The sequence below is a fragment of the Legionella longbeachae genome, from assembly GCF_004283175.1.
Taxonomy (GTDB): Bacteria; Pseudomonadota; Gammaproteobacteria; order Legionellales; family Legionellaceae; genus Legionella; species Legionella longbeachae.
Genome location: NZ_RXNW01000001.1, coordinates 115,344 through 230,686 on the forward strand (window position 1 = coordinate 115,344; position 115,343 = coordinate 230,686).

The window sequence follows — 115,343 nt, forward strand, 5'->3', positions numbered from 1 at the left end:
ATATCATCAAGTAAAAAGTGAGTTGTATTTTCACGAAGTTCTAAATGGGGTGTAGAGCGTCCACATCCACGTTGATCAAAAAGTATGATTCGGTAATGTTGGGGATCAAAAAAACGTCTTAGGTATCCGTCTCCAGAAGAAACTCCCGGGCCTGAATGAAGTACTATGACAGGAAGTCCATTCGGATTTCCTGTTTCTTCAATATAAAGTGTATGCAGCTCACTGACTTTTAGTTCATGTTGTGCGTAGGGTTTTATTGATGGATAGAGTGAATGCATATTAGTCCTTTTGGGATGTTTGCTATATTGCTTTATTTTGCGCTGGGAGGCGCTTGAAAGCAACAGTAAATTTCACTGAATGTATCAACTCATGGGTTTATGCAAACCAATAACCCTTAGTGTCTTTACTTTTAAGAATTGCTGCAATATTTTGATTATTATTTTTTGTGCATAGGGGAGTATTTGCACAAAAAAAATTCTAACCTTTTTCGATTTTGGATGTTGCTTCATCATAAAATTGAAAATCTTCAGGAAAGGCAGATTTGCGCAACTTGATAGGGAGTTGATTATAATTATAGTAATGCCATTGTATTTTCTTTTCTTGCGGGAAAAAGAATCTATTAATAGAATACACCATCGATGATTTCCTGGAATTAATTATGACTCTTGCTGCAATTCTTAGCGAGTTGAACGAGCGACAACATGAGGCAGTTACTGCTCCACTTGGTAATACCTTGGTACTAGCCGGTGCCGGAAGTGGTAAGACCAAAGTTCTGGTAAGTCGCATTGCCTGGTTGGTTGCAGAACAGAATCTCTCTCCCCATGGTATTTTGGCAGTTACGTTTACCAATAAAGCAGCTGGTGAAATGAGGGCGCGGTTAAACAATATATTAAATATGCCTGTAATGGGGTTATGGGTCGGAACATTTCACGGATTATGTCATCGCTTGCTTCGTCGTCATTATAAAGAAGCACACTTACCCGAATTATTTCATATTCTGGATACAGAAGATCAAGCACGCATGATTAAACGGGTTATTGCTGCATTAAATCTTGATCCTGAACAATGGCCAGTAAAACAGGCCCAGTCTTTTATTAACGGACAGAAAGATGAAGGAACACGACCACAACATGTACATACCTTATCTTATGGGCCAGGTAAAACGCTACTTAATATTTATAGAGCATATGAGCAAGCTTGTCAGACTGCTGGAGTGATTGATTTTGCGGAATTGTTATTGAGAACACATGAATTATTACGTGATAATCCAGAAATTCTTCATCATTATCGCCAACGTTTTCAAGCAATTTTAGTAGATGAGTTTCAGGATACGAACACGATTCAATATGCATGGATACGCCTCCTTGCTGGTGAGCATACTGCTGTTTTGGCAGTTGGTGATGATGATCAATCTATTTATGGTTGGCGTGGAGCCAAGGTTGAGAATATTCAACAATTTGCGCGAGATTTTAAAAATACCCTGACTATTCGCTTGGAACAAAATTATCGTTCAACTGCAACCATACTGGATGCAGCAAATGCATTAATTACCAATAATCACTCACGAATGGGAAAAGATTTGTGGACAGATGGTGCAACTGGAGAAAAAATCCTTGTTTATAGTGCGTTTAATGAACTGGATGAAGCACGTTTTGTCTGTGAACGTATTATGATGGAAATCAATCAAGGCGCCAGCGCCGATGATATTGCGATTTTATATCGTTCCAATGCACAATCCAGGGTTTTAGAAGAAGCGCTTTTACGTGCGAGAATTGCCTATCGTATTTATGGTGGTTTACGATTCTTTGATCGTGCGGAAGTAAAAGATGCTTTAGCCTATTTACGTTTATTGGTTAATCCTAATGATGACACGGCTTTTGAACGTGTTGTTAATTTCCCGACTCGTGGCATAGGTGAAAAAACGCTTGATGATTTACGTTATTATGCAAAATCAGAACAATGTTCTTTATGGCATGCGGCTAAAATTTTATTAGAATCAGGTGGAATGGCACAACGTGCTGGTTCTGCATTAGCAAAATTTATTGAATTAATTGAGCAATTGCAACAAAACACTGTAGAAATGGAATTGGATGAGCAGCTCTCCACGGTGGTTCAGTTGAGCGGGTTGTATGCACATTTCAGCAAAATCAAAGGAGATAAATCAGAGTCTCGCCTCGATAACCTACAAGAATTGATCAATGCGGCGAAACAATTTCGTTACGATCAAGAAGAAGATGAAGTAATTCCTTTAGTGAATGCATTTTTAGCACATGCATCATTAGAAGCAGGAGAAATGCAAGCCGACGAACATGAACGTTATGTTCACTTAATGACTATACATGCTGCTAAGGGTCTTGAATTCCCTATGGTATTTTTGGTGGGTATGGAGGAAGGGGTCTTTCCTGGAAAACAGTCTTTGGAGGAGCCTGGACGCTTGGAGGAAGAACGTCGATTATGCTACGTGGGTATGACTCGAGCTATGCGTAAGCTGATTTTATCTTATGCTGAAATAAGGCGTCAGTATGGGCGAGAAGAATATCATCGGCCTTCACGGTTTTTAAGAGAATTGCCACAGGAGTTTCTGGATGAAATTCGTGTAAAAGCAAGTTTTCAATCGCCTGCTATTTCTCGAAGTAAACCTTCAGTTGCGCCACAGACATCAGGGTTACCTTTAGGGCAAAATGTGACTCATGCAAAATTTGGCCAGGGCGTAGTATTGGCAGTTGAAGGGAGTGGGGCACATACTCGTGTCCAGGTTAAATTTAGGGAGCATGGCGTAAAATGGCTTGTTTTAGCTTATGCCAATTTGGCGGTTGCAACATAGGTTGGATGAAGGTAATTTATTTTCCTGGTCTCATGAATGTGCCTAAAACCTAAATGTTATCTTTGTCTGATCTACAGTAAAATGAGAACAATAACATTCTAACTATTGAATTTTCTTCAAGTGGATGCTAGGGTGCCGTTTGTAAAGGATTTTGGTATTATGTTAACTATTAAATAAGGGGAATTGCGTGAAATTTAAAAGCTTATTAACAGTAGGAGCACTGACAGTGTCTATGGCATCATCTGCAATAGCAGCAGATACTAATCCTGCCACTCCTATGTCTGATGCACAAAAAAAAGAAATTGAAAAAGTAGTGCATGACTATTTAGTAGCTAATCCAGAAGTACTGTTGGAAGTTTCGCAAGCGTTACAACAAAAGCAACAACAAAACATGCAGCAACAAGCTCAATCTGCAATTAAAGACAATACAGATCAATTATTCCAAGGTAAAACTACCATAGTGGGCAACCCTAAAGGTAATGTGACTATAGTAGAATTCTTTGATTATCAATGCATTCATTGCAAAAAAATGTCACCAGTTATAGACAGCTTACTCAAAAAAGACAGTGATTTACGCGTTGTATATAAAGAGTTCCCTATTTTTGGTAAGAGCTCCGAGATTGCCTCCAGAGCTGCTTTAGCTGCTGGTATGCAGGGTAAATATCAAGCAATGCATAATGCGCTGATTTCTATCGATAAGCGTTTGAATGATCAGATCGTGATGGCAACTGCTAAGTCTTTAGGTTTGGACATGAAAAAGTTAAAAACTGATATGCAAAGCAAAGAAGTTACTGCCATTTTAGATGCGAATCGTGAATTAGCAGAAAAATTACACTTGATGGGTACTCCCGCATTTATTGTTGCTTCAACTCCTAATGGTCAGTTTAAAGCAGGTTCAGAACCTTCATTTATACCTGGTGCTGCGAGTGAAGAATCCTTACAAGAGCTCATTAAGAAAGCAGCTGGTAATTCATAAGACCGTTATATGTAGCCGGGTGCAGCGAAGCAGAGCCCGGATAATTTGTGCTAGAAACCCCCAGGTTCTGTTAGCTGCACCTAGGTTACGTTGAGATCTTCATGACAAAACCAACTACATTTCAGGATATTATTCTAACCTTGCAGCAATATTGGGCTGCTCAGGGATGTGTCATTTTACAACCATTTGATATGGAGGTTGGCGCGGGTACTTTTCATCCGGCTACTTTCTTGCGCGCAATAGGCCCTGAACCATGGTATGCCGCGTATGTTCAGCCCTCTCGAAGACCCACAGATGGTCGTTATGGAGATAATCCAAATCGAGTACAGCATTATTATCAATTTCAAGTGGTACTCAAACCCTCACCTTTAGACATACAAGACAAATATTTAGATTCTTTGCGTGCTTTAGGAGTAGACCCACTGGCAGATGATATTCGTTTTGTTGAAGATAACTGGGAGTCACCTACGCTTGGTGCATGGGGATTAGGTTGGGAGGTTTGGCAAAATGGTATGGAAGTATCTCAATTTACCTATTTTCAGCAAGCAGGTGGTTTAGTATGCAAACCTGTAACTGGTGAATTGACATATGGCTTGGAACGTTTAGCTATGTACTTATTGGGAGTAGATAATTTATTTGATCTCCCCTGGAGTAAGACAGCAAACGGGGTGATTACCTATGGTAATGTCTTCCATCAAAATGAAGTTGAAATGTCTGCCTATAATTTTGAACATGCCAATGTAGAAGAGCTATTTAAGCAGTTTGATTATTATGAAGGCGAGGCGCAAAAATTAATTTCTTTACAGCTGCCTTTACCGGCCTATGAAATGGTGATTAAAGCATCGCATTCGTTCAATTTATTAGATGCACGCAAAGCAATCTCAGTTACTGAGAGACAGCGGTATATTTTACGGGTAAGGCATTTATCAAGAGCAGTGGCGCAAGCTTATTATCAGGCACGTGAAGCTTTAGGCTTTCCTATGCTCAATCAAAAGGTGTGTGATGGTCAATGATTTTATTTTTGAATTAGGTTGTGAAGAGTTACCTTCTGGTTCAGTTTGGCCTCTGGCTGATGAATTTGCTAATCTCTTGCTGACAGCATTAGATAAAGCACAATTAGTTTATGGGCAAGTAAAACGCTATGCTACGCCTAGACGTATTGCCGTTGCTATTTTAGGTTTACAAGCACAACAACAAAGCCAAAGAATTACTCGGAGAGGACCCGCATTGGCTGCTGCTTATGATAAAGAAGGCAACCCTTCACCAGCGCTATTGGGGTTTGTAAAATCGTGTGGCGCAGAGTTGGAGCAGCTGAGTCGATTGGAAACAGAAAAAGGGGCCTGGATAGTCTATGAGACACAGAGCCAAGGGAATAAAACTAAAGATTTATTACCTACTTTGATTAGCCAGGCTCTAGCTACCCTATCTATCTCTAAACCTATGCGCTGGGGTTCAGGTGATGACGAGTTTGCACGACCCGTGCATTGGATAGTTACTCTCTATGGTGATGATGTCATCGAGTATACCCTTTTAGGAATTCAAAGTGGTCGTATTAGTAGGGGGCACCGTTTTCATCATCCACAACAAATTTCTATTCATTCAGCACAAAGTTATGAAGCACAAATGAAAGAAGCATTTGTAATGGCTGATTTTGCTCATCGTAGGCAAATAATCCAAGAACAGGTAAAACAACTGGCAGCATCTTACCAGGCAACAGCAATTATGCCTGAAAGCCTTCTTGATGAAGTAACCTCCATTGTGGAGTGGCCACAGGCGTTAATGGCTGATTTTGAAAAAGAATTTCTTGAAGTGCCAGCGGAGTCATTAATTGCATCAATGCAGTCACATCAAAAATGTTTTGCTCTAAAAGACAAACAAGGAAATTTGTTGCCTCATTTTATTACTGTTTCAAATATTGTTAGCTCCAATCCGAAGCAAGTAATTATGGGAAATGAAAAAGTAATGCGTGCTCGTTTAAGCGATGCAGCATTCTTTTTTAGACAAGACAAAAAACAAGCTTTGAGTCAACGAATTCCGGGAACAGAACATGTTGTTTTTCAAGCAAAACTGGGAACTTTGTTGGATAAAGCATTGAGAGTTGAAGCAATGATGACTTATTTAAGTGCAGCATTAAATTTAGAAGTTCATCAAGCCCAACGCGCCGCACAATTAAGTAAGTGTGATTTGTTAACAGGGATGGTGGGAGAGTTTCCAGAATTACAGGGATTAATGGGATATTATTACGCATTAAATGATGGTGAAGACCAGGCTGTCGCACATGCCTTAAATGAGCAATATATGCCCCGTTTTTCTGCGGACAGCTTACCTAAATCTGATTTAGGTTTAGCCTTATCTTTAGCAGAAAGAGTTGATACTTTAGTTGGGATTTTTGCTATTGGGCAAAAACCATCAGGAGTAAAAGATCCGTTTAAATTACGTCGCCATGCTTTGGCGGTTGTTCGTTTACTTATTTCTACCCGCGCACCTCTAAATTTAAGTACTTTAATTGAGCAAGCAATCACTCACTATGGAGTAACGGTTTCTATTGAGCCGAATCTGCGTCATGAATTAAAGTTATTTATATTGGATCGCTTGCAATCCTACTACCAAGGCCAAGGGTTAAGCATCGATTTAATACATGCTGGGCGTGCTCGTCAAGATGAATGGCTTTATGATTTGGACAAACGATTAAGTGCCTTGCAAGCATTTGTTACACTCCCTGAAGCGGCCTCTCTTTCTGCTGCATGTAAAAGAGTAAATAATTTGCTTGCCCAAATAGAGAAACACGTTTTACCACCGATCAAAGAAGAACTTTTTGAAGATGAGGTAGAAAAATCTTTATACACTCAAATCAAACATATTTCTCAAGCAGTAGAACCTTTATATCGCACCGGTGAATATAGTTCATTATTAAAATTGCTTGCAACGCTGAAAGAGCCTGTTGATGCCTTTTTTGATAAAGTAATGGTAATGGTGGACGATGCATCAATAAAGTCTAATCGCTTGGCACTTTTAGTCTGTTTGCAAGATTTATTACAAGGTGTTGCAGATATCTCTTTATTGCAAATATGATTGAGATTACAACAGTAGGTTATGAGCATGAAAATTTATATGACAAAGCACAATTTCTTGCGAAACAGTTAAATTTTGTTTTGGACAAGCAAGCAAATTGTTGTCTTTTTGTTGCAGAAGATAAACTTGCACTAAAAATACCCGGTTTTTCGCCTATTTCAGCTGAATTATGTAGTGCATTTTGGAGTAAAAGAAAATCAGAAGGAAAAAGGCAAGGCCTAATTCGTGCTTGTAAGCCTGCTGCTGGACTTAAAATTATTGATGCAACCGCAGGCTGGGGACGTGATGCTGCGATATTAGCCAGTTTTGGAGCAGAAGTATTAATGATAGAACGTCATTCTATCATGGCTTCTCTATTATCAGATGCATTATCAAGGAGAAATGAGTCTGATCGAGAAAAAATGCATTTGTCCCTTTATGCGGGTGATGCATATTCTTATTTTAATGCACTCGAAGAGGAAAATTATCCGGATGTGATTTATATCGATCCTATGCATCCTGAACGCAGTAAATCAGCATTAGTAAAAAAAGAGATGCAGGTATTGCAGCAAATAATAGGAACAGATGATGATGCACGGGATTTAATCCAGTTAGCGATAGCACGCACGAAACAAAGAGTAGTTGTAAAATGGCCACAAAGAAGTAACCCTTTATTGCCGGTAAATGCACAAGTAAATGGCAAAACCGTTCGATTTGATATTTATTTTCCAAATCCAAAAATAAATTTGCTGAAAGGATAACAATCAACTTCCAGATGCCAGGGTATTATATCAGATCCAGTTATGATGCAAATGTTGATTCATAGATCTTTTAACTGGTTTGTATAAAAAAATCCTTATCTTAGATAAGGATTTTTTTGAAATGAATTGGATTAGGATGCAAGCAACTATTTCTAGCCACTAGTATAAACACTACCAGTAGGACCAGAAGTCTCACCGCCACTTGAGCCGAACATGGTTGTTCCTGTAACGCTCAAAATAGAAGGTAGGAATAATAAACCCGCTGCGATAAAAACTAAAGCAACTGGTGTTCCTATTGGAATTTGAGTTGGGTTATCTTTGTGTTGTTTAAATTTCATAATCGCAGCAATAGAGAATGCTAAACCTGCTAAATAAGAACCAGCGGTTATTAATTTAGTCAGGTTTGTGAATGATGAGGTAATTTCTGATGCCATGTCTCCAACACTCATATCACCTGCCGCAGCATTTTGGCTGACTAAAGCCAAGACCCCCAAACAAACAATACTGGATAGCCAATGTTTGTAATTTGATTTACTTATGATTTTATCTTTCACAACTTTCTCCTCAGCTAAAATAATTTTTGAATCAGTCTAATTATAATTGTGTTGCATAAAAAATATCCAAGTTATTGTTTTTATATGTCATATAAATAAGATAGATATTATTTTTTTTTCAGTAAGTTAGAGTTAAATTTCCGCTAAAACAAAAAACTTAAATTGATCGTTTGCAAAGGTCTCGTACCACTAATAGCTAATAATTGATTCAGATTTTAATTAAAAAATTGGGATGCAGGTGTGCAAAAATTATATTTCCTTTTTGAGGACAAAGTGATGCAAAAATCAATATAAACTAGGAATAGCTGACGATCTTTAAATTTTGATGGAGTAGACAAGTGAATTAACTCTCAAGCTCATTAAAAAGAGAATTAATGTTAATTATAGGCGCTAATAAATATTCCTATCTCCTAAATAAATCCCCATGTGCCAATCATGGGTGATTTATCTGCGAGCCCCTTAAATTGTACCGGTACCCATCACTAGGAGGCAAACTCAGATTTGCCAGAAAACTCTGATTTACGATACTTTGGATGGACTTTCACATGCCATATTGGCAGCATCATAAATAATGGAATCAAGCAGCAAATAAACAATGTGAGAAAGAAACTGTCCCAGCCATAATTTTTGATAATTGCACCTAAAGGAGCACCAGCCAGAACAGCGCCTAAACAGTAGGCAAAAAAACCTGCAAAGCCAGTTGCAGTTGCTGCCGCCTTTTTATGTGCCAATTCCGCACACGCCATACCAATCATCATTTGTGGTCCAAAGATAAAAAAGCCAAAGAAAAAAAGAAACAATGAATCGAGCAATGGGGTATATCCCCTAGTCAACGTGAATAGCAATAAAGTACCAAATACACCAGCAGTAAAGAGGACATTAATTGGATTTCGTTTACCTTGAAATATTTTATCAGAAAGCCATCCCGCAACCAGACTTCCAAAAAAGCCACCAACTTCAAACCATATGACACAACTACCTGCTGTGATTAAGGAATAATCCTTCACTTCCGTTAAGTACAACATGCTCCAATCATTAATCGCTGTTCGAACAATGTAAATAAATAAATAAGAAATGGACAATATCCAAATATATGGGTTGCTTAACACATAATTCCAAAGAATTTCTTTGACTGAGAGTTCTGTTTTTTCTTGGGGGTGATTGGATAATCCAGAAAAATCTTCTCGATATTGCTCTATCGCTGGTAAACCAAGCGACTGCGGAGTATCTCTTAAGCGATTGATTAAAAAAACACCTCCAAAAATGCAGATGATCCCAGGCACAAACATGGCTGAACGCCAGCCGAAATACTGCGCACACATAGCAACAATCAATGGAATTAACGCGCCACCAACATTATGTGATGTATTCCAAATACTCCACCAACGACCACGTTCGGATTGAGAATACCAATGTGTTAATAATTTAGTACATCCTGGCCATCCCCACCCTTGAAACCAACCATTCATTCCCCAAAAAATAGCAAATAACCACCAGGTGGAAGATAATCCAAACAAAATATTAGCAACACCCGTCAAAATTAGCCCAATCGCCATTAAATAACGAGGATTTGACTTATCGCCAAGAATTCCACTCAAAAATTTGCTGATGCCATAACTTAAGCTCAAAATGCTGGCAATCATTCCCAGTTCAGTTTTGGTCATCCCCAAGGTGCTTTGTAATGCGGGCATCGCGAAGGTAAAACTTTTCCGCGTAAAATAAAACAAAACATACCCTATATACATCGCATAGAAGGTGCGAATACGCCAATAACGATATTGCTGTTTAACAATGGTTTTATCTTGAATTTCATTAAGATAAGGAGCTGGTTTTAGAAAATTCAAAAATGCCATGATTGTCCATATCATGATAAAAAAATACGATTAGAATGTAACTCGTCAATTATGTCAAATATTTCTAATGAAAAATATAACTATTTTATACATACTGATAATTATTTTTTTAAAAATATTAATGGAATTCTTGTGAAATTATCAATAAGCTACGTGATTTGGATTTAAAAAGGATTTGTGGGAATGAACGAAATAGTCAGTTTGTTAGAACAAGATCAAATCGATTTTGCAATGCATAAACGTCCTGAAGTCATAATGGTTTTAAGAAGAAAATTTCGTACTCATAAAGAGTGGATTATTGCCTCTTTCAACCAATACCAATTTACTGAGGAAGAATCCCAAAAGGTTCAACAAGCCATTTTAAATGGAGATCTTCGAATAACAGATTTGCTAATACGTCCGTTTTCCCACTATTTGTGGAGTTTCATTACCTTTAAGTGGGGTGAGATACTTTCGGGTGGAAAAAGATTATCGAAGCAAGAGGTCTTACAAATTGCTACCTATTCAAGCAATGGCCAAGAATTTGCTAGAACCCCCATTCAAAATAGAAATAGGCTGATAAAAGGGGTGCCATTAGTCATTGGTAAAGTCGTTACTTCCATGGCGCTTTGCATGGTATTTTGTTTGGGATTATTAACTACTTTAGGGGCTCCTTTTGGCGTTAGTATTGGCTTGGCGATAGTACTATCTTTATGTAACGGAATAGTTTGTTTATTAAGCAGGGGGAAAGCCATGCTTGATAGTGCTGGCTTTCATCCTGCAAAACAAAAAACTTTTAAATCCCTTGAAGAAAATATAAAACAAAAAACGATATTCGATAGAGGTGAGAAACTGTTTTTTGGTATCGTGACATTGTTGGCCTGTATTTCTGCGGGTATTTCTGGATATGCTGGTCTCGTAGGGCTTCTCAATTTTTTGGGGGCAGGTATGCTCGCCTCTAACCCTCTGGTTTTGACTGTTACGATTGGGTTATCTTTGATTGCCGCTATCTCTTTTTATTCGTTTCAAGCTGTAGGCATACGTGAAAATTATGCAAAATTTAAAAACCTTTTTATTGAAGATTATCAAAAATCCTATGGACTCTTGCGGTGTGTCTTATTAGGATTCGTAAGTACTATCTTTTTAGCTGTTTATGCGACGCTAACCTGGTTTACTACGGCATCAGGGATCAATAAGCTTTTCAATGCATTAGGTGCGAATCCTGATACGTTTTTAGCACATGTTCTTTCTATGATATGTACCTCGACAACCATGGTTGTTAATACTTTTTCACAAGTATATAAAGTGTTTAACCCGAAAACGTATGTCGATCTAAAAGAAAAATTCGAATCAATATATCAGCCACCGGAAGAACACCAAACACGATCACAAAAAATAAAGTATGGGGCTATCAATATGCTCAAATTATGTGCTTTGATAGGTGATTCTCTTGCTTATTCTGTTGCTGGTGGAATCCGAAGTGGAATTCATGTTGGTGAAACACTGGGAGAAGCAATAGGTGCAAAACTTGCACTAACTATTACCATGGCAATATTGTCTCCAGTCATTTTAGTATTCGTATCGATAGCTTTTACTTGGCCTACCGTTTTTCATAGAAAAAAATCGACTCAGAGTCATTTAGAGTTAAAGGAGCCATTGATAGAAAAAATGAGTCAAAGCCATACTCCAGATACTCTTCAAATTAATACCTTATTACCAACATCAGAAAATTCCACCAAACTAAATAATTCTAAAATTAGGCAATCTGGGCTAAGATTTTTTGATGCGGGCTTGAGTGAAGAGAGTATCCTTAAGCCCAATTTTAGCTCGACTGTAGAGAGAAGAACAGTTTTGACATCCTCCTCGCCATAAATGATGAGGTTTATCGAGTTTGCGAAATTTTACATTGCTCCGTCCTCTAGTTTCGCAGGCCGAAATACAGTATTGGACTAGAGTTCTAACGTGGGTGCTGGTGTCTGCGTTAGGGCAAGTAAATAGGGAGGGGAGGCTTTTAGTTCATTCAAGTATTTTTGAAGATAACTACGTCCTCTGCCCCCCCATAAATCCTGGAGCGAGAAAGATAAGGCTTTACTAAATATTTTTTTTATTAAAGTGGATCGTTGGAAACGATCCACTGTTTTCCTAATAATGTTACCTAACTGCTCTTCCGATAATGACATTAACATTCTACCGGCATCAATGTCAGCTATCTTATTTGATATAGATCGTGCTAGCGGTCTAGGAGGCGTGGTAATTGGATTTTCTTTCCTCTCCTGATTCCAGATTAGCATCCATGTCAGTACTTCTTTTTTCTTATTATCGGATACGCATTCAAAATTAAAATTTTCTTTAATTTCATTGATGAGAAAATGGAGCACCTGATTTTTTTCTTCGTTTGCATTTATAGCAGTAATAATCGTAGGTTAGTTTGTGCAAGTGATGTACTTATCAAATCAACCCCCATAATATCGGCACCTTTCAATATAAGAAACAGTCCCAGCTTTAGGTTGTTTTTTTGATTTTTTAATAAAGCATATTCCAGCGCACTCATCTTGTGTAAGACTGTTTAACTTGGCAATAATTAAAATTTTTCCTGATATTTCTTTTGACAATAAATCCGCTACGTCAAATTGAATTTTGGCTTTATTAAGCTCAATGAAAGCTAAATGTTGAGTTTCAGAATGATAACCTAAGCAAGTAGTCATTATCCATTTCGCTGACTCGGCATTCAATTGTTGAACATGCTTTACTTTTTCTAAAAAGGATAAAAACTCATGTGGTAGGCCACTGCATTTAAAGTATTTTAATGTTTCCTGAGTAAGTGCATTGGCTTTCTGCAGCAGGATGAGGGCTTTTGCATATTCAACCGGGTACAATGCATCAAGGTAAGACAAAATATCAATTATACCTCTTTATATAGTCCTGCCGCCTTTAATAAAGACAATGCTACTATAGATTGCTGTATGACAGGGGTAGAAATTTTTATTAAGGTTACTACACTTGGATTTAATTCTTTAGCACGATACAGGTTTGTCAAATGAGATAACAAGTTTGCATCAAAATTTGGGAAGAGCGAGTTGCTATTGTGATTGTAGCCCTCATACAAGGAAACTATTAGTTCAGTTATTTCATGACTAAAAACGCCCTGTTTTTTTGATAGAGCAGTGCCTTGATAATACTTTTAAAATGGCCTCTTTTTCTTAAAAAAGACCAATTGAATGCTCACCTATACCAAACTCAGTGAGTAGTGTTTCCAACGAGTCAATGAAGGTAAAGCCATCGAAAACCACTAGCGTAAAAATATATTTATTAATTAACTCAGTACGTTGAGTATCCATGCAATATTTTAAAAATTCGAGTGCTGCTCTGTGCCTCTTATGATGTGGTTGATATACCTTTATAATTTTTAGTCACTCATCAGTATTCCTTCTTTTATAGCTAGAAAGCATAATTTAAGAGTGAAAAACCATACGCAATTCTTTGTATAAATAAAGAATACAATTATATGAATATCAGAGTAAAAAAACTGTCGATAACTATCTGTAACAGGTTCAATCTATTTAAATATTGGAGTGATGACCAGTAATTAGTAGTTTATTGAGGAGGGCATCATTTCTTAGCCGAATTCAGCGAGCTCTTCTCTAAGACGCTTTTCTTCAAACAAATCTTCTATACGTCTTCTTCTTTCTAACTTGGTTGAGGTAGTTGTTTCGGTAGATAGTGTTGTATCAACATTAAAATCTTCTACTTCCATCTCATTTTCATCAAATTCACGTGGATCCATAGCCATCTCCTTAGCCTTCAACCATGAGCATCTTAATAAAATACCAGAATTTGGGCTTGGGAGACAGTGGAATTTTTTGAGCATTTTTAGGAGAAAGGATGTCTTTTAATTTTCCTTGTTTTAGTGTTTGAATCACTAAAACAAGGCATTCAGTTTTATGAAGGGCCTTTTAGGACTTTTTCTACCTGATCTTCTAATGCTTTTTCTTTTTCCTGACTAATGATATCTGGTCCAGTTTTTCCTTTATTTTTACCTGTATTCAGATCGCTCTTCAATTGATTTGTGATTTCAGGAGGGGACTTTCTGGAAGAAGCCAGGACATTTTTTCTCTCATCAAGAGCTTTACGTTGTTCTTTTGATTGTTGATGAAGAATGCCCAGTTTTGGCCCATCATCTTTGAAAAGTTCTTGAATATTTACTTCTCTACCTTTGCTATCTACTAACACAATATACTGTGGTTTCTTAGGTTTTCCGTCCTCACCAAATTCAACAGGAGGGAATCCAGCTTCCAGACAAGCTTCATAAGCTTGTTTGAGTCTTAGCTTTTCCGTATAGGGATCATTGGGAAAATCAACTGTCATTTTAATTCCGCTAAATCCAGCAGCTCTAATTGTTTGAGCCAGGGCTATCATATCAGCTTTTGGTTTTTCCTGGTTTGCTGGAAAGCTTAGATAGTATCCAGGATCAAAAATTCTAGTGGAAAATTCAATAGTCCAAACACCCGGTGTTTTCTGTTCTGCTTTTTTTCCTGTTGGAGTATAAAAAAATTTTAAATCCATAGGATCGAGGGCAGAGATTGACATCCCATCAGGACTAATATGGGTTTCAATCATAGTATTTCCTTGCGGATTTTCCTTAAGCCTTTTCGCTACGGCTGCATCCAGTGCAAGAAGCATTTCCTGGCGTTTTCTGGCATCACTTTGTCCATAAGCGTATTTTTCCATTTGAGCAGCAAAAATAAATCGTTCCATTTGGGCATTTGCTGCTTTATCTAATAGAATGGTGTTTTCTGAAGTGGCTTTATCAAAAGCGTCTAATTGCGATTTATGAGTTTCTTCAATTTTTTTGATGAGTTCGGCTTTTTTGTTCTCTATTATTTTGTCTATTTTGTCGTCATCATCTAGATCATCGATGTTTTTAATACTATCATCAATTTCATCGATTTTAATTAAATCAGCTTTTAAAGCAGCTTTTGCACCTTCCTTAAAGGCTGTTTTAAGATTATTTGTTTGCGCTTCTATCATTATTTTAAATTTCTCGAGCTCTATTTTTTGTTGTGCTGCAACGGCATTCCTAGCGTTAGTTTGAACTCTGTTTAATTCGCCTCGAATATCTTCTACTGAATAGGGTTTAGGAACTTTCTCAACAATTATATCTTTGAATGCTGCCATTGAGGCTTTATACAATTCTTTAGATTTGTCATAAAAATCTTCTTTTTGGAATACTTTTTCAAATTCTTTTCTTAGTCCCTCTTTCTCTTGCCCATCCCCTCGCAATAGTTTATCAAAAGTATATTCTTTATTTTTAAAAATTTGCTGATTAAAACCTGAATAATTGCGCATTCTGTTGGTATCATGATCATCAAAAGCATTATCCTTAAAATCGAATGGAGATAATCCAATTTTATCACGAATTTTTTGTAGAAGTGCTTTTTCCGCCTCGGGCGTAAGTTCTCTTAGATATTTTCGAGAATCGAGAAAGTCAAATAAACCTTGTCTGAATGTCATTGATTCTACCTCAAAAGCTTTTAGGTTAAGTAAAGTATATCATCTTTTCATTAAGAGAGAATGATTGGAGGGGTTTGTATTTGAACAATTTTTATCATTATAGTTCAAATTTATCAGTTTTGTTTATATTTTAAATAAGTTTTGAGGTGAAGTAACGTTTGAGTCGTATTTGGCTCAAACGTTTTTATCTGGGTGTTTTATAAGAGTGATTGGAATTTACTACCATGCGGGGATAGCTGCATCACCGAATATATTTTTTGCCTTTTCTTTCACTTCCGGAGAATTAAAAGCTTTAACAAATAATTCTAATTTTGCTTTTTTGGGCGAATCACTTCGGATCACGATAACATTGGCGTAGGGTGAATCTTTATCTTCACTCAATAAAGAATCTTTAGAAGGACTCAAGCCTGCTGGCAGGGCAAAAGTCGTATTAATTATAGCTGCATCTACATCGGGTAAAACTCTAGGTAATTGAGCCGCATCCATTTCTTTAAATTGGAGTTTTTTGGGATTTGTAGCAATATCCTTTAAACCGGTATCATGAGTATTTTTTAAGGTAATTAAATTTGCTTTTTCTAATAATTGCAACGCACGCATTTCGTTACTTGGATCATTAGGTATGGCAATTACAGCTCCTTCAGGTAGCTCCTTTAATGAAGTATGTTTTTTGGAGTAAATGCCCACAGGATATACAAAGGTTCTTCCTATGGCTTCAAAAGGGTAGCCATGGGCTTTAATTGCAGCGTTGAGGTATGGCACATGTTGATAAACATTGGCATCCAAGCTTCCATCTTGCAATGCTTCGTTAGGTAAGTTGTAATCATTAAAAGTGACGATTTTTATATTTAAATGATATTTATTTTTTGCCACTTCTTTTGCTGTTTCAACCAGTGTTGTTTCTGGCCCTGCAATTGTACCTATAATTAATGTATTTTGTGGTGAGGGTTTGTGACAAGCAATAAGGCTTAATAATAAAACGCAATAAGCTAAAATTCGCATTTAAAACTCCAAAGTTGAGAATCAATGATGTAAAAAACGTTTTGCCAAATAATCGCCGATCATTTGCGTCAGTTGTACCATAATAATTAAAATGATGACTGTGGAAATCATAATTTCTGCATCAAAGCGTTGATATCCATAGTTAATTGCCAAAGTTCCTAAACCTCCTGCGCCTACAGTTCCAGCCATGGCCGAATAATTTACCAAAGTAATAGCAGTGACCGTAATGGCATGGATTAACGCTGGTTTCGCTTCAGGCAATAAAATATGCAAAATGATTTGCCGTGTGTTTGCACCCATTGCATACCCAGTTTCAATAAGTCCTGAAGGTAAGCTGCGATAAACATTATCTACCAGTCTTGCAAAAAAAGGGATTGCTCCTATTGTTAGAGGCACAATCGCTGCATTTATTCCAATGGAAGTACCTACAATCAGACGCGTAAACGGTATGATTGCTACTAACAAAATAATAAAAGGGATAGAGCGCGCCATGTTAATTACAGTAGAGAGTATTTTGTTTACCCGTGGCATTAGTTTGACATGATTGGATGAATACAGCCATGTTCCTAAAGGTAAGCCAAGTAGTACTGCAAATAGGGTGCTTAGGACTACCATATACAGTGTTTCGCCTGTCGCGATTAATAAATCATATGCCATTGGGAAGGACATAGCCTAATACCTCCACAGTTAGTTTGGCTTGCTGACAGCGTTCAATGAATGCTTCTAGTAAAAACTGATGTGCGGTGAGTTCAACAACTAAAACACCACAAGTTACTGTATCATAACGGTCAATATTTGCGAGCAAGATATTAATATCGAGATTTAACTCACGACTTGTTTGGCTAATAAAGGGTACAGTTGCTTCCTCACCTTGAAAAAATAAACGAAGTAAAGGTTTATCTGTAGCATAGTCTGCAAGTCTATTCGTAAGGCATTCCGGCAGTTCGGGGCTAAGTTGGGCATAAAGCATACTACGAGCCAAACTGTCTTTTTTATTAAATACATTGGCTAGAGAAGTTGTTTCAGCTAATTCACCATCAACCATAACCGCCAATCGTTTACAGATACGTTTAACTACATCCATTTCATGAGTAATAAGAACAATAGTAATGCCATAGAGAGAGTTAATTTTTTTTAATAAGGTTAAAATAGAATCGGTTGTCTCTGGATCTAATGCTGATGTTGCTTCATCGCAGAGTAAAATTTTAGGGGAGCAACTCAAAGCACGAGCAATTGCTACTCTTTGTTTTTGCCCACCACTAAGTTGTGCAGGATATGCCAGTTTTTTCTCAGAGAGCTCCACTATTGGAAGCAACTCTTCAATTTTTCTGCGAATAAACTCTTCATCCAATCCCTGAATACGCATAGGAAGCGCGATATTATCATAGACATTTTTAGAGCTAAGCAAATTAAAGTGTTGAAAAATCATAGCCATTTTATGGCGAGCCAAAGCTAAATCTTTTCGGGAAAGACTTGTTAAATATTGACCATCAATCACGACATCACCTTGATCAGGGCGTTCTAGTAGATTGATACATCTTAATAAAGTAGACTTTCCGGCACCACTTTTACCAATGATCCCAAAAATTTCACCTTCCTGGATAAATAAATTAATGTCACGTAGGACAGATTTCCCAGAAAAGGATTTGGATAATCCAATTAATTCAATCATAATCATAGCCTGAGCTTATGCGTGCGGACGTTAGTAATAGATCATCCCCTTGAAACAACGCATTTGGCACATCTCGCATGAAAATAACGCGTAGGAAGTCTCCTATTTTCTGCTGTATGCTATGGTTCCTCAGCATCATTTTCGCACGGCCTGCATACAAACCAGATCGTTTACGTAAATATGAGCTTTAGGGGGTTGAGCTATTACGGACTTAAGACTTAGAGGAATGGAAATCATATCCGCTTTAGCCGTATTTTCAAAAAAAAATTTTTGAGCGTCCGCAAGCTGAATTTCAAATCGACGCTAATGCAATATTATACACACTTTGCTCATATAAACAAAGCGATACTTTTAAGTTTGGCATAATTTGTTTTCAGCTCCTTTATAGAGATACAGGGTTATTGCTTTAGTTCTTCACGATTTTTAAAATAATCCAAGGCTTGTGGGTTTGCTAGAGATTGTAAATTATTGACCGGCAAACCATGAACGACTTGTCTAACTGCTACTTCTACGATTTTGCCACTAATCGTACGCGGAATATCCGCAACTTGCAGGATTTTCGCTGGCACATGTCTTGGAGAGGCATTCTGGCGAATGGTTAAACGTATTTTGTTGATGATTTCTTCAGTAAGTTTAATATCCTCGCGTAATTTGACAAACAAAATGATACGAACGTCATCCTGCCAGTCTTGGCCAATTACAATACTATCAACTACTTCATCAATTTTTTCTACTTGTCTATAAATTTCAGCAGTTCCAATGCGTACTCCTCCTGGATTTAATACGGCATCGGATCGGCCATATATAATCAATCCATGATGTTTGGTGATTTCAGCAAAATCACCATGCGCCCAAACACCAGAAAAACGCTCAAAATAAGCATGTTGATATGCTTCTTTTTCAGGATCATTCCAAAAGCCTACAGGCATGGAAGGGAAAGGAGCGGTACAAACTAATTCTCCTCGTTCTCCTCGAATGGGGGTCCCTTGTCCATCAAACACATCTACTGCCATACCTAAACCAAGGCATTGTAATTCACCCCTGTAGATTGGAAGCATTGGATTACCTAATGCGAAACACGAAATAATATCTGTGCCACCGGATATAGAACAAAGTTGCACATCCTTTTTGATTTGGTTATAAACGAAATCGTAGTTTTTAGGTAATAGTGGAGATCCTGTAGAAAGAATACAACGTAAGTGAGTTAAATTATATTCATCTTTAGGCACTACTCCGGCCTTTTCAACTGCAGAAATGAACTTTGCACTCGTTCCAAAGACCGTTACTCGTTCTTTTTCAATTAATTGAAATAAACGGCCATTTTCAGGATAAGTTGGAGAACCCTCATATAAAGTAAGTGTGACTCCTAATGCCAAAGCAGAAACGGTCCAATTCCACATCATCCAACCACAAGTAGTATAAAAACATAGATTATCAGTGGCATGTAAGTCAGTATGTAATCCTAATTCTTTAAGATGCTGGAGTAAGGTACCCCCAGCGCCATGAATAATACACTTGGGTTTTCCTGTAGTACCTGATGAAAACATAATGTAAACGGGGTGTTCAAAAGGCAAGGAAACAAATTCGCATTGGCTTGCTGGCCGGAGAAAATCATTCCATGATTGTGCCTTAGGGAGTAAAGAAATATCTACAGGTTCGTTGATATTTGGACAAACCACAATTTGTATGAGTGAGGATATGGCATCATTAAGTTGTCTTATTTTTTCAACGCCACTGTGTTTTTTCCCCTGATATTGATGTCCATCACATATGAATAAGACTTTGGGCGTTATCTGTCCCAGCCGATCAATTGCAGCTTGAGCACCGAAGTCAGGTGAGCAAGAAGACCAGATTGCTCCTAATGAAGTTGTAGCTAACATTGCAATTATTGTGTGAGAAGTATTGGGCATTAAAGCCGCTACTCGATCACCTGCCATGACTCCAATTGCTTTTAGCCCCGCAGCACATTGAGCAACCTGGATATACAGTTGCTCATAACTCATTGTTTGTCTGTGATTATCTTCATTAAGACTAATTAACGCGAGATGTTGGTCTCTTCGCGATAAAAGTTTTTCTGCAAAGTTAAATTGAGCACCTGAAAACCAGCGTGCTTCGATCATATCCTTATAATAGTTAAGAATTTGGTGAGGTGGTTTATCAAAACTTAAATGAAAAAATTCGCAAAGTGTTTGCCAAAAGGAATCGGGATGCTTGATAGACCAAGTATGCATGTCTTGATAATTTTCAAAGATCTGACAGTGTTTTTGAGCAGCAAACTCCATAAATTGCCACATTCTACTTTTTTGAGGGTTTTGAGGTTTCCATACAATGTCACTCATAATTATTTCTCTCTGTAATTATTAATGAATTCCTACTTGAGGAAATTCTTCTAGTTGCAGGAAGTAGGAAGCATGGCATTCGCAACTTTTGATTGATTCTTACGCCCCAAAATCTTACAAATCATGTCACCGGCCGCTACAATTTTAAAAATATCTATGCCTGTTTCTATTCCTAAACCGTGCATTAAGTATAGAACGTCTTCAGTAGCAACATTACCGCTCGCTCCAAGAGCATAAGGACAGCCTCCAAGACCTGCTACTGAGCTATCAAAACGATGCACCCCATGCTGTAGCGAAGCATAAATATTCGCTATAGCTTGGCCATAGGTGTCATGAAAATGCATTGCTAATTGATTTAAAGGAAGTAGCTTAAGCACTTGATCTAATACCAAATGTGTTTGACGGGGTGTTCCAACCCCTATAGTATCGCCCAAGGATATTTCATCTACTCCCAGATCTAGCAGCTTTTGTGTTACAAGGGCTACTTGTTGAGGTGGAATGCTGCCTTGATAAGGACAACCCAGGACACAGGAAATATAACCCCGAACCCTAATGTTATTTTCCTGGGCAAGGGCTAGAACTGGTTTAAACCGAGCAATGCTTTCATCAATAGAACAATTAATATTTCTTTGATTAAACTGTTCGCTGGCTGCTGTAAATACAGCAATTTCTCGAGCCCCAGCTTCTAAAGCCTTAACCATGCCATGTTCATTAGGCACTAAAGCTGAATAATGGATAGAAGGTACTTTATCTATGGCACGAAAGACTTCATTATGGTCCGCGAGTTGAGGTATTGCTTTTGGAGAGACAAAACTAGTGACTTCAATATGGTGTAAGCCAGATTGGCTGAGTAAATTAATTAATTCAATTTTGTGTTTGCTGGACACAAAAGCAGCTTCATTTTGTAAGCCATCACGGGGGCCTACTTCTATAATAGTTATATGTTGCGGATAGTCCATAATTATCTCTTTTTATATCTCAGGTTAAGAGTCAGTTTCACTTAATGTCAGTAATTCCTCTCCTTCATTAACCTGAGCTCCTACAGCATAAAAAACTTCCATCAAAATACCATCATTAGGAGCATGAATCGTATGCTCCATTTTCATTGCCTCAAGAACGATTAAACGTTCTCCAGCTTTAACCCTTTCGCCAGTATTTTTTAAAACTGCTACAACAGTCGCTGGCATTGGTGCAGTCAGTTGTCCTTTATGAGTTGTTGTTTGTGCACCTAATGTGCTCCAATTAAACCGTTCAATTGTAATTGAACCTTGAGGGGAATATAAGGTCAGAGATTGGTTGTTATTTTCTATTGTAGCTTGATACTTTTGATTTTCTATTTCAATACGAAGTTGATTGCCTATCAAATTTGCATGAATCAAAAATTCCTTTTGATTGAGTTGAACTTTGAAATCATTTGTATTGATTGCCATAATTAATGTTTCAATCGAGGCTTCTTTATTTTGATAACGCCAAATCCAATGGCTTGGCACTTGAGATTGCCAAGCAAAGGCATCTTCAAGTAACGGGTCTTGGATCGAATTGGCCATAGCTAAATAATCAAAACTTACGGTCATAAGTAAAGCGATTTCGTAATCTGGTGTTGCTATTTTAATATCTTCTTTGCTTAAAAAATCAGTACTTAGTTGTACATCTTTGAAGTGGGGGTGATGGCAAATAGCTTGTAAAAATGGAATATTTGTTTTTACTCCACCTATAAAGTAATGGGACAGAGCTTGTTCCATTCGCGAAAGTGCTTCTTCACGATTAGCACCCCAAGCAATAAGTTTGGCAATCATTGGATCATAGTACATAGTAATCTGGGAAGAAAGCTGTATCCCTGTATCTATACGAATACCATCGCCTGATGGCTCTTGCAAAAAATTAATTTGACCAATCGATGGAATGAAATCTTGATAAGGATCTTCAGCATAAATGCGACATTCTATGGCGTGACCAGAGGATTGAATTTTATCTTGGGTTAATGGCAATGGTTCATTAGCGGCAATTTTTAACTGCCATGCCACTAAATCAAGCCCAGTAATTTGTTCGGTGACCGGATGCTCTACTTGGAGGCGGGTATTCATTTCCATAAAATAGAATTGTTCTTCTCCATCCACCAAAAATTCGACAGTACCTGCGCCTCTGTAATTAATAGAACGAGCTACTTCACAAGCTGCTTCAGCAAGTCTTTGCCGTAAAGATGCAGATAAATTAGGCGCAGGGGCTTCTTCAATAATTTTTTGATGCCGACGCTGAATGGAGCAATCGCGCTCAAATAAATGAACCACATTGCCATGATTGTCGGCCATTATTTGTAATTCGACATGACGAGGATGAAGTACTAGTTTTTCTATTATCATGGTGTCATCAGCAAAGCTGGCCATAGATTCTCTTTTAGCCCCAGCTAATGCCATACTGAACTCTGATTCATGATAAACGGTACGCATCCCTTTTCCCCCGCCGCCATTGGCTGCTTTGATTAAAACAGGAAATCCTATTTTTTGGGCTTGTGCAAGTAATTTTTCTTCTGCCTGCTCACTGCCGTGATAACCTGGAGTTAGAGGAACTGTCGTTTTTTCTAACAATTGTTTTGCTAATTGCTTAGAGGCCATCGCTTCCATTGCTTCTATAGAAGGACCAATAAAAATAATATTGGCTTCATCGCAAGCCCTGGCAAACTCAGGGTTTTCAGAGAGAAAGCCATAACCAGGATGTATGGCTTGCGCACCACAATTTTTAGCAACGCGGATAATATTAGCAATATTTAGATAACTGTCTTTAGCAGGAGCTTCACCAACATAGTAGGCACTGTCAGCGCTGCGTACATGTAAGCTTTCTTTATCAACCGAGGAATAGATGGCTACTGTATGTATCCCCATGGATCGCGCAGTTTTAATAATTCTGCACGCTATTTCACCACGATTGGCAATAAGAATTTTATTAAACATGAGAGCCCCTTTAATTTATACTCCAATTAGGTGTTTCTTTTTTTAAAAATGCATTAAGACCTTCTTGTCCCTCAGCAGATACTCTTTTTTGAGCAATTAAGGAAGCAGTATAACAGACTAATTTTTCATCGATTGTTTTATTTGCTACATAAGTTACCAGCTGTTTTGATGCTCGTACTGCTTCAGGTGCATTGTTACAGATTTGTTGAGCGTAATTAAGTGTGAATTCTAATAAATTTTCCTCAGGAACACAGTGTTGCACCAAATTTAACGATAATGCTTTAGCTGCATCAAAAATTTCTGCGCTCATAAACAGGGCTTTAGCATTACGTTCACCTATAGCTTGGACAACATAAGGGCTAATCACTGCTGGTATTAAACCTAGTTTTACTTCTGAAAAACAAAATCGCGCTGATTGAGATGCTAGAGTAAGATCGCAAGCTGCAGCAAGCCCTGCACCTCCCCCAAAAGCAGAACCATGCACCATAGCTATGGTAGGTTTGGGGCTTTTATTTAAAGTGTACATGAGATTACCAAGCACCATAGCATCTTTTAAATTCTCTTCTTCATTAAAGCGTGCCATGTTTTGCATCCAGGCCAAATCAGCACCTGCAGAAAAATGTTTCCCATTGGCCTTAAGTACAATGACACGAACATTACAGTCAGTTATAGCAGAGTTGAGTTGGTCTTGTATTTCGGTTAATAGATGATTATCAAATGCATTATGCTTGCTTACTCGATTGAGAGTAAGTAAGCATAAGTGCCCATGAATTTCAGATAACAAGTCGCTCACAGATGCTCCTTTTTTACATGCGAAATACGCCAAAATTGGTTGATGCTATAGGTGCATTCAGCGCCGCTGATAAACCCAAACCTAATATTTTCCGTGTATCTTGAGGTGCAATGACACCATCATCCCATAAGCGGGCACTCGCATAGAATGGGTGTCCCTGGGTTTCGTATTGTGCTCGCAATTGAGCTTTAAAATTCTCTTCTTCCATTTCGGACCATGCCGCACCTTGTTTTGTGAGTTTATCGCGGTTGACCTGGGCCAGAACATTGGCTGCTTGTTCCCCACCCATTACTGAAATTCGAGAATTTGGCCAAGACCATAGGAACCGTGGGTTATAGGCTCGTCCACACATGGCATAATTTCCAGCGCCAAAGCTCCCACCTACTATTACAGTAAACTTGGGTATATTGGCGTTGGCTACCGCAGTTACCATTTTAGCGCCATGTTTGGCGATGCCTGAGGCTTCATATTTTGAGCCTACCATAAAGCCAGTTATATTTTGTAGGAATACCAGGGGAATTTTACGTTGGCAGCAAAGTTCTATAAAGTGAGTTCCCTTCAGGGCGCTTTCACTAAAGAGAATGCCATTATTAGCGACAATGCCTACGGGATAACCGTATAAATGCGCAAAACCACAGACTAAAGTAGTACCAAAAAGCGCTTTAAATTCATCGAATTCTGAACCATCAACAATACGTGCAATTACTTCACGTATATCAAAGGGTTTTCTTGGATCTGTGGGAATTATACCATTAAGCTCCTTGCTGTCATAAAGTGGTTCTATGGCTTCAATTCTTTTTAGTTGTTGAGGTTTTTTGCGGTTTAAATTACTAATAGAAACTCGTGCCAGGTGAAGTGCATGAGCATCATTTTCAGCATAGTGATCGGCTACTCCTGAATGTCTACAATGTATTTCAGCGCCACCTAACTCTTCAGCACTAATGATTTCACCTGTTGCCGCTTTAACAAGAGGGGGGCCTCCCAGGAAAATAGTGGCTTGGTTTTTAACCATTATCGACTCGTCTGCCATAGCCGGAACATATGCTCCTCCAGCTGTACAAGATCCCATAACTACCGCAATTTGCGGAATATTTTGCGAGGACATTTGTGCTTGGTTAAAGAAAATGCGACCAAAATGATCTCGATCTGGAAATACCTCATCTTGATGAGGTAAATAAGCTCCCCCTGAGTCGACCAAATAAATACAGGGTAAATGATTTATCAGTGCAATTTCTTGGGCTCTTAAATGTTTTTTTACGGTTAAAGGGTAGTAGGTTCCTCCCTTTACCGTGGCATCATTTACAACTATCACACATTCAATACCGCAAACCCAACCAATTCCAGTAATGATTCCTGCAGCAGGAATAGCATCGTTATAGACTTGAAAGGCCGCAAGCTGAGAGAGTTCAAGAAAAGGACTACCTGGATCTAATAATTGCTGTAGCCGTTCTCTTGGTAATAGTTTGCCATGTTTGAGATGGCGGGCTCGCGCTTTTTCATCACCACCTAAGGCAATATGCTGAATTTGATTTTTTAATTCATTAACTAATGTGAGCATTGTTGCCTGATTTGCCTTAAATTCCTGGCTACTGGTATTGATTTGACTGATTAATTTTGCCATACCTTCTATAATCCTTATCGAACCAAAATATCGCTTAAAACAATGATGATCCAAATAATCCAGGTGATTGCAATGAAATGAGGCATATCACCACCTTTAAAAATTCTATATGCAAGAGCTGGAACAGAAGTAATTGCTACGGGTAATAGGACAAGAACAAGTATCTTACGAACCACAAGTCCCCAGCCAGTTTGGCTGAAAATGGGTGTTAGTTTTAAATTGATATAGGTAAAAAACAGATCGATATAGACAATGACTAGCTGGGCATATTTTGCCAAAATTACTACTAAGATACTAAGTAATAAATAGATAAGACTGTGTCGTAGCATGAATGTCCTTTTTATGATACAGATTTTCTCCAGATGCAATAAAGAGAGTCAAAGTTATTCTCATCTATCAAAAAACACCTCATTACCTTTTTGATCGTAACAAAATTTAAGAATCTTATTACTCTCGCGAAGTCTGAAAAACTTGCGTAGATGATAAATGTACGACAATAACTTTGAGCTCCTTCTTAAGAGAAAGAAACTGTTGTATTTTAAATTAACTCAATAGCCATAGCAGTTGCTTCGCCGCCACCAATACATAATGCAGCAACGCCGCGTTTTTTCCCTTGATGTTTTAAAGCGTGTATTAAAGTTACTAATATACGCGCACCCGAAGCGCCAATTGGGTGGCCTAAGGCACAAGCACCGCCATGAATGTTAACGTGTTCTGGATTTAATTCAAGCTCTTTTATAGCAGCCATAGTGACTACCGCAAATGCCTCATTAATTTCATAAAGATCAACGTCATTTTGTTTCCATGCAGCTTTATTCATTACTTTGCGAATAGCATCGACAGGAGCAGTGGTAAACCATTCCGGTGCTTGTGAATGGCATGCATGAGCAACAATGCGGGCTAAAGGTTTTATACCTTGCTTTTCTGCTTGTCCAGCACTCATGAGAATCACACTTGCTGCACCATCAGATATGGAGCTTGAATTAGCAGCGGTAACTGTTCCATCTGCTTTAAATGCGGGCTTTAGCTGAGGGATTTTAGCAAGTTTGGCGGCATCAGGACCTTCATCAACGTTTATTGTAACATCACCTTTACGTGAAGTTATCGTTACTGGAGTCATTTCATCTTTGAACGCCCCACTTTCTATAGCTTTAAGGGCTCTGCTCATGGAGCGAACAGCGAATTCATCTTGTTGCTCTCTACTGAAATGATAATGGCTGGCGGTAGCTTCTGCGAAAACACCCATTAGTTTGCCTCTATCGTAGGCATCTTCTAATCCATCGAGGAACATATGATCTTTTAACTCACCATGTCCAAGTCGATACCCGGAACGTGCTTTACTCAGTAAATAGGGGGCATTGCTCATGCTTTCCATACCACCAGCAAGAATGATATGTGCAGTTCCTGCACGAATTAAATCATGAGCCAACATAATTGCTTTCATCCCGGAGCCACACATTTTATTTATTGTGGTTGCTCCTGCGGTATTGGGTATACCAGCCTTAATTGCTGCTTGTCGAGCAGGGGCCTGGCCAATTCCTGCCTGTAAAACACAGCCACTAATTACTTCGTCTATTTCTGCGGGCTTAATTCCAGCTTGGGATAAGGCTGCTTGATGTGCGATTGCGCCTAATTCGGGAGCTGAAAGTGTTGATAAATTTCCTAGCATTGCTCCCATAGGAGTTCTTTTTGCTGCAACGATTACAATGTCATTCTGTTCCATTTTCACTCTTCCTTATACTGTTTCTTTAAAAAGTTCTCGCCCAATAAGCATTCTTCTAATTTCGGAAGTACCAGCCCCTATTTCGTACAATTTTGCATCACGAAGCAAACGACCTGTGGGATATTCATTAATATATCCATTTCCACCAAGAATTTGTATCGCTTGCAATGCCATTTGGGTTGCCCTTTCTGCCGTATATAAAATGACACTTGCAGCATCTTTACGGCTGACCATGCCTTGATCACACGCTTTTGCAATAGTATATAAATAAGCTCTTGATGCACTTAAATCAGTATACATATCAGCCAATTTACCTTGGATGAATTGAAACTCGCCTATCGGTTGTTCAAACTGCTTGCGCTCATGAACATAAGGCAATACCACATCCATACACGCTTGCATGATCCCTACTGGTCCTGCTGCAAGAATGGTGCGTTCGTAATCAAGGCCGCTCATTAATACTTTAACACCTTGATTTACTTCACCTAGAACCTGTTCTTCGGGTACTTCACACTCCTCAAAAACCAGCTCACAGGTGTTTGAACCTCGCATCCCTAATTTGTCTAACTTTTGTGCTGTTTTAAAGCCAGGCATTCCTTTTTCGATTAGAAAGGCGGTAATTCCTTTACTTGCTGCATGTTTGTCTGTCTTTGCATAAACTACTAAGACATCTGCGTCAGGCCCATTAGTGATCCACATTTTTGTGCCATTGAGAATATATTTGTTACCTGCCGGGCGAGCATCTAATTGCATACTGACTACATCTGATCCTGAATTGGACTCACTCATAGCCAGAGCGCCAATGTATTCTCCACTTACAAGTTTAGACAAATATTTTTGTTTTTGAGAATGATTTCCATTTAAATAAATTTGATTTACACATAAATTCGAATGAGCTCCATAACTTAAACCGACAGAAGCGGAGGCACGGGAAATTTCCTCCATGGCAATCACATGGGCGAGATACCCCATATTGGCACCACCATATTCTTCACTAATTGTAATTCCTAATAAGCCCATTTCACCTAATTTTTTCCATAAGTGATGAGGAAAGGTATTTGTTTCGTCAATTTGAGCAGCAAGTGGCGCGATTTCAGCACGAGCAAATTGATAGACGCTATCGCGTAATATATTATAAGTGTCACCAAGTTGATAGTTCGGTCCTGTATACATGGTAGATAACTTCCCGTAATTTTTAACAAATTTGTTAGACTATACCCAATCGAATTGAAGATGCAAATAAAATTTCTATACCAAGGAAAATGATTTCATTATTTAACATAAGTTCGGGATAAGAATAGGAATCATTACTCTAGACCTAACTCGGCTCAAGTCTCTATTCGACTCACCGAAAAGCCACATTTAGTACATCTTGAGTACAAACATACCTATTAACATAAATTGGAGAATCTCCTTTACCTGACATAAAAAATCGCCTAATCTTAAGCCGAAAGAAATCTGCATATTCCTCTCAATATTAGTTGTGTAGAGGTTGGTATGCACACGAGGGTTGATAATCAGATGTTATCGCGTAATATCAAAGTGAGACCCTGGCATATGAGAGAATGATTTTTGCGCCAATCAAGGGCAACAGTAGAGGTTAGCTTTAAGAGTTCAGGTTTATCTATTTAGGAGAGTCGTTCATGCGCAAGTTAGTACTCTGGGGGCATAGTGTTGATGAGTATCGCGAGATGTTTGATTTGTCTCAAGAGGACATGAATTCCCGAATTCTAGAATACGGATGTGGTCCAAGTGCCGTAAATGCACAACAATTTCAGGGGGCGCACCAGGTTGTTAGTTGTGATCCCTTATTTGTTTTGGATAAGGATACATTATCCTCCAAAGCAATCATGATTTTTGCTCAAATGGCTGATGAAGTGCGCAAAGAGCAAGAGCAATTTGATTTTAGCCGTAATGGTAGTTTAGAACAATTGCTTGCATACCGGCAAGAAGGAATGAAATCTTTCTTTGCCGATTATGAAAAAGGCAAGGCTGAAGGGCGCTATTTGGGAGCAGCTGATTTTCATTTACCCTATTCTGATTTTTCCTTTGATTTTGCTTTAAGTGCCCATTATTTATTTGCAGACTTAGAAGATCAAACTGTTGATTTTCATTTAAATGTAATTCGTGAATTAGCAAGGGTAGCTAAAGAAGTTAGAATTTTTCCCTTGAATGATATGGAAGGAAAAAGCTCTGAGCTTTTAGGCCCAGTATTACTGCAACTGCAAAAAAATGGTTATGGTGTAGAAATTAGAGAAGTGAATTACCATTTGCATCAATCAGAAAATGCGATGCTTCGAGTTTGGGCGCAGAAATGTGATATTTAACGTCAACGGCAAGGAAATACCTTTTACGCCACTAGACGAGCGTTGATTAATGTAGCCAGGGTGTCGTGAATCGTAACCCAGAGGGCTTGTGCGCACAGAATTTACAGGTTAACCTTCGCTCACCCAGACTACAGGATTCTCTATGTATTCGATTTTACGTCCCTTACTTTTTAGTATGGAGGCAGAAAAAGCACATACCTTGAGTTTGTCTGCTTTACACTTCATACCTAAATTTTGCTTTAAGCAAGCAGAACATCAGCCTGTGCGCGCTTTAGGACTCCAGTTTCCTCATATTGTTGGTTTAGCTGCAGGGCTGGATAAGAATGGCGAGCATTTAGATGCATTAGCTAAGCTTGGTTTTTCATTTATTGAATTAGGAACGGTAACGCCAAAACCACAAATGGGTAATCCCAAGCCCCGTTTATTTCGTTTACCAGAAGCTCAGGCAATTATTAATCGTATGGGGTTTAACAATCAGGGTGTTGATGCTTTAGTGACGCATGTAAAAAGGGCATCTTATAAAGGGATACTAGGTATTAATATTGGCAAAAATAAAGACACATCACTAGACCATGCTGCAGATGATTACATTTATTGCTTCAAGAAAGTTTATGAACATGCATCCTATGTAACGATTAACATTTCTTCACCCAACACCCCCGATTTACGCCAATTACAACAAAAAGAGTATTTTGCCCATTTATTGTCAAAAATTCAGGCGGAGCAAACTGAATTAGCTGATAAGTTTCAACGGCATGTTCCTCTGGTTGTAAAAATATCACCAGACGAACATGCAGAAACACTGAAACAAATGACAGAAGTGATTTTGAATTTAGGCATAGAAGGAATTATTGCGACAAATACAACATGTTCACGTAAGGGGGTGGAGCATTTACCGTTCTCGGAGGAGGCAGGAGGATTAAGTGGTAAACCTCTTTGGGAATTATCAACTCAGTGTTTGCGTTTATTAAAACAATATGTAGGCAATGACGTGACTTTGATTGGAGTAGGGGGTATTAATAGTTGTGATAGCGCTCGAGCAAAATTGAATGCCGGAGCTTCATTAATACAAATATATAGCGGTTTGATTTATCAGGGACCAGGATTAGTCTATGAATTAGTACGCGGATTACCTTCAAAAGGATGAACTGTAACTCATGGCAGAATCTGAATTTATTTTAAATTTCAATCCCCTGTTTTTACTTGGGCTGCAGGGAGGGGATTCATGAAATGCATTACTAAAAATCTTGCTGCACAAATGGAATCTTGCATCAAGCAAACTCACATTGAGGTTACTAAGCAGTATTCAAAAGGAAAAATTTTGGAAATTAATGGAGGTGCTGCTTGTTTTTCAGGCTTTGATTCTTATTTGTCACAGGTAGTTGGATGGGGCTTTAACACGCCATTAAAACAATTTAAAACAGAAATTGAATGTATTGAGCAATTTTATAGAAACTTAAATCATCCACGGGTAGATATTGAGTTATGCCCTTTTGCAGGGAATGAGCTTGCTATTTTTTTAAGTCAACGTGGCTATTGTATTAATGAATTGAATAATGTTTCCGTCCTGGAGTTAAACACATACCAATCTACTGATTTTAATAAAGGCCCATTGATGATAAGGGAGATAAGGCCCGATGAAATCCATGAATGGGCTACCCGGGTCGCAATAGGTTTTGCGGCTCCTGAAGCTAAAGATCAATTTATTCATTATGCTCAATCTACTGGAGTCAGTATTTTTGCAGCTTATGATAATACGGAAATTGTAGCCGGAGCCACAATTGCCATACATGATAATTTTTGTGATTTAGGCGTTACGAGTACTTTACCTGAATATCGAGGTAAAGGGTTACAAAAAAGACTATTACTTGCTCGTTTAAACTATGCCAGGCAACATCGTTTATCTTGGGCCACAGTAACTACTGAGCCAGGAAGCATTTCGGATGTGAATGTGCAAAAAATTGGCTTTAGTTGTGCTTACACACGCATTAAGATGACCTTGGAATGAAAGGTGTATCTTTAGACGGATATTGCATTCAAATTTACCTAAGGATAGCAGCATGAAAAAGCAGTATTTTATTATCAAAGTGTTTATCGCACTATGGGCTACCCTAGCTATAGCAGTAGCTTATGCAGAAAAACCTTTATGGACTTTTACGCCTTTAACCCCGACCCAAAAAGAAGTGTTAAATACCGGAACTGAGACAATAATTTATACGGTTACTAACCAATCAACAAAGAAGCATCAATTGGTTCTCAAACCTCAACGTGGGATTAGTCAAGCGGCACCATGCTTTCTAGGCCCCAAGAACTCTGCAAATTCAACATGTACGTTAACACTTAAACTTACAGGGAATAAATTACCTATTGATGGAATTTCAAAAGGACCAATTCTTTGTCAGGCTTATCCTGATGGCAAGACACCTAATTCCAATCAGTGTTATCAACCGAGTCAAAAAGATAGTTTAAAAATTACCGTGTTCTATTTAAAAAGTAATGGAAGCTCATGTACTAATGGCTTGGAGTGTCAAACGAATGCATGTATACCTGCTACCCATACTTGTAATTTTTGTACACAAAATAATGAATGTGCTCCTGGCAATATTTGTACTTCCCAAGGGTTTTGTATTACCCCAAATGGTGGAGCCTGTTCGACAGATGCAGGTTGTATTATAGGCAGTATCTGTAGTTCAGGGAAATGCCTGGCTCCAAATGGAGCAATTTGCAGCTCAGATAGCGCGTGTCAAAGTAGTCAATGTATTTCAGGTAAATGTAGGGGTAGGGGTAATGGTGCCTCTTGTTCAACCAATGCAACTTGTCAAAGTAATTTTTGTTCTTCTGGAGTATGCACTCCATTAAGTACTGATCAACCCTGTAGTTCTAATGCCCAATGCCAAAGCGGGTACTGTTCTCCTCAAGGTACATGCGCAATTCCTAACACAGGAGCTTCTTGTACCTCAAATGCATTTTGCCAAAGTAATATATGTTCTGGTAATACTTGTTTGGCGCCTGGATCATGTGCCGCTGACTCTGACTGTCCCAACAGTGAACATTGTGATATGACTACCCACATCTGTGTTGCTGTTTGCGTGCCTCGGACTTGCGTTAACCAAGGTGTGCATTGTGGTTCAATAGGAGACGGTTGTGGTGGCATCTTAAATTGTGGTGTTTGTCCTGTTGGGCAGATTTGTAGTGCTGGAGTATGTGGCCCAAGCGCATGTATTCCTGAAACCTGTGCTCAATTAGGAGCGCAATGCGGTATTCAAACTGATGGTTGTGGCGGATTATTGGATTGTGGCACTTGTACAGCACCCCAATCTTGTGGTGGAGGCGGAGTTGCTTCACAATGCGGCTAATTTTGAAGGCTACCAGATACCAGATTCGATTGATTTTCAATCGAGTCTGGTATGATTGCCCAACCATGATCTAATTTATTGATATATTCTTTCCTCATTAGAATTAGCACTTAGATGTAATAACAGTTACAATAGTTCATTTGGCCGATTGACCATTTAATTCATGAAAAAGAAACCCACAGTTAAAACCAGTATCTTATACAAACGTTTGCTCACTTATGTAAAACCGTTTTGGCCAATACTGGCATTAGGTGTGTTCGCCAATATGTTGTACTCCCTAATTGATGCAGGGTTTACTTACATGATGCGCCCCTTTTTTGATAAGAGTTTTATTAATGTCGATATGGATTTTATTAAGAAAATTCCTTATATCGTTTTAATTGGAATCACTCTAAGAGGGCTGGTTAGCTCTTTAGGCAGTTATTGTATGACCTGGGTTGCTCGATCCGTGGTTAAGGTATTAAGAGAAAAAGTGTTTAATCATATTCTGCGTTTACCTGCTGATTTTTATGATCAAGCAACTTCAGGACAAATGCTTTCCAAAATTCTTTATGATGTGGAACAAGTTGCTCAAGTAAGTGCGGATGCTCTAACAGATATTGTCCAAAATATTTGTTTAATTGTGGGATTTCTTACAGTAATGTTTGTTATTTGCTGGCAATTATCGCTCATGTTCCTCTTAACTATACCTTTTGTGGGTTTCATTGTGAATTTCACAAACAAACGAGTAAGACGGATTAGTCATAAAGTACAAAAAACAATGGGTGAAGTTACCGAAATTGCCAGCGAGGCTATTGAAGGCTACAAAGTGGTGCGTATTTTTGATGGTATTGCTTATGAATCAGAAAAATTTAGTAGAGCAATAGAACATTCACGCCAAAATGATATGAAGGTGGCTGCAAGCAAGGCACTTAATGTTTCAGGGGTGCAAATTGTTATCGCTATTGGGATTGCTGCAATTATTGCAGCAGCCATTCAATTATCAACGGTGGTCATTGTTTCAGCAGGTTCTTTTTTGGCAATTATTGCCGCGATGATACAATTAATAAAACCTATGAAAACATTAACAACACTCAATGCAGTGATCCAAAAGGGTCTGGCAGGTGCTGAAAGTGTTTTCAATATGCTTGATGTCTCTATTGAGCAAGAACAAGGCGTTATTTTGCCACGGCGAGCGCGTGGCGAGTTGGTGTTTCAACACGTTTCTTATGCTTACAGGCAAGGTGAGAACGTATTGCATGATGTGAGCTTTACTGTTGAGGCAGGAAAAACAGTTGCTTTAGTAGGTCATTCTGGGAGTGGCAAGACAACTATAGCCAGTTTAATTCCTCGTTTTTATGAAATTACTGAAGGGATCATCGCTTTAGATAACATTCCTATCAATCAAATTGGTTTGTCGAGCTTACGAGAGCAAATGGCTTTGGTGAGTCAAAATGTGACTTTGTTTAATGATACATTAGCTAATAATATCGCTTATGGCCGTTCAGATATAAGTCGTGAGCAAATTATGCATGCGGCTAAACTTGCTTTTGCCGATGAGTTCATTAATCGATTGCCTGAAGGATATGAGACCCGCGTTGGCGAAAATGGTGTATTGCTTTCTGGTGGTCAGCGACAACGAATCGCGATTGCTCGTGCTATTTTGAAAGATGCGCCCATTTTAATTCTTGATGAAGCAACCTCGGCCTTGGACAGTGAGTCTGAACGATACATACAAATTGCTTTGGAAGGGGTCATGAAAAATCGAACCACCATTGTTATTGCTCATCGTTTATCGACAATAAAGCATGCAGATAAAATCATTGTGATGCAGCATGGACGTATTGTAGAGCAAGGCACGCATGAGGAATTACTTGATAGGCAAGGGCATTACGCTCAGCTGCAGGGAATGCAACATTCAGGTATTATTCAAGAGGAAGTTATAGCTTGATGTTTTCTTTTTTAGATAAGTTATGGTACGGAGAGCATCCCTTACAATGGCTGTTACGACCCTTGTCTTGGGGCTATCAAATTGTGGTTTCAGTCAGACGCTATTTTTTGCAGCGTTTTTGTCAAGTTAGCTGCCCTGTTCCCCTTATTATTGTTGGTAATATTACTGTTGGGGGGGTAGGTAAAACTCCTTTAGTAATCGAATTAGCTAAAAAAATGCAAGAAAAAGGATTACGGGTGGGTATTGTGAGTCGTGGTTATGGAGCGACAATAAAACAATTCCCTTACGAAGTTCAAGTTAATGATTCGGCTTTAAAAGTCGGTGATGAGCCTTTATTATTGGCGCAAAGAGCTAAATGTCCTGTAGTGATTGCACCAAAGCGAACCCAGGCAGTAAATTATCTCTTGAAAAAGTATCAAAGCGAAATCATTATTAGTGATGATGGTTTACAGCATTATTGTATGGGAAGAGCTATTGAAATTGCTGTTATTGATGGAACACGCGGTTTAGGGAACGGTTTTTGCTTGCCTGCTGGGCCATTAAGAGAGCCGGCATCTCGCTTAAAGCAAGTTGATTTTATTGTAGTAAATGAAGGAAGCATGGAAAACGCATATTCCATGAGCCTAAGACCTGGGAAAATTAAAAAATTAAATACTGATGAAGAGATTACTCCCGAAACGCTGCAGGGAGTTTGGGAGGCAGTTGCTGCAATTGGTAATCCACAACGTTTTTATTCCACTTTGCAGAAATTAGGGATAGAATTCAATACCTGTTCTTATCCTGATCATTATCAGTTTAGGCCGGAAGATTTGAATTATATTGAATCGCTTATTATTATGACGGAAAAAGATGCAGTAAAATGTCGATCATTTAGTTCAGACAGAATGCATTATTTACCGGTAGATGCTGTATTGGATGATGCATTTTGGAAGGCATTGTGGTTACATCAACAGTTAAAAGGTTATTGCTGATTATGTTTGCTTGGATTCGCTGTTTTCTATTTTTAATCGTATTCCACACAAGTACTGGGTTGTTTGCGACTGAAACTGAAAAAATGCCGCAACCACAACAACAGTCCATTGTTCCTATGATAGGAAGTTGGACGTTTTCCGGAATGGTAAAGAATGAAAGCGGGGATAAATTCGGTTATTTTTTTGAAATGCAACGTCAGGGTATCGATTTTTATGCTAAAGCTGCTTTAATTGATGGGCAAACAAATGAGCTTGTATTTTTTTATGAAGGAAAAGAAAAAATAGAGCAAGTAACATCCCTGGATTGGCATGTAGGCGACTCTTTTATACGTTATAATCCTATCAATGATAGTTGGATTTTTGGGGTCAAAGAAACAGATAAGAAAGGCTTTAATTTCAAGGTAGATATGCTAAAGCAGGCCAATCAGGATAATGAAACTTTAGCTTTACGTCCTGGAATACAATTGCAAGCAGTGCAAACAAGCCAACTTAATGGACATTTACGTATCGACGATAAAGAGCAATTTGTCACAGGGAATAAAGCCTGGTTTGGTAAATTAGTATTAAGTGATGATCAAAAAGATTCACATAAAATAAGCACAGCGTTTTGCAATTTAAATGATGATAATGGTTTTTATTCTGCAAACCTCCAAGAAAAAGATGCAACTAGTGCAGCTGTAGCTGGTTGGCTCGATCCCCTGGGCAATAAAGTAAAAATGTCACAATTCATTTCAATAAAACCGTTAGATAACGATCTATGTATGGTTAAAATTCGCTATCCCAAGCTTAATTTAAAATTGATGAACACATTGAAAGATAAAAATCAATTAAATTCTGTTGCTGGTTTTTCTAAAGAAAGTAAAGGCGCTTTTTGTATTGTTATGCAACAGCTATTCAGTAAGAATACAGTATTGGAACTAGATACTTTAGAAGTTAAGCTAAATGCTTAGTTATTTAGTCATGTGATGGTTTTAAATGCATTATCCTGAGTTCGAGATTAAACCAATCCATCTTGAGGAAACATTTATGCTGATATGAAGCATTGGTGTGCTCGTATTAAGGCATTAGATGTATAATGCTGACTTATCTCTTCAGTGCTAAAGAAGCCAAGGCAGACCTCTCAATTTAAGAAAATCCTTATCCATATCTCACTTCCATTAAGATGGTTTGTCTGGAAGGCATTGAGACAATAGACTTGCTAAAATTAATGCTGCTGGAATAACTAAAAGAGCGAGTTGATAATCATTGAGCGCATGAAGATTAGTGTCTCCCTTGAAATGATCCAGGAAATAACCGATTAATGGTTGTAATAAGGGAGCGCTCAACATTGCCAAAGTATTGGTAAATCCTGTGCATGCTGAGAGAGATTCCGGCGGTGCCAATTCATTTGCAATCGTAAATGCAAGCATATAAGCTCCGCAGCAAAGCCCGATAACAAAGAGTAAAAAACCCATAATGAATATGCTATGTATGGGTAAATACAGCATAAAAAGAAATAAAATAGCGGTTGATAAACATGAAATATGGATTAATGGTTTGCGTTGGGGTAAATACATAGAGAGCCAACCAAAAATCGGGCAACTTAAACCTGCACCAAACAAAACCATGGACGTCAGGATACTTGCTGTTTCCAGAGAGCACTCTAGTTTTAACTGGAGAAAAGGAACAGCCCACATCGCCGCAAAGACAGTAATAACAGAAAACTCTAAACCCACAAATAATCCATTTATCCAGACAAGTTTATTTTTAAGCATTGATAAAAGATGCCCTTTGTATTGAGTATGATTACTTATGATCGGTTTATTAGCAGGGATATATTTCCAACATAGGGTGGAAATTAACAATCCTATAACTCCTGCGCCAGCAATAAAGTTTTGCCAGCTAATCTGGTTTATAAGTGCCCCCATTCCAACCATTCCGAATACAGTAACGGTAAACCCCAGGGTTTCAGATAGCCCTATCATAAACGCATATTGTCTTAATGGGTAATGTTGCCGCAAAATGCGAGTAACACCAACAAATGCGAAAGCTGAACCTCCACCAATGATTAAGCGACCTAAAAATAGGATAAATAAATTATGCCCTGTAGAAAACAGAAAACAACCTAAAGCACAGATTAGGGCGTTTAGTGATAACAGAATGCGCGTATTATAGCGGTCAAAAAGAAGACCAACGGGAATTTGCATCGTAGTATATACATAATAAAAAGCACTACTCAGCAGGCCGGCAGTTAATGCGGCGAGTTTTTGCTCATGCATTATTGCGCCAATAACGATTCCTGATGATAATTGTAAAAAAAATTGAAATAGTAAAAAAAATACGCTAACCAACCAGATGATGGTTCTTGGGGTACTGTGTATGGCTGTTTCAGGTGATGAGTTCATTGACTTTATTTTACCAGAAATGACAAAAATATATAGTATGATGGACAGTGTGTAAATTTATTTTAAATAATCAGGGTATGTTAATAATTCATTCTGTTCAACATCGACGTCCCGAGATTTGTTTATGGGATGTCGGAATTTGAATTGTCAATATACCCTGAATACTTTTAGTGGTGCTCCATTTTTTCAATGTAATGGAGATTAGGGTCTTTGGTTAGGGTAATGAATGATAAACAAATCTCTAAATTTTTTTATCATTGATAAGGATCATAAAACCATAACTTAATTTGATTCAATGGAAATGAATGATAACTGCACCAACGCTTAATGATATTTTGATCGATTCCGCCAGGTATTCCATGGACACCATTTGTGAGTTTTTCTTTAAGTAACATTAATGAAGCAAAATTATGAATATAAAATTCTGGATCTATATATTTCATTGGCGTGGGATCTTCAAGAACAAAATTGACTGGCATTTTATGATTTAGTACTTCATCTTCACTAAAATGAGGCCCAAATTCGTCATAAACGCCTAAATTAGCCAGGATTTTTCCGCTAAACCACGAATGGGGATAATCATTCAAAATAGCTTTTTTACCTGTTGCGGTAATAATAACATTCGCTCTAATTAAAGCACGTTCCAGGTCATTAAAATTTTTAGGATTAATGACTTGTATCCCGAGTTTTTTGGCGAAACCTCTTTGTGTTTCACAAATGTCGACAACAGTAACTGGAATTTTATTTTGATTACAAAAATAAGCAACTCCGCGACCAATTTTGCCAAAACCGAAAATAATCCATGATGTTTCGTTAGGGGGGATTCCAGTTAGTTTTGTAAGAGCCATATGACTACTTTCTGCGCAGCCGAAAACTGTCTCCAGTTGTTTGGTTAAAGTACGATCAATGCTAATTACCGGGAAATCTAGATCCTGATGTCGATAAAAATCATCCCCTGAACCTGTTAATTCTATTGCTCCTATTTTTGGAGCTCCTAAAAACTGATAGAGTTGGGCGCCACAATCATAATAAAGATCAAATTTATCCCCAACAAGGGAAAGAGGTGTCTCAACATAACGAACGTTGGCTTCTTTTAAAGCAGATACAGCGCGTGGATGAGCATGGCAAAAATCACTGGGATTTGTCACGGTGACATCAGCCCCTGCTTCAATTAAACAGGCAATTTTTAATAAAGTATTAACGACTACCGGTACATGATGTAGTATGCGTAACCCTGCTAAAGGGCGTGTAACACTCCATTCAGTAAGTTGCTGATGCATAAAAGGAGCTTCATTTTGAGAATAAATTTGAAAGAACTTCATTAAGGCATTCTGCATTGCATTCGCCAAGACAAGATAATATTTGATTTTATCATAACGTGCTCTTATATGATTTGCAGTATTAATGCTAAAATAAAAAAGCATCCTTGGGAATTGAATCTTAATCAAACGTTGAAGCTAATATCATGAATACTAACGAATTAAAATCATTTTTAATGGTTTACGAATATCGCTCTTACTCACTCGCTGCAAAGCGTTTATTTGTGACTCAATCTGCTGTTAGTAAGCGTATTAATAATTTGGAAAATGAATTTAAAACCAAATTATTTGAAACAAGGGGAAATATGATTTTTCCAACCATGGAAGGACAGTTACTTATTCCATACGCTCGATTACTTTTGCATACATTATGTGATGCTGCTGCTAATTTAAAAAGTCCTGAGCTTACAGAGGTTCCTATTATTATTGGTACGTCAACTTTGCCATGTTATCGATTTTTGCCTTTATTTATAGAGTATTTAAATGAAAATGTGAATAATTTTCCTAATTTTCATATCAAACAAATGGCAAAGCAAGATCTTTTCCCCGCATTACAAAATGGCTTAATTGACATGGCATTAACAACTCAAGATTTGAAGACTAATAGTTCTATTGTATGTAACCAACTTGATGAAGAGGATGTTTATGTTGTTGTGTCTCCCCAACATGAATTAGCAAATCAAAAAGAACTTGATTTAAAAAAGCTTGCGCAATATACATGCATCCTAACAGAAACTGGGTTTTCAATTCGAGATAATTTAGAAAAGCTTTTCTCCAAAGAACAGTTGTCGCTTCTGGTGAAACATGAATTATTTTCATTGCTGGCAATAAAAAAATTAGTAAAAAGAGGATTAGGGTGGAGTGTGTTGCCCAAACAATATTTTGATGAAGAATTAATAAAGTTGGATATTAAAGGTTATTCTGAAAAAATAAATTTATGTTGGTATTGTCACCAAAATCGGACTGATTCTCGACTAATACAGTATGTAGGTCAATTACTGAGAGAATCGCTTCCTTATATTCATCAGCATGTAGAAAATGATATGTAGCTGATGGAGATGAATGGTCAACTCCCCTATAAAATCAAAAAAAATTTATATCAATTTCATGAGCTCTTAGGAATTTTTTAATTTTAATTTTTCAACATAGTGATTTACTGTTATTCTGATAAAGAAGTTTATTGGAGGAAAAATATGAAAAAATGTAATGAAATTGATACTCCCTTAAGTACAGGAACCAAAAAAGAAAATGGTCGATATGAGTGCTTTATTAAAGAAATGAAAACTTTCGAAAACCGTCTCGACTTTTTTAATCAAAAGTTGGATAAAGCGCTTAAAAATCCCAATAGTAAAAATTTAATAGAACTTCAAGAGTGCACCGAGAATCTACCACTCTCACATAAGTCTCCAAAGAAGTAGCCTCACTAATGCTCTATTCTGAGGATTAAATGACCATCCTCAGAATTAAGAAAAACGAGATCTATCTTATGTAACAAAGCCCTTTTATTGAAATATATCGGCTACACAATATTCCACAATGGAATATCCTATTTCTAAATTTCATACTAAGCTAACCACTCGTTAATTACGTAGAATTTAGAATAATCCATGTAAACAATATTTGTACATTGCATGGGAGAGATATATCATGAGAGCCAGAATACTAAATCAGGCATTAACAGCTGCTAGAAGAGTGACGTCAATGAGTAGTAGAGCACCCATGGCAAACCCTTATTACACATCTGCCCCACTATTAATCAATTCAAATGTCATGTTCTCTACGCCTGGCCATGCATTTTCTACATCAATTTATTCTTCTAACATACAGAATATTATCAAAGAACATATTAGTAGTGATAAGGAATTATCAGGGGAAGAAAAATCACTCCTTGTGGATTCAGTAACACTGGAAGTGATGGAGCTTCTTACAAACGCCCCTCAAAATTATAAAATAAATAAAAACTTACAAGAATATTACGATAATATTGACGGTCACGTATCAAATGATCCAAATCCCAAAACGCTGGAAGTTAAAGTAAATCTTACGGGCGATATACCCAAAGGAGCAAATGAAGCTACAGAGAACATTAAAGATAAGACTACTCAAAAAACGAAGGATTCGTCTGTTAAAAATATTATGTCATCAAAGGAGTTACAAGAAAAAGTATTCCGGGAAGCCAAAGAGCACGTACAAGATAATCGGGGGCTGTTATTTTCTTTTAATCTTGTCGAAAATACTTTAAAAAAGGTTTCAGCGCCTTTGTTTGATGGTTTGTATACTCTATTTGCTGACAAAGATGGAATTCCTGAACATAAATCAGAAGCAGTCCTACGGTTAGCCAAGTGGATTGTACTGGCAATTCTAATATATTCCCTTCAGCAGTATTACAATAAAAAATATGAAGAAATCGAAAAAATGGATAAAAATGTTATTACAAGGTATTCAGATGTAGAAAACCTCTATGACAAAGCTGTTTTAATTGCTGAGGAATGTGTTCGCCAAATGAACTCAATAAATGAATTAGAGCAGGATATCGATTTAAATCGAGAACTATTAATGCTATTGGATAATTGTGCTAACTCACAAAATGATCCTCTTGGTTACATAGCTCGATTTAGAGTTTTTTTTCAAGCTCGTATTGATAGCGTTTTAAATGATAAATCCTTCGAAACATCCAAGCTGGACCATAAAATTCAACGAGAACTCAAATCCCGAGAAGAACAAAATCCATTAGCGTCCAAACTTTTGGAAGCCAAAGGAGCAAAAGGATTTCAAGGCACAAAAAATGCCTTAGAAGAGAAAATCAAGGAGTTAGATAGGGAAGTAGCGCATAAAAAAGAAGGTATACGCATAAAAAAAGAACAAATAAATTTGAAAAAAGATCTAATTAAGGAAATATCTGAAAAAACGGAAAAAGATGAAGTGAAAATAATGAAAAATCCGTTAGTCAGGCTTGGAATTTTTGCACCTCAATTTCCCTTGAGCAAAAATAATTGCTTATCCAGTAAAGAAGAATTAATAAATAAGGAAAAAGATAATGAACTGGACAATGACGACATTCTCAGGATGTCAGTTGATTAAAATGTAACATGTTGCTCCCTTTCAAGCATCCATTTGGCCATTGGAGGGGAATGTTGGCGCTTCAGTACACTTTAAAAATGACTCTCAATAAGCAACATAGATGGGATATGTACCAGGGGAGTCATTTTTATTTGCTCTTGTTTCAGTCAAATAGTTAAATTAAAATGAAATATTCTGAGTTGTTGCAGTAAAAATGAATTTGTGTGATTCATATACATCGCTTCAATTGATAGATTTATCTGTATTATGCAGCAAATTAAAACCAGGTTATCTTAGGTAAATGTATATCTTGAAACAAAAGGTGCAGGATACATCGCAAATGTGGAATTTTTCCCCAAAGCGGGTATTGGTGGATTAAATAATCAAAGCAAAAATCCTCATTTATTACCCAATCAAAAACTAAATTCAAAACTGATTTTGATGATTCTCGTTGCGTAACCCGGGGATTTACTAAGACCATACAACTACTAATACGGTACATTTTTTAGACTTGGTTCTGGACCAGCGCACTTTTCCATTAAAGCGTATTCAAATGGATAGTTGAGCAGAATTTTTTTTGCCGAGACAGCTAAAATTGATGGAGTTAGTTATTAAGAAACACAGAAAGAAGAACTGGCAAAATGACAATTTTTCTATAACTGGTAGCCGTCCCTATGTCTCCCTAAGAGGAAACTCTCACTCGGCTATTGTCGCTGCATTAAGTGAAATAATCCCTTTAAGCGAAGCGATGGTTAATAACTAAAAAATAGACAATTAATGTATACAAGTTGCTTAAGTATCATACAAGTTTAATTATGAAAAATTTGAAATGCTCTCTATGGGGCATAGAAATAAATTAGTGTGATTACCGGCAGTTTCTTTCGGCAATCACACCACTACACATGATGAAAAGGAGTTTTAATCGGCTGAAAGTCTGAGATTGTTATTTTCTACATTGTCATCTTCTTTATCGGCTTTAATGCTATGTAATTCATCTTTACATTCATTGCATTTTCTAATGGCATTTGGGTGCACAGGGCTAAAAAGTCCGATTTCGACAAGTAAGTTATTTCCTATTATCTTCTCGATCTTTTGTGTATCCTTTTCTAACTCTCCAATCCTATCTGTTTTTAACCGTATTTCCCTTTGTTTTAATTCTAAACCTTCTTTTTTATGTTTTATGATGTTATCAAATTTGTCGATTTGATATTGCAAGGCATTTTCAGTGCCTTTATATCCTTTTGCTCCTTTCTTTTCTAAAAGCATAGAGGCCAATGGATTATGCTCTTCTAAGGATTGAAGTTTGCGTTCAATTTTACCGTCCAATTGGGATCGTTCTAAGGGTTTATTATTTACCAAACTATCAACAACAGCCCTCAAATTATTAATACCCGCACCGATAACTGTCTCATTTTCCTCAGAATTAGCGCACTCCCCTAACAGCTTTAATAAACTTTCATTTAAGTCTTTATTTTTTGATAACTCATTAATTGAGGTCAGTTGTCTAACACATTCCTGTGCAAGTAAAATTGACTTATGGTAGAGGGCCTCTGCTTGGGCATAATTTGCAACGGCTTGGGCATCAAGATTCTTAACTTCGTTTAGTTTCTTGTTGACGTATTCATAAAGAACGAAAGCTATTATTGCAAGTACAACCCACTTGGCTAATTCTACGACCGCTTTTGCTTTATCTTCAGGTATTCCATCTTTATCAGCAAATGCAGCATAGATACCTTCAAATAACGGTATTGAGGTTTTTTTCAGGGTACCCTCAGATACATTGAAAAGTATCAAAAGCAGCCGATAGTCCTCGATGTGTTCTTTAGCTTCCTTAAAGACCTCATCTTGTATTGCTTTTGCTGAAGTAAATTTTTTAGCAGAAGAGGGCTCATTATTTTCTTGTTTTGGATCATTGGCAGGATCTACTTTGGGTTGATTGGCTTTTTGATCATTACTAAGTTCGACTGAGTTATTAGTTTGGTACGGCTTCCTTTCTTTTTGCATCTCTTCTTTGTATTTTTCAAAGTCTCTTTTAAATGTTTTTTCACCTTTTTCTCTTTCCATTAATTTCCTTGCAAATTTTGCCAATGAATCTGCATCGGGTGTTGCATGTATAAAATTTGGAATTTCCACAGGCATAACATTTGGAATTATCAGGTGATTGGTCGGATGTGTAAAAGGTGTATTCGTGAGATTATGTGTCAACTGTTGTATAGGCGCTGATTTAATCGCTTCTCTTTTTGCAAGTTGCTCCGTTGCTCGTAGCGCGGTTTGTAGTAGCTTCGTTCTCATTGTAATCTCCCATATGGATTATTAGTGCTCATATGGTCAATTTAAACACACGATAATTAGCAGCAGATTATATATGCATGAATTTAAGGCAAGTCTAATTCCAACATAGAATATTCCTGAATTAAGTTGTTTGGTTTTAATTAACGTGAGTTTGAGGGCAAGACTGTTCTATACCGCCTTTATATCGCTAAACAAATGTTATCCCATAAGATGTGTGACATCTATATGGGCTCCAGTTCTCAATAAAGTGAGTTTATATAAAAATGACTTTTATTTTTTATATCGAACTCACATTAATTAATAAGAGACAGTTGAAATTGTTTTACTCCGGGGATTTATCGATTATGCCTCGGAATATTTAGGTTGATTGAGGGCCATTGGGCTTATCGGAGAAGGGGAGTTGTTCTGTATATTTTTCGAGTTCACTCATATTGTTATCATTGGGATTTTTAAGTGCTTTATCTAAAAGTTGATTAAAAAAGGTGAGGTTGCTTTCGTAGGTTTTCATCTCTTGAATATAGGTATCATATCGACCTTTTTTGTTCTTGATTTCAGTATTTTGAGTGTTAATAGTAACTTTTTGCATTTTTTCCTCCAATAAATTCCATTATTAAACCCATCAGGGTTATTATTTAAATTGGTGAAATCAACTTCACATGATAGAAAATTTACCTTAAAAAAATCTTAAATCCTAATGATATAATGGAATGACCCTTGATAATAATTCATGAAGAATTTATAGCTAAGAACTATTCAGGTGTCTTCACTAATAAGTTAGCCTCCTTGCAGATTGTAACTCTTCTAAACAGCCATTTAATTCGTTAATATTTTTATCATTCGGATTTTTAAGCGTTTTATCTAGAAGTCGATTAAAAAATGTAAGGTTGCTTTCGTAGCTTTTCATCTCTTGAATATAATTATTATAACGCCCCTTTTCTTTCTTAATTTCTGTGCTTTCAGTAGCATTAGTCTTAGTAGTTTTTTTCATATTTATACCCTCAAAAATTCTATTATTAAACATATTAGTCTATTGTGAGCAATCCTAAAATAGGGCTTATTTATTCTTAAAATTTTGCTTTTACGTCCATATGTTCTTTCTCAGAAAAACTAATATAACCAAACCAGCTTGCAATCCACTGCCAAAAGCCAAATTGTTCTTGCTTTTTAGCTTGGAAAAATGAATGTTTGCCAAAAGTTTGCTGAGGGTTATCTATTTTCTGTAAATAGGCTAACTCATCATGAAACAAGTAAGCGGTTGCCGTTCGATCATTTGTATTAACTTTTTGATTGATGGAGTCAATCACCTTATCCAATTGTTTTAATTCATGTTTTGAATATGATTTGCAAATGAGCGATTTAAGTGAATTTTTTGCCTCATTTAGTTCTTTATAGTTAAGCTTTGCGAGCATATCCCTTTTTAATTGTGTTCCATTGTTATTGGCGAAAATGGCGTACTCAATAAGGTATAAGTCTCGTTCGCTTTGTGCCGATTTAATTAAATTTTTGTAATGTTGAGCCCGGGTTTTACCACGATAATAATCAAAGAAATAAGAAAAGTAACTTAAAGTTTGATCGCGATGGTTTAGATAGTGGTTTAATGATTGGATGCATTTTTCTTTTTGAATATTTAAACAGGAGTTTGTGTCCTGTTGCAAAGTTGGGTGTCTATCAATTTCTTCGATTGGCTTTGGTGGTTGAATTTTGTGTCGATAGTTTTTTAAATGAGTTTGAATTTCAGGGATCACAAAACTAATAGGTAGTTTTTTTTGCCCCAAACAGTTATGAAGAGTTTTAATTGCTGTATTGAAGTCATTTTGGTTTGTTTGGCTTTGTTCTGAGAGTGGTTTTTGGATGTTTTTGAGTAAGAAGTAGAGTCTTAATTCCAATTGGCAGATTTCTTTAAATCTGGAATTTTCAATTAACTTTTCCAAGAGATCGGCGTTTTCATCACTTAAATAGTCAGGTGTTATATCATGGCCTGACATGATGGTTTTGAGTAGTGCTAAGGCATTTACGATTTCTGGATTTTCTATCGATTGCTCTAAATCGATCTGTTTCTCTCTGATGATTTTTTGGCATTCCGCAAAAACATTACCTATCTCTTCAAGTGCTCTTTTAAAGGGTAGATGACTAAATGTATAACGGTAGATTTGATTGTTTAAATCCAGTTGCTGATGGAGCATATTTAGTTCTATGCGTTCCAGAGTTTTTTGAATGGCTTCCTGGTAAGGAATGGCCAATTGTGCAAGAGCGTTGATGTTAGTGTAGAGCTTAAACAGTTGAGGACGTACATCCATTTTTTCATAATGAGATTCGAGATGCTCCAGATAGGCGCTTACAATTTCTTGCTTATGTTTTAGGATAAGCTGCTGTAAATCGCTATTCAAATCATTTAATTGTTGCTTTTCAATGAGATGAGCTACTACTGCCCATTCATTATACTTTAAAGCCTCAGTTAATAATTTATCCAGGCCGTACTTCTTGGCAATGAGGTGTATGACACGAGGAAAAAGAAGAGGATCTTTCAAAAAAAGTAATACTTCATGATCTGGAGTATCAGGTAATTCACTTTGGGTAAATAAGCTATTAAAAATAGGCTCGTTTTTTTCTTTAATCGCTCGCTTTAAAGGGTTTAAATACAGCTCTGTTTGCTGGAATGCGGGATCATGCTCTGGATTTTTAATGGAATTTAGCAAAGGAATCCTTGGGTGTTGAATATCCGCTTTTAATAAGAGTTGGTACAGTCTGCCATAACCATTAACATAAACTTTTTCAAACCAATCAGAAGGGGGTTGTTCTCCAAATAGTTGATGGATTGCACATTGTCTTTCGTGATCAGTCAAGATGAGTTCTCGAGCAAGTATTTGGTTTGCAATTTTTTCCTTTTTTTGAGCGCAACTAAAAAGAAATAACTTTTTATAATCAAGTGCAAAATCAAGTTTAGATTGAATAAATGGCTCTAAAGAATCCATGCCTTTTTCTATGGCGTCTTGGAGTAGTTTTGCCAGGGGTTGCTTTAACTTAGTTGTTGGAGTTATTAATCCTTGGGTCAAAAATCGTGCAACCAGGTTTTTTTGATTTTGCAGTAGGGCGGATGTGAAAATTTGTTCAATTAAATCAGATTTAATAATGCCGCCATGAGCAAGTAAATAGTCCAAAGGTTTTAATAAATTATTTTGTGCAAGCAAAACATTAAGTTCGGGGTTTTCTTTTAACTGAGGGTAGGTTTTTAAGAGTAAGACAATTCCATTTTCATTTTTATCATGAATGAGCTCATTTAAGAATTCATTCAGTTCCTCTTTATTCCATGTTATTTTGATACATATTGTTTCAGCCAAGTGAAATAGCTTTTTTTTACACCATTCTTTGATTTGATTTTTTTGTTTTTGTTCGTCACCTTTTAATGAAAGCGTATCAGGAGGAAGCAATACGATTGTTTGGTTCAGTTTGGCGAGTTTAGGTGGGTTTTGCATTGATTCATTGAGGTATCCATTAAAAAGTTGCGGTTCTTTCTGTATGCATATATTGATGACTGGTGTGAGGCTCCACATTAAACTGTATTCTAAAATGAGTTTTTTAATCTTGGGGCTTGCTTGTTCAAAACAATTTTCAATAATTGAATAATCGTCATAATCATAACAAAGCATCAATAAAGCACGAATATCCTGGGTCACGCGTAATACGTTGAAATTGAGTTGAGTGAGAGTAGATAAAATAGTTAAATTGTTTTCTTCCAATCCTTTTTTATAAAGAAATTCTAAAGTGTCTATATCAAGCGGATCTTTAAGTTTTTCCTGGAGAAATATGCACATTTCCTGGTTATCATTTAAAATGGCTAGAGTTAAGCCGCTTTTTATGATTTCTTCTGGAACTTCAGCACGCCAAGCATTTTTTATATGTTCATTTTTACGTAGAAAAATAAGGGTATCGAGTAAAGAGGCCGAGCCTATCGATGTTCTTAGATCAATTAACGAGTATTCATGCTTATCAATGTGTCTCCAATTTTCTGGATGGTTTGTTTGCTCTGACCATGCTCGTGCATAAGCCTCAAAAATGGATTTATCTTTACGTTGTATGCATAAGAAAAGTAAGTCAGGTTCTTGAGTATTGACTATAAAACCCATGCCAAGAAGTTTTGATAAGGTTGTTGCATCAATTTTATTAATCACTTCTTTATTAAAAATAGAAGGAAATGTTTCAGGATCAATTTGAGTATTTTTTAAATGAGCGAATAATAAACTTAAAATATGATGTTGATTTGCAATTGCAGCATGTTGAATTTGTTTGATGAGCTGTTCAGGAGAAAGTTTGCTTAAAAATAGATGAATTAGTTGGGAATTACTCTCTTGATGAATAAAGGTTAAAAGCTGTAAGTGATTGTAATTCGTTTGATATCCTGGATGATCGGGGAGACTAAATTGATTAAGAATCTTCATTAGATTGCTGTAGTCTGCTTTCTTTTTCATTAGGTCTGGCAGGGGCTCACTAAATTGTTTTTGTATTGTCTCTTTTAATTCATTTTGCTCCTCAAAGGTTGTATAGGTTTTGAGATAGTAATGAATCAATTTTTCCGTTTCTTTGTGAGTTCCTGTATAAAAAGTTGCCCTAACCCCTTGTAGCAGGGCATTTTTGATACCAGGGGATTTAGGTTGTTGCAATAATAGGTCATTAAATTCTGGGCGGAGGTATTCTTTTGCCAATGAGCTTAAGTCAATATGGTTTTCTTTAAACAAATAATTTAAGGTATTAACATCTCCCGCTAAGGCAGCAAATGTACTGGAGCTTGTATTTGTTTGATGAGCAAATGCGATTTGGTGAAGTTCATCATGGGTAGGATAAGACTCTTTAGTATCATTAGGGTGAGCAAAGACGCGCATTGCTAAACCGAAGGTATTCTCAGTATATTCAAAACAATCTTTAATTTCTTTAATTACTTCATTGATTGAATCAAATTCTTTTATTTTTTTGCTGTAGTTCGGGTCATAGACAACATATTTTCCATTGCGCAAGGTTAATGCAATTGCATGATTTTTGCTGGTAATGTAATAAGATCGATCCTTACGACTGATTTTTTTAAATAGCTCAATCCAACAGGATTCGTCAGTAATGAGTCCTAAGTTAAATTCGTTACTCAGGGGCTTATTTCGAACATCTAAGATTTTTTCGAGATCACCTTGATGGATTTCGTAACCATAATATTCAGATGGACGAAACGTTTTATCTATTTGGATAATGAAACTATCAATAGCATGGTTAGTACCCAAACGATAATTACTGGGTAAGGTAGCCAACTGGTCAAGCAAAGAGAAAAACTGTGAAGTTTTATTTTCTAAGGCATATTTAATATATAACGCAGCGAGTCCTGCACAAATTCCTTTTTGGTTCAGCTCAAAATCAATATTTGGTTTTTGCTTGAGGCATAGATTTACTGCATTGATAATTTTACCTTGGCTCGACATGGTGTTTTCTATGATAGTGCAAAGGACAGTGATTATAAGTTCATTTTAATTTATTTCAATCCACTATGTTTCTTATTTGGCCTACCAATAAGCAATAATTCCAGATCAATGATGATTTACTATACAAGAGGTTACTAAATTATGCTTGCAATTTTATTGTCTCTCCAATAGTCTGTACTGGAAAATAATTATCACAAGGAATTGGTATGGCACGAGATAAAATAAATGTAGATGATGTTGGCAAGACAGTGACAATAGCTGCTCTGCTCAATACAGTTCTTGCTCCGCTTTATTGGGCTGATGCAAAAATTGGGTTATCTGCTGCATTAGTAGCTACCGGTGCTTTTTTATACGGTGCACATGAGATTGGTAAAAAAAGAAGACCTGCAGCCAATGGCATTAATAGTTTGAATACATTTTTTGGTGGTGCCACAGGTGATAAAAGTACAGAAGTTCAAAATGCTGTGGCGAATATTGTTGTTGGAGGAAAAGTTATATTTGATGAGGTTTTTCCCGATTCTAACAAGCCTGGCAATCGCTGATCACTGATTGAAGATTTATCAAGGAAATTGGTATGCCTCAAGATCAAATAAATCCTGAAAAAGTATTAAAAACTGGTGCATTGATTAGTTTTGGAAATTTATTTATGTCACCTTTTTATCCAAGATTAGGCTCATTTGCGTCACTCACACTAACAGCTGCAGCGTTATTTGGATTACACGAAGTAGGACGACGTCAGCAATCAAGTCACGGTATTTGGGGGTTCTTTTCAAGTAAATCTGATGCCAATATTTCAGATGTGAATACTTCAATGCAACGTATTGTGGAAGGGGGAGCGACTGTGTTTGATCAGGTTTTTCCTCCTGGTAAACGATAAATACATTGGAGCATCTGCTGTTGATGCCTACGTGCTATTATGAAAGTGGGAGTTTTAATGCAACAAGTTTATATAAAAGACCGAGGATAATTTCGCTCTATTAGGTCAGAGGGGGCGTACCCCCTCTGCTCCCGTAAGAGACTTTTATTCGTCCTCGCGTAAGTGGAACCAAGTTTATGGGGCTACAATGCTTCTGTCGAAATGGATTTCCACTTTCGCGAAAATGACGAATACTTAAGTCAATTGCAGTGCTCGGTTGCACTGATACTTAATGTACTACCAACAAAAAGAAGTTTTATTAGACTCTTCCTCACTTTGAGCTTCTGATTTTACATTCACATTTGCTTGCTCAGCAAACAATCTAAGTTGAGAGGGTCTTTTATTTGATTTAAAAGAACTTGAATGATGAATTGGAGTTATTGTTAATTGATCTTTAATTTGATCTGTTAATAAACATGCATTGGGAGATGTGGTAGGTAAAACACTTGCTTTAATTCCATCAGCTTCATATCTCTTTAGCCATTCATTGTGTTGTTTTTCTGTTTTAAATAAACGGTCAAAACATCGATTAAATATTCTAGCCTCTTCATAGTTCTTTAACCATTCAGAGTATTGTTTAGGTGTTTCAAATAGGCTCATCAATTCATTGATAAATAAAGGGTTTTGTGCGTTTATCTCTAATTCATTTTTAATTAATTCACCAGATAATCTACAAAAAGCTTCACTAAATTCGCCAGTTTGATATCTGTTTAGCCATTCATTGTATTGTTCTGGTGTTTCAAAAAAGTTTTTAAATTGTACAGTATAATTCGGCTCCAAGGTTGAAATATCTATTTTCTTTGGTGTATCAGTTTTTTCCTGAGTTACTTTTGTACTGATTAATCTTGAAATTTTTTCAAACATCTTATTTTTCCTCGTTAAATTTAATTAATTGTTTTTGCTACCATTTTTTTATTTTTGTATATTCTTATTAGTTATAAATTTCTTATTTCTCGAAACATTTTGGAGCTATTTTAATATTGAAACATGAGTGAATACTTAAGAATTCATGAGTTTGAATACTTATCTATTCCTCTATGGAATTAGATTTTTAGCACAGCAGCAATAGTCGGTTTAATTTACTTGAAAGGAATCATCGTTTTCTGCGAGAGACTAATTGGAATGTGCAACCAGAGGGTCAAAATAGGCCAACAAAATAGCTGGATGAAGAACTCTGTTAGTCTGGATCTTCCGCATAGCGAAAGATGACAATCTTTGAGAAATCTGGATCTAGGGATGTGGAGTAATCTATGATAATTGATGGATTTTCACTATCATGCCAACCTGTGCATTATCCAAATAATAAATTACATTACCTTTTAAACGTTGCTTTTGTGTCACTAGAAATGATTCGTGTGGATGACTGGGAGGAGATACTTGGAGTTCCGCATCTAAAGAATAATAGTTACTTTGTCTTATATCCAGGGTTCCTTGCATTTGCCACCCATTATGTTCTGCAAAGGGCAAGGCAACTTTACTTTGATTATTTGCTGGTTGTCTCCATGAATAATGGCCAAGTACTTGATAGTGACCCTTACGGGTTAACAGGTAATATTCATCACGCAGACTCGAATAAGATACGGGTAACAAACGATAAGGCTTCCCGGATTTTTCTTTATCTGGATGTAAAGATATCGCGTCTGAGCTTGTTGGGAGGAGGGGGGTATTTATCGTTAGTCCGCTTATTTGATTTGGATGAGTAAAGATAATCAAATCAATTTGATATAAAGATTTGGCGAAACTGCAACATGAATACAAGATGCTTAGAATTATTATTATTGATCGTTCCATGGTTTATTTTTTGATTATTATTATTTTGTGATCTGGTTGCTTGCAACCAGAGGATTAAAGCCCTGTAAAGTGGGGTCTGGAGATATAACAACTCCGTAAAACTTTGAGTTCCACTTTAATCAGAACCGATTTAAGCGTCCTATTATACCTTTGAAAAGAGCTCACTCAACAACAATTTTGGGAAATTTATCCGCATAATTAATCGGTTTTTTCGCTAATTCAACAGCACTTCTCATTGCCGTTTTTATAAATGTATTTGTTAGCTCATCTTGTACTTGGGTTGCCGTAGGATGTCCCTCATCACAGTGCTTTCTGATGCGTATATCCAGTGGAAGTTGGCCCAACAAGAGACAATGATGGTTGGCACAAAGGGATGCTGCGCCACCTGTGCCAAAAATTGCTTCCTGATGCCCACATTGGCTGCAGATATGCGTTGACATATTTTCTACAATACCTAATACATCAATGCCTGTTGTAGAAAACATACTTATTGCTTTTTGCGCGTCAAGTGTAGCTACATTTTGTGGGGTAGTGACTACAATGGCTGTGGTTAGAGGGATTTTTTGTACTAAGGTGAGTTGTATATCACCAGTTCCAGGTGGTAAATCAATGAACAAATAATCTAAATCATCCCAAAGAGTGATATCCAGCATCTGAATAAGAGATTTAGCAAGCATAGGACCACGCCAAATTAATGCTTGTTCATTATTCATTAAATAACCAATAGACATTGTTTGTATGCCATGGGCTATTACAGGAAGATAACGATCCTCTTTGACTTGTACAGGCTCGGTATTACCAAGCATTAATGGCATACTTGGGCCATAGATATCAGCATCTAAAATCCCTACCCGAGCTCCAAGGCGAGCTAATGCGGTTGCAAGGTTGACCGTCACTGTAGATTTTCCTACGCCGCCTTTTCCTGAGGCAATCGCGATGGTATTTTTGACACCACGCAAGCCTTTACCAACCAGTTGTGTTTTATGAGCTTTAATAAAATGATTTATATTTACTACTACTTGATGGTTAGGGAATTCTGCTTGCAGAGCCTCAAGCAATAAAGGTTTATATTGCTCTTCCAACAAGCTGGAAGGAAAACCAGCAGTAAGGGTTAGATTCAGCTGATTTTGAAGTAGCTCGACGCCGCACTGTAAATTCATTTCTATACCCGTTAGGCCAAGGAATGGATCTTTTAAGGTACTCATTAAGTGAATTACAGTATTTTCAGTGGTCATGGATATTCGTCTCAGAGTTATTAAGTTAAGAGAGCACTTTTACCTGGGTCTTGCGTTTTGCCTGGGAGATCTAGTGATAGAACATTAGATTGTCCTGGACAAACCACAGGGCTAGAGTTTCAAAAGTGGAATAATAACGCAGAGAGGTATTATTTCATAGCGTTAGATTTTGCCTAGAGCAAACATTTTGTCATGAAAAACTTGTATCCTTGGTTTATGGAGTTTCATCATAAACAACAGGAATCGAAATGGAGCCATACTGCCAACTGATCCAATGATTACTGGCAAGATAATAGATCCCGCAATAGATAGGAAGTTGACTGCGGCTTGATAAATACGAACCGTATTCATTGAGTTGTTGTTGGTGTTTCAACAAGGAAGCTTCATCCTCTTTGCCTGTTTTAAAATCAATAACCCAGCATTTGCCTTGATCTTCGAAAGTACGATCAATAATGCGAGTAATGGGTATATTTTTTTGTTTTACTAATAATTCATATTCATTTAGTTCTTGGTGATGTTTGGCAATAATCCATGAACCAGTCGGATCCTCAAACAGTTTGGTAATCTGATTTTGTATTGTTTGTAACGCATCAAGTTGCATTTTTTCATCAAAACCTAATTTCCTTAATTCATAACGAGGCAAACCCCATGGAACTTCCGCTATTGTTTCTGGGTGATTATTACAAATCCAGTGTAATAACCGATGTGTTATGATGCCGATTAGTCTAGGAATACTGGTTGTTAACGAAGTTGTTGATGTCTTGTTATTAAAAAAGACATCAGGTTTTGGTGTAAGATAAAAATTAAGGGGCAAACGTAGAAGTTTGGGGAATGATAGTGTCCCTTCTTCTGCAGGATAGGCTGGGTCCACCTCGATAAACTCTTGCTGTTTCAGAAGGCTGCGGAATGAGCTTTTAGATGATTTTTCCGAGTAATCCATTAAATACAAGCGAGATTTTGCTCGTGTCACAGCTACATATAGTAATCGCTGCGTCTCATAACGACTTTTTATTTCGTCTAATTGAGTTAGATAATCATACAAGGCACAATGCTCCTGGTGTGCTGCCTGTATCGGTGACATCAATAACAAATTTCCATGATTTTGGGTAGGCAAGTTTAGCCATCGCAACATGGGCTTGTCTCCATGATTTGCTTGCGCCCCCAGCCCTGGTAATATAACGGTATCAAATTCCAGGCCTTTAGATTTATGGATTGTCATCACGTGTAAACGGGAGGAATTGGTTTGCTGTGAATAGAGTTTATTAAGTTCCATGAGAAACTCTTTCATATCTGGCAAACGGCCATCTTGTTCGTAACGATCAAGTAGAGTCCAATATTGCTCGAGATCATTGAGTTGACTCTCATTCAAAATATTTTCTATGTGCAATTTTTTTAGGGTATGAATGACCCAAGAGGATAGTTGGGTTTCATATCTTTGTGTTAAAGCCTGGTGCATCACATGAATTAAAAAACGAGCTCGGATAATGCCTTCCTCACTTATTCCCTGAATTTGATTAAGATTTAACAAAGCAAAGTAAATGGATTTTTTAGTATTAAAACGAGCTATGGCATGAATGTCTGATAAAGACAAGCCGCAATAAGGACTACGAAGAACTGCAAGCCATGAAAGGCGATTTGCTGGTGTCAATAATGCTTGTGTTAATGACCAAACATCACGCAAATGACTAAGATGGGTCAACAATGTGATATCAGTGCCTTGATAAGGAATTTGATGTTGGCGCAATAAACGAATAATTGCACTCAACTGTGTCCTTGAACGAACGAGGATGGCAATGTTCTTCTGGGGATAAGCTTGCAACTCATGTTGAACGGCTTCAATCAGTTTTTGTGCTTCTTGCTCACGAGTTTTAAATTTTATGGCATAAATAGTGCTATTTTCTTTATCTTTAATGACATTGACGCTAGGATGAAATGGAACTGATCCGGATTCTATGTCAATTTGTGCCGGGAAAATGTGCGCGAAGTGTTTATTGACCCAATCGACAATAGTTTGTGTGGAGCGAAAATTACAGCTTAATTCGAGTGGGTGAAGTTTGACGGATCCTATGCCTTGTTCCTTAGCCCTGAAAAATAATCCTACTTCTGCCTGCCTGAAGCGGTAGATAGATTGCATGGGATCACCCACAATAAAAAGAGTTTTCCCATCACCTTCCTGCCAGCCATGTACTAATTTGGTTAACAATTCGAATTGAGTAATTGAGGTATCTTGAAATTCATCGACTAAAATGTGATGCAATGTGTTATCTAAATATAATGCTAAATCAGTAGGGTTATCTGCATCACCCAATGCAGATAAAGCTTGCTGGGATATGGTGGTAAAATCAACTTCATTTTTTTCACTAAATAATACGTGTAAATGGCCTACAAGAAGAGGAAGCAATAAAAACAGGGCTTGTAATACCTGCCATTGTTCGGGATCGTATTGTGGGTCAGGTAAATTGCTTACCTGGATTAATGCTTCAAGAAAATCAGGATATTCACTAAGTTCATTTAAGAGTTCTTTGCTTGCATTTTTTATTCTTTTATATTCATCAGGAGAACAAGAACTTGCCAGAAGCCCCACATGATGATCGAAGCTTTTACGAAAACCAGCATCTTTTGTAAGAAGCAATTTGCTTAAAGCCTTTACAGTCTCTTGATCTGCATGTTCAAAATCATGCCAATCTCTAAGTAGATAACGAGGAGAGCCGGGATTATTTTCTATAAGTGCCAATTGACGAGCATTGACAGTCAATTCCTTGGCTATATGTTGAGGTAAACTTTTTTTGAAACGATTTAATTCATGCTGTTCTATAATTTTCAATGCATGCTCAAAAGTTGCCTTTGCTTGGTTACGTGCTTGAAATAGAGGACCTATCCATTGATCCCTTTGAGATAAAAGCTCACTAAATAAATCAAGTAATCGATCTTGACGATTATCAACATGCAATAAAAGGGTTTTTATTGCTTCTTGGTATTGTGGCGTTGCCATCGCATATTGAATACAATGACGGCCAGCATTTAAATAGTGGCTGCTTGTTTTATCGGTAATTTGTGCGTAGGCAATTTGTTTTTCCAATAAAGGAATTGCCTGATTAATACTTTGACATAAAGAATCAATGGTAATAACCCTTAATCGCCCAGGCTGCTGTAACAAGTTCCATTGATAATGCGCATCAGAATGAAGCGCCTTATCAGCAAAATCAAGCGTCATTTGCTGATGCGGGCTGTTGGCGGGTTGATGATTTGCTGCTTGCTGCAATGCTAATAGAATACGCTCCCGCATTTCACTTGCGGCTTTGCGAGTAAAAGTTAATGCGACAATTTGTTCAGGAGCTTTTACCGTGCTCAATAGCCGCAAATAGCGTTGGGTAAGTATTTCTGTCTTTCCCGAGCCTGCGGGAGCTTGAACGATATAGGATAAGGAAGGATCAGTGGCTTGGCTTCGTTGAGTACTATCGACTAACATGGCATTTCCCAAAATGCAGTCAGGGTGAAGCGCCCCCCAAAAAATCTACATTTAAACCTGGGTTTCGCTTCGCTGCACCCAGGCTATATGTTTATTCTAAAACAATTTCCTGTGCAGGTGGACGCAGGTTGTAATGCGAGCTCATGCAACGTCCATAGGCTCCAGTATTGGCAATTAATAGCACGTCACCTTCTTCTGTTACAGGTAACAAACGGTCATAACCCAGGGTATCCCCGGATTCACAAATAGGGCCTACTATATGAGAAAATCCAGCTTTTTCTTCATATAATCGACTTAAGTTTACAATTTCGTGATAAGAGCCATATAAGGAAGGTCGTATTAAAGAGTTCATTCCTGTTTCTATACCAATAAATTTAACTTTGCCTTTTTCTTTGCATTGAGTGACCTTAGCTAAAATGACACCGCTTTCAGCAACAAAAAAACGCCCGGGTTCAAGCCAGATTTTAATTTGTGGATAGCGAGATTTTACTGCCATGAGTAAGGCATCTAAATTTACGAAATCTAATGGTTGTTGTCCAGGTTTTTCCACTACACCTAAGCCCCCCCCTAAATTAATGGATTTTGCCTGGGGAAATTGTTCGGTGAGGGAGGCAAGCATGGATGCGGTTTGTTGCCAGAGTTCAGGTGTAAGGATTCCACTACCTGAATGAGCATGTAAGCCTACCACTTGAATATTATTCTTTTTGGTCAATGCTACAACTTGCTCTATGTCGTTTTGAGTGATGCCAAATTTTGATTCATTTCCACCTGTAGAGACATGTTTGTGATGACCTGCCCCGGTACCTGGATCAATACGGATTATTACTTCTCGATTTTTAAATAATTCAGGCCAACGTTCAAGAGGGTATAAACTATCAATAGTAATATAACAGCCTATGTTTAATGCATATTCATACTCTGTTTTAGGGGCAAAATTAGGGGTAAATAAAATCCGATTTTTATCTATATCGGGGAATAGTTCTACTACTCTGTCTAATTCTTGAATCGAAACACATTCAAAGCCAATTCCTTCCTTTTCCATGGTTTTTAAAATAGCAGGATGAGGATTTGCTTTAATCGCATAAAATAATGCATCAATCGATTTTAAGGCTAATAGTTGTTTCGCTTTGGCAGCTTGAGTTGGATTATGATAGACATAACAAGGTGAGTTTGAGCCAGCGAGAGTAAGTAGGCGATCTCGATCCTTTTCCCACCAGGGTATGGTGCGAACAGCAGGGTTGCCAAACTCCTCATGCCAACTTTTAGAGTAATAGAAGATTTGAGGGTTATTTTCTATGAGTAAATGATGTAGTTTTTGACATAATTGATTCGCTTGAGACTCATCGACGACAAACGTTAAGTTTAAATCATTCGATGCAAGCGACATCAAATAAACCTGTTTTGCTTCAAAAACTTCTAATGCAGGCCCAAGTTGAGGCAGTACTGTTCTAATGTGATGTCCTACAAGGCTTACCGCGCTGCATGGTTCAATCAGTTTTGCTCGTCCAAATTGATTTAACTCTGCTAATAAAGCATTAATGGCAGGGCGATCATGTATCTTACTATTAATATCTAAGGACAATGTAACATTAAATTCAGAAGATGAAAGTAGATCCACTGAGAAACCATGGTGTTTAAAAGCGGTGAATACATCCGATAAAAATCCAACTTGTTGCCACATATGTAAAGTATCTATGGAAATCAATAAAATACTGTTCTTAATCTGTATCGATTTGATCAATGGCGCTGTTTCGTCAATATCTTTAGTGATAAGTGTCCCCGAGTGTCCCGGCAATTGTGTAAACTTGACTGACATTGGAATATTAGCTCGTCGAACAGGGGGGATACAATTGGGATGAAGTACTTTAGCTCCCATTGTTGCAATTTCTTGTGCCTCATCGTAATTTAATTTTTTTAATAAACGCGCTTGGGGTAGTTGATGAGGATTGGCTGTATAAATTCCAGGAACATCAGTCCATATTTCACAAGAAGCTGCTTGTAATTTAGCCGCGATCAATGCTGCTGAGGTATCGGAGCCTCCTCGTCCTAATAAGACAGTTTCTCCCTGAGGATTTGCAGCAAAAAAACCCTGGGTTATAATCGCTTGGGCACCAGAAGCGATAAATTTTTCTACCAATTCTGGAGCATATTCACTTTCGCACCGTGCAGTAAGATAATTTGCGGTATCTCCGTCAGGAAATGGAGTACTAATCAATAGTTCGCGTGCATCGTACCATTGGCAACGAATTCCTTTGTTTTCCAAAAACGCATGCCCAAGGCGAGTCATCATCAACTCCCCCATGCTTAAAATTTGTGCATGAGTTTTTGCAGGGGCTTGTTTTAATAAAGCAATACCAGTAAGCCATTGCTCAAGTTGATGAAGGTCTTGTGCGATTAGTTCGGGATTGACTTCCAGTTGTTCGGCAAGATGAAGGTGTCCTTTACGGATGTCAGTTAAGATACTTTGATGTTCATTGATTAATGCTGCATCAATGGCTTTTTCAAGCTTATTTGAAATTTGTGTTAATGCAGAACACACAATAACTGGTTGTGCTCCAGAGCTCATATGTTTTTGCGTAATTGACGCAATATTATCCCAAGTGTTTCGAGTTGAAACACTAGTACCTCCAAATTTAGTGACTATTTGCCGCATCGTATTTTCCGCACAAAATTAATACACATTAGCATGGACGGGAGTCTTAAAACAAGTAGCGCACTCCATAATTTATATACTTCGAGTTAGAAAATTCATTATTATTCCATTGTGAGCTTAATTGGATCATTATGGATTAATATTAATTTCCTCTTGAATATAATAGGAAAAAAGTATTTTTAATGGTATGAAAACAAGGTACACTCAGTTCCAGCGGACATTTTATTTGATTTTTAGAGGCATAATATTTAAGGAGTTCAGGAGTGAAAAATATGCACAAACCTTTAAGGACACTAGTGAGTTCAGCTGTAATTGGTGTTCTGGCTACCGGTGTGACGCATGCAGCAGGTTTCTCGTTGTATGGGGAAAGTGCTGGATATACTACTGGTAACTATGCAGCGGGTTCTGCTGCAGAGGCAGCTGACGCATCTACAGGTTGGTATAACCCTGCAGGTTTAGCATTACTTCGTGAACAACAAATGGTTTTCGGTGGTGTAGGTATATTTCCAACGTTGAAACTTAATGGAACGAGTACTTTTACTACGGCTACTGGATTACCGGCTCCTTTTCCAGCAGCCATTGAATATGCACAAGATTTTGAAGGGGTAAATGGTAGTTATAATGGTTTTGTTCCTTCATTTCATTATGCTCTTCCTTTGGGGGACCGTACCACCTTTGGTTTAAGTGTTACTGCTCCATTTGGTTTGTCTACCGATTGGTCACCTTATTCCCCTGTTCGATATTCAGCAACTTATACTGAAGTATTAACTACTAATATTTCCCCTGAATTGGGTACTCGGCTTACAGAGCATTTTGCATTAGGGGCTGGCCTTGATATGCAATGGTCTCGTGTTAAATTTAATCAAATGGTTGGGGCACCTACTTTTTTTGTGGCACTTGATGAAAACCCTTACACTGTTGACTCTTTAAGTTACAATAAAGGCTCTTCTTGGGGGGTCGGATTCCATGTTGGTGTCATGGGGATATTTAATGATAACCACACACGAATCGGTATTAATTATCAATCCAGAGTAAGACATGTTTTCTACGGACATAGCCGTTTATCAGGAATATTAGCTAATGATGATTTCTCCTTAGCTCAGCCTGTATTACCTTCTTCTACCTCGCGGCAGAATGATGATTTATTCAGTGATCCGCAAGAATTTCCAGATGTACTTACTATAAGTGGTTATCAAGATGTCAATGAGAAATTAGCTTTATTAGGATCTGTTGTCTATACAGGATGGCACGTTTTTGACGTAATTAAATTGAATAATGTAGCTGCTCCTAATATAGGAGGCCCACTAGCGCCAGTTCCTTTTGAAGTCACTCCAGCAAATGTGAATATTGCAGTGCCGCAAAACTTCCATGATGCATGGCGTGTAGCAATTGGGGCTAATTACCATCTTAACTCAAAGCTGATGTTGCGTGTTGGTGGAGGCTATGACCAAACTCCTACGAATAATACAGATAGAAACATCCGGTTACCGGATGTAGATCGTTGGGCTGTTGCTGTAGGCGCCCATTATCAATGGCGGCCTGATATTGGTGTTGATATTGGATATACTCATTTATTTGCAGGCAATACCCCAAGTATTGATTCAACACAAGTATTATCACCAACTTCTACATATAATGTAGATGTTCATGGCGGTAGCTTCAGTGCCGATCTGGTGGGTGCTCAATTAACATGGGTTATCGATAAAGTCCCTGCAGCACCAACAAAATAAACTATCTAATGAAATTTTTAAGAAAGCCACTAATCGTGGCTTTTTTTTAAGAGGTAATCGTTCACAGGAAAGATGCCGTATTATGAACGCTTACTGATAGAAAAATATGTTAGGGATATTTGTAAAGCAAATATTATTTAACGATTACCTTTTGTCAATCGTTGCTTCACCGGGACCATTGATAGTAAATGTATAATTATAATTCTTTTGTTTAACTACTGTGATTGTGCCAGAGTTAAGATCCAGAGTAACATCAGCTATGTCTATGGGATCAGGGGTATTAGTAGCCATTTTAATGGACGCGGAACATTTTCCATTAGTTGTATGTCCGTAACAGGCCATTTTTACAAGATTCCAGAAAACTTTTTTAGTAGTGTTCGCTGGTGTTGGATAAAGAGAAGGGGCGCCTGCTATATAAGCATTGGACTCTTCAGAGGTGTTATTATGTGTTGTTAGATATTCGGGGGCGGCAAAAGTGGTTGCAGCACCTAAACTTAAAAGGACTGCTGAAAAACCTTTAAAAATTAAATTCATTATCTCTTTTTCTCCATTAAATAAGTGGTCGAAAGTTATGAACACCCCAAAAACCAATAACTTTTAAACCGGTTTGTCTTCCTACATTGTTGTCTAAAAAATGCAGTTATATCTACTTACGGGGCACATATTGATTTTCAAACAGCCATTATTATCATGATTTAACCGCATTCCCAGGTTAGGGTGCCCCATGAGTATATCGTAAAATAATTTAGTGTCTATCTATAGAATTCTTGATTGAGTAACCGTGCTACGTCTTTAGCAAAATAAGAAATAATAAAATCTGCTCCAGCACGTTTTATTGCAATCAGGCTTTCCATCATTGCTTGTTCTTCATTAAGTAGCTTATTTTGTGCTGCTATTTTAATCATGGAGTATTCTCCACTTACTTGATAAGCACATAGGGGAACCTCTGGAAAATGTTGTTTCATTTTAGCGATGATGTCCAGGTAAAACCCAGCAGGCTTTACCATGATCATATCTGCTCCTTCATCAAGATCCAGAGTAGTTTCTCTAATAGCTTCGGTACTATTAGCTGGATCCATTTGATACGCTTTGCGATCGCCAAATTTGGGCGCTCCTTGAGCAGCCTCCCTAAAAGGTCCATAAAGGCAAGAGCAGTATTTAGCACTGTAACTTAAAATTGGAATATGTGGATATCCATGAGCATCCAGTGCTTGACGAATGGCATGGACCATTCCATCAGTCATTCCACTTGGAGCGACCCAGTCTGCTCCTGCCTTGGCGTGGCTTACAGCTTGTTTCGCTAGAAAATCTAAAGTCTTATCTGTATCAATGCATTCTCCTTTCAGAACACCGCAATGGCCGTGATCGGTATATTCGCAAAAACAGAGGTCGGTAATAATTAATAGGTCTTTATTAACCGTACGAATTTTTCTTATTGTTTGTTGAATAATTCCTTCATCATTAAAAGATTCACTACCAAAAGCATCCTTGTATTTGGGAATACCAAACAGTAATACGGCAGGAATGCCCAAATTGCTAATTAATTCAATTTCCTTAGGGATACAATTGAGGCTTAATTGAAATTGACCAGGCATAGCACTAATAGCTTGTGGTTCGTTCAATTGCTCATTGATAAATAATGGAGCAATAAACTGGTGGGGATGAAGTCGTGTTTCTTTGATCAAAGCACGAGACATAGGTGTACTTCTTAAGCGTGTTAATCTTAATGGTATATTGTAATCGGTCATGGAATGAATCCTCGTCTCTTAGGGTATTTAGAAGACCTTATTTTTTATTGGAAATACTCTTTTTCTTGGAAGTATATAAAAAATCAATAGCGCTACTGGTATCACTATTGCTTATTTGAATACTAAAAAATTTGTTGAGCATGTATCTTAGGGTCAAAATATTTGTATCAGTTTGCGACAGACCAATATTATAGCTTAAATAGAGTCGTTTCGAGAGTGATTTTCCTACCATAAAAGAAGTACTGTCACTTGCAGTATTGTTGAATTGATTATAATTTGTATTAGTTTGTACATTAAAATCAATACCCGCATTTTGTTTCAGTTGTTCTAAAAGCCGAGCGCTGTTCGTATTACCGCTAAGACTCATGGAGGTTATCGCTGTTAAAAGTAATTGCGCCCCAGCTTTGTTGGCTTGATTCGCTGGACGGCCAAGAATAAGCATAGACAAAATATCTGCTTGTGAAAGGATAGCTGGCTCAGAGAATAATTGAATTTTGGGTTGGGTTAGTCGTCCTGTTACTTCTACACCCAGGGTCATTGTTTCGCCATAATTAATATTTTGGAGATTGGTGCTATTAAAATCTAAAAGCTGATTTGAGCTGGCAAAAGTGGTAGGTGCTATGTTTATTTTTTTTGCCGCACGTACATTAATTCCAGGGTTGTTAATGAGACCACCGGTAAAAATTAACTGTCCTTGTTTTATTGCTAATTCCTGACCGTAGGCTTTATAGGTGCCCTCTCTAATCGATAATTCGCCATATGCATTAAGGGAGCCTTCCTGTAATTGTTTTGTTTGGAGTGTTCCATCTAAAAAACCTTTCAATCCTTTGACATTGACTGCAACCTCTTTTCCCATTGTAATGCCAATATCCATACTGCTGAGAAAAGCAGAAGGGGGTGTGGATTTTTCTTTACGTTTATAAACTACATCTTCTGGCAATGAAATACTGTTATGAAAAGTCCGCGGCTTAATTTCCGCATAAGGAACTAAAACAGTGCCAGACAGTGCACGTGTCGTTGGTGTTAAATGAAGATTAAGTTTAGGAGAAATATGAATTTGATACTCGCTGGTATTAATGAGTGGAAAATCATTACCCTCTAAAGTAAGGTCCCCTGTAAAGGCACTGCCTAATGTTCCCTTTCCTGAAAGTGCCAGATGATGGCCTGTAGATATGATGGAACCGGTGGCCTCCCAAAATTTTTCTGTACCATGAACTTTAAGTTCCAATGTATCTAAGTTGAGTCCGAACTTGGGTAAAGAAAAGCTTGCATTGCTAAGCATTAATTGACTTTCGATTTGTCTTTTTTTAACCGTACCTGTTACGTTTAATGCGAGGCTTAATTGTCCTTTTATCTTGTTCATTTCAGGACTTATTTTGTTTAAAAAGTCTAATGAATTAATATCTAATGCTAATTTGCCATTTATTCGTTGGTCGTCAAAGAAACCTGTATTAAGAGCAAATTTAGGTAGTTGAAATTCTAAGTTTAAGTTTTTATGCTCATCAACAACTAACGTTCCTGTGCCTTCAAGTTTTGCAGGAGACAGCTCAACCTTTACTGTTCCTCCTTTGAAGTGAAGTACAGGGAGCGTCTTGTTATTAGGCTCATGATAAAATCCTGGGCTGATGGTTAAAAATAAATTTCCTTGATTTATAGCGGTGATTTTACCTTTAGTGGATAGATTCGTATATAAAATAATATCTTGGGAGGAGGAGGGCTGGGGTTGGGTAAGTTTCGCATCAAAGGTCCATTGCCAGGGGATGGTTCCGTTCATTTTCGCGTCTATAGTCAAATCATTTTTCAACGCTGTCATGACTTTGGCATTTAAATTAATTTGTAGCTTAGGTAAGGTCCCTGTAGCAATCGCTGTTCCTGTTTTACTTTCCATGATGATTTTTTTTTCATTTTTCCATTGTAAATCATGCCATTGGGCAGTAAGTTGTTGGTTTTCTTGCAAGGAATGAGGATTCCATTGAACATATAATTGTTTTATTTTTACTTGAAGCGAATTATTTTGGTACTCGAGTCCACCGAGCCTAAAGTTATTGATTAGGCTGCCTTCAACATGTTGTATTTTGAATGTGCCTGGAATGTAAGAGCGGCTTAATTCAATCATGCAAATTAAACCTGGCGTAGTAGCAAATAAAAAAACAACAATTAAACCCAGTATGAGGAGAAGTGAAAGAAGCAAATTTAATGTTTTTACAAGCACTCGGATCATAAATCAGGCCCCATGCTGATCACTAATCGGGGGCTATGACTATCACGTTGCCATCGACTATTGATGGCTTGAGCTAATCCAACTTTAATTGGACCTATGGGCGAAACCCACATTAAACCACCACCTGCATCATAATAACTTTTCATAGGATTTGGATTATAGATGGCGCCCGCATCATAAAAAGCGACAAGATACCAATTTTTTTTGGTTTCTTTTTGAACCTCAAAACCCGCGTAGCTAATTATTCTACTTGGTCCTATTGAGTTAAAGCTAAAGGCCTTTAAATTATCGGTTCCTCCCAAAAGTAATGCAAGCGATAATGGTTGTTGCTCGATGTTATTGATGGCAATAAACCCTTGAATGGCATGACCATAAAGCCTTAAACGCCAGGGTTCTATTCGTATCGCGGCCTTGGCATCCAGCGATGTTTGTGCGTAATTAATCGTAGATAAAGCAATTTGATTGGCAGCAAGGCCGTTAATGGTGATGTTATATCCCGAGGGAGAAAAGAGAAGATCTTTGGTTTTGCTAAAGGTCAACGTTGCTTTAGGATAAAGTAAAAATTGCTTTGTATCATGTTCTAATGCGTAATGAAAACCTTCGTATAAGGAGTTGAGCGATAAAGTACGCTGAAAGTTTTTTACACGGTGTTGTTGCGCGAGTGATACAAGAAATGAATTACTATAACCCGCGCTGTAGTTTAAATTTGAAAAATTACCTGTGAATGTATATTGATCTGTTACAGGATTTTGGCCTGGGATAATATATTGAGCCTGTAATGCGTTTTGTACAAAAGACCCTTGGGCTAAAAGATTAAATTTATGTCCCTGGCGATTTACTGGGACTACGTGCAAAGCAGCTCGGCCCCGGACACCAGTATCAGTGCCATAGCCAGCACCCAAAGTATATGAATATTTGGACACGGGTTCGGTATGGATTTGAATAGGAACGGATGAGTGTTCTGAAATCTGTGGTTTTACGAGTACAGAGCTAAAATAGCCACTATTTGATAACTCGTTATTTAATTGAAGCATTAGATCCGCTGAATACACTTGACCTGGATGGAAGGGCACAAAACGATGTAATAATTTGGGATTAATATAGGTAGGATCAAACTGAACTTGTCCGAAGTAATAAAGCTGGCCCGTATCAAGGATAAGAATGATTTCTGCTGTGTAATTTTCTTGATCAATTACAATTTCATTTTTCTTGAAACGAGCATGTAAGTAACCTTGATTTTCTGCTGTATCGATAAGTTTTAATTTAGTTTGTTCATATTGTTCTGTGAAGAGAGGAGTATGCGGCATTAAAGGTGTATTCTTTATTACTTCAAGTAGTGCTGGATTTTGATTTCCTTCGCCTATCAACTCGATCGTGATTTTTGAAATCATAATTTGTGGGCCAGGATGGATGGTTATCAACAAATTTTGCATATTAGGTCTTTGAATAATAACATCTGCCTTAAAATAGCCAAAAGGTTGGATTGCTTGTAGAACTTGATCGCGCAATTCTTCCAAGCTGAATTGGGCAAGGGGTTTTAATTTCTGTAATTCCTGCAAACGTTTTTCAACATTAGCCTCTACTTTTCCGGAAACCCCGTGAAGTGTAATAGATATAGGCTCACTACTATCTTTGGCAAAGAGTGCAAAACAAGTCATGAGGAGTATCAGGGAGATGAGTTTTTTCACGATAGTCTCGGTACCTGTTTCACCAAAAATGTCTCCATATTGCAGACAAGCTCTAAGAATATACAGCTATATATCAATTGTTTCCATGTTTTTGAATCGATAAATTAAGTCAAGTGCTTCCCGGGCAGTCAGTCGATCAGGATCGAGTTGTGCGAGTTCTTGTAAAATAGGTGATTGGAAATGCTCCTGGACTTTGGGTTGTGCATGAGGGGCAGGGAGGTTTGTTTGCATCTGTTTTAGATGTGTACGAGCAATTTTTAAAACATCGTCGGGTATGCCTGCAAGCTCGGCTACCTCTAAGCCATAACTTCGATTTGCATAACCAGGCTCCACACGGTATAAAAAGACAATACGCCCGGTATCTAATGATGCCTGTAAGTGGACATTGCGAATACAAGGCCATTGTTGCGGGAGATGGGTTAATTCAAAGTAATGGGTAGAAAATAAGGTATATGCTTTAATGGTTGTTGCCAGGTAAGTACAACTGGCATAAGCTAAAGCCATACCATCATAAGTACTTGTGCCGCGGCCAATTTCATCAATTAACACCAGGCTTTGATGTGTAGCCTGTCTCAAAATTTGTGCTGTTTCCGTCATTTCTACCATAAAAGTAGAGCGCCCCGATGCTAAATCATCACTTGCACCAATACGTGTAAAAATTCTGTCTATTGGGCCTAATGTTACAGCTGTGGCAGGCACGAAACTACCGATATGTGCTAAAAGAACAATTAGGGCGGTTTGACGCATATAGGTTGATTTACCACCCATATTAGGCCCTGTAATCAGTAAGATGTTTTGTGAGGGATCAAGATATAAATCATTGGCAATAAAACGCTCCTGCAACAAATGTTCGATCACAGGATGGCGGCCTGCCTTAATGGATAGTTGTGAGTCAGGTATAAGTTTTGGGCAAGTCCAATTGAGGCTTTGTGCTCTTTCGGCAAGGGTTGTAAGTACATCAAGTTGCGCTAATCCTTGTGCTAGATAGGTTAGCTCATTGATATTTTTTTGAATTTCCAGGAGTAAATGCTCATATAGCCATTTTTCGCGTGCCAATGCTTTAACTTGTGCAGATAATACTTTTTCTTCAAATTGTTTTAATTCTGGAGTGATATATCGTTCTACATTCTTTAAAGTTTGTTTTCTGTGATAATGTGGGGGTACTTTCTCTGCTTGAGTTTTAGAAAGCTCTATGTAATAGCCTTGTACGTTATTAAAACCAAATTTCAAAGTAGACAAACCAGTGTACTGTTTTTCTTGTTGTTCTAATTGATTTAATTTTTCATGAGCGCGCGTGCTTAACATTCTTAATTCATCGAGTTCTTCATCAAAACCCGAGGCAATAACTCCACCATCACGAATTAACATAGGGGGATTTTCAATGATTGCTGCTGAGAGTAATTCTTGTAATTCAGGTAATGGGCTTAAATATTTTTTTAATTGTGTTATTAGCGGGCCCTGGTTGTTTTCAAGCGCAATACTAAGCTCAGGCAGTAACTTTAAGGTGTTGTTTAAAACAAATAAATCACGAGGACGCGCTGATTTTAAAGCAATACGGGAAACAATGCGTTCTACATCACAAATTTGCCTGAGTAAATGATTGAGTACAGGGGATTGTTGCAGCTTAATGATTTCTTCAATCGCTTCTTGGCGTTCCTTAATGGATTCATGTTGTTTTAGCGGCCTTCCAAGCCAGCGTTTTAGTAAACGACTACCCATGGAGCAGGCTGTTTTATCTACAATAGAAATTAAAGTGTTTTCCTGGCCACCGCTTATATTTTCAAATAATTCTAAATGTTTTTGTGTTGCGGCATCGAGTTGTAAATAATCATGAGTATTTTCAAAAGTAACCGTTGTTAAGTGAGGCAGAGCCTGTTTTTGTGTAGTGTGCAAGTAAGACAATAAAGTGCCAGCCGCTACTAAAGCAGTAGGGTAGTCGCGCTCACCAAAAGCAGAAAGATCATTTACTGAAAATTGCTCACACAAGCGTTTTTGGGCATTATCAAATTGAAACTCCCAACCAGGCCTTAATTTAACTGGAAAAGGTGAACAATATTCTTCTAGAGGAGAGTTCTCTTGTAAAAGCAATTCTGCAGGCTGCAGTCTTGATAACTCTGCACCGAGCTGATTGCTATGAGAGAGCTCCAATAAGTGAAAACGACCACCACTAAGATCGACCCATGCTAAACCAATTTTTTGTTTTTGCTGATGGATTGCTAAAAGTAAGTTATCTTTCTTGGCATCCAGAAGGGCCTCATCAACAACGGTACCAGGAGTAATAATACGAGTAACTTGTCGTTCAACAGGCCCTTTACTGGTTGCTGGGTCGCCTATTTGTTCGCAAATGGCAACTGATTCACCCTTTTTGATAAGCCTGGCTAGATAGTTTTCTACTGCATGATAGGGAACACCAGCCATAGGAATAGGTTTGTCCGCGGATTGGCCCCGATGAGTCAAAGTAAGATCTAATAGCTGGGAGGCGCGCTTCGCATCTTCAAAAAAAAGTTCATAAAAATCTCCCATACGATAAAGTAAAAGCATATCTGGATATTCTGATTTGATGCGTAAGTACTGCTGCATCATTGGAGTATGATGAGTTGTCATAAACATTTTGCTTGAATTAAAGTGCTGTGATTTTAACAAAATCATGCGATATAGAGTAGAGGTGTTTTTATTTTGAATAAATGAATTACATTTATAAAAAGCGAATAGAAAAGGAACTGAAGTATGTTATTCTTAGCTCGTTAAATAGATGAGTCTAATGGATAATGAAGCGGTTAAAAGAGAGTTTACATATTATTTATCAATATCTTTCGAAACAGACAGAAGATGCAAGTCACCAAATTACATTATTTGGTATCGTGATGATGATCAACTATCCGTTATTCGGTGTTTTTTGGAAATTCGAAAGTTTTCAACTGAGTGAAGAGTTTTGCTTGCGGCTTATTGCTACTTTTCTTTGTGCATGTTTGGCTGTAAATCGATTTTGGCCGCGATTTTTATTGAAATGGTTACCTATTTTTTGGTATCTCGTTTTATTATTTTGTTTGCCATATTTTTTTTGTTATTTAACACTTATCAACCATTGCTCTACGTTGTGGTTAATGAATTGTGTTTCTGCTATTTTTTTTCTTTTATTGGTAACCAGTGCTTTGGGATCCCTTATTCTCATTTTTGGAGGATGTGGGCTTGCCTTTTTTTCTTACTTTTTAACCCATCGCGTTATGGAGTATGTACCAGGCACTATTTCATTATTTAGTCTATTAATAACGTGTGTTGCTGCAGTCGTGATTGGTGTTTTGTTTGCTCGGGATAGAGAAATTATTATTGCAGGTCGTCTTTCAGGAATGCGTATGTTGGCGAGTAGTATTGCACATGATCTGCGTACACCCCTGGCCAGTATATATTTGCAAGCTGAGTTACAGGGAATTATTTTGAATAAAATCAAGAATTCCGAGATAAGAAACGATTTACAGGAAAGTTTAAATAAAATAACGCGTGGAATAGAAACAAGTAATCGCATCATTAGCATGCAGTTAAGTAATATACGCCATAATAAGTTCAATACAAGTAATTTTAGTATTTATCCAATCCATAATTTAATTGAAAGGGCTGTCGATGATTATCCATTAAAAGAAACACAAAAATCGCTTATTCATGTTAATTATGAAAATAATTTTTCCATTTGGTTAGAAGAGTTAGCGTTTAAGAACCTCCTATGGAATTTATTAAAAAATAGCCTCGAATACATTGAAGAAACAGGTAAGGGTATTATTTCTATTTGGTTGGAAACTGGTGTTGGAAAAGATAATTTCAATTACCTGCACGTTAAGGATACAGCAAGGGGAATATACTCTAAAAATTTCGGGAAAATATTTGAGCGTTTCTATTCTGAACGTCATAATGGTACAGGTCTAGGTCTGGCTTATTGTAAATTACTGATGCAAGAGGCGGGCGGTGATATTTTTTGTAAGGGGAAATTAAATGAATTTGCTCATTTTACTGTAAAATTTCCTAAAATCGATTAAGGAGAGTCGACCATTTATCCTAACCACTTACGTGCTGCTACTTGTTCCCGGCATCTAGGGGGGGGGATGAATGGCCAACTCGCCTTAATTATATTGATTGGTTATAGTCTACATTTTGCACCAAAAGCCAAGGTACTAAATCACCTTCATTGGTGCTTGCTTCAACATGCGTCCCCGCTGACGTGAGGACGACAACAAGTTTCACCAGAGTGGGCAACTATTACGAACCCAATGAATCCTCTAAATGGACTCTAATGTTGCTAATGAGAACATATAATTTGATAAGTTATTCCACATCTGTTGTTGGTGTTTGTAGATAAAGTCAAATGATTTGACTATCTTATCGGGTGTTTTTTCCCAAATAGGTAAAATTAAACTAAGTGTCGAATCGAAGTGTGTTACATGCGTATGTATCCTGAAAAAGGTTTTTGCATGCTGGCTTAATTGAATTGAATCAGCCATTTCCATTAAATACGGATAGTCTAAGTTATCAAGGCGCTCGTAGGCAGCAAAAGCAGAAATCCTTTCGTCTTCATCATGTAATGATAGCCATTGTAGATGGGATTTATTAAAATTTTTCGCAAAAGCGAGATAGTGAGTTTCATTAACTATTTCATCATGAATATCCACGTCGCATTCTTTGGCAAAGCGTTCGTAAAGCATCTCATGCGAAAAACAACTTCCCATTCCTAATTCCTCATGAATATTTTCAAGAATGATTTTTTTTGTCATCTCGTTATGGGAAAAATTAGCAATATACCAAAGAAAATTGATAAAGTGGCCTCTTAAATGATAAAAAACCGAAGCAAAAATTTTCTTTTGTTCTTTATCCCATGTACCTGTTTTTTGCGGGTTGAATAAAGGAATTGAAGTAATTGATTTTCGATACTCCAAATCTACTTGATAGAGAAATTGATCCAGGGATTTGGGTACATCATTAATTATATGATTTGGCATAATTTTATTTTTCTTTAGTGATTGCGTTATGAGTGTTTAGAATGAGGAGATAATACCGTATGCCCAATAGTTACGCAATTATTGACTGCTTTAAAATTCTCAAAAATTGAAAAAAATAACTCTGGATTCAACAACATAATATAGGCTATCATCAGTAATCATAGTTTGCAGGCAAAGGATATGTCATGTTAACTCCAAAGGATATTAAAACCATTGAAGCAGCAAAGCAAATAGTTAAAGAGCGTGAGCTTTCTCATGTCAAAGTTGGTTTATTTGATGTGGATGGCGTGATGCTAGGTAAGTACATGAACCAAGAAAAATTCTTTTCCGCGCTTGATAATGGTTTTTCTTTTTGTAATGTCATTTTAGGCTGGGATTCCAAAGATAAACTTTATGATAATGGGAAGTACACAGGCTGGCATACGGGGTATCCAGATACTTTAGTGCGTGTTTTGCCTGAAACTTGCCGCGATCTTTTTTTTGAAGGGAATCAACTTTTATTCATGGCTGAATTTGCAGGTGATGCGGAAGACATATGCCCGAGGGCTTTGCTTCGACGAGTGATTCAGAAGGCTGCTGCTATGGGGTTTGATGCATATGCAGCATTAGAATATGAATTTTTTATGTTCGATGAGACACCTGATAGTATTCGTGCTAAAGGTTTTCGTGATTTAAAACCTATGACCCCTGATTTTTTCGGCTATTCTATGATTCGTAATAGTGTCCATGCCGATTTATACCACCAAATTCTTGAAATGGGCGAAGTTATGAATTTCCCTATTGAAAGTTTACACGCAGAATCAGGTCCTGGGGTAATAGAGGCAGCTATTGCTGTAGATAAGATTGATATTGCTGGAGATAAGGCTTCATTATTTAAAACTTTTATGAAGGTTTTGGCGCAGCATAACCATAAAATGGCTACTTTTATGGCCAAATGGTCTCCCCATTATCCCGGACAAAGTGGGCACATACATCTTTCTTTACGACATAAAGAGGGGGGAAATGCTTTTTATGATCCATCCATGCCTTACAATATGAGTCAACTGCAGCGACATTTTATCGCCGGACAACAAAAACTGATCCCAGAGTTACTGGCAATGGTTTCTCCCACAGTGAATAGTTTTACACGGCTGATCCCTGGATTTTGGGCGCCAACGAATGCTACTTGGGGTATAGAAAATAGAACTGCGGCATTAAGGGTTATCCCGGGAAATGATAAGTCACAGCGCATTGAATATCGTTTGGGTTCTGCGGATGCCAATCCTTATTTAGCCTTGGCGGTAGCCTTGGGGTCTGGTTTATATGGTATTGAACAGGAGTTAGAACCTAGTTCGGAAATTAAAGGCAATTCGTACGTACAAAGCCATCAAGAAGAACATACTTTACCGCGAACACTTTGGGAAGCTTCTACCCGTCTTAAAGAATCAACAACTGCTCGTTCATTGTTCGGAGATCCTTTTGTGGATCATTTTGCGGCTACTCGAGAATGGGAAGAGCGAGAATTTCGTCGCCACGTTACGGACTGGGAATTAGATCGCTATTTTGAAATTATTTAATGCGAGTTCGATATAAAAAATAAACACTATTTTTATATCGAATCGATTTTATTGAGGACATTAAATTGCCCCATATACATGCTATGCATTCTATGGGATAGCATTCGTTTAACGTTAAGGCATGGGAATGCCTTAACGTTAAACTCACCATATGTAAGGGATCGATGAGCATGGATACACTAAAAACCTTTTCTCCCATAGATAATTCTCTGTATGTAGAACGAAATTTTGCAAGCGATTATGAAATTCAATATGTTCTTGATAAGGCATTAAATGTAAAAACAAGGTGGGCTACTACACAATTGGTTGAGCGTGAAAAGTATTGTAATGCTGCTGTCGATTTCTTAGTTGCAAATAAAGAAGAGATTGCTCACGAAATTTGTTGGCAAATGGGCAGGCCAATCCGTTATGCAGCGGGGGAAATTAATGGTTTGGAGGAGCGTGCCCGCTATATGATTGCCGCAGCAAGTACGGCACTTGCGCCAATTACACTACCTGAAAAGTCAGGATTTATTCGTTACATTAAACGCGAACCTCTGGGAGTTTCGCTGGTTATTGCTCCCTGGAACTATCCTTACCTTACTGCTGTGAATGCAATTATCCCTGCTCTCATGGCGGGAAATGTAGTGATACTCAAACATTCAGCACAAACACCACTGGTGGCTGAACGATTTGCTCAGGCTTTTGAAGCAGCGGATCTTCCTGATGGGGTTTTTCAATATTTACATTTGACGCACACAGATACTGAAAAGTTGTTGCATCATCCAGTTATCAATCATGTTGCTTTTACGGGTTCGGTTGCTGGAGGTGACATGGTAGAACATGTAACCGCAGGGCGCTTTATTCAAGTAGGTTTGGAATTAGGGGGAAAAGACCCTGCCTATGTACGATATGATGCAGACATTGAAAGTGCGGTCGAGATGCTTATGGATGGGGCATTTTTTAACTCTGGTCAATCGTGTTGTGGTATTGAGCGTATTTATGTCCATAAAGATGTTTATCATCATTTTGTTAATAAAGCTGTAGCTTTTGTTAATGGATATAAGCTCGGACGTCCTGATGATCCGGAAACAACCTTAGGGCCACTCGTGCGTTCTTCTGCTGCAGAATTTGTTCGCATACAAGTTCAAGAGGCACTTACACAAGGAGCAGTAGCACATATTGATAGTCGAAATTTTGTTATGGATAAACCGGGATCTGCCTATATGGCTCCTCAAATTTTAACCGAAGTAAACCATCAGATGCGTGTCATGACCGAAGAGACATTTGGACCTGTCGTTGGAATTATGTCTGTTGATAGTGATGAGGAAGCGATTGCATTTATGAATGATAGTATTTATGGACTAACAGCAACAGTGTGCACTAATGATATGGAACAGGGAATTGCTATCGGTGAGCAACTGCAAACGGGAACCTTTTTTATCAATCGTTGCGATTATTTAGATCCTGCTTTAGCTTGGACTGGAGTCAAAAACTCTGGGCGTGGATGCACGTTATCTACAATTGGTTATGATTTACTTACCAGACCCAAATCATTCCATATAAAGACAATTTCTTAGAAAGGAATCAGCAAATGAGTTCATTATCATTGAGCGTTAATTGGAATTATCCTACTTCAATTCGTGTAGGGGCAGGGCGCATACGTGAACTTTCAGAGGCCTGTCATTTATTAGGCATTACCTCTCCGCTGTTAGTTACAGATAGTCATCTTGCTCAATTGCCCATAGTAGAATCCGCATTAGTGCATTGTAGTGAGGCAGGTTTGCATGTTGCCTTATTTTCAGACATAAAGGCCAATCCTACAGGTGACAATGTGATGAAAGGTGTTTCAGTTTACATGAAGGGAAAACATGACGGGGTGATCGCTTTGGGTGGCGGCTCCGCTTTAGATACCGGTAAAGCGATTGCTTTAATGGCGGGGCAAAATCGTCCTATATGGGATTTTGAGGATATAGGGGATAATTGGAAACGGGGAAACAGTGGAAGAATAGCTCCTATTATCGCTGTGCCGAGCACAGCAGGAACAGGTTCGGAGGTTGGACGTGCTTCTGTGATTGTCGATACTCAGCACCAACAAAAAAAAATAATTTTTCATCCCAGGATGTTGCCCAGTATAGTCCTTATTGATCCTGAACTTACGCTAACTTTACCCTCTAATATTACAGCAGCAACAGGGATGGATGCATTATCACATTGTTTGGAAGCTTATTCTTCCCCAGCATACCATCCAATGGCAGAAGGAATAGCGCTGGAAGGTATTCGATTAATTAAGGAGCATTTGCCGCGAGTGATGCAAAATGGTGATGATATTAACTCGAGGACACATATGCTCGTAGCTTCTTTGATGGGAGCCACTGCTTTTCAACGCGGATTAGGGGCAATGCATGCACTTGCTCATCCATTAGGCGCGATTTACGATGCGCATCATGGACGGCTAAATGCTATCTTAATGCCCTATGTATTACGAGCTAATCGGCCACAAATTGAACATAAAATTGAGCGTTTGGCCACATATTTACATCTCGATGATGGATTTAATGGGTTTATCGATTGGGTAATACAATTACGTAGCAAGCTAGGTATTGAGCATAGTTTGGCGGAAATTGGAATTGACTCACAAAATGTAACGCGTATAGCAGTAATGGCAACTGAAGATCCTTCGGCACAAAGTAATCCTATTATTTTTAGTGAATCACAGTATAGAACTATTCTTATGGCCGCAATCAATGGAGATGAGCGTTATTTGGAGACTACAGCGATTGGATTGGCTGCAGCTCCTTAAGGAATCATCATGAATATTGGTATACTACAATGTGATCAGGTTGATCCAGAATTAATTGCTGCGCATGGCAATTACCCCGACATGTATAAGAAACTGTTGCATGAGGCTGCTCCTGATTTGAATTTTGCAGTCTATGATGTACGAAATAATGGGCTTCCAAAAAGTATTGATGCAGCAGATGCGTATCTTATTACTGGTAGTCGCCATGGTGTTAACGATGATTTTCCCTGGATTTACTCACTTGAAGCATTTACTCGAAGTCTTCATGATGCACGAAAAAAAGTAATTGGGATTTGTTTTGGTCATCAACTTGTTGTTAAGGCGTTAGGAGGTAAAGTTATAAAATCCCCCAATGGCTGGGGAATAGGAATGTCTGTCAATAAAATAACCCAACATAAGCCTTGGATGTTCCCAACTTTAGAACAGCTTAATCTAATTATGAGTCATCAAGATCAGGTGGTAGCGATTCCTTCAGAGACAGAAGTGTTGGCTACTAGTGATTTTTGTCCCTTTTATATGCTTCAGATCAATGATAATTTTGTTACAGTACAGGGGCACCCTGAATTTAGTAAAAATTATTTTCAATCATTAATTGAGATGCGAAAACAAAAATTTGATAAAAAATTATACGAGCAAGGAGTAAAGTCACTCCAATTAAAATGTGATGATAGGGTGTTTGCTGGTTGGGTTGTTAATTTTTTAAGCGGAACACACAAGGGAGCATCATAGTTTTTTTACTATTTTTGTTGAAATATCAACAGGTCATGGTTGAATGTTAATTTATTTGCTAAAATCAAAAGGGATTCAAAAAAAATATTAAACTTATAGGGAGAATGATATGAACCGTTTAGCTTTAATTGCTGCAACAGGTTTTTTGGCATTAGCATTAACTGCGTGTGGTGGCCACGACAATAAGCAGCCAACAGCAGGAGCAAATGATGCCACTACAACTACACAACCAGCACAAAATCAACCCGCTGGTGAGCAAAATCACTAAATTCTTTGACCTGGGTGAAGGCTTTTAAGCCATAACCCAGGATAATTTAGGTAAATCTATGAGCTCTTTTGATAAGTTAATCAAAGAGATTGCTTCGACTTTAAAAAAAAGTGGTTGGCAATTAGTTACAGCAGAATCATGTACTGGTGGACTTATTGCAGGTTACCTTACTGAAATTCCTGGAAGCTCAGATTGGTTTGAGCGAGGTTTTGTGACGTATAGTAATTTAGCCAAGGAAGAGCAGCTTTCTGTCCCCAAATCCCTAATTGAAAAATATGGCGCAGTAAGCGAACCTGTTGCCCAAGCTATGGCAACTGGCGCACTACAGCATAGTGCGGGGGATGTTGCGGTGGCAGTTACAGGTATAGCTGGCCCCGATGGCGGCAGTATTGAAAAACCTGTAGGAACCGTATGCTTTGGTTGGGCGGCTTTGGGCGTGACACCTAAGACATTAATAAAACAGTATACTGGTAACAGACAAGAAGTGCGTTTGGCTGCTTGCCAAGAGGCTTTATCAGGTATTCTTTCCTATTTGAAGAGTAGCTCTGTACCCTGAGTATTATTTAGTAAAAATTTCTTTTCATGAATATTTGTCTATAAATTCGTTTGATATGAAATCCACAAATATGTATTGATTTTTTATGAAAAAAAATGTGTATCGTTCCAAAAAATCTCATGATGCTCACTCCTTTTATTCGTGTTATTCTTTCTACTCAGAAAAACCATGCCTAACTTCATGAATCAATTTGCTGCTGATTCTTATCTGTGTGATAATTTTAACCTTGCGTAACTACCTGGATGACATGATGGAAGAAAATAAACAAAAAGCATTATCAGCTGCCCTTTCGCAAATTGAACGTCAATTTGGAAAAGGATCAGTGATGCGTATGGGTGACAGCTCTGTGGCCCGTGATATAGAAGCAATTTCAACCGGCTCTTTAGGATTAGATATAGCATTAGGAATTGGCGGTTTACCTAAAGGTCGAATTGTTGAAATTTATGGTCCTGAGTCTTCTGGTAAAACCACTTTAACTTTACAGGTTATAGCTGAGTGTCAAAAAATTGGTGGTACTGCTGCATTTATTGATGCGGAACATGCATTAGATCCAAGCTATGCTCAAAAACTAGGGGTTAATGTTGATGAGTTGCTGGTTTCGCAACCTGATACTGGGGAACAAGCCTTAGAGATCACCGATATGTTGGTACGTTCTGGAGCTGTAGATGTAATTATCGTTGACTCTGTTGCAGCACTTACTCCAAAAGCAGAAATTGAAGGGGAAATGGGTGATTCACATGTTGGCTTACAAGCACGATTAATGTCACAAGCATTACGTAAGCTGACCGCTAATATTAAACGCTCCAATACGTTGGTGATTTTTATTAACCAAATTCGTATGAAAATTGGTGTTATGTTTGGTAGTCCTGAAACAACTACCGGTGGAAATGCATTAAAATTCTACGCCTCTGTCCGTTTGGATATACGGCGCATTGGTTCAATAAAGAAGGGTGAAGAGATTTTAGGAAGTGAAACCCGAGTTAAAGTAGTTAAGAATAAAGTAGCACCGCCTTTTAAGGTGACGGAATTTGATATTTTATATAATGAAGGTATTTCTCGTGAGAGTGAAATTATCAATCTGGCTGTTCAACTCAATCTTATTGAAAAGTCAGGTGCTTGGTACAGTTATAAAGGAGAAAAAATTGGCCAAGGTAAAGATAACGTACGCTTGTATTTAAAAGAGCATTCTCAAGTTGCTGCGACTCTTGAGCAACAAATTCGTACTGAACTCTTAGAGAAAAAGCTGCCTGTGCCTGCAGCTGCTGAAGACGAATTTGAGACTATTGATGACTAAAGCATTTGATAGTGCTGTGCGCTTGTTAACCCGGCGCGAGCATAGTGCGTTAGAGCTTTATAATAAGTTAAAACAGAAAGGATATAGCTCAATAGAGATTAAAGAGGCCTTAGACACATGTCAACGTATGAATTTGCAAAATGATGGTCGTTTTGTAGAGGTATACAGTCACTTGCGCATTCGTCAGGGATATGGGCCTTTAAAAATAAGTCAGGAATTAAGTAGCAAAGGAATTGATAAGGGATTAATTCATCAGTTCTTGCAGCAAGAGCAAGATAATTGGTTGCACTATGCTTTAAATGTTTGGCAGAAAAAAAGTAAAGGACAACTCAATTTTTCTTTTGACGAAGTGCAAAAGCAGCTGCGTTTTTTGCTTTATCGTGGATTTAGTATGGATGTGGTTGCTCAGGTAAAAAAAGAATTAAAAGGTACATCTCTTCTCCATGCTGGAGAAGAATCATAGTCTGGGTACAGCGAATAGGCGCTACTATTGAGTTTGGGAATATACTTTTCGCCGAGGGTTAATTCCTTAACTTAACGTGAGTTTCGGACTTCAAACTGTTCGGACTGAGGAACACTGCAATTGACTTATGGAACTTGTAGCCGTCCTCGTGAAGGCGGGAACCCATGTTGATGGGGCATAAATGTCCTATAGAAATGGATTTCCGCTTGCGCGAAAATGACGGAACCCTTTAGTGGATGGCAGCGGGGCTTGGCGACAGTATAAATGCCTCCTCAACCCGAATCGTTCGAGATGGAGACTGGATCTAAATAGATTCTTTATCCTGAACTCACGTTAAATTAATATCAGTGCGCTGTGTTGCATCCAGCTTATGGTTGAAGATTAAAATTAACTCAAATTGGTATTGTTCGCAAATGAAAAGTTCTGAAATTAGACAAGCATTCTTTGATTATTTCACAAAACATGGTCATCAATTGGTGGAGTCCAGCTCTTTAATTCCAGCTAATGATCCTACTTTATTATTCACCAATGCGGGTATGGTGCAATTTAAAGATGTATTTTTAGGAGTTGAAGCTCGATCTTATCAACGCGCAGTTACAGCACAAAGGTGTGTTCGTGCTGGTGGTAAACATAATGATTTAGAAAATGTCGGATATACGGCTCGACATCATACTTTTTTTGAGATGTTGGGCAATTTTAGTTTTGGCGATTATTTCAAGCGTGAGGCAATAAAATTTGCTTGGGAATTTTTAACTCAAGTGATGCGTTTACCAGAAGAGCGTTTGTGGGTCACTGTTTATAAAGAAGATCAGGAAGCAGAAGATATTTGGTTAAAAGAAATGAAAGTTTCAGCAGCGCGCTTTTCGCGATGTGGAGAAAAAGATAATTTTTGGTCCATGGGAGACACAGGGCCTTGTGGACCATGCACCGAAATTTTTTATGATCATGGTCCTGAAATTCCTGGAGGGCCTCCGGGAAGTCCTGATGAGGATGGTGATCGCTATATCGAGATTTGGAATTTGGTATTTATGCAATTTAATCGAGATAAAGAAGGTCATCTACATCCTTTGCCTAAACCTTCTGTTGATACAGGTATGGGACTTGAGCGCTTGGCTGCAGTAGTCCAAGGAGTTCATAGCAATTATGAAATCGATACATTTCAATACTTAATTCAATCTATTGCAAAACTTGGAGAGGTGACTGATTTAAACCTGACTTCATTAAAAGTAATTGCAGATCATATTCGTTCGAGTGCTTTTTTAATTGCTGACGGAGTAATTCCTGGGAATGAAGGACGAGGTTATGTATTAAGAAGGATTATTAGAAGGGCGATAAGACATGGTAACAAATTAGGTTTGCCAACCCCATTTTTTTCTCACTTAGTCGAATCCTTAATTACAGTTATGGGGGATGCTTATCCTGAATTGATTCAATCCAAATCTCATATAGAAAGAGTTCTGAATCAAGAGGAAAATCAGTTTGCACGTACTTTAGAACAAGGGTTACGTTTATTACAAGAACAAATGCATTCGCTGGGTGGCCATGAAATTTCTGGACAAATAGCATTTAAATTATACGATACTTATGGTTTTCCTATTGATTTAACCGCCGATATTGCTCGAGAGCAAGGCTTGTTTGTCGATATGAACGGCTTTAATCAATTGATGCAACAGCAAAGAGAGCAGTCCCAGGCAGCCAGCCAATTTAGTGTAGATTATAATGCCAACACCCAATTAGATTACCAATCTGATTTTCATGGTTATGAAAAGAAAGAAGTAGAGGCAAAAATTATTGCATTGCTTCAAGATGGAATGGAAGTTCAGGTTTTAAATCAGGGTATGAAAGGAGCAGTGGTGCTTGACCATACACCTTTTTATGCTGAAAGCGGGGGCCAGGTTGGTGATAAGGGAATGCTGACAAGCACCAATTTTCGATTTCGAGTCGATGATACTCAAAAAAAAGGTCAAGCAATAGTGCATTACGGAGAAATGCTGGATGGTACAGCTACATTGAAGCAATTTGTTCATGCGCAAATTGATAATGAGCGGCGCGAAGCGATCCGCTTAAATCACACAGCAACCCATTTATTACATGCTGCTTTAAAAGCTGTAGTTGGTCCGCAAGTCCAGCAAAAAGGATCTTTAGTTGATGCAGAGCGTGCGCGTTTTGATTTTTCTCATTTTGAATCATTGACTGCGGAACAAATTCAGGAAATTGAGTGCCTGGTTAATGAGCAAGTTCGCGCCAATAATGAGGTAGTAACTCGGCTAATGGATATTGAATCAGCTAAAAAAAGCGGAGCGGTTGCCCTTTTTGGGGAAAAGTATGCGGATGAGGTTCGTGTATTATCTATGGGAGAATTTTCTAAAGAACTGTGTGGCGGAACCCATGCTCGAAGAACGGGCGATATAGGGTTATTTAAAATTATTGCTGAATACGGAATAGCCAGTGGTATAAGGCGCATCGAGATGGTAACAGGTCGTTATGCTTTAGCCTGGGTTAATGAGCAGCAAGCTCTTTTGAATGAGTTAGCTTCTTCATTAAAAACAACAGCAACCAATCTATCAGATAAGGTAGGCCAGCTTCTTGCTGAAAATAAAAGCATGGAAAAAGAGATTGCGAAGTTACAAACTGAGAAAGTGCAAAAATCAGGTGCGGATCTGGCAAATGAAGTAGAAAAAGTTAATGGAATCAGTTTGCTTATTAAGCAATTAGAGGGCGTAGATAATCAAACCCTAAGAACTACTTTAGATCAGCTGAAATCAAGACTTGAATCCGCGGTAATTGTTTTATTTACTCTGGAGCAAAATAAAATGAATGTGATTGCAGGGGTAAGTAAAAGTATCTTAGGCAAAGTGCCTGCAGCCGCTACTTTGGTTAGACACCTTTGTGGAAAAGGTGGTGGGCGTGATGATATGGCTCAAGGTGGAGGTGAAGTGCCTGCTGACTTCGAAAGTAGACTTAAAGAAATTAAGGAAATGGTGAGAAATTCATAGCAAGGTTTACCTGGATAAGATAGGGAGCATTATTTAGGATGCCCCTATTTTGGGGCTTCAAGGTTATCACTGTGTAAAATAACCATGGATAAGGAGATAATATGAGTTTTTTACAAGAGTTTAAAGAATTTGCTATCAGAGGAAATGTTATTGATTTGGCTGTTGCAGTGGTTATTGGAGGAGCTTTTGGTAAAATAATCAGCGTTTTAGTGAGTGGCATTATTATGCCGCTTATTGGTTTATTACTCGGTGGGATTAATATTACCAATAAAGTGTTTACTATGGGAGATGCAGAAGTTAAGTGGGGAGAGTTCCTGCAAACAATCATTGATTTTACTATTATTGCTTTTTCAATTTTTATAGTCATAAAGGTTTTTTCATTCTTGAAAAAGAAAGAAGAAAATAAGGAAAAACCTTTATCAAGAGAGGAAATATTATTAACTGAAATTCGTGATTTATTGAAAGACAAAACGAAAATAGAACATCATTAAGATACTTAACAAATGAATAAGTTTTGATTTAAATGCAAAAAGAACTTATTCATTCCCCTAAGTCCTTGGTAAATAGACTATAATTTGATCAAGAAGAAGACATTACTAGGGATTATTATGACTGGGCTATTCAATTTAATTGCCGTGATTGTTGTCTTTGGGGTAGTTTTATGGTTAATCGATACATTTATTCCTATGCCACCCTCCATTAAAAGTTTGTTAAATGTGCTGGTGCTAATTATTTTAGTTATTTACATTTTACAGTTTTTTGGTCTGATCAAAACAATATTACCCATGATTAGAATTTTAAAATAGATAGGCTAGTTTTTGGTAGATGCAATTACTCATTAATAATTCCAGAATAGAAATCATCTATTTTAGATGGGTACTGTTTGTCCTTCATGCCTGAATTTTACTATTTATCCAATTTTTTCTTCTGTTAATAAAACCATAATGATGCAGTGCTAATATTCTATATTTTTTATGCATAAGTTAATCGATGAAAGCAAAATTTGATTCTTATAAACAAGTAAACGTCGGAATCAGTTACAACAAAAAAAATGGAGGAGCTGCAGCCGATTCCATAAAAAGTATTATTTCAGAACAACAATTAAATTTAAGTGAAATCGATTATAGAGCACTTATTCCTACATCGTTTAATTTAGACAATATATTTGAGAATCAAGAAAAATTTCTCGAAATACTGAAGCGCGCCAAAACTCAAGCAGCAATATTATTAAAGGATATCGATGGCCTTATTATTCCAGGAAGTGATGCCAGAATTGATCCCAGATTATATAGTGAACCATTAACGGAGTATCCTGATAGAATTGACTTGGGACGCTCCATAGCTGAATTAGCCCAAGTTCATGTTGCAATGCAACGTGGAATTCCTATTTTAGGGATTTGTGGTGGTCATCAAATCATAAATGTTTATCTGGGGGGGACACTCAAAATCCTTAGTGAGGAAGACATAGATGCTCAAGGATACATGTGTTACTCTCTGGTTGGATTTGATCCGAAAACGGAGCTTGCAAAAATATTTTTTGAAACCCGAGAAAATAAAGATAATTTGCGACAAACACAGATTTATTCGCATCAATTTTTTGGGGCGCATAAGCATGCAATTAAACAGCTTGCTCATAAAAAATTGGCAAATAAAGATCAAATGATTTCTGTGGTTGCAATTGCCGATGATTCAAATTATACGATTGAAGGATTTGAATCAAAATACGGTTCTCCATTATACAGTATGCAATTTCATCCGGAAGTAGGTGCAAAAGGAATGTACTCGCAATTGCATAAAGCAATCAGTTATCAAGCAGCAACATATCAAGATATTATAACTAATTCAAAAATATTTATGGCATTTAAACAAGCGATGATAACTTTTCACCTGAAAAAATCTCTTTTTAAAAGTATTAAGAATAAAGAAGAATTGTGTGAACCAAAAGAACCTTCAGAAAGAGGGCTCCCAGAGAAAAAAATAGAGAGTTCCAAAACAACTTCCGCCTTAGATTTATATACCCTGTTTAAAGATACACAATCACAAGTCTATGACTATCCTACCAATGATCCAGAAAAATCGTTTATTAAAACAGGTTTCTAATCAATATGGCGCTCTTGCCGCTCCCTTATTTTGGATAAGCGTTTTATTCATCTAATACTACCTCAAATCGTTCCATTTTAACACGAATATATTTCATGAGTTATCAATAAAAATGTCAGATAACTCATTGAAAAAAATTAATTATTTATAAGTTTTATATGATATATCAATATAATAAATTGGTTAAATATTGCATAAAGTGATTAAATAAAATCAGTCAATATATCCACTGAAGTAACGAGTTATGGTTGCGGTTTTTGGATTGATTAAATAAGTGTGAGGTGAATAAATGAACGAGAAATACGAAGAGCAAGAAAATACTAACGAGCGATTGGTGGATCCAGCCACAGTGAAACAGGATATAGGGACATATAAATTTAAAATCGGTAAAGAAAAAGATTCTCCTCTTGTAGAATTAACAAATTATGTAGAGATTATATTAACCAAAGATCAAAAAAAATTTCTCTATGAGGGTATTGATGATTATGAAAAGATTCATGAACAAAAAGCAAAAGAATTTGCAAAAAAAATGAATGGCTTCGGGGTCAATACTAATTTTTCTAGTCCTAAATATTTTAGAGAGCTCTATTGGGAGCGTATGAATGAAATTTTAAGGGCAAAAGATAATTATATTGATCCCAAAAAGAAAGAGTATTTCGAGAGTAAGGAACTCGAAAAAGCAGGAACAAAGCTACGAAATTTTCTAGGCGATAAACAATTAGAGGAATTATATAAGTTAGCTTTGGAAGAGGAAATGAACTCCAAGGAATACCGAAATACTTTATTTAATAGATCTATTAATAAAATTGATGGTCCTGCAGGAGATAAAAAACTTCTAGTCTTTCTTGGAGGAGCCTCTGGGAGTGGAAAAACGACAGCATTAAAAGCGTTAGTCGAAGAAGTATTACAGAGCCAGAATTTAAAAGGTCAAGGAACAAATTATTGTACTTCTCTTGATGGGGCTTTAGCACGAGAAGTATCTCAAATGCGCTCTATTACTGCGGCTTGTGTTGAAAAAAAGGGCTACAGTGGCACTATAGACTTACAGAAAGCAAGCGACATATTGGATGGCGTAAAAAATACATTAGAAAAAGTAGCTTTCGCAGAAAACAACTTAAATATAGCGATTCCTGAAACGTATTCCAAAATCTATAGTATTAACTTCATGATGAAATATTTAAAAATGCTGCATACCCCTGATCGCATCATGGTATTTGGGCGCGTTGAAGTAAAAAAAGATGCGGTTGCCTTTATGGGTACTGATAGGGCTTATAAAGATAAGCCTGAAGCGGAAAGGGATTACAGCAAGCAATGTATTGATCCTAATGTCAAGAGTGACAAAGAGCATAAACGTTATAATTCGGCAGGTTTCATTTGGGGAGATTTGGGTTCAAAGATTGCTCAATACCTATTTAACGTGTATGAAATGAAGAAACAGAATGAAAATCAAGAAGAGAATCAAAAAAAGGCTCCTCTTTGCTATGTATTAAAAAATGATTTATCTCTTCAAGCAGAAGATGGAAAAAAATTGGTGGTTTCAGACCGAGTTTATGATGATTGGGTTGAAAATCATCAAGAAAAATATAATAAATGGAAAGAGTGTGTTCAGATTTGTAAAGTAAATCAATTGGACATACCGGAGAAGGGAGAGGGTATTTTCTCATTAGAGGATTTCAAAAAGATAGAAGGTATCAAGCCCCTTAAGTTAGGCGATTCAAAAAATAACCTTCAAATCAAATCAATAGGAGAATTTCTGTTAAATGTAACAAAATTATATCTTAAAAAAGAAATAATAAATATGAAAACTCAACTCATTAATCCATTTGTAGATAAGGAAACAAAAGACGAATTAAAAGAAAAATTAGAGAGTTATCAAAAAATAAACGCATCAATAAAATCAGAATCACCTATTTACAAAGTGATTAAAAATAGTATGGATTTTTTCAACCCAAATACCGATATGAGGTCGGCTATTTCGAAAGCTTTCGATATTGGTGCTCAGAGTGAGACATTCCTAGATTTTAAAAATAACTATAAATCATCTGTAAGACCAGCTGCATGCGCTGAGCTCAGTGAAGAACAAGACGAACATCATTCTTTTAATATGAATTCCTAAGATTCTAGTATATCCAATCATATGCCCTGATATAGATTTTCAGGGCAATTTAGTCTAATAATATTTTAAGATCCCAACCTTATTCACATGCTGCTCATTTTTTTATAAAGAAAAAAAGGTAAGCGAGTAATAATCGCCATAATTGTTCGCCAGAAGAAAGGATAATAAATCATCCTTTTTTTGTGATTTAGAGCTTTTAAACACGCCTTTGCACAAGAATAGGGAGATGCTGCATAAAAAATCCCAGGTAGGCCATAGGTTTGTTTTGTATCAATAAAACCAAGGTGAGCTATAGTGATGTGCTGATTTTTTGACGCAGCTTGTTGTATTCCCTGGAGGTAAATTTCAATGCTTGCTTTACTCGCCCCATACAGACTGTTTTTGGCACGACCACGACATGCAGCTACAGAGCTTAAAAATATTAAATGATATTCTTTTTGGGAACGATTAAAGTAAGAATGGATAAGCAAAGTGGTGGTTAGAATATTTGTTTTTACAAGTTGAGTAATTGTTTCTGTGTTCAAATTTGAGTTGTCTGTGAAATCACTGTGGGCGATAAATACATCGAGTTCACGCGTATCATTTTGCAGTACAGCAAGTAATTTATCAGTTTGTGTTGCGAGATCTACAAGGATTACCTCACAGCTCACTTGATATCGAAGCCTGATATCCTTTGCGATAATGTCGAGCTGATTCGCTTGGCGTCCAACAAGCACTAATTGATATCCTGATTGAGCTACGATATGAGCAAATTTTTCCGCAATAATGGAGGAGGCACCTAGAATAAGCCATGTTCGTTGTCTCATTTTGTTATCCCTAATCGTGTTGCAAGATCAGAATGCATGGTGCATGCGTGGCGTTTTAATATTTCAGAAAATTGGGTATGGTTTTCATACATTTTTTTATATTGTTCTTCATTTAAAAGTGAATCTTTGGCTAAATAAATTCGACCATTTAGCTCAATCATCAATTGATTCATTGACGAAATGGCCTGCTTGGCGGCTGAATTATTCATGAAATCTACCGCCAAGGTAAAACCTGGTTTGCAGAAAGACAGTAACCCCTCTCCAGATTGATTAAATAGTTTGAGTACAGCAAGTGTAGGTGTTGCATTGGATGCACGCATTATTTGAATTAATTGCTCTAAAATTGCCATCGCATTGTTTGTATCAAAGACTGTTTGAAATTGAATCAATCCCTTTGGACCATAAAGCCTATTCCAATGATTTAGCTTATCGAGTGGGTTATTAAATTGTTCGAGTGTGAGTTTTTCTTCTTTCTTTTTACTGTTAAAAAAATAGCGATTAAATAATTTCATGTTCCAAGATCTTATTAAAGAAAAAGGAATTTTAGGTATGTTATAAGGTTTATATTCTTTAATATTCAAAGGTTCGCAATGATTCGCTATCGAAAGGATGGCACGTGGGCTTGGGTTTAATAAGTCAAGCCAGGCGACTTGATAATCACAATTCACCCCGTGGGTTAGCATAAATTCGGTCAGTTCTTTTAAAGATTGAAATTGTATGTGTTTTGCTAAAATAAACCGCGGGGCTTTTTTAAGTCTCAATGTAGCTCGAGTAATAACGCCAGTAAGCCCTAAACCTGCGATTGTGGCATGAAATAAATCAGTATTTTCATTGCGGTTACAATGGATTTTTTTATTGCCAATTAACAAATCAAAGCTGATAAGATGATGCCCAAAACTACCTGATTTATGATTGTTTTTACCATGAACATCGTGGGCGATCCCTCCTGCAACAGTAGCGTGTACTGTTCCGGGAAGAACTGGAGGAATAAAATCGGGATTTAATAAAAATAAGTCTTTAAGCGGTACTCCACCTTGGCAGATCACTATACCGGTTTGAGGATCAAAATCAATCAAATGATTTAGTCGCTCACTATCTATAACATAACCATTAGTATTAAAGCAACTGTCATTATAGCTTAATCCTGAACCACGTGTAAGCAGGTTCTGTTGCGGATTATGGGCAATATAATAAGCAAGCTGTTCTTCATTGTCAGGGCGTAAGCAAAATGATTGACTTTTTGCACGACTGAAGTTAGAGAGCATTTGTTTTTTGCTATTCATTTTTAATGTCCGCAAATTAATCTCGACATTTAAGACTATAATTCATTTAGAAAACTATTTAAAAGAGAATTATTATGAAAAATCTGATTGTCTTTTTGAGCTTCATTTTTTCTTGTTCTGTTTTTGCTGCAATTATTCCTCAAGATAGTTTAGGTGCACAAAAATTTGATAGATTGCAATGTATTAATAATGCAGCTCAAGATTGTATTAATGCACAATGTATGACATCAGATCAAACTGATTGTCAGGATAGTTGTCAAAAAATGGCGCAAGAAAAATGCCAGCAACAAATGAATGAGTAATGATGCGCTTTTAGGCTTTAATTAAGAAGCATAGTCGAAAATTTGACGAACTTACGTCACAATCCAGGTCATTTTATTTTTATTTACCAAGCTTAAAATGCTTTAACTGGGTAAATAACTCAAATAATAAATAATAATTATAAGAACTTGCTGTTTACTTAGAAGAAACTAGAGTTGGAACAAATATTGCAAGATATGATTTAGAGTGTATTAAATTTGATCGGAAATAGTGTGTGTAAAAGTACGACAAGGTACTAGGAGAGAATATCATGTCTAATGAGAAGCAAAACATCGGTGATGAAGCTTCTGGCCTGAGAAATTTATCACATACAAAACCTATTCAGGTCATAGCAGTTTCTGCCGGTAAGGGAGGAGTAGGTAAGAGCAATATTGCTGTTAATTTAGCTGTTGGGTTAGCACAACTGAATAAAAAAGTGATGTTGCTTGATGCTGATCTAGGGCTGGCGAATATAGATATTCTGCTTGGATTACATGTTAAGTACAATTTATCACATGTGATTCAAGGGGCTTGTCATTTAAGTGATGTTATCTTGGCTGGACCTTATGGCCTTAGTGTTATTCCTGCAGCTTCCGGCACTGAGTTTATGACCCAGCTTTCTCCTCCCGAACTTGCAGGTATTATTGATGCATTTAATGAACTGACCGATGATTTAGATTATATGATCATCGATACAGCTGCAGGAATTTCTGAAACTGTATTAAGTTTCATTCGTTCTTCACAAGAATTAATTGTAATTGTTTGTGACGAGCCTACCTCTTTAACCGATACATATGCTTTACTTAAAGTAATGAATAAGCGTTATGAATGGACTCGCTTTCATATTCTGGCTAATATGGTAGAAAATGAGAAAGAAGGACAAGAATTATTTAATAAATTGTTTAAAGTCTCTGAGCAATTTCTGGAGGTTCAGCTAGACTATTTAGGGGGGGTCCCATTTGATGAGCATATACATAGGGCGGTAAAAATACAAAAACCTGTATTAATTGCTTATCCTGAATCTGCTTCTGCATTATCGCTAAAAAGGGTAGCAGAAGAGATATCTGAATGGTCACCTAGTTCTTTATTAGGTGGTAATACCAGTTTCTTTTTAGAGCGTTTAGTCGCGGGTGAACTTTAAGGAGATTAACGTGGATGCTTTGGCTGCTTATAGCAAAGTCAACCAGCAGATCCAAGAAACGCTGGTCAAAAATCATGCCTTGTTGGTTAAGCGCATCGCTCACCATTTATTAGGTCGTTTGCCTCAAGGAATACAACTTGATGATTTAATCCAGGCTGGAATGCTCGGATTGTTGGAGGCGGCAAGGCATTACGATTCTTCAAAAGGCGCTTCATTTGAAACTTATGCGGGAATTCGTATCAGAGGCTATATGCTTGATGAGGTAAGACGTAATGATTGGGTTCCACGTTCAGTTCATCGAAATTCACGACTGATTTCCGAGGCTGTTAAATATGTGGAGCATCGATTGGGTAGAGAGGCTAAAGATTCAGAGATTGCTGCTGAGCTTGGTGTATCGCTTGCCGAATATCATGAAATGCTGCAAGATTCTGTCAGCAGCCATTTATATGGTTTTGACGATTTAGGCGTTACTGATGACGCATTGCAAACAGATAATCAAAGTGCTTCCACTGAACCTCATGTCAATGTATTTCACAGTGATTTAATGAGGCGTTTATCTGAAGTGATACGTGGATTACCTCATAAAGAGAGAATGGTCTTATCTTTATACTATGAGCATGATTTAAACTTGAAAGAAATTGGAGAGGTCATAGGAGTTAGTGAATCTCGTGTTTCACAAATTCTTAGCCAGGCAACACACCGTATTAAATCACGCTTACCAGAATAAATAAAAAAATAGATCCCTGCTGTGAAGTTTTGATTCAAATAAATGTAAATAATCTGTGCTTCACCTGTCTTTTTGGATTCAAATTTTTTCAACAAGCCTATATAATTATCACTTTGAAAATGGTTTTAGATTAAAACCGGGTTTATATAATAATAAAAGGTGATGTTGATGCCTAAAAATTATAAAGAAATACATGCTCAAATAACACAGCGATATCAGTTAAATTACTTGAATGACCCTTCATCTTATGCATTAGCCGAAGATATTAAAGACCTAACCCTTGATGATGTTATCTATTTATTGGAAGAAATCAAAGGCAATCCAGAATTAATCAAATTATCTATTTCTTTATCGAGAAGAAGTGATTTATTTGATAAGTTGATTCTTATGAAAGGAAACACACCTCATGAATGGGTTTTAAGATTACATATTTATAATATGGTGGTTCAAAGTGATGATCCTGGTTATGTAATTAGTAACTTGAATCGAAAAATAAGAGATGATGAAAATCATATTCATGAACATAGTTGGCAACTCGCCTCCCGATTTTTGATGGGTGGTTTTCGAAATCATCAGTATGCTAAAACTGAAGATGGTTCCTTATTTAATCGTTTTAATTTAGTTCCCACCAGCAAGGATGGCGTATCGGGAGAGAAGTGTTTTAGACAGGCTGTATTGGAAGGAAAAACACCTATAAAAGAAATCAGCGATGAGTTGTATCAACAAGGTGATTTAGTACATTATCCAATCGAAATTCCTCATAAAGTCGAGACTAATCTTTCTCCTTACATAGGTATAACAATGACGCTAGCCCATACTTCTGAACGTCATCATGAGAATTCAATTTTTTATGAGAAAACCCAAGACAGGGAAACGGATCATGAGCTGGAGGTCGAGGCTCAAAGGTACACGGAAGAAGAGTATCAGGATGCGATCAATATGGCTATTACTAACCTAAAGCTTCTGAAATTATGTGATCGATTAGCAGAAGAAGGTTTTGAACGTTTTAATCGGTATGTTGATCCAATTACAAAGCAGTCCTCTCCAAATAATGTTCTTGAGACCGAACTATTGCCAACAATTGCCATGTTGATGTTACAGAATAATAATGAATTTAGAGAGAACCCAATGACAGCAGAATTACAGGGAAAATCTCAAATTGAAATTCAAATGCTCGTGATAAAACATGAAAGTACAAGTAGCGTATTAAAAAACCTTATTAGTGAAGCAATTACAGAAATGAATAAATCCTCTTTGATGCAACTCATCAAGGTATCCCAGGATAATTTGTTTAAAAAATTCTATACTGCTTCTCGTAAAACGTTAACTGAAGATGCCTTGACAGTACTGGAAAGAAGGGAGAAAAGAGTACCAGAACATGTAATTAGCAGTACTTTGGGCTTTTTTTCTCACATACAAACGAGAAACTCTGAAACCGAGGAAGTAAAACGAGTTGAGAAATCCAATCAAGGTGGTGAAAATAAGGTAAAAGATCCTTGTGAATTGGTTTTGTTTCAAGTTTAATTCCATTAGAAAACAACATAGCTGTTTTTTTACCTGTTTTCACGGTAAAATCCCAAGTTTATCTTGGTTATTCTCATATAAAATCGTAGATCATATGTAATGAACTGAGTTTTAAGTTCGGCGTCATTACATCAGTTACAAAACTGAGAGAGTAACCTGGCCATTATTTTTTAAGAGACATTTATGTTAGAAGTAAACCAAATTAGTCTTAATCTAGTGGACTTGGATAAGCGAGTAGCAGCGCTTAGGGGGTATCTTTGACTTCGATGCTAAACGTGAACGTTTGGAAGAAGTTGTCCGTGAATTAGAATCATCTACAATTTGGGATAACCCCGAAGTAGCCCAGGCATTAGGTCGAGAGCAAACTCAGCTCGAAGCCCTTGTTTCTACCTTGACTCAATTAGGTCAATCGATTACTGATTTAAACGAATTGTTTGAAATGGCGCGTGAGGAAAGTGATGAGCAAACAATTAATGAAATTAGTGAAGAATTACAGACTGTAGAAAAGAAAGTGGCTGATTTAGAATTTCGGCGTATGTTTTCAGGGAAAATGGATGACTCTAATGCCTATTTAGACATTCAATCAGGATCTGGGGGTACTGAGGCACAAGATTGGGCTGAAATGTTATTGCGTATGTATTTACGTTGGGGTGAGCAGCATGGATTTACTACTGAACTGATTGAATGTTCACCGGGAGACGTCGCAGGCATTAAAAGTGCTACCATTTATTTTCAAGGTGAGTATGCTTTTGGATGGTTGCGTACTGAAACAGGGGTGCATCGCTTAGTACGGAAGTCACCTTTTGATTCAGGTAACAGACGTCATACCTCTTTTGCCGCGGTTTTTGTTTCACCGGAAATAGATGATGATATCGATATAGAAATTAATCCAGCTGATTTACGAATTGATACATATCGGGCTTCTGGAGCAGGGGGGCAGCATGTTAACCGAACTGATTCTGCGGTTAGAATTACGCATGCACCAAGTGGCATTGTGGTACAATGTCAGACTGATCGAAGCCAGCATCGCAATAAGGATCAGGCTATGAAGCAATTGCGTGCCAAGTTGTATGAATTGGAAATGCAAAAGAAAAATGCAGAGCAGCAAGCGTTGGAAGCAAGCAAGTCTGATATAGGATGGGGATCCCAGATTCGCTCTTATGTTTTAGATCAATCTCGTATTAAAGATCTGCGTACCGGAGTTGAAACAAGTAACACACAGGCTGTTTTGGATGGTGCATTAGATCAATTTATTGAAGCCAGTTTAAAGGCAGGAGTAGGGCAGCATGACTGAAGAACAAGTAGAACATTTAGATGAAAGTGAAGTTTATCACATTCGTAAACAAAAATTAGCGGAATTAAGAACACAGGGTTTTAATTTTCCAAATCACTTTCGTCGTGAACATTTAGCTCAGGAACTCATAAAAGAATATGACTCATTAGACAAGGAAACTTTAGCAGAGAAACATATTAAAGTTACTGTAGCAGGTCGCATTGTATTAAGACGTATTATGGGTAAGGCCAGCTTCTTCCATATCCAGGATTTTTCTGGACGCATCCAGATATATATCCGAGCTAATGATCTTCCTGAACAATATGAACAGTTTAAACATTGGGATTTGGGAGATATTGTTGGTGTCGAAGGCGAATTATTTAAAACAAATACCGGTGAGCTTACTGTAAATGCAGAAGGGATTGAATTATTAACCAAATCATTGCGACCTTTACCGGATAAATTCCATGGTTTAGCCGATCAAGAAATGAGATATCGTAAACGTTATGTGGATTTAATTGCCAACGATGAAAGTCGTTTAACTTTCTTAATAAGATCGCGATTAATTCAAGCCCTCAGACAATTTATGGATAAGAGTTTTTTCTTGGAAGTTGAAACGCCAATGATGCATCCTATTCCTGGTGGTGCTTTAGCTCGCCCTTTTGTTACCCATCATCATACCTTAGATATGACCATGTATTTACGCATTGCCCCCGAGCTTTATTTAAAACGCCTGGTGGTAGGTGGTTTTGAGCGTGTTTATGAGATAAATCGTAATTTTCGTAATGAGGGTATTTCAACACGTCATAATCCTGAGTTCACAATGGTTGAGTTTTATCAAGCCTATGCAGACTATAAGGATTTGATGAACTTTACTGAAGAAATGATCCGTTATCTTTGTGATTCTGTACTAGAAAGGCGCCAGGTAGAATATCAAGGCCAAATTCTTGATTTTGATAAGCCATTTACACGAATGACTGTAAAAGAGGCCATTTTACATTATCATCCTGAAATTAACGTGAATCAGTTAGAAAGTGTCGTTGCTTGCCGGGCTTTATTGAAAGAAAAAAAATTACCCTTTAAGGAAACGGATGGGATAGGTAAATTACAAATTATTTTATTTGAAGAAACAGTTGAACACCAATTATTTCAGCCTACGTTTATAACAGGTTACCCTACAGAAATATCACCCTTGGCGCGCCGCAGTGATCAGGATCCTGAGTTGACTGATCGCTTCGAGTTTTTTATTGCTGGCCGTGAAATTGCTAATGGTTTTTCTGAATTAAATGATGCAGAAGATCAGGCAGAGCGTTTTCGTAAGCAAGTTGCGGAAAAGGATGCAGGGGATATGGAGGCAATGCATTTTGATAGTGATTATATCGAGGCTTTAGAATATGGATTGCCTCCTACTGCTGGAGAGGGTATAGGTATTGATCGATTGGTGATGTTATTTACCAATTCGCAGTCAATCCGGGATGTAATCCTCTTTCCTCATTTGAGGCAATGATTTTAAGTTATTTATTAATGTAGGAAATGCGAGCAATAATTTCGGATTTACTGATAACTTATTGATTTTTTTGAGTTTTTTTCTAATGCAGCGATTAAGTAAAGGTATGTTCTGGCTGAGGAGCGGCCGAAACCTATCTTTACCCTTATATCCTGCGATCTTTTTCTGAGAGATCTTCACAAAGTTTAATTATTGTGAGGATTCTCTTACTGATTTTGTACGGCCCATTGATAAAGCAAGTTTTATGTAATTTCAAACCCCACTCACTAGAAAAACCAGGGATAAAGCAGCCATTACTTTGGGAGAATGAGCTTGAAAACCATCAGTTTTATCTCCGAGTTTAGTATGAAGTCCTGTAGGCTATGCTACTATTTTGAATGTGCATAAAAAAATAAAGGGCATGGGAGTGGATGGCATTCATTCTACAAATCGATTGTAGTTTGTCAATTTTGGAAACTCATGGGACAAGTGCCTGGGTACATAATAATGTCGTCAAACACTATTTGATCACAGCTTATTATGCACATCAAAAAAATTATACTCATATTTCGTGACCTATCTCTCAGGGGTATGCCGTGGGGCGTCAATTAAGGAGGCTTGGTGTAGTGATTGAGCCAAGATCAACTAACTTACGATTATTCCATGCAGCAACCCCTGTAGGTAAGTAAGAGTAAAGCGTGTTGCCAATTCATCCCCGCATAACCATTGTCTGCAATGGTGTAATGAGATTTAGGGAGTTTTTCAATAAGATCAGGAGCTGCTTTAGCATCATGTACCCCACCTCCAGCCAATTAAAATTCAATAGGAAAGCCACACGCACCAACTGCCATATGGATTATTGTTGTATTGCCAGCAACGGATTTCCCAATCGCGTGATTTTCATCTCCAACAGCACCTGAGCTCTGTTGATGCGCCCTAACGATACTGCCATCAATAAATTCCCATTCAAGATAAGGATCATGTGTGAGATCTTTAAAAATCTTGATCAACTTGTTTTTTGAGGACCAACGATTGAATTGTTAATAGATAGAGTTCCAGCATCCAAATGCTATGGGTAGATCTCGCAAAGGAGACAGCCAACACGCATACGCAGATTAGGCTTGTCATAAATCTGATGTCGTAGCATGATGTCCTTTGGGTTTGACCACAGCCCATCATTGAGCTTCAGTCTAGCCATTGCAAACTCATTTTCTACTTGATATTAGAGTCGTTATATCATGGGGTTGCTCTTATGAATCAAACGATTAGAGTAATCTATTCGGTTCATTTTTAATAGGGCTATCTCCTGGATGCCGGGAACAAGTCCGGTACCTAGGCGGTGGGAATTAATGGTCAACACGCCTTAGTAAAACCATGTGGTTTTAATTTTAAAGGATCAATAATAAAATGATCAGGAGGATTTATTTGTGAGTTACTTCCAAAAAGCGATTACATACATTCGAGAAACACAGGAAATGGCTTTATTTGCCACTATGGCAGATGCAAGATTATCAGCAGCTTTTCGCACCTCGCCTTTATTTTATATCATGCTTCCCTTCATAGGCTTTTTATTAACACTAAATGCCTTGGCCAATGGATATCAGCTGGCAAAAGCTAATAATAAAAATTTTGATCGGTGGTTATTTTTTATTACTTCGATGACTTGTGCTGCTTTAGCGAGTATTTCACTTTATGGCGCCGCCTTATCTGAAATTCTAAGTTTTAGTTTTGCTGCAGGCCCCTGGTTTTTCTTTAGCAGTTTAATTGTCGGTTTAGCCAGCCAATTAGTGATGATTGGAGTCAATTTATATAGAGCTTCTGAGTCACCTAAAGGAAGTATCCAACATGCTCATTATATTCAGGCTACCTTAAATAATGCCTTTGTTCTGAGCTTACTAACGGCTGTTTTAGGAGCAGTTATTTTTGTGATGCTTATCCCAACTGTTGCTCCTGCAGCTGGTTCAGCTTTTGCAATAACAGCACTAGCGCTAACTGCGTTGGATATCTTATGGCAAGTTATGCCCCAGAATAAAAAACAAAAAATAAAAGCATGCTTTTATATCAGTGAGCCGGATTTGGAACAAGATGCCAGGGCAAATCAAAAGCAGGTTGAAATGCATGCAAACATCAAGAATGATGAAAAAGAACCTCAACATCATCGAATGTTTACACGTTGTGATTACAGCGCTGTAATTAGAAAGATGGAGGTAAATGAAGCAAAAAATTATTTGTCAGCACTTATTCAGCGCAAATTAGATACATTTGAAAAAAATGTCAGTATCCAAGATGAAAAATCAAAGGATAAAGTTGTCCTTTTAAAAAAATTATTAAACATAATAGAATATCCTGCTATTGAAATTTCTAAAAAGAATATAATTACCATGCATCCTTTAGCTTTCCAAAGCTTCTGGGCTGAAAAAGGGGACGTAGAGCAATTATTTGATGCTGTAATCATGCTTCAGAATAAGTATCAACACGATGAAATTGCATCCCCTGTGATGGCTTCGTAGTTATAGACTTATTGATAAATTGAATGTGCTCCATCATGGACTTACAGTATTAACTTGTTCGTGTGTCTTGTCTTACATCGGATATTTAAAAAAATTATATAACATACGAATATAATTAATTGGATTTCTATCGGTTTAATTGGTTAAATATAAGACATTATATTTGGTTATAAGTGGGAATATTATGAGCATAAAACTATTAAATGAGATATTTGATGATTTAATTAAGGAACAAGATAAGATTCATAATGAGTTAAAAAATATATGGACGAAATGGCTTTATCCCAACAATATGACATTAAATAATTTACAAAAAAGAAAGGAAATTATGAATTACCTTCCTGAAATGCTCATTCAAATTATGAAAAATGCCAGACAAAATAATTTGAGCGGTGATGAAGGGGCAAAAATAGTAATTCTCACTTTTCAAGAACAAATTAAAAAATATAGAGATTCAGAGGATATAAAACAATTTATTGTGCATGACGGGGTTATTGGATCATTTATTGATAGAATTTTAAATATCATAAAAAATTTTTTATCAATAAGTTCATCTTCTTGTGTGCTTTTGGACAAAGTCAAAGAGCAATCACATAACGAATTTGTATTAATTTAATAGCCCAATCACTAGGTCTGTTCAACCGAGTAGGGACAAAACGCTTTCATATTTTTGAGGCCCTCAGTTCGTGATGGTCTTCTAGGAAAAAGGTAAAGATAAACCACCTTTCAAGAGTTAGTTTTTCATTAGCTTTAAGTAGCTCTCATTTATAGGCATTTTTAGCTTGATACAGAACCAGTTCTCTTAACCAGCGATGTCCCGGGTCAACATCGTCTTTTTGATGCCAATATTGATAACAATGATAACTGTCAACCTCAAAGGGTACTGAAGCAATGCTTAATGGTATGAAATGAGATATCTTTTCAGCAACGCGACGAATACTTAAAGTAAGATAATTGGAATCAGTGAGCACAAGTAAAGGCATGATTCCTTGCCCTAGGCTAATGGAAACCCGCTTGTCATGTCCTAGCTTATTTAAATAACGATCAAAATAATTGTAAAAAGGGGTTTCTCTTAATGAAAATTGAATTAATGGGTATTTTAATAGCTCGTCCATGGTGATTTTCCCGTCTTGGATACCTGGATGATGACTGTCTCCAACTATGACGGCTTCGTCCTGGAGTAACTTTTGTTGTTTTAAGTTTTCCGGGACTCCTTCGAACATGCCAATCATCAAATCAATATCTCCGGATTCAAACACTTCCACAGAATTTAAATAATTAGGATGCTTTATATTCAATTTTATTCCTGGAGCAGCTTGTTCCAATTGACGAATCAAATCTGGAGTCCATAAAATTGCCAATAAATCAGTCATCCCAATTGAAAATGTTCTTTTTGAGGTTAAGGGATCAAACGTTTCCGTAGTATTAAATAAGGTTTCAATCAGCGAAATCGCTTCTCGGGTTTTTCCTATCAATGAATTTGCTAAAGGAGTTAATTGTTGGATATTGCCTTGACCGCGAACAAGAAGATCATCATGGAAATGATCACGAAGTTGCTTCAAATAAACACTCATTGAGGATTGGCTTATCCCCATTTTTTTGCTTGCAATAGTAAGATGGCGACAGGTTAATAATGCATGCAGTGCGCGTAGTAAATTGAGATTAAGTTTGTCCATAAAACGCCACCTATATGAGCGAACCGCAGATGCAAGTAACGTCAACTTGGATAAGGAATCTATTCAGATTCAGCCTCCTTCTCGACTTCGTGTATAGGCTTTGAGACGGAGGCTTACACATCTCTTCAGCATGAACGGAGCTGGTTCTCTAATAAAATCGCTTATTCATAACCCACGTTAAATGACTTTTTTAACGGTTTCTTTTTGAGGTATAGCTGAGAACAACGAGGTTTGCAAATGAGTCAAATTCTTTACGATAGCCCGAAGCTTAAAGCTTCGAGCTAATTTATATATAAATTTAGAGAATACTGCATTGCTCTGCCAGTTTGGGTCTATAACTTATCTCTGTTTCACCGCTTAATTTATTTAAAGCGGTTTGCAAATAATAATCAATCTCTGATTGATTGCTTATCCTTTGTTTGCAAGCCTCAATGAATACTTCTTTGAATTGTTCGCATTCGGTACGTGTAATTGCCTGCTCCATGTACTCATGAGATCTCATTCTTAATGCGCGGATCTGTTCTGCTTGTTCCACAGTTCGCAATAATTGATTGTGTACCCATGTTCCTACTAAAGTCTCTGTTAAAATAACCATATCAAGACTGTTTCCTCGACTTATATGGAAATGTTCAACTCCCTTTGGTGATTCAGCATAAATTGATAAATCACCACCAGTTCTATAAATTCCAATCATGTAATTTTCATCGCTGATCAAATGCTCATGATTAATGATCGAACGTTTGCTGCTTGATATTTCTGTTTTGCTATGCATGGACAACTCCAATTAAAACTAGGTTAAAAAATTCATCAGTTCAATTTTGAATTCCTTTTGATCTTATTGAACTAATAGCGACCATTTTATGGCTAAAGCCTTAGCGTATTCTTAAAATTGTTAATTAAATTTTAATAGTGGGTATTAAAATTCTGGGAGGTAGGTGCAGTATTTATTAGCTGATGATTTGTAGCCCAGCTTATAAAAAGGTTTCACTCTTTTTCATAAATCGGGATGCCAATTGTCTGCATCCCCTGGTTTTGGGGATGCAAAAATTTTCGAAGCTGGGTCAATAATCATAGAATGTAGTTGTTTCTATTTTCAAAAACTCCCTTTCTTGACAAAAAATGCAAATGTACCTAATATTATTAAGATGTGTTCAAAATTTAATCAATTAGGCCGTGTTTTTCTGCAGTTATTTACATAATAAAAAAAATTTAAAACGGTTAGCTGTATAAGCTGTAGCTGTAAAAGGAATTTTATTATTTAAATATAAGGAGATAATCATGGATCAAAAAGCGATTAATGAGTTAATAGAACGCGCCAAAAAAGACCCAAAATTTTTCCACTCTCTCGTTTTTGAACCCGAAAAAGTATTAAGTACCCTTGATAATTTGGACAGGCATAGTCGTGGAAGCATAGTCTCTTCAAATATAGAAGAACTTTTTGCAAATATATTGGGCCTTGATGGTTGTGGTAACACTTGCTCGACTAGTTGTGATAATACTTGTGGGCAAAGTTGCGGATACACCACAAATATTACTGCGGTTGAAAAATTAAAAGGCGGAGTTTATTTTTCTCATCTTAAAGATGCCTTGGATGGTTGTGGGAATACTTGTTCCAGTAGTTGTGATAATACCTGTGGTCAAAGCTGTGGGTACACCACCAACCTCACTTTTGAAAGAGAGAGAGCAACAAGGGCCGCTGGATTTGGTGACTTTGGTTCAGCCCTGGAGGGGTGTGGTAATACTTGCAGCAGCAGTTGTGATAATACCTGTGGGCAAAGTTGTGGCTACACAACAAATGTCCAAGAAAAATTTGGAAGAGGAGGCGGAGGAGTTCGTTAAAATTGAACACTATCAACTTGTTTGGCAAGTCAATAACGTGGCTTGCCAAAGTTTTTCTATTTAGCAATCGTAGTCAAGGAAGATATCATGAACAAGGAACAAATTACCCATTTGATTGACCGTGCTAAAAAAGATCCTGATTTTTTTCATAAACTTGTATTTGAACCAGAACAAGCCGTAAAAGAATTACAGAAAAAGGACCCCTCAAATAATGGGCTATTTCTACATGCGAACCTTCAAGCTATCGTGCAAGGATTAGTCAAGCAAATGCCATTGACACGAGAAGATAGCAATAGAACTCCATATTTTGATTGTCCGCAAACCTGTGGAGAAACCTGTACTGAAAGTACTTGTGGCCCTACTTGCAGTACAACAACAAATACCAAAGAAAAAATGCGAGTAGCCGTGATGGACTCTGCAAGATTTAATAGTGGCTATTTAATATGTGACGAAAATGTGACTTGTTGTTGCACCACGGGAACTTGTGGCAGCACGTGCGGTGGTAGCACTTGTGATGTGACTTGTTCTGGAGATAGCTGTGGTTCAACCTGTGGGAACAGCTGTGGTTATACCTCTCATCTTCAAATGCAATAAACGGAATTATGAATTTATGAGGGAACAATTATGGCATACAGTGATCAAAATAAAGAGTTTATTAATTACCGTGCACAAGATATTGATTATGCAAATTATCTACGCTCATTTAATTTGGAGCCCCAATTACGTGGTCCTTGGGCATCTGTTGGGAAAACGGATCGCATACAGGGGTGGAAATTGCATATTTCCACCATTCCAGGAGAAGCAATCCGACTACTCAACTGTATTATTCCTTTTCTTTTAAAGCATAAAGTGCCTTCCTTTAAAATCGCAAAAGATTTTATGACCTTAGGCTATCTCAATGAAGGAGAATTAGGTAGGACTCAAATAGGTAAATTTATGACTATTTATCCTCAAGATGATAAGCACGCAGTGCAATTAGCCCAAGAGCTTGTTCAATTAACTCAAGGGATGCTTGGTCCTCGTATTATCTCAGACATGCGTTTAGGGGATATCATTTATACACGATACGGTGGCTTTAATCCAATTATTAAACAAGATCGTTTGGGAATAACGCGACTTATGATCTATGCACCGGATCAATCGCTACGAATTGATGAATATCAAGTTCCATTCAAATGCCCTGATGGAGTAGAAAATCCATTTAAAAATTGGTGCCTTGAATTAACGCAAGATCATAATTTGACTGAATCCATACACATTGTGGATGGTAAACCAACTAAATTATTTGGTCCTGGTTATTTAATTTTGGACATGATACGGGATCAACCCAAAGGAGCGATTTTCAAGGTATTGGATTTACGTAGCCAAAATTCTGTTGGATTAAAAGTTCTCAAGCAGGGCAAACAATTCTGTATGTCTGACTATTACAATAGAGATATGCGCACTCGGTTACAACGGCAAGCCGAACTACACGCTAATCTTAGTCAACATCTCCCTACTCCATTTGCTGATGATTATTTTGAAGTCGAAGGGGATGGGTATTTACCCTTAGAGTGGATTGAAGGCAAGAGCATTGAAACATTTGCTGTGCAAACATTAAATGGGGCCAGCTTTGGTGCTCTCTCGCTCGATAAAAAAATACTATTACTTACTTGGTATCAAAAGCTTATACGAGTTGTTAGTCAATTGCATGCGATGGGCTATGTACACCGTGATTTAACTGCATCCAATATTTGGCTTGCTGAGAATGACAAACTTTATTTGCTGGATTTAGAACTATGTCATGCTTTAGATGATCCTGCTCCTGCGTTCGGACTCGGCACCGCCGGTTTTATGTCACCACAACAAGAAAAACGGGAAGCTCCAGCCATCGCTGATGATTTATATGCAATTGGATGTGTATTGCTGCTAGTCTTAACTGGTATTGATCCTCGCCGTATTGTCCATAAGAATGGTGATGGTTTCCTTGCTGGCTTACAGGAAATAACCCAAGGTGCTCCGCTGCCATTACTAAAAATCATAATAGACTGTACCAATAGCAATCCCATAATTCGTCCTTCACTTGAAGTTATTTCTTCGGTTCTTGCACAGTCAATTTCAGAATTGAAGCTAAAACAAATAAAAAGTCCAAAGGAAACATTGCTCACTCAAGAAGAAATCCAGAATATACTAGTACACGGAACTCAAGGTTTATTGCATTCAGGCTCCATTCAATCTGAAAACGGCCTTTGGTTATCGATATCAATAGAAAATGGAGCGCAACATCAAATCAAACATCGTTATACTCAGCACTATGATATTCGACGCAGCGCTAACCGAGGTGTGTCTGGAGTTGTTTATGCCTTGAGCCGATTGGCTCAGTTTGGATTGTTACCTCAAGAAGGCAAGATAAGAGTCCAGGAGGCTATAAATTGGTTGATTTCAAATCAATATACAGTGGATAGTGCTTTACCTGGATTACACTTCGGAGCAGCAGGTGTAGGTGTTGCTTTGACAGAGGCAATATCGACAGGTATTCAAAGCTTCGATGAGTCGTTAATTAAAATAATTTATAATTGTTTGAATAAAACTGTAGATTGGCCTGATATCACGCATGGCGCTGCGGGCCAGGGGGTAGCAGGAATGTATTGCTTCGACCGCTTGGGCATAGAGTCATTTCAAGAAAATATAAGGCAATGTGCTGATTATTTAATTGCAAGCCAGCAAGCTGATGGCTCTTGGATAATGCCCAAAGGTGTGACTGGAATGTCAGGAGAAATTTTATCTGGTTTTGCTCATGGTGTTGCAGGTATTGCTTATTTTCTAATGGAATTTTCTCTGCGAGAAAATGACAGTGTAGCTTGGGCAAGCACCCTACGTGCAATAAACTGGTTACAGAGCCAGGCAATTCATCAGCAAATAGATGACGACTCTATAATCATGTGGACTTACAACACAAAAACACCAGTTATGTGGCGCTGGTGGTGTCATGGCGGCCCAGGTATTGCATTGACGTTTTTAAGACTATATGAGTTGACCAATGAAAAGGAGTATGCAAATTTAGTTCGTCAAGCATTAAGGATTCATCCTATTAATTTGCGCTATCCTAATCTTAGTCAATGCCATGGCTTAAGTGGTTTAGGTGATATTTATTTGGAAGCGTTTCGTGTATTAGGTGAAGAGGAATGGCTCGAGAGAGCTTCATTTTTAGCAAAATTTATTTATGCAATGAGAAAAACAACGGAAACAGGGTCATATTATTGGTTAGCTGAAGATCCTAATGTTGCCACAGCAGATTTGATGGTAGGAAGCTCTGGAATTCTGCATTTTTTCTTACGGTTACTTCACCAAGGACAACATATAGGAGTACCTTTATTGCTAAATCCGAAATGAATAAGGGAGATCAACATGAGCACGTCAAAATTGGGTGAGTTTTGTTGGAATGAATTAGCGACCACTAATGTTATCGCTGCAAAAGAGTTTTATAGGCATGTATTAGGCTGGCAATATACTGAAGAAGCCGTGGGCGATATGATCTACACTTTATTTAGAACAAGTACAGGCGATAAATCGATAGGAGGGATTTGGGAAATACCCATTGAGAGACATGATAAAATTCCACCTCATTGGATGGGATATATTTTGGTAGAAAATATAAAGGATACATTAGACAAGGCGATCAAGCATGGTGCTACAGTAAAAGTCGCTGTTACCCAATTTAGTGATATGGGTCTATTTGCAGTGGTCGTAGATCCTACGGGTGCCCATATTGCGTTCTGGGAAGCAATAAAATGAAACTTTTGTTTTATTAGTTAAGCACTCTATCGTCAATCCAACGTATATCATGGGTACTAAATCGATATAATGACATCGTAAATCCTGTCATGGGAATCAAAAATAGAGTGAGCCAAAAGTTTCGACTTGCTATTTTCATGATAGTAATGTTGATTCATTATTTTATTATCATGAGCCATTTTGAAGATGTGTTGATCTTTTGGTTATTATTGGGATTTCCTGCGGTATAATGTTTACTCATCAAGATGCTTGTTGCATTATCAAATTTATTTTTACGAATATGCTTTTTGAGGCAATTACTGACATTTTCTGTAGAAGAATTCAAACAAAATGCTTGATTAAAATCATAGTATAGATTGAGCTGGCTTTTTTCAGCAGTAGAACCAATAAAATTATAAGTGACATAATTTTTCAATTGCCATGAAGCAGTGTCATTTTTTCTTGATAAATTAAGAATTTTAAAGGAAGAAGCGTTGCCATGATCAGATCCAATAGATGCTGAATATATGATTGGGATTACAAAGTTTTTATTTTCACTTTTAATCGCATGAAGCTCATCAAAATGAGTATGAGCTGCTACCATACCAAGTATGATTTCTGGATAAGTTTTTATTATTTTTATGAATGATTCTTTATAGATTGATTCCCAATTCTGAGGTGGAACATGCATGGCTAATAGAATATTCTCATGGTTTGCTTTACTTGTTCTAATTTCCTTTTCCAACCATTGAAGTTCCTCTTTAGCTCCATCACGAGAAGGGGAGAAGTTTGGTCTAGATACAAATACAACGCTGTTTAGTGAAATAAGCTTCAGATGATCTCCTAAATAAGAAGAGTAATAACCGTAGTTTTTATTTTCATTGCTGATGCAAGGCTTAACATCAAAAGGACATTTTAGGCCTGTAGAGAGAAATCCATCATTGTTACCTGTGACGTTTTGTAATAAATCGAAAGCAGATTGGTCTTTATAGGTAAAAGGGCCATAATTCCTTTGCAAAGAATCGTTATTACCAAAAACAAAAAAATATGGGTATGGATTTATTTTTTCATAAAGTTGCTCAAAAACAAAACTAATATTATCTCGAGTGGTCTTACGTTTATATGCGTTATGGGCGGGTAAGTCGCCGAGCAACAAAACAGCAGGATTTTGTTCTTGATGCGAGTCGATTTGCTCGCCTATTTTCGCTATTAAAAACTTAAAACTTTGTGGATCTAACTCTTCAGAAATATTCGGCTGTGGATTTATTCGAGTTGGTTGACGTTTTGTAATGTCCACATGAGGATCTGAAATTAAAAATACCTCCATCTGATTGGGATTGTCAGTATTTGCGGCTATTGAATTAAAATTAGTCAGATGTAGTAAAGCGGTGGTACAAACAATTATTAATTTTTTGATCTTCGTCATTATTTCTCTTGTTACTTAAATTCTTGGTAGTTCTGTAAAGGAATAGATTCTACGACATTTCTAATAATGGTTTTTAAAGAAAGTTAAAAAAATACGTAAATTTTACAAATGGCACATTTCCTGACCCTAATAATGACTTCCATGAAGATTTATTTTTAATTCAAGTTAAGGATTTTTGACAATTCAAATTCGGATCTCCCGCAACGTAGATGTATTGAATAGTACGAATTATCAACACACCCTGATGAATTATTATAAAAAAATACAATTCAGATATTTTTTAATAGACATTACAATATATTGAAGTCTTGAACTACTACTTAGGAACACCCAGAGACCATCACAAAAGATGATTTTTGTTATTAATAGCGTGAATTAAAAACTAACCCAGGCTTCAATCAAAGGAAAGGAAGATATTGTTAAAGCTTATTTGCTTAGACAATATCTATCCTGAGAAATTAATTAAAATTAGTTGAGCCTGTTGCTTATTGCCAACTCTTTAACATTCTCAGCGAGATGTTGTTTGTTATATGTTTCGATAATTAATTTAGCGCATTGGCGTAAATTATCATTTTCCGTCGAACCAGTAAAAAATACGAAACCATTAGCTAATTTTCTGCTCGGGACGCTTTGTGACATCATCATATTTGCAGCAGTCATACAGCAACGTTTGTTAACATCAGCACCATTTTCTAAGAGTAAATAAATTACTGGCAGATGTTGTCTTTGAAGTGCTAGTTCGATAGGGGAAATTCCATCTTCATTCGGAACTGAAATTGAAGAAGGGGCTTTGTTAATAATTAAACGTATAATTTCTAAAAGTTTTTCATCTGGGGCATTCCCTATAGCGCGAAATAGAGGTGTTTCTCCGTATCGGTCTTTTTCATTAAATTGAATATTTTCACAACCTGCTAATTTCTCTAATATATCAATATATCCTTTTGCAGCAGCAATATGGGCAGCGGTTAAATCTTCAGATACTTTAATATTGGGATTCACTTTTTTTTCCAATAATAAATAGCTTACTGTTTTTATGTGGTTATTTGCAGCTGCAAGATAGAGAATAGTGTTGAATTCTTCATCGGGTACATCAAAATCTATTTCTTTAGGTAGTGTTTTTAGACTTTCTGCGAGTTCCTCATCTGATTTAAAAACTAATCTATTTAATGTGGGTTTGATTATCACTTGCAAATGCTCTGGGTTCGTAGTGGGACTAAATTTCATTTGATAAATTCCTACACTTTAAAAGGCTCATATTGTACTAATTTGGCTCATAAGTTCCTGTATTTTTTGTTAACTTTCAAGAAGATATTGAACATTGGTTCATAGAATTTTTGAATACTCGATTGCAATCAATTTTTATATTGAATACGATTGGGCTTCAATTAATATAAGGACGTATCAAATGAAGCTTTCTGAATCGCAAAGATTAGCATTAATTGATTTAAATCAAGAATTTAAAAGCATTATCAAAGACCAACAGCAAGACTCTAGTAGTTTCGATAATCATGTGAACTGCTTAAAAAGGCTTGAGAAACTTATAGTTCGCTGGATGAACTTTATGTCCCCTTACATGTCTTGGCAATTAAATCAAGCAGAAAAATTATTAGATGCTAAATGGAACATATTTAAGCAACTAAAAATAAAAAGTAATATAGAAAAATATAAAAAAGTATTTGAGGAAGCTAATTCTCTATTTTTTGATGAGGATTTAAAACAACAAATGAAATTAGCTTTTGAAGGAAAACCAGTCACGGGGATCCATGTAAATATAAATGATGAAGAAAAATCAAAAAGTAGCTATCGAGGGAGATTTTTTGAACACACTCATTTAGCGACTTACCAAATTAACTTCTTGGATGGTACAGAGCTGATTTGGTATTCCTTAGAGGACGAAAAAGAAATGCAAAAAGCAAGACAAATTTTTGAAAAAAAGGTTCCTCAACCTAAAAAAGATATGATTAATGAAGTGACCAATAAGACGATAAAGGAGGCTAAGGAGCCAACAACAGACGAAGAAAATTCTGGCTTAAATACAGACAATGGCTATTCGTATGGATGCATGCTTATATAAAAGGAAATGGCGCTCTAGGTTAAGTTTGTTTTTACTAAATGCTACTTAATTCTATCCCCGATAAAAGTGGCTTAATGTTAGCTCAGGAAGGTTTTTTACAAATATGCATCATTTTTAGCCCAAGTAGAAAAACAAAGATAGATAAAAACAGCGCTAATTTAGTAGGCATGGAGTGTGAGGTTAGAAGGGGGTAAAATGTTGCCCCTTCATTGATTTTAGAAGCTGTAATTAGTGTGATTTCTAATAAAATTGTCGAATTGATCTTGTCCAGTAAGAGAAGTATTTTCTGCACTCACTAAATCACTTCGCGACATATTATGACCGCCACCAAAAAAGCCATTTTGGGCATATACTTTATGAGCAGTACTAATTCCTCTCTTCTTTTCATCTTGTTTTACTCCTTCGTGCAATGATGCTCGATGAGCAATTACACCATCACCGCAAGAAAGGGCTGATTTTTTAGCTACATACATATGATTTTTGTACTCATCTGCAATTTCGTTATAGGCTTTAGCTACATTAACATCCCATCCTGCAGGTTTCATTAAACTCCAGGATGTGTATTCAAAAGATGTTGATAAAGTCTCACCAAAAATATTATCTATTTCGGGGGCAATAACACCAGCAGCTGCTTTTGAGATTGAAGCAAAAGAACGATCATTCCACAAATAAACTGGTTTACCTATTTTATGAAAATGACTAGCCACCATTGTGGCGACACCACCACCAAGCGATAATCCATCTAAGGTAATTTTTTTTGAATCAATACCACTGTCTAACAAGCGTTGCACTTGTGCAATACCATCAGTTACCAGATCTTGGAAGGTCTCAGGTGTTTTTTTACTGTTGCCAACACCCCGATAGTTAAAGCCAATGATGGTTACGTTTAATTTGTTTGCATCATAGGCAAAATCATGTAATACATCCTGATAAAACATCCCATTTCCATTAAATTTAATAATAAAATGTTGGTTTCCAAGAGAAGAGTTGGATTCTGTTTTTGGCTTTAATTCAATTGTATCTAAAACTGCACTATCATGTGTACCCACATATCCACCTTGAATAACAAGGCCATTTGTATGAGCAAATTGATTCAAGGTCATTTCACCTATAGTTTTGGGCTCCCGCGATTGTGCTGGTACTACTAATTTACCAATTTTGTGGCTTGAGGAAACAGAACTTGAAGTTAAGAATGAAAAAAATGATCCTTCATTATTATATGGATTGGGTGCTTCATATCGAAACATATTTACCTTCCTGTTTATTTATAATCCTATGCATCAGACCTAAACTTGGTTTTCAGCAGAAATAATCAAAATGTAAGATGAACATCTGCTTTGTCACCAAATGAAAGGGCTGGCAAATATTGCTTAAAGTTCTGCTCTTAACCAGAGGGATTTAGGCAAGAAAATGGGCGGCTAGGCTCATACTCAGCTTTTGACAAGATTACATTCCAGAGTAATTGGGGCCGCCTCCACCTTCAGGCGCATGCCAAACTATATTTTGTCGCGGATCTTTAATATCACATGTTTTGCAGTGAATGCAATTTTGCGCATTAATTTGTAATCGGGGTCCCTTTTCTTCTGCAATTATTTCATATACTGCAGCAGGACAGTAACGGCCTTCGGGAAAAGCATATTCCTTCAAATTGATGTCAATTGCCACTTGTTGATTTTTCAATACAAGATGACAAGGTTGATTTTCTTCATGATACGTATTTGCCAAGAATACTGAAGAGAGTTTATCAAAAGTAATAACGCCATCAGGTTTTGGATAGTCTATTTTTCTTGCTTTATTTGCTGGAATTAAGGTTTTGTTATCGACATGATTAGTAAGTGTCCAGGGAGAATGTCCTCGAGTAATATAAGTTTCAAAAGCAGCATTGATTAGACCTGGCAAAAGTCCATATTTAAACCCTGGTCTTATGTTACGTACGGCATACAGTTCTTTTTCTAACCAGGAATTTTTGACTTTTTCAGTATAACTGGTGAGCTCAGTTGGGTTAGGATTCTCTTGTTGCAAAGCCTCAAAGCATGCCTCTGCCGCCAACATTCCTGACTGCATGGCGGTATGTATTCCTTTAATTTTAGGAACATTAAGGAAGCCTGCTGCATCACCAATTAATGCGCCACCAGGAAAAGTCAGCTTTGGTAAAGATTGCCATCCGCCTTCATTAAGTGCACGGGCGCCATAGCTGATGCGCTCACCACCCATCAGCATAGGTTTAATTAACGGATGTGTTTTGAAACGTTGAAACTCTGCAAAAGGATTTAACCATGGATTTTTATAATCAAGACCCACTACAAAACCAAGAGCAACACGTTGATTTGATAAATGATAGACAAATGAACCGCCATAAGTTGCATGATCCATTGGCCATCCTACTGTATGAATGACTTGTCCTGGTTTATGTTGTTCAGCTTTGACCTGCCATATTTCCTTAATACCTAAACCATAAGTTTGTGGATTCACTTTATCCCTTAAATGATAATGCGACATTAAATGTTGACTAAGTTGTCCACGGCAACCTTCTGCTAATAAAGTGTGTTTTGCAAGTAAATGCATTCCAGGCTGATAATTATGAGTTTTTTCTTTATTTTTATCGAGACCAACACAACCTGTTGCTACCCCAATTACTTGATTCTGATCATTATAAAGTGCATTTACTGCAGAAAAGCCGGGATAAATTTCACAACCTAAAGCCTCTGCTTGTTCCGCAAGAAAAATACAAAGCTCGCCTAAGCTTATAATATAATTTCCTTCATTGTGCATAGGCTTGGGTGTAGGAAGGTTATATGAATGTTTTTGAGTTAGAAAATAAAAAAAATCTTCTTTGACAGGTGTATCTAAAGGAGCTTCTTGCCAGGTACCAGGGAGTAATTCTTTAAGACTTCTCGGCTCTAGAACGGCTCCTGAAAGAATATGTGCTCCAACTTGGGCTCCTTTTTCTAAAATACAAACGGAAATTTCTTTTTGTGCGTTGAGCGCAAGCTGTTTTAGTTTAATCGCAGCAGATAACCCCGCCGGTCCTGCACCTACGATGATAACATCAAATTCCATGGTTTCGTAGTCCACACGCGCTCCTAACTGTGATTAAAAAAGATAAGATAATCGCTTTTCTATGCTTTAAGATCAAGATTAATATTTAAAATAAAATGAAAAGTAAAGGATTATTGGATTTACAGCATGTTCAGGTTTTGATATTAGCTGCTATTCATTAAATAGTCTAAACTGAGTTACAGAGCACAAAAGGAGTTTATCAATGAAAAGGGTACTTAGCTGTTTATTTTTTGGTATTTCAACGATGAGTTATGCAAACGATAATCCGACTCTAAATGTTAATGTGAGTAGTCCAAGTTTTGAAGTCACTTTACCGGCAAATCCAACTACCGGTTTTCAATGGTCTGTTGTTCAATACAATAAAAAGTTATTGACCCTAAGTAACAGTTCATATGAACAGCCAAAAACTAAACTGATGGGCGCTGGGGGGCAAATGCATTTTATTTTTACGTTACAAAAAGGAGTAAACTTTCCTCAAAGTACTGAAATTCAATTGAAATATGCGCGCTCTTGGGAGCCCTCGAGTGCGACGTTGAGAAATATTAAAGTGAATTTTGTAAAAACCGGGAAAAAGTAACGCCGAAGGATAGCCTGGTAATAACACTAATATTACCAGGTTTCGTTTTGCTTTTATCCAGAAATTACATCAGGGTTTTATAAATTTAAACGGTAAATATCGGGGTTCCCAAAACATATCTACCACTACTTTTTCCAGGTCAGCATCTTGATTTTTCTGAGCATACCCTGAGTCAATAGCACAACGCGCTACAGCTATAGCAATTTCTTTAGCAACTGTTTGGGCATCGTCCAGGGAAGGAAGTAAGGGAAGGTAACTTTCTTTTTTGCTGGGTGCAAATTTGCATAGAGCATGCGCAGCAGCCAAAATCATCTCTTTGGTGAGTCGAGTAGCATTTACAGAAAGCACTCCAAGACCTATTCCCGGGAATACCAACGCATTATTACATTGGGCAATTTGTACCATACGATTGTGAAATTCTACTGGAGGGAATGCTGTACCCGTTGCAATTAATGCCTTTCCTTGACTCCAGGTTAATATATCTGCTGGTTTTGCTTCACATCGTTCATCTGGATTAGAAAGTGGAAAAATAATGGGGCGCTCACAATGAGAGGACATTGTTTCTATGATGTCTTGCGAAAACGCTCCTGGCTGAGCAGAACAACCAATAAGAATGGTTGGTTTAACATGTCTCACGGTATCGGTGAGTGAGGGATGATGCTTTTCATTAATTGCCCATTGTGCGATTTCGCTAGGATCACGAGTATAAGCTTTTTGAGCTTCAGTAAGATCCGGGTCAGTATTAAGTAATAAACCTTGTCTGTCGATTAGCCAAAAGCGTTGATAGGCTTCTTCTGGACTAATTCCTTCACGTACCATAGCATCAACAATTTGGTCGCTAATACCAGTGCCCGCTGAGCCTGCACCAAAAACTACAATGCGCTGTTCGTGTAATTTTGAATTTGTTACATCGCAAGCAGCTAATAAGGCAGCCAAGGTTACGGCACCCGTTCCTTGAATGTCATCATTGAAAGTACATAATTGATCTTGGAATTTTTCCAAGATACGACGTGCATTACCTCGTCCAAAATCTTCCCAATGTAAAAAAGCGTTGGGGAATTGCTTGTGAATTTCATGAACGAAAGCAGAAATAAAATCATCATATGCTGCTGGATTAATGCGTGGATGACGACATCCCAAATACATTGGATCATTTAATAAATCTTGGTTGTTTGTACCTACATCAAGAAATATAGGTAATGTTCGTGTTGGTTCAATACCACCGCATAAACAATAGACCATTAATTTTGCCACTGGAATATCCATGCCACCGATACCCTGATCACCAATACCCAGGACGCCCTCACCATCCGTTACAACGATCACGTCAATTTCAGGATTAGATCGATTTTTTAGTATTTCTTCAATTTGATTTTTATCGGAATGGGAAATGTATAAGCCTCGAGGTTGTCTGTACTCATGACTAAAGCGTTTTACTGCTGTACCTACAATAGGGGTATAAATTGTAGGCAACATTTCACCTAAATGCTTGATAATTAACTTATAAAAAAGAATTTGGTTTTTATCATGTAAATTATTCAGATAAATATTTTGTTGCAAGCGTGTCGTATAACTTGAATACTGTAAATACGCGCGTTTCACTTGCTCATCGATTGTTTCAACTCGATGAGGAAGCTTGCCTAATAAGCCGAATTCTTTTCTTTCTTCATTGGTGAATGCCGTGCCTTTATTCAGCTGTGGTGTAGTTAGAAGGGGTTTACCACAAATGGAAGTTTCGAGGTATTGTTCACCAGTTTGTGGATCACGTTGCAATTTAAAATCAAGCATGGTTCTCTCATACAGATGGCGTTAGAGTTTGTCTAATGATAATATTGGTGTTTTGTAGTTTACAATAGGTTGAGTATGAATAAATGTTGGGTGGCACTATTA

The 115,343-nt window shown here is 37.3% G+C and carries 93 protein-coding genes and 1 pseudogene (2 of these 94 cut by a window edge); 48 read left to right on the forward strand and 46 right to left on the reverse strand.

The window, feature by feature from the left end; all coding sequences use genetic code 11:
* Positions 1-278, reverse strand: partial view of a prolyl aminopeptidase gene (pip, locus tag EKG34_RS00445; protein WP_012978968.1) — the 5' end (the start) only. Its footprint begins 685 nt before the window's first position; 278 of the gene's 963 nt are visible here — the first part of the coding sequence; its start codon is at positions 276-278; its stop codon lies off the left edge, out of view.
* Between the two features lie 380 nt (positions 279-658).
* Between pip and uvrD the strand changes: the two genes are divergently transcribed.
* The 5 genes from uvrD to EKG34_RS00470 all read left to right on the forward strand — a co-directional run bounded on the left by uvrD (position 659) and on the right by EKG34_RS00470 (position 7,612).
* A complete protein-coding gene (uvrD, locus tag EKG34_RS00450) occupies positions 659-2,824 on the forward strand; it encodes a DNA helicase II (protein ID WP_003632272.1) in 2,166 nt (721 codons plus the stop codon).
* Positions 2,825-3,011: 187 nt separating this feature from the next.
* On the forward strand, positions 3,012-3,800 hold the full coding sequence (locus EKG34_RS00455) for a DsbA family protein (RefSeq protein WP_003632271.1): 789 nt from the start codon (positions 3,012-3,014) through the stop codon (positions 3,798-3,800).
* A gap of 101 nt (positions 3,801-3,901) precedes the next feature.
* Positions 3,902-4,813: a glycine--tRNA ligase subunit alpha gene (gene glyQ / locus EKG34_RS00460; RefSeq protein WP_003632270.1), complete on the forward strand. Its 912-nt coding sequence runs from the start codon at positions 3,902-3,904 to the stop codon at positions 4,811-4,813.
* The gene (gene glyS, locus EKG34_RS00465; RefSeq protein ID WP_012978969.1) at positions 4,803-6,872 is read left to right on the forward strand and encodes a glycine--tRNA ligase subunit beta; all 2,070 of its coding nucleotides are present in this window, start codon (positions 4,803-4,805) and stop codon (positions 6,870-6,872) included. Before glyQ ends, glyS begins: the two co-directional genes overlap by 11 nt.
* Positions 6,869-7,612 (forward strand): class I SAM-dependent methyltransferase, encoded by a 744-nt coding sequence (locus EKG34_RS00470; protein WP_003632268.1) that lies wholly within the window; start codon positions 6,869-6,871, stop codon positions 7,610-7,612. The genes glyS and EKG34_RS00470 overlap by 4 nt, the downstream gene beginning before the upstream one ends.
* Positions 7,613-7,764: 152 nt before the next feature.
* On the opposite strand, the gene EKG34_RS00475 is transcribed toward EKG34_RS00470, so the two are convergent.
* On the reverse strand, positions 7,765-8,166 hold the full coding sequence (locus tag EKG34_RS00475; protein ID WP_003632267.1) for a hypothetical protein: 402 nt from the start codon (positions 8,164-8,166) through the stop codon (positions 7,765-7,767).
* 482 nt (positions 8,167-8,648) lie between these two features.
* Positions 8,649-10,019 (reverse strand): MFS transporter, encoded by a 1,371-nt coding sequence (gene pgtP, locus EKG34_RS00480; RefSeq protein ID WP_003632266.1) that lies wholly within the window; start codon positions 10,017-10,019, stop codon positions 8,649-8,651.
* Positions 10,020-10,202: 183 nt separating this feature from the next.
* On the opposite strand from pgtP, the gene EKG34_RS00485 reads away from it, so the two are divergent.
* Positions 10,203-11,870 carry a hypothetical protein gene (locus EKG34_RS00485; protein ID WP_012978970.1) on the forward strand — a complete coding sequence of 556 codons (1,668 nt, stop codon included), beginning with the start codon at positions 10,203-10,205 and terminating at the stop codon, positions 11,868-11,870.
* Positions 11,871-11,947: 77 nt separating this feature from the next.
* On the opposite strand, the gene EKG34_RS00490 is transcribed toward EKG34_RS00485, so the two are convergent.
* The 16 genes from EKG34_RS00490 to EKG34_RS00560 form a co-directional block, all read right to left on the reverse strand.
* Positions 11,948-12,376 (reverse strand): hypothetical protein, encoded by a 429-nt coding sequence (locus tag EKG34_RS00490; protein ID WP_012978971.1) that lies wholly within the window; start codon positions 12,374-12,376, stop codon positions 11,948-11,950.
* A 75-nt stretch (positions 12,377-12,451) separates the two neighbouring features.
* Positions 12,452-12,892 carry a hypothetical protein gene (locus EKG34_RS00495; protein WP_003632262.1) on the reverse strand — a complete coding sequence of 147 codons (441 nt, stop codon included), beginning with the start codon at positions 12,890-12,892 and terminating at the stop codon, positions 12,452-12,454.
* Between the two features lie 306 nt (positions 12,893-13,198).
* Positions 13,199-13,336, reverse strand: a complete 138-nt coding sequence (locus tag EKG34_RS18110; RefSeq protein WP_003632258.1) for a hypothetical protein — start codon at positions 13,334-13,336, stop codon at positions 13,199-13,201.
* A 278-nt stretch (positions 13,337-13,614) separates the two neighbouring features.
* Positions 13,615-13,782 carry a PA3496 family putative envelope integrity protein gene (locus EKG34_RS18115; protein ID WP_003632257.1) on the reverse strand — a complete coding sequence of 56 codons (168 nt, stop codon included), beginning with the start codon at positions 13,780-13,782 and terminating at the stop codon, positions 13,615-13,617.
* A 155-nt stretch (positions 13,783-13,937) separates the two neighbouring features.
* Positions 13,938-15,509: a hypothetical protein gene (locus EKG34_RS00505; protein ID WP_012978973.1), complete on the reverse strand. Its 1,572-nt coding sequence runs from the start codon at positions 15,507-15,509 to the stop codon at positions 13,938-13,940.
* Between the two features lie 219 nt (positions 15,510-15,728).
* Positions 15,729-16,508 (reverse strand): MetQ/NlpA family ABC transporter substrate-binding protein, encoded by a 780-nt coding sequence (locus EKG34_RS00510; RefSeq protein WP_003632254.1) that lies wholly within the window; start codon positions 16,506-16,508, stop codon positions 15,729-15,731.
* A 21-nt stretch (positions 16,509-16,529) separates the two neighbouring features.
* Entirely contained in the window at positions 16,530-17,177 is a 648-nt protein-coding gene (locus EKG34_RS00515; protein ID WP_012978974.1) for a methionine ABC transporter permease, read from the reverse strand.
* Entirely contained in the window at positions 17,155-18,180 is a 1,026-nt protein-coding gene (locus EKG34_RS00520; protein ID WP_012978975.1) for a methionine ABC transporter ATP-binding protein, read from the reverse strand. The genes EKG34_RS00515 and EKG34_RS00520 overlap by 23 nt, the downstream gene beginning before the upstream one ends.
* A 398-nt stretch (positions 18,181-18,578) precedes the next feature.
* Positions 18,579-20,519 carry an acetoacetate--CoA ligase gene (locus tag EKG34_RS00525; RefSeq protein ID WP_003632251.1) on the reverse strand — a complete coding sequence of 647 codons (1,941 nt, stop codon included), beginning with the start codon at positions 20,517-20,519 and terminating at the stop codon, positions 18,579-18,581.
* A gap of 50 nt (positions 20,520-20,569) precedes the next feature.
* Positions 20,570-21,478 carry a hydroxymethylglutaryl-CoA lyase gene (locus tag EKG34_RS00530; RefSeq protein WP_003632250.1) on the reverse strand — a complete coding sequence of 303 codons (909 nt, stop codon included), beginning with the start codon at positions 21,476-21,478 and terminating at the stop codon, positions 20,570-20,572.
* Positions 21,479-21,502: 24 nt separating this feature from the next.
* The gene (locus EKG34_RS00535; protein ID WP_003632248.1) at positions 21,503-23,467 is read right to left on the reverse strand and encodes an acetyl/propionyl/methylcrotonyl-CoA carboxylase subunit alpha; all 1,965 of its coding nucleotides are present in this window, start codon (positions 23,465-23,467) and stop codon (positions 21,503-21,505) included.
* Positions 23,468-23,477: 10 nt separating this feature from the next.
* The gene (locus tag EKG34_RS00540; RefSeq protein ID WP_003632247.1) at positions 23,478-24,260 is read right to left on the reverse strand and encodes an enoyl-CoA hydratase-related protein; all 783 of its coding nucleotides are present in this window, start codon (positions 24,258-24,260) and stop codon (positions 23,478-23,480) included.
* Between the two features lie 13 nt (positions 24,261-24,273).
* Entirely contained in the window at positions 24,274-25,881 is a 1,608-nt protein-coding gene (locus tag EKG34_RS00545; RefSeq protein ID WP_003632246.1) for a carboxyl transferase domain-containing protein, read from the reverse strand.
* 14 nt (positions 25,882-25,895) lie between these two features.
* Positions 25,896-26,210: a hypothetical protein gene (locus EKG34_RS00550; RefSeq protein ID WP_003632245.1), complete on the reverse strand. Its 315-nt coding sequence runs from the start codon at positions 26,208-26,210 to the stop codon at positions 25,896-25,898.
* A 209-nt stretch (positions 26,211-26,419) separates the two neighbouring features.
* On the reverse strand, positions 26,420-27,604 hold the full coding sequence (locus EKG34_RS00555) for an acetyl-CoA C-acyltransferase (RefSeq protein ID WP_003632244.1): 1,185 nt from the start codon (positions 27,602-27,604) through the stop codon (positions 26,420-26,422).
* Positions 27,605-27,616: 12 nt separating this feature from the next.
* Complete coding sequence (locus EKG34_RS00560) at positions 27,617-28,777, reverse strand: isovaleryl-CoA dehydrogenase (RefSeq protein WP_003632243.1); 1,161 nt, start codon at positions 28,775-28,777, stop codon at positions 27,617-27,619.
* A gap of 470 nt (positions 28,778-29,247) precedes the next feature.
* Here EKG34_RS00560 and EKG34_RS00565 point away from each other — a divergent pair, with 470 nt between their 5' ends.
* The 7 genes from EKG34_RS00565 (at position 29,248) to EKG34_RS00595 (ending at position 37,138) form a co-directional block, all read left to right on the forward strand.
* Positions 29,248-29,931, forward strand: a complete 684-nt coding sequence (locus tag EKG34_RS00565) for a hypothetical protein (RefSeq protein WP_003632242.1) — start codon at positions 29,248-29,250, stop codon at positions 29,929-29,931.
* A gap of 142 nt (positions 29,932-30,073) precedes the next feature.
* On the forward strand, positions 30,074-31,078 hold the full coding sequence (locus EKG34_RS00570; RefSeq protein ID WP_003632241.1) for a quinone-dependent dihydroorotate dehydrogenase: 1,005 nt from the start codon (positions 30,074-30,076) through the stop codon (positions 31,076-31,078).
* Positions 31,079-31,156: 78 nt separating this feature from the next.
* Positions 31,157-31,939: a GNAT family N-acetyltransferase gene (locus tag EKG34_RS00575; protein WP_003632240.1), complete on the forward strand. Its 783-nt coding sequence runs from the start codon at positions 31,157-31,159 to the stop codon at positions 31,937-31,939.
* A 52-nt stretch (positions 31,940-31,991) separates the two neighbouring features.
* A complete protein-coding gene (locus EKG34_RS00580) occupies positions 31,992-33,287 on the forward strand; it encodes a hypothetical protein (protein ID WP_003632238.1) in 1,296 nt (431 codons plus the stop codon).
* A 163-nt stretch (positions 33,288-33,450) separates the two neighbouring features.
* Complete coding sequence (msbA, locus tag EKG34_RS00585; protein WP_003632237.1) at positions 33,451-35,217, forward strand: lipid A export permease/ATP-binding protein MsbA; 1,767 nt, start codon at positions 33,451-33,453, stop codon at positions 35,215-35,217.
* Positions 35,217-36,188: a tetraacyldisaccharide 4'-kinase gene (lpxK, locus tag EKG34_RS00590; protein WP_012978977.1), complete on the forward strand. Its 972-nt coding sequence runs from the start codon at positions 35,217-35,219 to the stop codon at positions 36,186-36,188. Before msbA ends, lpxK begins: the two co-directional genes overlap by 1 nt.
* A 2-nt stretch (positions 36,189-36,190) precedes the next feature.
* Positions 36,191-37,138, forward strand: a complete 948-nt coding sequence (locus tag EKG34_RS00595) for a hypothetical protein (protein ID WP_041818984.1) — start codon at positions 36,191-36,193, stop codon at positions 37,136-37,138.
* A gap of 207 nt (positions 37,139-37,345) precedes the next feature.
* On the opposite strand, the gene EKG34_RS00600 is transcribed toward EKG34_RS00595, so the two are convergent.
* Positions 37,346-38,572: an MFS transporter gene (locus EKG34_RS00600; RefSeq protein ID WP_085956274.1), complete on the reverse strand. Its 1,227-nt coding sequence runs from the start codon at positions 38,570-38,572 to the stop codon at positions 37,346-37,348.
* 254 nt (positions 38,573-38,826) lie between these two features.
* Complete coding sequence (locus tag EKG34_RS00605; RefSeq protein ID WP_012978980.1) at positions 38,827-39,909, reverse strand: Rossmann-fold NAD(P)-binding domain-containing protein; 1,083 nt, start codon at positions 39,907-39,909, stop codon at positions 38,827-38,829.
* Positions 39,910-40,037: 128 nt separating this feature from the next.
* On the opposite strand from EKG34_RS00605, the gene EKG34_RS00610 reads away from it, so the two are divergent.
* From EKG34_RS00610 to EKG34_RS00620, 3 genes are all read left to right on the forward strand, one after another.
* On the forward strand, positions 40,038-40,940 hold the full coding sequence (locus tag EKG34_RS00610) for a LysR family transcriptional regulator (protein ID WP_003632232.1): 903 nt from the start codon (positions 40,038-40,040) through the stop codon (positions 40,938-40,940).
* A 144-nt stretch (positions 40,941-41,084) separates the two neighbouring features.
* The gene (locus EKG34_RS00615; RefSeq protein WP_003632231.1) at positions 41,085-41,309 is read left to right on the forward strand and encodes a hypothetical protein; all 225 of its coding nucleotides are present in this window, start codon (positions 41,085-41,087) and stop codon (positions 41,307-41,309) included.
* Positions 41,310-41,538: 229 nt separating this feature from the next.
* Entirely contained in the window at positions 41,539-42,972 is a 1,434-nt protein-coding gene (locus tag EKG34_RS00620) for a hypothetical protein (RefSeq protein ID WP_012978981.1), read from the forward strand.
* Between the two features lie 897 nt (positions 42,973-43,869).
* On the opposite strand, the gene EKG34_RS00625 is transcribed toward EKG34_RS00620, so the two are convergent.
* From EKG34_RS00625 to EKG34_RS00640, 4 genes are all read right to left on the reverse strand, one after another.
* Positions 43,870-45,015 (reverse strand): hypothetical protein, encoded by a 1,146-nt coding sequence (locus tag EKG34_RS00625; RefSeq protein WP_223800002.1) that lies wholly within the window; start codon positions 45,013-45,015, stop codon positions 43,870-43,872.
* Between the two features lie 586 nt (positions 45,016-45,601).
* Complete coding sequence (locus EKG34_RS00630; RefSeq protein ID WP_012978983.1) at positions 45,602-45,829, reverse strand: hypothetical protein; 228 nt, start codon at positions 45,827-45,829, stop codon at positions 45,602-45,604.
* 180 nt (positions 45,830-46,009) lie between these two features.
* Positions 46,010-46,231 carry a hypothetical protein gene (locus EKG34_RS00635; RefSeq protein ID WP_003632224.1) on the reverse strand — a complete coding sequence of 74 codons (222 nt, stop codon included), beginning with the start codon at positions 46,229-46,231 and terminating at the stop codon, positions 46,010-46,012.
* 76 nt (positions 46,232-46,307) lie between these two features.
* Complete coding sequence (locus EKG34_RS00640; RefSeq protein WP_012978984.1) at positions 46,308-50,702, reverse strand: hypothetical protein; 4,395 nt, start codon at positions 50,700-50,702, stop codon at positions 46,308-46,310.
* Between the two features lie 206 nt (positions 50,703-50,908).
* On the opposite strand from EKG34_RS00640, the gene EKG34_RS00645 reads away from it, so the two are divergent.
* Both EKG34_RS00645 and EKG34_RS00650 read left to right on the forward strand, forming a co-directional pair.
* Positions 50,909-51,244, forward strand: coding sequence for a hypothetical protein (locus EKG34_RS00645; RefSeq protein ID WP_003632222.1), 336 nt, complete (start codon positions 50,909-50,911; stop codon positions 51,242-51,244).
* 32 nt (positions 51,245-51,276) lie between these two features.
* Entirely contained in the window at positions 51,277-51,579 is a 303-nt protein-coding gene (locus EKG34_RS00650; RefSeq protein WP_003632221.1) for a hypothetical protein, read from the forward strand.
* Positions 51,580-51,855: 276 nt separating this feature from the next.
* Here the strand turns inward: EKG34_RS00650 and EKG34_RS00655 are convergent, their stop codons facing one another.
* From EKG34_RS00655 to EKG34_RS00675, 5 genes are all read right to left on the reverse strand, one after another.
* Positions 51,856-52,482, reverse strand: coding sequence for a hypothetical protein (locus EKG34_RS00655; RefSeq protein ID WP_003632220.1), 627 nt, complete (start codon positions 52,480-52,482; stop codon positions 51,856-51,858).
* A gap of 384 nt (positions 52,483-52,866) precedes the next feature.
* Positions 52,867-53,409, reverse strand: coding sequence for a CsiV family protein (locus EKG34_RS00660; protein WP_003632219.1), 543 nt, complete (start codon positions 53,407-53,409; stop codon positions 52,867-52,869).
* A 161-nt stretch (positions 53,410-53,570) separates the two neighbouring features.
* Positions 53,571-54,644: an iron-sulfur cluster carrier protein ApbC gene (gene apbC, locus EKG34_RS00665; RefSeq protein ID WP_003632218.1), complete on the reverse strand. Its 1,074-nt coding sequence runs from the start codon at positions 54,642-54,644 to the stop codon at positions 53,571-53,573.
* Between the two features lie 214 nt (positions 54,645-54,858).
* Positions 54,859-58,113, reverse strand: a complete 3,255-nt coding sequence (locus EKG34_RS00670; protein ID WP_003632216.1) for a UvrD-helicase domain-containing protein — start codon at positions 58,111-58,113, stop codon at positions 54,859-54,861.
* Between the two features lie 91 nt (positions 58,114-58,204).
* Positions 58,205-60,766, reverse strand: a complete 2,562-nt coding sequence (locus EKG34_RS00675; protein WP_003632215.1) for a bifunctional aspartate kinase/diaminopimelate decarboxylase — start codon at positions 60,764-60,766, stop codon at positions 58,205-58,207.
* 272 nt (positions 60,767-61,038) lie between these two features.
* On the opposite strand from EKG34_RS00675, the gene EKG34_RS00680 reads away from it, so the two are divergent.
* Positions 61,039-62,496, forward strand: coding sequence for an OmpP1/FadL family transporter (locus tag EKG34_RS00680; protein WP_223800003.1), 1,458 nt, complete (start codon positions 61,039-61,041; stop codon positions 62,494-62,496).
* A 144-nt stretch (positions 62,497-62,640) separates the two neighbouring features.
* Here EKG34_RS00680 and EKG34_RS00685 read toward each other — a convergent pair whose 3' ends face one another.
* The 5 genes from EKG34_RS00685 to mutS all read right to left on the reverse strand — a co-directional run bounded on the left by EKG34_RS00685 (position 62,641) and on the right by mutS (position 70,757).
* Entirely contained in the window at positions 62,641-63,030 is a 390-nt protein-coding gene (locus EKG34_RS00685) for a hypothetical protein (protein ID WP_003632213.1), read from the reverse strand.
* Between the two features lie 218 nt (positions 63,031-63,248).
* A complete protein-coding gene (gene hemB, locus EKG34_RS00690) occupies positions 63,249-64,244 on the reverse strand; it encodes a porphobilinogen synthase (RefSeq protein WP_003632212.1) in 996 nt (331 codons plus the stop codon).
* Between the two features lie 37 nt (positions 64,245-64,281).
* Positions 64,282-66,465, reverse strand: a complete 2,184-nt coding sequence (locus EKG34_RS00695; RefSeq protein ID WP_012978987.1) for a translocation/assembly module TamB domain-containing protein — start codon at positions 66,463-66,465, stop codon at positions 64,282-64,284.
* Positions 66,462-68,153 (reverse strand): autotransporter assembly complex protein TamA, encoded by a 1,692-nt coding sequence (locus tag EKG34_RS00700; protein ID WP_012978988.1) that lies wholly within the window; start codon positions 68,151-68,153, stop codon positions 66,462-66,464. Before EKG34_RS00700 ends, EKG34_RS00695 begins: the two co-directional genes overlap by 4 nt.
* A 66-nt stretch (positions 68,154-68,219) precedes the next feature.
* Entirely contained in the window at positions 68,220-70,757 is a 2,538-nt protein-coding gene (mutS, locus tag EKG34_RS00705) for a DNA mismatch repair protein MutS (RefSeq protein WP_003632209.1), read from the reverse strand.
* A 164-nt stretch (positions 70,758-70,921) separates the two neighbouring features.
* On the opposite strand from mutS, the gene EKG34_RS00710 reads away from it, so the two are divergent.
* Positions 70,922-72,181: a sensor histidine kinase gene (locus EKG34_RS00710; protein ID WP_003632208.1), complete on the forward strand. Its 1,260-nt coding sequence runs from the start codon at positions 70,922-70,924 to the stop codon at positions 72,179-72,181.
* Between the two features lie 240 nt (positions 72,182-72,421).
* Here EKG34_RS00710 and EKG34_RS00715 read toward each other — a convergent pair whose 3' ends face one another.
* Complete coding sequence (locus EKG34_RS00715) at positions 72,422-73,138, reverse strand: iron-containing redox enzyme family protein (RefSeq protein ID WP_003632207.1); 717 nt, start codon at positions 73,136-73,138, stop codon at positions 72,422-72,424.
* Positions 73,139-73,323: 185 nt separating this feature from the next.
* Between EKG34_RS00715 and EKG34_RS00720 the strand changes: the two genes are divergently transcribed.
* The 13 genes from EKG34_RS00720 to EKG34_RS00775 all read left to right on the forward strand — a co-directional run bounded on the left by EKG34_RS00720 (position 73,324) and on the right by EKG34_RS00775 (position 87,998).
* Entirely contained in the window at positions 73,324-74,694 is a 1,371-nt protein-coding gene (locus tag EKG34_RS00720) for a glutamine synthetase family protein (RefSeq protein ID WP_003632204.1), read from the forward strand.
* Between the two features lie 170 nt (positions 74,695-74,864).
* Positions 74,865-76,253, forward strand: a complete 1,389-nt coding sequence (locus EKG34_RS00725) for an aldehyde dehydrogenase family protein (protein ID WP_041818988.1) — start codon at positions 74,865-74,867, stop codon at positions 76,251-76,253.
* Positions 76,254-76,267: 14 nt separating this feature from the next.
* Positions 76,268-77,476, forward strand: coding sequence for an iron-containing alcohol dehydrogenase (locus EKG34_RS00730; RefSeq protein ID WP_012978990.1), 1,209 nt, complete (start codon positions 76,268-76,270; stop codon positions 77,474-77,476).
* 9 nt (positions 77,477-77,485) lie between these two features.
* Positions 77,486-78,205 carry a GMP synthase gene (locus EKG34_RS00735; protein WP_003632201.1) on the forward strand — a complete coding sequence of 240 codons (720 nt, stop codon included), beginning with the start codon at positions 77,486-77,488 and terminating at the stop codon, positions 78,203-78,205.
* A gap of 109 nt (positions 78,206-78,314) precedes the next feature.
* A complete protein-coding gene (locus EKG34_RS18120; protein WP_003632200.1) occupies positions 78,315-78,473 on the forward strand; it encodes a hypothetical protein in 159 nt (52 codons plus the stop codon).
* Positions 78,474-78,531: 58 nt separating this feature from the next.
* Positions 78,532-79,029, forward strand: coding sequence for a CinA family protein (locus tag EKG34_RS00740; RefSeq protein WP_003632199.1), 498 nt, complete (start codon positions 78,532-78,534; stop codon positions 79,027-79,029).
* A 250-nt stretch (positions 79,030-79,279) separates the two neighbouring features.
* Positions 79,280-80,323, forward strand: a complete 1,044-nt coding sequence (gene recA / locus EKG34_RS00745; protein ID WP_003632198.1) for a recombinase RecA — start codon at positions 79,280-79,282, stop codon at positions 80,321-80,323.
* Positions 80,316-80,786, forward strand: coding sequence for a recombination regulator RecX (gene recX, locus EKG34_RS00750; RefSeq protein ID WP_003632197.1), 471 nt, complete (start codon positions 80,316-80,318; stop codon positions 80,784-80,786). Before recA ends, recX begins: the two co-directional genes overlap by 8 nt.
* Before the next feature lie 413 nt (positions 80,787-81,199).
* Positions 81,200-83,782 carry an alanine--tRNA ligase gene (gene alaS / locus EKG34_RS00755; protein WP_003632196.1) on the forward strand — a complete coding sequence of 861 codons (2,583 nt, stop codon included), beginning with the start codon at positions 81,200-81,202 and terminating at the stop codon, positions 83,780-83,782.
* A gap of 101 nt (positions 83,783-83,883) precedes the next feature.
* The gene (gene mscL / locus EKG34_RS00760; RefSeq protein WP_003632195.1) at positions 83,884-84,273 is read left to right on the forward strand and encodes a large-conductance mechanosensitive channel protein MscL; all 390 of its coding nucleotides are present in this window, start codon (positions 83,884-83,886) and stop codon (positions 84,271-84,273) included.
* 117 nt (positions 84,274-84,390) lie between these two features.
* Positions 84,391-84,588, forward strand: a complete 198-nt coding sequence (locus EKG34_RS18465) for a Thivi_2564 family membrane protein (protein WP_003632194.1) — start codon at positions 84,391-84,393, stop codon at positions 84,586-84,588.
* 184 nt (positions 84,589-84,772) lie between these two features.
* Positions 84,773-85,882, forward strand: a complete 1,110-nt coding sequence (locus tag EKG34_RS00770) for a gamma-glutamyl-gamma-aminobutyrate hydrolase family protein (protein WP_003632193.1) — start codon at positions 84,773-84,775, stop codon at positions 85,880-85,882.
* A 334-nt stretch (positions 85,883-86,216) separates the two neighbouring features.
* Positions 86,217-87,998 (forward strand): zeta toxin family protein, encoded by a 1,782-nt coding sequence (locus tag EKG34_RS00775; protein WP_223800004.1) that lies wholly within the window; start codon positions 86,217-86,219, stop codon positions 87,996-87,998.
* Between the two features lie 83 nt (positions 87,999-88,081).
* Here EKG34_RS00775 and EKG34_RS00780 read toward each other — a convergent pair whose 3' ends face one another.
* Positions 88,082-88,804, reverse strand: coding sequence for an SDR family NAD(P)-dependent oxidoreductase (locus tag EKG34_RS00780; RefSeq protein WP_012978991.1), 723 nt, complete (start codon positions 88,802-88,804; stop codon positions 88,082-88,084).
* Complete coding sequence (locus tag EKG34_RS00785; protein WP_003632190.1) at positions 88,801-90,087, reverse strand: FAD-binding oxidoreductase; 1,287 nt, start codon at positions 90,085-90,087, stop codon at positions 88,801-88,803. The genes EKG34_RS00780 and EKG34_RS00785 overlap by 4 nt, the downstream gene beginning before the upstream one ends.
* A gap of 74 nt (positions 90,088-90,161) precedes the next feature.
* On the opposite strand from EKG34_RS00785, the gene EKG34_RS00790 reads away from it, so the two are divergent.
* The 6 genes from EKG34_RS00790 (at position 90,162) to lysS (ending at position 96,559) form a co-directional block, all read left to right on the forward strand.
* Entirely contained in the window at positions 90,162-90,389 is a 228-nt protein-coding gene (locus EKG34_RS00790; protein ID WP_003632187.1) for a hypothetical protein, read from the forward strand.
* Between the two features lie 269 nt (positions 90,390-90,658).
* Positions 90,659-91,528: a MinD/ParA family protein gene (locus EKG34_RS00795; protein ID WP_003632185.1), complete on the forward strand. Its 870-nt coding sequence runs from the start codon at positions 90,659-90,661 to the stop codon at positions 91,526-91,528.
* A gap of 10 nt (positions 91,529-91,538) precedes the next feature.
* Positions 91,539-92,255 carry an RNA polymerase sigma factor FliA gene (locus tag EKG34_RS00800; protein WP_003632183.1) on the forward strand — a complete coding sequence of 239 codons (717 nt, stop codon included), beginning with the start codon at positions 91,539-91,541 and terminating at the stop codon, positions 92,253-92,255.
* Positions 92,256-92,423: 168 nt separating this feature from the next.
* Positions 92,424-93,779, forward strand: coding sequence for a hypothetical protein (locus tag EKG34_RS00805; protein WP_003632182.1), 1,356 nt, complete (start codon positions 92,424-92,426; stop codon positions 93,777-93,779).
* Between the two features lie 183 nt (positions 93,780-93,962).
* Positions 93,963-95,073 (forward strand): peptide chain release factor 2 gene (gene prfB, locus EKG34_RS00810; RefSeq protein ID WP_105166037.1). Its coding sequence is split into 2 segments (ribosomal slippage): positions 93,963-94,037 and positions 94,039-95,073, totalling 1,110 coding nucleotides; the frame shifts between segments, so codons are not numbered across the junction.
* Positions 95,066-96,559 carry a lysine--tRNA ligase gene (lysS, locus tag EKG34_RS00815; RefSeq protein WP_003632179.1) on the forward strand — a complete coding sequence of 498 codons (1,494 nt, stop codon included), beginning with the start codon at positions 95,066-95,068 and terminating at the stop codon, positions 96,557-96,559. Before prfB ends, lysS begins: the two co-directional genes overlap by 8 nt.
* A gap of 698 nt (positions 96,560-97,257) precedes the next feature.
* Here lysS and EKG34_RS00820 read toward each other — a convergent pair.
* Positions 97,258-97,736, reverse strand: a pseudogene (locus EKG34_RS00820) (transposase); the annotation flags it as partial.
* Between the two features lie 229 nt (positions 97,737-97,965).
* Between EKG34_RS00820 and EKG34_RS00825 the strand changes: the two are divergent.
* Positions 97,966-99,048 carry a hypothetical protein gene (locus EKG34_RS00825; RefSeq protein ID WP_012978992.1) on the forward strand — a complete coding sequence of 361 codons (1,083 nt, stop codon included), beginning with the start codon at positions 97,966-97,968 and terminating at the stop codon, positions 99,046-99,048.
* 184 nt (positions 99,049-99,232) lie between these two features.
* A complete protein-coding gene (locus EKG34_RS00830; RefSeq protein ID WP_012978993.1) occupies positions 99,233-99,664 on the forward strand; it encodes a hypothetical protein in 432 nt (143 codons plus the stop codon).
* A 145-nt stretch (positions 99,665-99,809) separates the two neighbouring features.
* On the opposite strand, the gene EKG34_RS00835 is transcribed toward EKG34_RS00830, so the two are convergent.
* Together EKG34_RS00835 and EKG34_RS00840 are read right to left on the reverse strand one after the other, a co-directional pair.
* A complete protein-coding gene (locus tag EKG34_RS00835) occupies positions 99,810-100,724 on the reverse strand; it encodes a LysR family transcriptional regulator (RefSeq protein ID WP_003632171.1) in 915 nt (304 codons plus the stop codon).
* A gap of 298 nt (positions 100,725-101,022) precedes the next feature.
* Positions 101,023-101,496 carry a hypothetical protein gene (locus tag EKG34_RS00840; RefSeq protein WP_012978994.1) on the reverse strand — a complete coding sequence of 158 codons (474 nt, stop codon included), beginning with the start codon at positions 101,494-101,496 and terminating at the stop codon, positions 101,023-101,025.
* A gap of 506 nt (positions 101,497-102,002) precedes the next feature.
* Between EKG34_RS00840 and EKG34_RS00845 the strand changes: the two genes are divergently transcribed.
* The 4 genes from EKG34_RS00845 to EKG34_RS00860 all read left to right on the forward strand — a co-directional run bounded on the left by EKG34_RS00845 (position 102,003) and on the right by EKG34_RS00860 (position 106,337).
* Positions 102,003-102,563 carry a hypothetical protein gene (locus EKG34_RS00845; RefSeq protein ID WP_003632167.1) on the forward strand — a complete coding sequence of 187 codons (561 nt, stop codon included), beginning with the start codon at positions 102,003-102,005 and terminating at the stop codon, positions 102,561-102,563.
* Between the two features lie 87 nt (positions 102,564-102,650).
* Positions 102,651-103,157 (forward strand): hypothetical protein, encoded by a 507-nt coding sequence (locus EKG34_RS00850; protein ID WP_003632166.1) that lies wholly within the window; start codon positions 102,651-102,653, stop codon positions 103,155-103,157.
* A gap of 30 nt (positions 103,158-103,187) precedes the next feature.
* Positions 103,188-105,935: a class III lanthionine synthetase LanKC N-terminal domain-containing protein gene (locus EKG34_RS00855; protein WP_003632165.1), complete on the forward strand. Its 2,748-nt coding sequence runs from the start codon at positions 103,188-103,190 to the stop codon at positions 105,933-105,935.
* 15 nt (positions 105,936-105,950) lie between these two features.
* On the forward strand, positions 105,951-106,337 hold the full coding sequence (locus EKG34_RS00860) for a VOC family protein (protein WP_003632164.1): 387 nt from the start codon (positions 105,951-105,953) through the stop codon (positions 106,335-106,337).
* A 157-nt stretch (positions 106,338-106,494) separates the two neighbouring features.
* Here EKG34_RS00860 and EKG34_RS00865 read toward each other — a convergent pair whose 3' ends face one another.
* Together EKG34_RS00865 and EKG34_RS00870 are read right to left on the reverse strand one after the other, a co-directional pair.
* Entirely contained in the window at positions 106,495-107,742 is a 1,248-nt protein-coding gene (locus EKG34_RS00865) for a metallophosphoesterase (protein ID WP_049774972.1), read from the reverse strand.
* Positions 107,743-108,210: 468 nt separating this feature from the next.
* Positions 108,211-108,966 (reverse strand): ankyrin repeat domain-containing protein, encoded by a 756-nt coding sequence (locus tag EKG34_RS00870; protein WP_003632159.1) that lies wholly within the window; start codon positions 108,964-108,966, stop codon positions 108,211-108,213.
* A gap of 181 nt (positions 108,967-109,147) precedes the next feature.
* Here EKG34_RS00870 and EKG34_RS00875 point away from each other — a divergent pair, with 181 nt between their 5' ends.
* Positions 109,148-109,816 carry a hypothetical protein gene (locus tag EKG34_RS00875; RefSeq protein WP_003632157.1) on the forward strand — a complete coding sequence of 223 codons (669 nt, stop codon included), beginning with the start codon at positions 109,148-109,150 and terminating at the stop codon, positions 109,814-109,816.
* A 215-nt stretch (positions 109,817-110,031) separates the two neighbouring features.
* Here EKG34_RS00875 and EKG34_RS00880 read toward each other — a convergent pair whose 3' ends face one another.
* Positions 110,032-111,063 carry an alpha/beta hydrolase gene (locus EKG34_RS00880; RefSeq protein ID WP_003632155.1) on the reverse strand — a complete coding sequence of 344 codons (1,032 nt, stop codon included), beginning with the start codon at positions 111,061-111,063 and terminating at the stop codon, positions 110,032-110,034.
* A gap of 199 nt (positions 111,064-111,262) precedes the next feature.
* Positions 111,263-112,891, reverse strand: a complete 1,629-nt coding sequence (locus EKG34_RS00885; protein ID WP_012978996.1) for an electron transfer flavoprotein-ubiquinone oxidoreductase — start codon at positions 112,889-112,891, stop codon at positions 111,263-111,265.
* Between the two features lie 187 nt (positions 112,892-113,078).
* Here EKG34_RS00885 and EKG34_RS00890 point away from each other — a divergent pair, with 187 nt between their 5' ends.
* Complete coding sequence (locus EKG34_RS00890) at positions 113,079-113,453, forward strand: protease inhibitor I42 family protein (protein WP_003632153.1); 375 nt, start codon at positions 113,079-113,081, stop codon at positions 113,451-113,453.
* A gap of 69 nt (positions 113,454-113,522) precedes the next feature.
* Here the strand turns inward: EKG34_RS00890 and EKG34_RS00895 are convergent, their stop codons facing one another.
* The gene (locus EKG34_RS00895; protein WP_003632152.1) at positions 113,523-115,241 is read right to left on the reverse strand and encodes an NAD-dependent malic enzyme; all 1,719 of its coding nucleotides are present in this window, start codon (positions 115,239-115,241) and stop codon (positions 113,523-113,525) included.
* A gap of 75 nt (positions 115,242-115,316) precedes the next feature.
* On the opposite strand from EKG34_RS00895, the gene EKG34_RS00900 reads away from it, so the two are divergent.
* Positions 115,317-115,343, forward strand: partial view of a hypothetical protein gene (locus EKG34_RS00900; RefSeq protein WP_003632151.1) — the 5' portion only. The gene runs 354 nt beyond the window's last position; the window shows 27 of its 381 coding nt (coding positions 1-27); the start codon lies at positions 115,317-115,319; its stop codon lies beyond the right edge, outside the window.

Excerpts from the sequence above, each read along its gene's own strand:
- uvrD (WP_003632272.1), top strand. The coding sequence starts at position 659 with ATGACTCTTGCTGCAATTCTTAGCGAGTTGAACGAGCGACAACATGAG.
- glyQ (WP_003632270.1), top strand. The coding sequence starts at position 3,902 with ATGACAAAACCAACTACATTTCAGGATATTATTCTAACCTTGCAGCAA.
- glyS (WP_012978969.1), top strand. The coding sequence starts at position 4,803 with ATGGTCAATGATTTTATTTTTGAATTAGGTTGTGAAGAGTTACCTTCT.
- EKG34_RS00470 (WP_003632268.1), top strand. The coding sequence starts at position 6,869 with ATGATTGAGATTACAACAGTAGGTTATGAGCATGAAAATTTATATGAC.
- pgtP (WP_003632266.1), bottom strand. The coding sequence starts at position 10,019 with ATGGCATTTTTGAATTTTCTAAAACCAGCTCCTTATCTTAATGAAATT.
- EKG34_RS00485 (WP_012978970.1), top strand. The coding sequence starts at position 10,203 with ATGAACGAAATAGTCAGTTTGTTAGAACAAGATCAAATCGATTTTGCA.
- EKG34_RS18110 (WP_003632258.1), bottom strand. The coding sequence starts at position 13,336 with ATGGATACTCAACGTACTGAGTTAATTAATAAATATATTTTTACGCTA.
- EKG34_RS18115 (WP_003632257.1), bottom strand. The coding sequence starts at position 13,782 with ATGGATCCACGTGAATTTGATGAAAATGAGATGGAAGTAGAAGATTTT.
- EKG34_RS00505 (WP_012978973.1), bottom strand. The coding sequence starts at position 15,509 with ATGACATTCAGACAAGGTTTATTTGACTTTCTCGATTCTCGAAAATAT.
- EKG34_RS00510 (WP_003632254.1), bottom strand. The coding sequence starts at position 16,508 with ATGCGAATTTTAGCTTATTGCGTTTTATTATTAAGCCTTATTGCTTGT.
- EKG34_RS00515 (WP_012978974.1), bottom strand. The coding sequence starts at position 17,177 with ATGTCCTTCCCAATGGCATATGATTTATTAATCGCGACAGGCGAAACA.
- EKG34_RS00520 (WP_012978975.1), bottom strand. The coding sequence starts at position 18,180 with ATGATTGAATTAATTGGATTATCCAAATCCTTTTCTGGGAAATCTGTC.
- EKG34_RS00525 (WP_003632251.1), bottom strand. The coding sequence starts at position 20,519 with ATGAGTGACATTGTATGGAAACCTCAAAACCCTCAAAAAAGTAGAATG.
- EKG34_RS00530 (WP_003632250.1), bottom strand. The coding sequence starts at position 21,478 with ATGGACTATCCGCAACATATAACTATTATAGAAGTAGGCCCCCGTGAT.
- EKG34_RS00535 (WP_003632248.1), bottom strand. The coding sequence starts at position 23,467 with ATGTTTAATAAAATTCTTATTGCCAATCGTGGTGAAATAGCGTGCAGA.
- EKG34_RS00545 (WP_003632246.1), bottom strand. The coding sequence starts at position 25,881 with ATGGCAAAATTAATCAGTCAAATCAATACCAGTAGCCAGGAATTTAAG.
- EKG34_RS00550 (WP_003632245.1), bottom strand. The coding sequence starts at position 26,210 with ATGCTACGACACAGTCTTATCTATTTATTACTTAGTATCTTAGTAGTA.
- EKG34_RS00555 (WP_003632244.1), bottom strand. The coding sequence starts at position 27,604 with ATGGAACAGAATGACATTGTAATCGTTGCAGCAAAAAGAACTCCTATG.
- EKG34_RS00560 (WP_003632243.1), bottom strand. The coding sequence starts at position 28,777 with ATGTATACAGGACCGAACTATCAACTTGGTGACACTTATAATATATTA.
- EKG34_RS00565 (WP_003632242.1), top strand. The coding sequence starts at position 29,248 with ATGCGCAAGTTAGTACTCTGGGGGCATAGTGTTGATGAGTATCGCGAG.
- EKG34_RS00570 (WP_003632241.1), top strand. The coding sequence starts at position 30,074 with ATGTATTCGATTTTACGTCCCTTACTTTTTAGTATGGAGGCAGAAAAA.
- EKG34_RS00575 (WP_003632240.1), top strand. The coding sequence starts at position 31,157 with ATGAAATGCATTACTAAAAATCTTGCTGCACAAATGGAATCTTGCATC.
- EKG34_RS00580 (WP_003632238.1), top strand. The coding sequence starts at position 31,992 with ATGAAAAAGCAGTATTTTATTATCAAAGTGTTTATCGCACTATGGGCT.
- msbA (WP_003632237.1), top strand. The coding sequence starts at position 33,451 with ATGAAAAAGAAACCCACAGTTAAAACCAGTATCTTATACAAACGTTTG.
- lpxK (WP_012978977.1), top strand. The coding sequence starts at position 35,217 with ATGTTTTCTTTTTTAGATAAGTTATGGTACGGAGAGCATCCCTTACAA.
- EKG34_RS00595 (WP_041818984.1), top strand. The coding sequence starts at position 36,191 with ATGTTTGCTTGGATTCGCTGTTTTCTATTTTTAATCGTATTCCACACA.
- EKG34_RS00600 (WP_085956274.1), bottom strand. The coding sequence starts at position 38,572 with ATGAACTCATCACCTGAAACAGCCATACACAGTACCCCAAGAACCATC.
- EKG34_RS00605 (WP_012978980.1), bottom strand. The coding sequence starts at position 39,909 with ATGCAGAATGCCTTAATGAAGTTCTTTCAAATTTATTCTCAAAATGAA.
- EKG34_RS00610 (WP_003632232.1), top strand. The coding sequence starts at position 40,038 with ATGAATACTAACGAATTAAAATCATTTTTAATGGTTTACGAATATCGC.
- EKG34_RS00615 (WP_003632231.1), top strand. The coding sequence starts at position 41,085 with ATGAAAAAATGTAATGAAATTGATACTCCCTTAAGTACAGGAACCAAA.
- EKG34_RS00620 (WP_012978981.1), top strand. The coding sequence starts at position 41,539 with ATGAGAGCCAGAATACTAAATCAGGCATTAACAGCTGCTAGAAGAGTG.
- EKG34_RS00625 (WP_223800002.1), bottom strand. The coding sequence starts at position 45,015 with ATGGAAAGAGAAAAAGGTGAAAAAACATTTAAAAGAGACTTTGAAAAA.
- EKG34_RS00630 (WP_012978983.1), bottom strand. The coding sequence starts at position 45,829 with ATGCAAAAAGTTACTATTAACACTCAAAATACTGAAATCAAGAACAAA.
- EKG34_RS00635 (WP_003632224.1), bottom strand. The coding sequence starts at position 46,231 with ATGAAAAAAACTACTAAGACTAATGCTACTGAAAGCACAGAAATTAAG.
- EKG34_RS00640 (WP_012978984.1), bottom strand. The coding sequence starts at position 50,702 with ATGTCGAGCCAAGGTAAAATTATCAATGCAGTAAATCTATGCCTCAAG.
- EKG34_RS00645 (WP_003632222.1), top strand. The coding sequence starts at position 50,909 with ATGGCACGAGATAAAATAAATGTAGATGATGTTGGCAAGACAGTGACA.
- EKG34_RS00650 (WP_003632221.1), top strand. The coding sequence starts at position 51,277 with ATGCCTCAAGATCAAATAAATCCTGAAAAAGTATTAAAAACTGGTGCA.
- EKG34_RS00655 (WP_003632220.1), bottom strand. The coding sequence starts at position 52,482 with ATGTTTGAAAAAATTTCAAGATTAATCAGTACAAAAGTAACTCAGGAA.
- EKG34_RS00660 (WP_003632219.1), bottom strand. The coding sequence starts at position 53,409 with ATGGAACGATCAATAATAATAATTCTAAGCATCTTGTATTCATGTTGC.
- apbC (WP_003632218.1), bottom strand. The coding sequence starts at position 54,644 with ATGACCACTGAAAATACTGTAATTCACTTAATGAGTACCTTAAAAGAT.
- EKG34_RS00670 (WP_003632216.1), bottom strand. The coding sequence starts at position 58,113 with ATGTTAGTCGATAGTACTCAACGAAGCCAAGCCACTGATCCTTCCTTA.
- EKG34_RS00675 (WP_003632215.1), bottom strand. The coding sequence starts at position 60,766 with ATGCGGCAAATAGTCACTAAATTTGGAGGTACTAGTGTTTCAACTCGA.
- EKG34_RS00680 (WP_223800003.1), top strand. The coding sequence starts at position 61,039 with ATGCACAAACCTTTAAGGACACTAGTGAGTTCAGCTGTAATTGGTGTT.
- EKG34_RS00685 (WP_003632213.1), bottom strand. The coding sequence starts at position 63,030 with ATGAATTTAATTTTTAAAGGTTTTTCAGCAGTCCTTTTAAGTTTAGGT.
- hemB (WP_003632212.1), bottom strand. The coding sequence starts at position 64,244 with ATGACCGATTACAATATACCATTAAGATTAACACGCTTAAGAAGTACA.
- EKG34_RS00695 (WP_012978987.1), bottom strand. The coding sequence starts at position 66,465 with ATGATCCGAGTGCTTGTAAAAACATTAAATTTGCTTCTTTCACTTCTC.
- mutS (WP_003632209.1), bottom strand. The coding sequence starts at position 70,757 with ATGACAACTCATCATACTCCAATGATGCAGCAGTACTTACGCATCAAA.
- EKG34_RS00710 (WP_003632208.1), top strand. The coding sequence starts at position 70,922 with ATGAAGCGGTTAAAAGAGAGTTTACATATTATTTATCAATATCTTTCG.
- EKG34_RS00715 (WP_003632207.1), bottom strand. The coding sequence starts at position 73,138 with ATGCCAAATCATATAATTAATGATGTACCCAAATCCCTGGATCAATTT.
- EKG34_RS00720 (WP_003632204.1), top strand. The coding sequence starts at position 73,324 with ATGTTAACTCCAAAGGATATTAAAACCATTGAAGCAGCAAAGCAAATA.
- EKG34_RS00725 (WP_041818988.1), top strand. The coding sequence starts at position 74,865 with ATGGATACACTAAAAACCTTTTCTCCCATAGATAATTCTCTGTATGTA.
- EKG34_RS00730 (WP_012978990.1), top strand. The coding sequence starts at position 76,268 with ATGAGTTCATTATCATTGAGCGTTAATTGGAATTATCCTACTTCAATT.
- EKG34_RS00735 (WP_003632201.1), top strand. The coding sequence starts at position 77,486 with ATGAATATTGGTATACTACAATGTGATCAGGTTGATCCAGAATTAATT.
- EKG34_RS18120 (WP_003632200.1), top strand. The coding sequence starts at position 78,315 with ATGAACCGTTTAGCTTTAATTGCTGCAACAGGTTTTTTGGCATTAGCA.
- EKG34_RS00740 (WP_003632199.1), top strand. The coding sequence starts at position 78,532 with ATGAGCTCTTTTGATAAGTTAATCAAAGAGATTGCTTCGACTTTAAAA.
- recA (WP_003632198.1), top strand. The coding sequence starts at position 79,280 with ATGGAAGAAAATAAACAAAAAGCATTATCAGCTGCCCTTTCGCAAATT.
- recX (WP_003632197.1), top strand. The coding sequence starts at position 80,316 with ATGACTAAAGCATTTGATAGTGCTGTGCGCTTGTTAACCCGGCGCGAG.
- alaS (WP_003632196.1), top strand. The coding sequence starts at position 81,200 with ATGAAAAGTTCTGAAATTAGACAAGCATTCTTTGATTATTTCACAAAA.
- mscL (WP_003632195.1), top strand. The coding sequence starts at position 83,884 with ATGAGTTTTTTACAAGAGTTTAAAGAATTTGCTATCAGAGGAAATGTT.
- EKG34_RS18465 (WP_003632194.1), top strand. The coding sequence starts at position 84,391 with ATGACTGGGCTATTCAATTTAATTGCCGTGATTGTTGTCTTTGGGGTA.
- EKG34_RS00770 (WP_003632193.1), top strand. The coding sequence starts at position 84,773 with ATGAAAGCAAAATTTGATTCTTATAAACAAGTAAACGTCGGAATCAGT.
- EKG34_RS00780 (WP_012978991.1), bottom strand. The coding sequence starts at position 88,804 with ATGAGACAACGAACATGGCTTATTCTAGGTGCCTCCTCCATTATTGCG.
- EKG34_RS00785 (WP_003632190.1), bottom strand. The coding sequence starts at position 90,087 with ATGAATAGCAAAAAACAAATGCTCTCTAACTTCAGTCGTGCAAAAAGT.
- EKG34_RS00790 (WP_003632187.1), top strand. The coding sequence starts at position 90,162 with ATGAAAAATCTGATTGTCTTTTTGAGCTTCATTTTTTCTTGTTCTGTT.
- EKG34_RS00795 (WP_003632185.1), top strand. The coding sequence starts at position 90,659 with ATGTCTAATGAGAAGCAAAACATCGGTGATGAAGCTTCTGGCCTGAGA.
- EKG34_RS00805 (WP_003632182.1), top strand. The coding sequence starts at position 92,424 with ATGCCTAAAAATTATAAAGAAATACATGCTCAAATAACACAGCGATAT.
- lysS (WP_003632179.1), top strand. The coding sequence starts at position 95,066 with ATGACTGAAGAACAAGTAGAACATTTAGATGAAAGTGAAGTTTATCAC.
- EKG34_RS00830 (WP_012978993.1), top strand. The coding sequence starts at position 99,233 with ATGAGCATAAAACTATTAAATGAGATATTTGATGATTTAATTAAGGAA.
- EKG34_RS00835 (WP_003632171.1), bottom strand. The coding sequence starts at position 100,724 with ATGGACAAACTTAATCTCAATTTACTACGCGCACTGCATGCATTATTA.
- EKG34_RS00840 (WP_012978994.1), bottom strand. The coding sequence starts at position 101,496 with ATGCATAGCAAAACAGAAATATCAAGCAGCAAACGTTCGATCATTAAT.
- EKG34_RS00845 (WP_003632167.1), top strand. The coding sequence starts at position 102,003 with ATGGATCAAAAAGCGATTAATGAGTTAATAGAACGCGCCAAAAAAGAC.
- EKG34_RS00850 (WP_003632166.1), top strand. The coding sequence starts at position 102,651 with ATGAACAAGGAACAAATTACCCATTTGATTGACCGTGCTAAAAAAGAT.
- EKG34_RS00855 (WP_003632165.1), top strand. The coding sequence starts at position 103,188 with ATGGCATACAGTGATCAAAATAAAGAGTTTATTAATTACCGTGCACAA.
- EKG34_RS00860 (WP_003632164.1), top strand. The coding sequence starts at position 105,951 with ATGAGCACGTCAAAATTGGGTGAGTTTTGTTGGAATGAATTAGCGACC.
- EKG34_RS00865 (WP_049774972.1), bottom strand. The coding sequence starts at position 107,742 with ATGACGAAGATCAAAAAATTAATAATTGTTTGTACCACCGCTTTACTA.
- EKG34_RS00870 (WP_003632159.1), bottom strand. The coding sequence starts at position 108,966 with ATGAAATTTAGTCCCACTACGAACCCAGAGCATTTGCAAGTGATAATC.
- EKG34_RS00875 (WP_003632157.1), top strand. The coding sequence starts at position 109,148 with ATGAAGCTTTCTGAATCGCAAAGATTAGCATTAATTGATTTAAATCAA.
- EKG34_RS00880 (WP_003632155.1), bottom strand. The coding sequence starts at position 111,063 with ATGTTTCGATATGAAGCACCCAATCCATATAATAATGAAGGATCATTT.
- EKG34_RS00890 (WP_003632153.1), top strand. The coding sequence starts at position 113,079 with ATGAAAAGGGTACTTAGCTGTTTATTTTTTGGTATTTCAACGATGAGT.
- EKG34_RS00895 (WP_003632152.1), bottom strand. The coding sequence starts at position 115,241 with ATGCTTGATTTTAAATTGCAACGTGATCCACAAACTGGTGAACAATAC.